Genomic DNA, 109753 nt, shown 5'->3' with positions numbered 1-109753 from the left:
CGAGACCCGCGCCAAGGCCTCCGCCCTTTTGGGAGTACTGGGCGCATGAAGCCCGTCCTCCTCATCGACAATCTCGACAGCTTCACCTTCAACCTGGTCGAGAGCCTCGAACGGATCGGGGCCGAGGTGCATGTCCGCCGCAACAGCATCGCCGCACCGGCCGCGCTGGCCGAGGCCGAGGCGCTCGGCGCAATCATCATGATCTCGCCGGGGCCCGGCAATCCTCAGGGAAGCGGCTGCTGCCTCGACCTCATCGCCCTCGCCAGGGGGCGTGTCCCAGTGATCGGGGTATGTCTCGGGCACCAGGCGATTGTCGAGCAGGCGGGCGGCACCGTCACCCGCGCGCCCGAGCCGGTGCACGGCAAGTCGATGCTGCTGGAGCATGACGGCGGCGGCCCCTTCGCCGGCCTGCCGAGCCCGGTTCGCGTCGCCCGCTACCACAGCCTCTGCACCCGCGACCTGCCCCCGCGGTTTACGATTCATGCGGAGACGCAGGGCATGGCGATGGCGTTCAGCGACCACGAAGCGCTTCAGGCCGGGCTCCAATTCCACCCGGAAAGCATCCTCACCACGCATGGCGACACCATGCTGGTGAACCTGATTGAGATGTTCGGCTGACCTCTCCGCTTCTGCACCTCCCCTTGATCGCGCGGCACAATCTGCTATTGGCCCGCCCGTCCCCGGTTCGCCGGGGCGCCGTCCGAGACAGTTGGTGCCTTCACTTGGAGGCTTAATTTCCAGCCGAGACGGGGAAGAGAGTTTCTCGCGGCATCCTTGCCCGCGTTGTCGTGCGATAGAGTCGCACGCGCCTCCCAACCCCACGGACATGAGCCCCCGCGTCGCCATTCGGCTGCGCGGGTCATGAAGCCGGTCGCCGGTTCCTTCGGGTTCCAGCGGCCATTTGTTTGGAGTTGGCATGGATCGCAACGAAAAGGCTGATCTGGTTGCCGAACTGAAGCAGGTCTTTGACCAGACCAGCGTGGTGGTTGTCACCCGCAATCTCGGTCTGACGGTGGCGCAGTCCACCGATCTTCGCCTGCGGATGCGCGACGCCGGAGCCCAGTTCAAGGTTGCGAAGAACCGCCTCGCCCTCATCGCGCTCGATGGCACCCGCTATCAGCCGCTTGGCGAGCTGCTCAAGGGCCCGACGGCCCTTGCCACGTCCATCGATCCGGTCGCTGCCGCCAAGGTTGCGATCGACTTCGCCAAGACCACCGACAAGTTCGAGGTCCTGGGCGGAGCGATGGGCGACACCGTCCTCGACCTCGCAGGGGTCACGGCGCTGGCCGAGCTTCCGAGCCTCGATCAGCTTCGCGCGACCCTTATCGGTCTGGTGCAGGCCCCGGCGACCAAGATCGCCCGGACCGTCGCCGAGCCCGGTGCGATGCTGGCGCGGGTGTTCGGTGCATATGCGGCGCAGGACGCGGCATAGGTTCTTCGTTTCTTTTATCGATTTCGCACGACAAATCAGGGGCCGATGAGCCCCGCACAGGAGTAAGAAATGGCTGACATCAATAACCTCGTCGACCAGCTGTCGGCGCTCACCGTTCTCGAAGCCGCCGAGCTCGCCAAGGCGCTCGAAGAGAAGTGGGGCGTTTCGGCCGCCGCTGCCGTCGCCGCTCCGGCTGCCGCCGCTGCTGCCGGCCCGGCCGCTGAAGAGAAGACCGAATTCGACGTGATCCTCACCGGCGACGGTGGCAAGAAGATCAACGTCATCAAGGAAGTCCGCGCCATCACCGGCCTGGGCCTCGGCGAAGCCAAGGCGCTGGTCGAAGGCGCTCCGAAGGCCCTCAAGGAAGGCGTCAACAAGGACGAAGCCGAGAAGATCAAGAAGCAGATCGAGGAAGCCGGCGGCACCGTCGAGCTCAAGTAAGCTTCTGGCCCCCGCTTCGGCGGGGATCGGCAAGAGTTTGCAGGTGTCTTGAAGCGCCTGCGGACGGAAGGGGCGGCCTCGCAAGAGGTCGCCCCTTCTTGCGTCAGGCGAGCGTGTCCGGTCGCCTGGTCCAGCCCCGCCACGTCGGGCCTGCGCGCACCGCGACCACCATCGCGCTTCCGATCAGCGTCGCCATCAACCCGACCAGCAGACTGTCGAACAGCATGATGAGGCCCACGACCGGCAACGGCTGGCCCATCGCGACAAGGTGATTGCCCGTGTGGAGCGCCTGGGCGGGCACGAAAGCGACGGCCATCAGCAGCACCAGCAACGCCGAGGTCGGCAGGAAGCGCCAGAATGCGCCGGGCAGGTCGATCGCCTCTTCGCCCGCGACGAGCGCGACCACATACAGCGTCAGGCCCGCCTGCAGAAAGGCCGAGAGCGCGCCGAACGCCATTGCTGCGCCCACTGTATCGCCCGCGAGCTTGAGCGCTTCGTCCACCAGAACGGTGCCCCCGCCCGCGACGACGATCCGCGCGAGGTCGGCGAGCGGCATCCGGAACATCCCTCGCCATCCGCCCTTCGCCAGGAAACGCACGGTGAGCAGAATGCCGAGCCACAGTCCGGCGATCTTTCCGTACGCGAAGAACCAGCGGGTCGGGTCCATCGCCAGCGCCCGGAACGCTTGCCGGCTTTCGAACATCCCGAGCTTCATCTCCGCCGCATGCTGGAGAAGCTCGGGAAGCACGGTGACCGCGACGATTGCGGGCGCGACCCAGAACATCCTGCCACCGAGGCGATAGGTCGCAAGAATGGCGCGTGCGATCCCTCCGACGGCCGAAGCCACTGCGCCTGGGCGCTTTGGCGCCGCAGCGGTCAGGTCGATGGCCTGCTCCATCACTCGTCTCCTTCGTCGTCGGCGCCGGCTTCCCAGCGCAGGATGTCGCCCGGCTGGCAGCCGAGTTCGCGGCAGATGGCCGACAGGGTCGAGAAGCGGATCGCTTTCGCCTTGCCGGTCTTCAGCACGTTGAGATTGGGCGCGGTTATGCCGATGCGCTGGGCAAGCTCCGCCTGGGTCATGCGCTTCCCTGCCAGCAGCGCGTCGAGGTCGATCCGGATCGGCATCAGATGGTCAGTTCGGCATCGTCGCGCAGGCGGGCGCCTTCGCGGAACACCCGGGCCAGCACGAACACCAGCAGGACGGCGACCCAGCCGGTGATTCCGGGCGACCAGCCTGACGTCCGCTCGCCGGCAAGGGTGTCGAATTCGGTCGCCGCCCAGCCGAACAGAAGGTCGCAGACCTGGATCGCGAGCAAGCACCAGGCGACGGTCTGCAGACGCGCCGCATTGGCCGGAACGAACGGATCGCCCGCCTCCACCGTGCCAAGCATGGCAAGGAGGTTGCGGAATAGCAGGTGCGCGGCGATCATCACCGGGGCGACCACCGCCAGAACCACGCGCGCCCAGAACAGCAGTGAACCGACATCCCGGCCAGCGAACGCCCGCGTGATCGTCGACGCGAACCTTGGTGCGTCAGCGAATGACCACAGTAGCAGGAGAAGAAGCACCCCTCCGACAAACAGGTTGAGCACCAGAAGCGCCCTCAGCACCCACCGGGCAACACTCAGCATCGACACGACTCCTTACCGAATGTCGGTAAGTTGCCTTATCGTTTTACAATAAGCAAGCGCTCAATTGGTGCGCACGAAAACCGACGCATTCTTGTCCTCGGCGAACAGCCGCCAGCCGGGCTCGCTCCTGAGCTTGGGCAGCAGGCCGTCATCATATTCCAGCACCGCCCAGCGGATGCCGTAGCGCTTCACGTCCTCGCGAAACTTGACGATGTCGCCGCGGTTGATCGCGCGCTGGCGGAAGGTGAAATCGTCGCCGTACATGTCGGCGCGGCCGTCGACGTAGGGCCGGATGCCGAGCATCACCAGCGGACCGCCCTGGCTATATTCGTTGTACACCGGCTGGCGGCGGATCTCCGCCGGCACCTTGGCCAGCAGGCTCAGCGGATAGCTGCTGTGTTCCTTGAACTGGTAGGGAACGGCAAAACGGACCGCGATCAGCAGGGCGACGGCCGGCCAGAACCAGCGGGCACGCGGCACGTCGATCCGTCCCGCCGCCGGGTTGAGATAGGGCAGCACCACCAGCAGCCCGACGATCGCGAACAGCATCTGGTGACGGGCATGGGCGATCGCCATCGCCGACAGGCCAATGAGCAGCAGCAGCCGCAGCGGCGGGATCGACCGCCACCGCCGCACCAGCAGTACCGCAAGCCCGGCGAGGCAGATGTAGAAGAGGAAGTCGATGTCAGGCGTGGACCGCCGCCACTCGCGGATAACCGACAGCGACTTCATCCCGCTGACCTGGAAGGGATAAAGGAAGTCGCTCGCGCTGAAGGGCGTGACGAACACTGCGGCGGCAAGCGCAGCGAAGCCGAAGGCGGCCCAGCGCCCGAGCAGGCGGTGGTCCCGCGGGTTTTCGATCAGGCTTTCGAGCGCGAACAGGCCGGCAAGGCCGAAGCCGAACATGTAGCTGGCGTGGAGGTTGGCCCACACCACCATCAGCAGCGCCGCGGCGACCGGCGGCGCGCTGCGCTGTTCGCGGGCGCGCAGCAGGATCACCGTCCAGGCGGCAAGCAGGGTCCAGGCCAGCACGTGCGGGCGGGCCAGCGCGAACGGGAAGAGGATCCCCGCCGCAAGCCCGACCGCGGTGATCGCCCAGCGCGCCGGCAGGTGGCGGAAGGCTTCGCGCGAAAGCAGCCAAAAGGTGGTCGCGTAGGACAGCGCGAACAGCGCCGCCAGCCCGCCCCAGCCGCGCAGGGAATGGGCGCCGACCATGACGACTTCGGCCAGCCATTCGTGGGCGGTCCACGCCTTGCCGGGCATGGTGTGGCTGAAGGGATCGGTGGTCGGGACCGCGCCGTGCGCGACGATCCACTTGCCCGCCCCGAGGTGCCAGCCGGTATCGCCGTCGAGGAAGATCTGCGCCAGGAAGGCGATCATGAACGCGAACAGGAGCGGCAGAGCCGCCTGCAGCGCGGAAGCGTAGGCGTCGAGCCCGTCGGGCGCGAAGTGATCGGCCTCTTCGGTCCCAGGCTGCGCGGCCGGGCGCACCCGCTGCCACCAGCCTCCTGCCGTCGCACTCGTCATCCGCTCGTCGTCCCCTCTGCCGCGCATGGAAGTGCACGGCTTTCGGAGGGACGCTAGCGGGAGAGCGTCACAGGATGGTTAACGAGGCTCCGGCTGGCCGCGATCGGCGGCGCTTGGCTCGTTTTCGAAGGTGGCGGCCTTCCCGCCGATGGCCAGCGCATTTTGCGGGTCGACGCCGTTGTCGACCGCATTCTCGACCGCGGCGGCGGCGGCGGGATCCATCTGGCTGGTGGCGTTCCGGATGTTCTTGTCGGGATCGTTCGTGCCCGAACCGCAGGCGGCCAGCAGGACAAAGGCGGGCGAGACGAGCAGCAAGCGCATGGGAACCCTTCGGATGACTGCGGGCCCATGCACAATGTTCGTGCCTCCCTTTTGGTTGCCTTCCCCCTTGCCTGATGCGCCCAGAAAGCTATATGCGCTTCCTATCCGACAAACATACCGGCTCCGCCGCATGGGTTTCCTATGCGCCAGGGGCCTTTCCTGCCCTCTCCGGGACAGGGTCCGAACAGCGCGCGGGCCGAACGAAGTGGAGAGACCAGCGGGATCAGCGCTCCACATTTTTCACTCCGGCTGCCGGCCGGGGATCAGCGGGAGCGCGGGCCAGGCCTGCCTTCCGTCCAAGCGCAGGGACTTCGCATGGCCACCAAGTCGATCGACATTCCGCACAACACCGGTTCGGGGCGCTTCACCAAGCAGCGCCGCATCCGCAAGATCTTCGGCAACATTCACGAGATCAGCGAGATGCCGAACCTCATCGAGGTTCAGCGCGAAAGCTATGAGCAGTTCCTGCGGTCCGATCCGGCTACCGGCTATGTCTCCGGCCTCGAAAAGACCCTGCGGTCGGTGTTCCCGATCCAGGATTTCGCCGGCACCGCGCACCTCGACTTCGACCATTATGTCCTCGAGGACCCGAAGTTCGACACCGACGAGTGCCGCCAGCGCGGGCTGACCTATGCCGCGCCGATGCGCGTCACCCTGCGCCTCACCTCCTTCGAAATCGATCCCGACACCGAGGCCAAGTCGGTGATCGATATCAAGGAGCAGGACGTTTACATGGGCGACATGCCGCTCATGACGCAGAACGGCACCTTCATCGTCAACGGCACCGAGCGCGTCATCGTCAGCCAGATGCACCGTTCGCCGGGCGTCCTGTTCGACCATGACCGCGGCAAGACCCACGCGTCGGGCAAGTATCTCTTCGCCGCGCGCGTCATTCCGTATCGCGGTTCGTGGCTCGACTTCGAATTCGACGCCAAGGACATCGTCAACGTCCGCATCGACCGCAAGCGCAAGCTGCCGGTCACCGCGCTGCTGCACGCGCTGGGCCTGACCTCGGAAGAGATCCTCAACGAATTCTACGGCCGCGTCGCCTACATCCGTGGCCCCAACGGCTGGCAGATCCCCTACGTGCCGGAGAACTGGCGCGGCCAGAAGCCGATGTTCGACATCATGAACGCCGACACCGGCGAAGTGGTGTTCAAGGCCGGCGAGAAGATCACACCGCGCCGCGCCAACCAGGCCGGCAAGGAAGGTCTCCAGAACCTCATCATCCCGACCGAGACCATCTTCGGCCGCTTCTCGGCCTACGACCTCATCAACGAGTCGACCGGCCAGATCTACGTCGAGGCCGGTGACGAGATCAGCCCCGAGAACCTCGAATTGCTCGACAAGGCCGGCGTCGACCGCCTCGAGCTGCTCGACATCGACTACGTCAACACCGGTCCGTGGATCCGCAACACGCTGAAGGCCGACAAGTCGGAAGACGGCGACCAGGCGCTCTCCGACATCTACCGCGTCATGCGCCCCGGCGAGCCGCCGACGCGCGAAACCGCGGACGCGCTGTTCTACGGCCTGTTCTTCGATCCGGAGCGCTACGACCTGTCGGCCGTCGGCCGCGTCAAGCTCAACATGCGCCTTGGCCTCGACGCCGAGGACACGGTCACCACGCTCCGCCGCGAGGACATTCTCGCCGTCGTGAAGGAGCTGGTGAACCTCAAGGACGGCAAGGGCGAGATCGACGACATCGACAACCTCGCCAACCGCCGCGTGCGTTCGGTCGGCGAGCTGCTGGAAAACCAGTATCGCGTCGGCCTCCTGCGCATGGAGCGCGCGGTCAAGGAGCGGATGAGCTCCGTTGACGTATCGACCGTGATGCCGAATGATCTCATCAACGCCAAGCCGGCGGTTGCCGCGGTGCGTGAATTTTTCGGTTCCTCGCAGCTCTCGCAGTTCATGGACCAGACCAACCCGCTGTCCGAAGTGACCCACAAGCGGCGCGTGTCGGCCCTCGGGCCGGGCGGTCTCACCCGTGAGCGGGCGGGCTTCGAAGTCCGCGACGTCCACCCGACCCACTATGGCCGCATCTGCCCGATCGAGACGCCGGAAGGCCCGAACATCGGTCTGATCAACAGCCTCGCGTCGTTCAGCCGCGTCAACAAGTACGGCTTCATCGAAACGCCGTACCGCGTCGTCCGCGACCACAAGGTCACCGACGAGGTGGTCTATCTGTCGGCGATGGAAGAGGCCAAGCACACGATCGCGCAGGCCAACGCCGAGATCAACGAGGACGGCACCTTCGCCGAGGAGATCATCTCCAGCCGGCGCAACGGCGACTTCCTGATCGCCCCGCGCGACCAGATCACCCTGATGGACGTCAGCCCCAAGCAGCTGGTGTCGGTCGCGGCCTCGCTCATCCCGTTCCTCGAGAACGATGACGCCAACCGCGCGCTCATGGGCTCGAACATGCAGCGTCAGGCCGTTCCGCTCCTGCAGGCGGACGCTCCGCTGGTCGGCACCGGCATGGAAGAAACCGTTGCCCGCGACTCCGGCGCCGCCATCGGCGCGCGTCGTCCGGGTATCGTCGACCAGGTCGATGCGACCCGCATCGTCATCCGCGTCACCGGCGAGCTTCGCCCGGGCGAAAGCGGCGTCGACATCTACAGCCTGATGAAGTTCCAGCGTTCGAACCAGTCGACCTGCATCAACCAGCGTCCGCTGGTGAAGGTCGGCGACGTGGTCGAAGCGGGCGAGATCATCGCCGACGGTCCCTCGACCCAGTTCGGTGAGCTGGCGCTCGGCCGCAACGTGCTCGTCGCGTTCATGCCGTGGAATGGCTACAACTACGAAGACTCGATCCTGATCTCCGAGCGGATCGTTAAGGACGACATCTTCACCTCGATCCACATCGAGGAGTTCGAAGTCATGGCCCGCGACACCAAGCTCGGGCCGGAAGACATCACCCGCGACATCCCCAACGTCGGCGAGGAAGCGCTTCGCAATCTCGACGAGGCGGGCATCGTCTACATCGGTGCCGAGGTTGAGCCGGGCGACATCCTGGTCGGCAAGATCACGCCCAAGGGCGAAAGCCCGATGACGCCGGAAGAAAAGCTCCTCCGCGCCATCTTCGGTGAAAAGGCCTCGGACGTTCGCGACACCTCGCTGCGCCTGCCGCCGGGCGTTGCCGGAACGATCGTCGACGTGCGCGTCTTCAACCGCCACGGCATCGACATCGACGACCGTACCCGCGCCATCCAGGCCGAGGACAAGGATCGCCTCAAGGGCGACGCCGAATCCGAGCGCCGGATCCTCAATCGCGCGACCTTCGCGCGTCTGCAGGAAATGCTGGTCGGCCAGGTCGCGACCGCCGCGCCCAAGACGATCAAGAAGGGCGCGACGCTCGACGTCGAGATGCTCGAAGCGACCGACAAGCACGACTGGTGGAAGATCGCCGTCAAGGACGACAGCCGCCAGGCCGATATCGAGGCGCTGAAGGGCCAGTATGACGAGGCCGAGGCGGCCATCCGCCGCAAGCTGGAAGACCGCATCGGCAAGGTCGAGGCGGGCGACGAGCTGGCCCCGGGCGTGCTCAAGATGGTCAAGGTCTTCGTTGCCGTGAAGCGCAAGCTTCAGCCTGGCGACAAGATGGCCGGCCGTCACGGCAACAAGGGCGTCATCAGCCGCATCCTGCCGATCGAGGACATGCCGTTCCTCGAAGACGGGACGCATGCCGACATCGTGCTCAACCCGCTGGGCGTGCCGTCGCGCATGAACGTCGGTCAGATCTTCGAAACCCACCTTGGCTGGGCCGCCCGCGGCCTTGGCAAGCAGATCGGGGACATGCTCGAGGAAATGCACGACCGTGGCTCGGATTACGTCGGCAAGGACGCCGCCGCGATCCGCGAGAAGCTGAAGAGCCTCTACGGTTCGCAGTATGACGGCGACATCGATGCCCGTTCGGACGACAGCGTATTCGACCTCGCCCGCAACCTCGTCGGCGGTCTGCCGATGGGCACGCCGGTGTTCGACGGCGCGCGTGAGCCGGACGTGTCGGCGGCGCTGACGCAGGCCGGTCTCGACACCTCGGGCCAGTCGACCCTGTACGACGGGCGCACCGGTGAGCCGTTCGACCGCAAGGTCACGATGGGCATCATCTACATGCTGAAGCTGCACCACCTCGTGGACGACAAGATCCACGCCCGTTCGATCGGGCCGTACAGCCTCGTCACCCAGCAGCCGCTGGGCGGTAAGGCGCAGTTCGGCGGCCAGCGCTTCGGCGAGATGGAGGTCTGGGCGCTCCAGGCCTACGGCGCCGCCTACACGCTGCAGGAGATGCTGACGGTCAAGTCGGACGACGTGATCGGCCGGACCAAGGTCTACGAAGCGATCGTCAAGGGCGACGACACCTTCGAGGCCGGCATTCCGGAAAGCTTCAACGTGCTGGTCAAGGAAATGCGCTCGCTCGGCCTCAACGTCGAACTCGACAGCGTCGACAATTCCGACGAGCCGCCGGCGCTCGCGGCGGAGTGAGGGCTTAGGCCCTCCTCCCTGCCGACCCTAGATATGACCTCGAAGCCCCTAGGGGCTCAGGAGTAAGTTATGAACGAGCTGACCAACTTCGCGAACCCGGTGGCCAAGCCGGAGACCTTCGACCAGATCAAGATCGGCATCGCGTCCCCGGACAAGATCCGTTCGTGGTCGTTCGGCGAGATCAAGAAGCCCGAGACGATCAACTACCGTACGTTCAAGCCCGAGCGTGACGGCCTGTTCTGCGCCCGCATCTTCGGTCCGATCAAGGACTATGAGTGCCTGTGCGGCAAGTACAAGCGCATGAAGTACAAGGGCATCGTCTGCGAAAAGTGCGGCGTGGAAGTGACCGTCTCGAAGGTCCGCCGCGAGCGCATGGGCCACATCGAGCTGGCCGCCCCGGTTGCCCACATCTGGTTCCTGAAGTCGCTGCCGTCGCGCATCGGCCTGCTGCTCGACATGCAGCTCAAGCAGCTTGAGCGGATCCTGTATTTCGAATCCTACGTGGTGATCGAGCCGGGCCTGACCCCGCTCGAGAAGTACCAGCTGCTGACCGAGGACGAGCTGCTGAACGCTCAGGACGAGTATGGCGAAGACGCCTTCTCGGCCGGCATCGGCGCCGAAGCGGTCAAGATCATGCTGATGGACCTCGACCTCGAGGGTGAGAAGAAGCAGCTCCTCGAGGAGCTCGCCGTCACCAAGTCCGAATTGAAGCCCAAGAAGATCATCAAGCGCCTCAAGGTCGTCGAAAGCTTCCTTGAATCGGGCAACCGTCCCGAATGGATGATCCTCGACGTCGTTCCGGTCATCCCGCCCGAGCTTCGCCCGCTGGTGCCGCTCGACGGCGGCCGCTTCGCGACGTCGGATCTGAACGACCTCTATCGCCGCGTCATCAACCGCAACAACCGCCTGAAGCGGCTGATCGAGCTGCGCGCGCCGGACATCATCGTCCGCAACGAGAAGCGCATGCTCCAGGAAGCCGTCGACGCGCTGTTCGACAACGGCCGCCGCGGCCGCACCATCACCGGTGCGAACAAGCGTCCGCTGAAGTCGCTGTCCGACATGCTCAAGGGCAAGCAGGGCCGCTTCCGCCAGAACCTCCTCGGCAAGCGCGTCGACTATTCGGGCCGTTCGGTCATCGTCACCGGTCCGGAGCTCAAGCTTCACCAGTGCGGCCTGCCCAAGAAGATGGCGCTCGAGCTGTTCAAGCCGTTCATCTACTCACGCCTCGACGCCAAGGGTCTGTCGATGACCCTGAAGCAGGCCAAGAAGTGGGTCGAAAAGGAGCGCAAGGAAGTCTGGGACATCCTGGATGAAGTCATCCGCGAGCACCCGGTCCTCCTGAACCGCGCCCCGACGCTCCACCGCCTCGGCATCCAGGCGTTCGAGCCGGTGCTGATCGAGGGCAAGGCGATCCAGCTTCACCCGCTGGTCTGCGCCGCCTTCAACGCCGACTTCGACGGCGACCAGATGGCCGTCCACGTGCCGCTGAGCCTCGAGGCGCAGCTTGAAGCCCGCGTGCTGATGATGAGCACCAACAACATCCTCTCGCCCGCCAACGGCAAGCCGATCATCGTGCCGTCGCAGGACATGGTGCTGGGTCTCTATTACCTCTCGATCGAGAAGGACGGAGAGCCGGGCCAGGGTTCGATGCTCGCCGACATGACCGAGGTCCACCAGGCCCTCGCCGCCGGCGTCGTCACCCTGCACACCAAGATCGTCAGCCGCGTCCCGCAGACCGACGAAGCCGGCAAGCAGTATCTGAAGCGCTTCGAGACGACGCCTGGCCGCATGCTGCTTGGCGAAACGCTTCCGAAGAGCCACAAGGTGCCGTTCGAGACCGTCAACCGCCTTCTCACGAAGAAGGACATCGGCGACGTGATCGACGAGGTCTATCGTCACACCGGCCAGAAGGACACGGTCCTGTTCGCCGATGCGATCATGGGTCTCGGTTTCCGCCACGCGTTCAAGGCCGGCATCAGCTTCGGCAAGGACGACATGGTCATCCCGCAGGCGAAGGAGCCCCTCGTCGAGGAAACCCGCGCCCTCGTGAAGGACTATGAGCAGCAATATCAGGACGGCCTGATCACCCAGCAGGAAAAGTACAACAAGGTGATCGACGCCTGGTCGCGTTGCGGTGACCGCGTCGCGCAGGAGATGATGAAGGAAATCTCCGCCACGCCGAAGGGCGAGGACGGTCGCGAGATCCCGGTGAACTCCATCTACATGATGGCCCACTCGGGTGCCCGTGGTAGCCAGGCGCAGATCAAGCAGCTCGCCGGCATGCGCGGCCTGATGGCCAAGCCGTCGGGCGAGATCATCGAGACCCCGATCATCTCGAACTTCAAGGAAGGCCTGACCGTCCTTGAATACTTCAACTCGACCCACGGCGCCCGCAAGGGTCTTGCCGACACCGCGCTCAAGACGGCGAACTCGGGTTACCTGACCCGCCGTCTGGTCGACGTGTCGCAGGACGCCGTGATCATCGAGGAGGATTGCGGGACGGACCAGGCGCTCGAAATGCGCGCCATCGTCCAGGGCGGTTCGGTCATCGCCTCGCTCGGTGACCGCGTGCTCGGCCGCACCACCGCCGAAGACGTGGTCGATCCCAAGACGGGCGAGACTATCATCGAGGAAGGCATCCTGCTCGACGAGGCGATGGTCGCCAAGCTCGAGGCCGCCAATCTCCAGGGCCTCAAGATCCGCTCGCCGCTGGTCTGCGCGTCCAAGTCGGGCGTGTGCGGCAAGTGCTACGGGCGCGATCTCGCCCGCGGCACGCCGGTCAACATCGGTGAAGCGGTCGGCGTCATCGCCGCCCAGTCGATCGGTGAGCCGGGCACCCAGCTGACCATGCGTACCTTCCACATCGGTGGTGCGGCGCAGCTCAACGAGCAGTCGAACCTCGAGGCGCCGGTCGACGGTACCATCGAGCTTCGTGACATGCCGACGATCACCGACCCGCGCGGCCGGCACATCTCGCTGTCGCGCTCGGGCGAAATCGCGATCCTCGACATGGACGGCCGCGAACTGTCGACGCATCGCATCCCGTACGGCGCCCACCTGCTGTGCGAGAACGGTCACATCGTCTCCAAGGGCGAGCGTATCGCCGAGTGGGATCCGAGCTTCAGCCCGGTGGTCACCGAAAAGGCGGGCACGATCCGGTTCCAGGACCTGATCGAGAACCGCACGATGACCGAGCAGACCGACGAAGCGACCGGCATCAGCCAGCGCGTCGTCACCGAGGACATGGCCAAGTCGAAGAAGGAAGATCTTCGTCCGCGCCTGACCCTGATGGGCGACAATGCGCAGGAAGCGGGCGTCTATCGTCTCGCGGCGGGCGCGATCGTCGCGGTCGAGGACGGTGCCACCGTGGAAGCCGGCGAAGTGCTCGCCCGCATGCCGCGTGAAGCCGCCAAGACCCGTGACATCACCGGCGGTCTGCCGCGCGTCGCCGAGCTGTTCGAGGCCCGCACGCCCAAGGACAAGGCGATCATCGCCCGCGTCTCGGGCCGTGTGCAGTTCCTCAAGGACTACAAGGCCAAGCGGAAGATCGCGATCGTCCCCGACGACGGCGGCGATCCCCACGAGGAGCTGGTCCCGAAGAGCCGCGTGATCGACGTTCAGGAAGGCGATTATGTGAAGCGCGGCGACAATCTCGTCGGCGGTTCGCCTGATCCGCACGACATCCTCGAAGCGCTCGGCGTCGTTGCCCTGGCCGAGTATCTCGTCACCGAGATCCAGGAAGTCTATCGACTGCAGGGCGTGAAGATCAACGACAAGCACATCGAGGTGATCGTTCGACAGATGCTGCAGAAGGTCGAGATCACCGACGACGGCGACACCACCCTCCTCAAGGGTGAGCAGGTCGATCGCGAGGAGATGGACGAGATCAACTCCAAGCTCGGCAAGGGCGAGCGTCCGGCCTCGGGCAAGCCGATCCTGCTCGGGATCACCAAGGCTTCGCTCCAGACCCGGTCGTTCATCTCGGCGGCTTCCTTCCAGGAGACCACCCGGGTGCTCACCGAAGCCTCGGTGCAGGGCAAGATCGATACGCTGAACGGGCTCAAGGAGAACGTCATCGTCGGTCGCCTCATCCCCGCCGGTACCGGCGCGGGCATGAACCGGATGCGGGTTGCGGCTTCCAGCCGTGATGCCTCGCTTCGTGCCGCGCAGCGCAAGCTGGCCGATGCCCTGGTGGCTCCGGACAGTGCCGCGGAACTGCGGGCTGCCGAACTCGCCCAGAGCAACCGTGACGCCTCCGCGTCGCCGTCGGATCCGCTCGGCGAGGTCGTCACCAGCGGCACCGGCACGGATGCCGACGCCGGCGACTACTTGCAGGACTAAACTTCGGCGCCCCTCCCGTTAGCGCGGGAGGGGCCGCTTCCCCCGTCCGGAAGCGCGCACGCATGAAAAACCCCGCCGGCTCATCACCGGCGGGGTTTTTCTTTTCAGCCCTTAAGCGCTGTCAGCAGCGCTGGCCGTTGATCGCATTCTCGGTGCAGTTGGCAGCCGAGTTGAGGTCATTGGCGGCCCCGCGGACGGTGTTGCAGGCACCAAGTGCCAGGCAGCCGCCAATCAGGGCCAGGGTCACGAACTTGCGCATGGGTCTACTCCGTTATGATCCCGAAATGACCCATGCCGCAGATCACATCTTGTTGTCGACTGCGTTGGCCGCCGAATTGACGTCCGCCGCCGCACCGCGAACGGTGTTGCACGCTGCGATGCTCATCGAGCCCACGATGAGGGCTAGGGTCATTACCTTGCGAACCATGATCTTCTCTCCTGTCTTGCGGCTGAACGAACGCGAAAACAGGCAAGCGGGTCCATGACGCCGCCGTAATTTTTTCCGCAGCCCGCCAATGCTTGACCGGTCCCGCCCCGCAAGGCCATTCGTGCGGACGAGCGGACGTGGCGGAATGGTAGACGCTGCCGACTTAAAATCGGCTTTCGGGAACGAAGTGCGGGTTCAAGTCCCGCCGTCCGCACCAGCAGATCAGTTGCAGGATGCATCCGATCTGGAGGGAATATTTAATCCCTGCTGATGCATGCAGGCCGCATGCTTGGTTTGAAGCCTGTTCGCATTGCCGAAAGTCCGCCGCCGCTTGTCAGCCGGGCCGAGTGGCCGGTGGTGGTCCTGCTGCTCTGCGCTCTGGGCGCGTTCGTCTGGAACGGCAGCAGCCTGCTTCACATCGTCGCCAGTCAGCAGATCAGCGGGCTGGATCCCAGCGTGCAGATCGCCGCGGCCGCGCTGGTTCTAAACGTTGCTCTGCTTCTGTTCGGCTGGCGTCGCTACGCCGACCTCCAGCAGGAGGCCGCGCTCCGGGCCGAGGATCGCCGTCGCGCCGCGCTTCAGGAAGAAACCGACAGCATCACCGGCCTTGCCAACCGCAAGGGGTTCGCCGCCGGGGTCGAGACGCTCTGCAAGACCGCGATCGATGCCGGCCACTGCCTCGTCATCATCTCGCTCCAGATGCAGCGCTTCAAGCGGATCAACGACCGCTTCGGCTTCGACGTGGGTGACGCCACCCTGCGCCGGATCGGCGAGGAACTGCGCCTGCACGTGCCCGAAGGCGCGGTCCTGGCGCGGCTTTCGAGCGACGAGTTCGCCATCGCCCTCCCCGTCCACAAGGACAATCTCCCCTCCGCCGAGCGCCTCGCGGAAACCCTTCTGCGCGACGTCAGCCGGACCTACGATATCGAGGGGACATATATCCAGGTCGGGGCGATCTCGGGCATCGCCAATGCCCCTGCCGGAACCGCCTGCCGCGCCGCCGACATCCTGCGCCGTGCCGACATCGCGCTCGACCATGCCCGAAGCACCCGCGCGGCACGCCCGACATGGTTCGACGCCGGCATGGAACGCGCGCTCATCGAACGCAGCGAGCTCGAGCAGGCGATCCGCGTCGGCATCGAGCATCACCAATTCCTGCCCTATTTCGAACCACAGGTGGACCTTCGGACCGGCGCGCTCACCGGCTTTGAAGTGCTCGCCCGCTGGCAGCACCCCAATCGCGGCCTGCTCAGCCCCGAACTGTTCATCCCCGTTTCCGAAGAGATCGGGCTGATCGGGTCGCTGAGCGAATCGGTGATCGCGCAGGCGCTAGACGCGGCGCGGCAGTGGGACGGCGACTTCAGCCTGTCGATCAACATCTCGCCGGCGCAACTGTCCGACCTGTGGCTGGCGCAGCGGCTGGTCCGGATGATCACCGAACATGGCTTCCCGGCCAACCGGCTGATCGTCGAACTGACCGAAAGCTCGCTGTTCGAGGACATCGACCTTGCCCGCAATCTCGTCGTCAGCCTGAAGAACCAGGGCGTGCGCCTCGCGCTCGACGACTTCGGCACCGGCTTTTCCAGCCTGTCGCACCTGCGCATGCTGCCGCTCGACATGATCAAGATCGATCGCAGCTTCATGGCGACGGTGCATGTCGATCGCGAAAGCATCGCCATCGTCCGTGCCGTCACCACCCTTGCGCAGGCGCTCGGCATTCCGGTCACCGCCGAAGGGCTCGAGGATGCGGCGACCTACGAAAAGGCCGCCACGCTCGGCGCCAAGACCGGTCAGGGCTGGTATGTCGGCAAACCGATGACCGCCGACGCCGCCGCCGACCTGCTGCGCCGTCATCGCGACGCGGGCGACGTCAAGCTCCGCCAGGCAAGCTAGGCCCTAGACCCCTACGGTCGTCCCGAAGCGGCACAGCCCGCAACCAGGCCCCGCGCCTGCCGTTTCCGACATGGTAAAAACCGCGTTAAGGTCTCGCCATGTCCCGTACCCGTACTCTCGACAACCCCTATTCGGTCCGCCTCGGCGGCACCCATCCCCTCCGCTTCGGCATTGGCCGACGCTGGCTTGGGCACATCGGCGAGAAGCTGCCTGCGACGCTTGGCGGTAATGCGAAGCTGTTCCTGACCGCTTATGCCGCAGGCTTCCTCGCGGTCAGCCTGTTCATCGCCTGACGCTTAAGGACAGCCCGCCGCAACACAGGCGCGGTGGAGCTTGCGCCCCAGCAGCGCCGAAACGAGCGTCCCGGCGACCACCAGCAGGAGCGTCTGCTCGATCGTCACGCCAAGCTTGGTCAGGGCGACCAGCAGCACGGTGCCGCCAACCATCGCCCCGGCGTTGACGATATTGTTCGCCGCGACGGTCCGCGCGGTTTCCGCCTTGGGAACGGTGGTGGTGAGAAACGCATAGAGCGGCACCACGAACATGCCGCCGAAGGTCGCCACCCCGAACAGCGCCAGCACCACCGGCCAGCCGGTCGGCTCGGCAAGGAAGGTGCGCATTCCGACCAGCTCGGGAAAAGCCGTCCAGCCAATGCTGAGGACGTAGAGCGCCAGCACGCAGGCCCCCATCAGCAGCGCGGAGATCGGTGCGAAGCGGGCCGACACCTCGCCCTTCAGCAGCCAGTTGATGATCACCGAGCCAAGCGCGACGCCGATCGAGAAGATCGCCAGGAACAGGGTCGCGACGCTCTGGTCGCCGCCGAAGACGTTCTTGACCAGCGGCGGGAATTGCGCCGCCAGTACCGCGCCCATCGCCCAGAAGAAGCTGATCGCCATGATCGCGACGAACAGCCGGGGCACGTGCATGGTCGCCTTCACCAGGCTGATCGACGCGCGCAGGATATGCCAGTCCATCCCCGGCCGCGGCATGTCGGGATCATTGATCGCCCCGCTGTCCTCGGTCGAGGGCGGCGCGGCGGGCACGAACTGGCACACGATCCGGCCCGCCAGCGCGACCAGCAGCACCGCCAGCGCCGCATATTCGGCATGATAGCCCCCGCCTTGATCCTGCACGACCAGCAGCCCGCCAAGGATCGTCCCGCCAAGGATCGCGATATAGGTCCCGGCCTCGACCAGCCCGGTCCCGCCAAGCACCTCGTCCGCCTCCAGATGCTGGGGCAGGATCGCGTATTTGATCGGTCCGAAGAAGGTCGAATGGACGCCCATCGCGGTCAGCGCGATCAGCATCAGGGGCACGTTGAGGAGGAGGAGGCCGGCCGCGCCGAACAGCATGATCCCGATCTCCGCGGTCTTCACCGCGCGAATGATCCGGGTCTTGTCGATCGCGTCCGCAAGCTGCCCCGACAGCGCTGACAGCAGGAAGAAGGGCAGAATGAACAATCCGCCGGCCAGCGCCGAAAAGGCCGCCTCCTGCTCCTCGGACCGATAGATGCCGTAGATCACCAGCATCACCATCGCGGTGCGGAACAGGTTGTCGTTGAAGGCACCAAGGAACTGGGTGACGAACAGCGGCAGGAAACGCCGGGTCTTCAGCAGGTGCGAAACATTGTTGATCAAGCTTGACGCGCCTTACGCAGCGATTGTTCTCCAAGGGCTTAGCGGGGCTTGGGGCCGCCGCCAACACAAGCCTCTTTGGTGTTCGGCCCGGCTTCGCCTAAGGAAGGGGCGACCGATGCTCTCGCTGCCCAATATCCTGACCCTGTCACGCATCTTCGCGGTGCCGATCCTGGTGTTCCTGCTGTGGACGCCGCAGCCGGTCGATTATCTGGTCACGTTCATCCTCTACTGCATCGTCGGCATCACCGATTATTTCGACGGCTACCTCGCCCGCGCGCAGGGGCGGATCAGCCGGCTCGGCCAGTTCCTCGATCCGATCGCCGACAAGATCATGGTCGCCGCGGTCATCCTGATGCTCGTCTCGACCCGCCAGACGAGCGCGGCGCCGATCATCCACGGCCTCCACCTCATCCCCGCCGGCGTCATCCTGCTGCGCGAGATCTTCGTCTCGGGGCTGCGCGAATTCCTTGCTCCCCTGCACGTCTCGATGCCGGTGTCGAAGCTCGCCAAGTGGAAAACCACCTTCCAGCTCGTCGCCCTGGGCGCGCTGATCCTCGCCGGCGCGACGCCGGACGTCTGGTGGGTCCATGCGACCGGCCTCGTCAGCCTGTGGGCAGCGGCGATCCTGACCGGCATCACCGGCTGGGACTACCTTCGCATCGGCCTCAAGCACATGGATTGAGCCGGGCGGCCTTGCGGACGGCTTGCCCCGTTTCGGCCCGCTCGCTACCCACTTACCTACAACATTGTCAGGAGGATTGACGCGATGACCAAGCAGGAACTGGTGACCAAGATGCAGGAAGCGCAGGCGTTCGTACCTGGCAAGAAGGTGCGGCTGCACTTCGGCGACGAGGGCGCGATCCTGCTCGACGGTCAGGCCAGCCAGGTCACCGAGGACGCGGACTCGCCCGCCGACACCACCCTCAAGGTCAGCTGGGCCGACTGGGAATCGATGGCCGCCGGCCAGCTCGACGGCATGACCGCCTTCATGACCGGCAAGCTCAAGGTCGAAGGCGACATGTCGAACGCGATGCAGCTCCAGGGCGTCCTCGCCAAGCTGCGCTAAGCCACATCTGGCTTGGGCCTCGGGCGGCGCACCACGCGTTGTCGCCCGAGGCTCCGGTTCTTCCGCCGGGGGCCGACGGAGAATCCATGCTCAAACTCTTTTTCTCGCCCGGCGCCTGCAGCCTCGTCTCCCACACCGCGCTGCACGAAGCCGGCGCCGAGCATCAGGCCGAGCGGGTCGACTTCGCCGCCAACCAGCAGCGCTCGGCCGACTATCTCGCGATCAATCCGCATGGCCGCGTGCCGGCGCTCGTCACCGACCAGGGCACGATCACCGAGAACCTCGCCATCCTCGGCTACCTTGCCGACACCTTCGGCGCCCCCGGTTCGGTTCCTCGCGGCGACGCGTTTCAGACCGCGCGGACCATGCAATTGCTCAGCTGGCTGAGCGGCACGGTCCACGCCACCGCCTTCGCCGCCCTGTTCCGCCCGGCGCGCTTCACCCCCGACGAAAGCCTGCACCCCGGCATCAAGGAAGGCGCCCACGCGGCCCTGACGAGCCATTTCGTCGAGCTCGACGACCTGTGCGGCGACGGTTGGCTGGCGGGCGGCGACTTCACCGCCGCCGACACCTACACGGCCGTTTTCTACCGCTGGGCCCGCGGCGCCAAGTTCGACCTTTCCCTCTACCCCCGCTGGGCCGCCCTCGTCGGCCGCGTGGTCGAGCGCCCCGCCTTCATGAAGGCGATCGCGCATGAAGGGCTGAAGATCGAACAGTTCGCCTGATCGCTGGCGCCTGCGTCCGTCTCACTGCCGACAGATGCTCGCCTGCGCCGTTGCGGCGGGTCGGCGCACCGATCATGATGTCGGACCATGGATGTTTGGCGGATCGTCGGCACGCTCATAGCGGTGGCTTGTGCAGGGCTGTGCGGCTTCAGTTTCGTAGATGCGCTGCGGACCGGCACGTTTACGCCGAATCGCCTTGCGGTTCGTCACCGCTCCGAGGATCCCCTCGGTTTTGGCTGCGCCGTCGTCGCATTCGCGATGATGACCCTCTTCTTCCTGTACATCGCGGGCGAGGGCCTGGGCTGGTGGGCGATGGTGGAGCAACGCTGAAGCTGACACGGAAGCGATCGCGCACGAAGGGCTGAAGATCGAACAGTTTGCCTGATCGCTGGGGGTAACCAGCCGACGGGACATGCCGCCGGCTGATCCCGCTTCTCGGCCGGCCGGTCAGCCCGCGGAAGCCAGCGCCGATCCCCGCATGCCGCGCCACTCCAGCGCCGCAAACAGCAGCACGGCCGCTGCCTGTCCGAGCACGGCGGCGTACCCGAGGCCGGTGATATCCGGGGCAAGCCTCAGCGCGGCAAGGCTGGCGAGGACCCACCCCAGATTGCCGAGGATCACCACCCAGACCAGCATCGGCGGTGCCTCCTCGCGCGTGCCCAGCCACAGGATGTAGAGCCCGACGACGGCAAGCAGTACGCCGGATTCGAACATCATCGCGACGGGCAATCCCAGTGGCGCGCCAAGCAGCCCCGCACCTCCCGCCAGCCCCGCCGCCATGAGAAGGCAACTGGCGGCATCGAGCTTCAACACGGTGCGAAGAAAGGAAGAAAGGTGCATGGTCGGTCTCCTCTAGAGTGGATGGCCGACCCAGGATCACGGCCTGCGGGCGGCCCGTCGATTACCTGCGAGGTAATGGACTTGGGGCGGTCACCGCCCGACAAGGCGCCATGACCGCACATGATTCGGCGCTCGGATCCAGGCTCAGGGAATGGCGGCGGCGACGGCGGTTGAGCCAGCTCGACCTTGCAACCGAAGCGGACATCAGCAGCCGCCATCTGAGCTTCATCGAGACCGGCCGCGCCGTCCCGTCGCGAGGCATGGTGTTGCGGATTGCGGACAGCCTCGACCTCCCCTTGCGCGAGCGCAACAGCCTGCTGCTGGCGGCAGGCTTCGCCCCTGATCATGCCGAGCGGAGCCTTGACGATCCCGCGCTCTCGGCGGCCCGGGTCGCGGTGGAGCGGATTATCGACTGCCACATGCCCTTCCCAGCGCTGGCCATCGATCGCTACTGGAACCTGCTCCATGCCAACCTGGCCGTGGCCCGGCTGCTCGAGGGTGTCGCCGACCATCTTCTCGGACCAGGCGCGAACGTCCTCCGCCTCAGCCTTCATCCCGACGGGCTTGCCCCGCGCATCCTCAACCTCGCGGAATGGAAGGCCCACCTCCTCCATCGCCTCGCCCGGCAATTTCGCGCCAGCGCCGATCCGCGCCTCGAACAGTTGCTTCAGGAACTGCGCACCTACCCCGCCCCCTCGTCCGAGCGCCCGCCTTCGCCCTGCGACTTCGTGTCGCCCCTGATGCTCGCGACCGATGCCGGTCCCCTGTCGCTGCTGTCGACGACCACGGTCTTCGGCACCGCCAACGACGTCACCTTGTCGGAGATCACGATCGAGAGCTTCTTTCCCGTCGACACCGCCACCGCCACCATGCTGGCGGCCCTTGCCGGAGGGTCGACAGCCAAGTAAACGCGCGGAGGCGCTCCTACACCCTCGATCTCGACTTAGCGACCTGCAAGGAGCCGGCTTGAGAGCGTCGCCCTGCCTTCGCGAAGGCAATTGAGCATGAGGCGCTCAAAGTCGAGCGGTTCGCCTGGATCTACGAAGCGACCCTGTTTGTACCTAAGCAAATCGCATTTTTAACGCTCCGCTAACGCTGTTTTCACGGCTGGATAACGCCCCCCCCCGTCACGCCTGTGGGGCACGAATCGCCTGAAGGTACTGGCCTCGAAGATGAACTGCGTCATCGCGCTCCCCTTCGGTCGGCTGCTCCCCACCAAGCAAAATCGGGTTGAACAAAGGGGATTATGAATGAAGCTCGCACTCCTCGCAGTCTCGTCTGCCGCACTGGTCGCTTCATCGCCGGCGCAAGCTTCAATCGATATTACATTCTCACAGACGACCTTCGGAACCTGGGGAGGCGTGCAGCAAAACCTCAACTTTGACAGCTTCGACCCAAATAGCGCCACTCCGGTTAGCAATCCCTACGTCGTGGGAGACCTGTCGATTGAAACCGACGCAAACATCGTCGTCGGTAAGGATTGGGTCTACTCTCTCCCGTCAAACGCAATCACTTCTAGCGCTAACAATGATCAACTAGGCTTCAATGCTTATGTCTCTGGAAACTATAACTTGTTTTCCTTTAGCGCGGGTATGTTTTCGAGTGTCGGCACTGTGAATATCTTCGTGATGACCAGCACTGGTTACATCTACAACTTCTACGGCGTTCCAATTGCGCCGGAACGATCGTCTGAGTTCACTTTCATCGGTTTACGAACAGATGGTGAGTACATCCGACAAGTGTCGGCACGTTCCCCACTGAGGTTTGGTGCAACTGACTTCCAGTTAGGCAGCACGAATGTGCCCGCGGTACCGGAGCCAGCCACATGGGCACTGATGCTTTTTGGCTTTGGTGCAATCGGCGCCAGCATGCGGGTAAGAAGGCGAGCGAGGCCAGTGCCGCATGGCGCGTAACGTAATCAATAGTTGGAGAAGGGCACACGTACCGGCTGCCTCAACTTGGCGACCGGCCTCCGTTCCATTCGAACTCACCCAAACTTGAAAACTCTTTCAACTTGCCGCCCGGCGTCGGTCCTGATTATGGGAGCGGCATGGCCAACAAGATCTATCCCGATGCCGCGGCGGCGCTCGACGGGCTGCTCCACGACGGCATGACCATCGCTGCCGGAGGCTTCGGCCTGTGCGGCATTCCCGAGCGCCTGATCGACGCAATCGTCACCAGCGGCGTGACCGGCCTGACGGTCGCCTCCAACAACGCCGGGATCGACAATGAAGGCCTCGGCAAGCTGCTGCGCACCCGCCAGATCAGGAAGATGATCAGCTCCTACGTCGGTGAGAACAAGGAGTTCGAACGCCAGTATCTCTCGGGCGAGCTGGAGGTGGAATTCTGCCCCCAGGGCACGCTTGCGGAGCGGATGCGCGCCGGCGGTGCGGGCATTCCGGGCTTCTATACGAAGACGGGCGTCGGCACGAAGGTCGCGGAAGGCAAGGAAGTGAAGAATTTCGACGGTGAGGACTATATCCTCGAACGCGGCATCCGCGCCGACCTCGCCATCATCAAGGGCTGGAAGGCCGACGAAAGCGGCAACCTCGTCTTCCGCAAGACCGCCCGCAACTTCAACCAGCCCGCCGCCACCAGCGGTAAGGTCTGCGTCGCGGAGGTTGAGGAGATCGTGCCGGTCGGGTCGCTCGACCCCGACGCCATCCATCTCCCCGGCATCTACGTGAAGCGCCTGATCCTCGGCGCCCCCTACGACAAGAAGATCGAGTTCCGCACCGTGCGGGCGCGGGAGGCAGCATGAGCCTGCTCGTCGCTCTCGCGCTCGCTACCCAGACTCAGCCGACGGGCGCGATTCCGGTCGCTTCTTCGCCGAATGCCTATCAAATGAGCGCTGCTGACGAAGCAGCCGTCCGGCAGGCGGTGTCTGGCGTCTACGCGATCATCTCCGGACCGGCCGGGCAGAAGCGCGACTTCGCGAAGATGAAGACCCTCTTCACGCCCGACGCCAGGCTCTACTCGGTCGGCGCGCGCGGGCTGCAGGGCGGCTCGCTCGACGACTATATCGCCAAGAGCGGCCCGTTCCTCGAGAAGGTCGGGTTCACGGAGCGTGAGCTTCAAAGTCAGGTCCAGATCTTCGGCAACCTGGCGCAGGTCTGGTCGACTTACCTCGGGACAAGCACGGACGGCACCGTGCAGGTATCCGGCATCAACAGCTTCCAGCTCGCGCGTCAGCCCGACGGCCGTTGGCTGGTTCACTCGATCCTTTGGCAGGCGACCACACCGACCCTGCAGCTACCCGGTACGATGGAGCGCCGCTGATGCCCTGGACCCGCGACGACATGGCCGCCCGCGCCGCGAAAGAGCTGCGCGACGGCTTTTACGTGAACCTCGGCATCGGCATCCCGACGCTCGTCGCCAACCACATCCCGCAGGGTCTGGAGGTCACCCTCCAGTCCGAAAACGGCATGCTCGGTATCGGCCCCTTCCCGTATGACGACGAGGTCGACGCCGACCTCATCAACGCGGGCAAGCAGACCATCTCCGAGCTTCCCTCGTCGAGCTACTTCAGCTCGGCGGACAGCTTCGCGATGATCCGCGGCGGGCATATCGACCTCACCGTGCTCGGCGCGATGGAGGTCAGCCAAGGCGGCGACATCGCCAACTGGATGATCCCGGGTAAGATGATCAAGGGCATGGGCGGCGCGATGGACCTCGTCGCGGGCGTCAAGAAGATCATCGTCGTGATGGAGCACACCTCCAAGAACGGCGATCCGAAATTCATCCCCGAATGCACCCTGCCGCTGACCGGCCGCAATGTGGTCGACATGATCATCACCGACCTTGCCGTCTTCCAGCGCGCCGATCACCAGAGCCCGTTCCGCCTGATCGAAATCGCGCCCGGCGTCACCGCCGAGGAAGTACGGCAGAAGACCACGGCGGCCTACGAAGGCTAGGCACCGGCGTGCTTCGACGTCGCTCGGCACGAACGACAAACTCGATCGTTCGACCTGAGCGGAGCGCGAAGCGCGCAGTCGAAGGGCTTCTCGCAACGCTCCTTGCGTCCTGCGCCCCTGACGCACCGCCGGTCGTCATCGACGGCTCTTCGCCCGGGCGCTTCGCCGCCACCGCCGCGGCTGCCCGCGAGCAGCTGTCTTCCGACGACCGGCTCGCCTTCGACCAGGCCCTCGCCACCGTCGGCAGCCGCCGCGTCGCGGCCGACCCGGACAAGCTCCGCCGCGCCACCTTCGACGGCATGACCGGAGCCGAGATCGCCGAGGATTATCGCCAGCGGAGCCGAACTCCATGAAGCTCATCGTCGCCAACAAGAACTATTCCAGCTGGTCGCTGCGCCCGTGGGTGCTGATGACGACGCTCGGCATCCCCTTCGAGGAAGAACAGGTCCAGTTCGCCGGCCTCGACAACCATGCCGACTTCCGCCGCTTTTCCCCCACCGGCCAGGTGCCGGTGCTGGTCGATGGCGCGCGCACGGTCTGGGACAGCCTCGCTATCGCGCTCTACCTTGGCGAGCGCTTCCCCGCCGTCTGGCCCGCCGACCCCGATGCCCGCGCCTTCGCGATGTGCGTCGCGGCCGAGATGCACGGCGGCTTCTCCGCGCTCAGGAACGACTGCACCATGAACGTCGGGGTCCGCGTCGAGCCGCGCCCGATGCGTGGCGCGCTGCAACGCGACGTCGCCCGCGTTGCCGAACTGCTCGAAGAAGGCCTCACGCACTTCGGCGGTCCCTTCCTCGCCGGCCCGGCCTTCACCGCCGCCGACGCCTTCTATGCCCCGGTCGTCTTCCGCATCCGCACCTACGGCCTGCCGATGGGCCCGCTCGCTGCCTTGTGGGTGGAGCGAATGCTTGCCCTCCCCGCCATGCGCGCGTGGGAGGAAGCCGCGCTCGCCGAACCCTATCGCGAAGAGGGGCATGAGCAGGAACTTGCGGCGGCCGGCACCATCACCGCCGACTATCGCGATTCGGCCTAGTTCGTCATTGCGAGAAGCGCAGCGACGCGGCAATCCAGCGCGGCGAGGTGGATTGCTTCGCTTCCGCTCGCAATGACGAGGTTATGATGAAAGCCCTGCTCTCCCACGCCCCCGGCGGCCCCGACACCCTTCGCCTCGACGAGCTTCCCGATCCCACCCCCGGTCCCGGCCAGCTGCTCGTCCGGGTCCGCGCCGCGGCGATCAACTATCCCGACGTCCTCATCATCGAGGACAAATATCAGATGCGCCCGCCCCGCCCCTTCGCCCCCGGCGGAGAAGTCGCCGGCGAAGTGCTTGAGGTCGGCGAGGGCGTCAGCGGCTGGGCCCGGGGCGACCGCCTGATCGCGGTTCCGGGCCATGGCGGCCTTGCCGAACAGATCGTCATCCCCGCCGCCGCCGCCTTCCGCCTGCCCGAAAGCCGCAGCTTCACCGAAGGCGCGGCGCTGCTCCTCACTTATGCCACCTCGATCCACGCCCTGTGGGATCGCGGCCACCTCAAGGCCGGCGAAACTCTCCTGGTGCTCGGCGCGGCCGGCGGCGTCGGCCTGGCGGCGGTCGAACTCGGCAAGGCCCGCGGCGCCCGCGTCATCGCCGCCGTCTCCAGCGAGGACAAGGCTGAGGCCGCGCGCGATGCCGGTGCGGACGAGGCGATCGTCTATCCCCGCGGGCCGTTCGACAAGGACGGCAGCAAGGCGCTCGCCGAACAATTCAAGGCTGCGGTCGGGCCCAAGGGCGCGGACGTCATCTACGATCCGGTCGGCGGCGACTATTGCGAGCCGGCCCTGCGCGCGATCGCCTGGGAAGGCCGCTACCTGGTGGTCGGCTTCCCCGCCGGCATCCCGCGGCTCCCGCTCAACCTCACCCTGCTCAAGAGCTGCGATGTGTGCGGCGTCTTCTGGGGCGCCTTCGCCGCGCGCGACCCGGCCGCTAACCAGGCCCATGTCGAGGAACTGTTCGCGCTGTGGGACGCCGGCAGCATCGCCCCGCGGGTCAGCGCCACCTACAAGCTTGCCGACGCCGGCCAGGCCATCGCCGCGATGGCAGCGCGCCAGGTCATCGGCAAGCTGGTGGTCGAGCTCTAGTCCGGCCTACTTGGCCGGCGCGGCGCGCATCGCCTTGATGCCGTCGATGAGCCCCTGGCGGCCCCGCGCCATGCCGGCCTTATACTGTTCGCGCGCCATCGCCTGCTGCTCGGGCGGAGCGGCGGCGATCGCGCTTTCGACCGCCGTCTCGAGCCCGGCGCGCTGCGCGTCGCACTGCTTGATCACGTCGTCGGCGCCCGCTTCCGGGGTCAAGGCCGGCGCCACCGCGGGCACCTTGGATTTGACGCAGGCGGAAAAGCTCATCGCCGCGGCCTGGATCGGGTTGGCAGGCGCGTCCTGAACGACGGCAAGGGCAAGCAACAGGCTGATCATAAAGGCTACTCCAGCTGAAGAATTGGCAGACCATGCGCCGCGGTGGCGCAGATTGGCAAGCAGCCCTGCGGACACCGCCCAAAGACCGTCTGAAAAGCAGGGTATCAGCGCACCATCTCCTGCCTCGACCGGCAGTTCCGCCGTCATCACAGCACCGGAGCCTATTCTCGATGCGCACACCCGTTTTCTTTGCCGCCCTTGCCGGCCTTACCCTCGCCGCAACCCCCGCGGCGGCACTCGATCACCACAACATGCCCGGCAAGACCGTGGTCGAAGTCGCGGTCGGCAACTCGGACTTCTCGACCCTCGTCGCGGCCGTGAAGGCCGCCGGCCTTGCCGAAACCCTGTCGGGCAAGGGCCCGTTCACCGTCTTCGCGCCGACCAATGCCGCCTTCGCCAAGCTTCCTGCCGGCACCGTCGAGACTTTGCTCAAGCCCGAAAACAAGGCGACCCTCACCTCGGTCCTGACTTACCACGTCGTCCCCGGCCGGGTGAACGCGGCACAGCTGACCAAGCTGATCAAGGACGGCGGCGGCACCGCCACCCTCACCACCGTCCAGGGCGGCACCATCAAGGCGTCGCTGATGGGCGACCGCATCATGCTGACCGACGCCAAGGGCGGCATGAGCCACGTCGTCACGGCCAACGTCATGGCCTCGAACGGCGTGATCCACGCCATCGACACGGTGGTAATGCCGTAAATCCACTCGTTCGTCATTGCGAGCGAAGCGAAGCAATCCATCGGCCCAGCCCCGGATTGCTTCGCTTTCAGCTCGCAATGACGGACCTGCCTGCTCCACCGGGCGCATTGCCACTCGCCCTCCCCCCGCCTATCTCCCGCCAGACACTTTCTGCGGGAGCAACCATGAGCACCTTCGACGATCGCGAGCGGGCCTTCGAGACCAAGTTCGCGCATGACGAGGAGATGAAGTTTCGCGTCATCGCCCGGCGCAACAAGCTGCTCGGCCACTGGGCCGCGGGCCTGATGAAGCTCTCCGCGGTCGAGGCCGAAGCCTATGCCAAGGACGTCGTCCGCGCCGATTTCGAGGAAGCGGGTGACGAGGACGTGGTCCGCAAGCTGCTCGGCGACCTCACCGCTGCCGGCGTCGAAACCGACGAGGCTGCGATCCGCCAGGCGCTGTCCGACAAGACCACCGAAGCCCGCCGCCAGCTGATGGAAGCACAGGGCTAAGCCGCATGCCGATGGCCGCCACCGACATCGAAGCCCTGATCCGCGCCGCGCTTCCCGACGCCGTGATCGAAATCCGGGACCTCGCCGGCGACGGCGATCATTATGCCGCCACCGTGACCAGCGCCGCCTTTGCCGGCCTGCCGCGGGTCCGCCAGCATCAACTCGTCTACCGGGCGCTCGGTGACCGCATGGGAGGCGAACTCCACGCCCTCCAGCTGACCACCGCCGCCCCCCAGGAGTAACCAGCCATGAGCAACGCTCACGATCGCATCGACACCCTCGTCAAGGGCAATGACGTCGTCCTCTTCATGAAGGGCACCGCCCTGTTCCCGCAGTGCGGCTTCTCCAGCCGCGCCATCGCCATCCTCGATCACCTCGGCGCCACCTACGAAACGGTCGACGTCCTCCAGGACCAGGAAATCCGCCAGGGCATCAAGGAATATAGCGACTGGCCGACCATTCCCCAGCTCTACGTGAAGGGCGAATTCGTCGGCGGGTCGGACATCATGATGGAAATGTTCGAAAGTGGCGAACTCAAGACCTTGGTCGCAGCGGACGCTTGAGCCTTTCTTGCCCGGACAAAACAAGAAGGGGCGGCGAAGCGGGACCAGAAACCGCTCAGCCGCCCCTCTGTTTGGCGTGGAACCAAAGTGGACAGCAATACTAATGCAGTCGCCGTGCCAATTTGATTTGAGTGGCGGATTTGCGCCATTTTCCGTCGTCGAGGTCGATGACGGCTGGCGCCGACTGTCAAACCTTCCGACACTTCGGACCGGGCGCGGCACTTTGCGCCCCGCAATGCATTGGCTGGTGTCGTGAACGCTGCCGTCCCACCGCCCTCTTCCGAACGGCCCTTGCTGCTCGCCGACCTGACGCAGAGCTGGTCGGCAGTCGGCGGCGGCGTAGGCACCTATCTTCGCGCCAAGCGCGCCCACATCATCGAAAATACCCCGCACAGCCACCTGATGATCCTTCCCGGCCGCACCGACGCGATCGAGGAAAGCGAGGGCGGCCGCGCCATCACCGTTTGGCTCAAAAGCCCCAAGGTGCCGTTCAGCCCCAACTACCGACTGCTCCTGCGCAACGGCGCGGTCCGAAAGGCGCTTGCCAGTTTCACCCCCGATGTGATCGAGTGCCAGGACGCCTACAATCTGCCGTGGGCCGCGCTCGCCCACCGCCGCGAATATCCGGGCACCGCGCTGGTTGCCGGCTACATGACCGACTTTCCCTACGCCTATGTCGAGCGGCCCTTTGCCAAGGTCATGCCCGACGCGTTGGCCGCGCGTGCCGGCCGCCTCTGCTACGATTATTGCGGCCGCCTCTATCGCCAGTTCGATTGCGTCTACGCCCTGTCTGAGGCGGGCGGCGGCCGCCTGCTGCGCACGCTGGGCGTCGAGGACGTGCAGATCCTCCCCCTCGGTGTCGACCTCACCGACTTCGGCCCCGACCGCCGCGATCCCGAACTTCGCCGTTCGATCGGGCTCGGCGATGATCAGCCACTCCTCATCTATGTCGGCCGCTGCGATATCGAAAAGCGCCCCGACATCGTCGTCGATGCCTTTCGCGCGCTTCCCGAAAGCCTCGGCGCGCGGCTCGTCATCCTCGGCCAGGGTCCGCAGAAGGAACAATTCGAGGCGCTCGGCGACCCGCGGATCATCACGCCTGGCTTCGTCACCGACCGCGCGGTGCTCGCCCGCTGGCTCGCCAGCGCCGACCTCTACGTCTCGGCCATGCCCAACGAGACCTTTGGCGTATCGGTGATCGAGGCTCAGGCCTCGGGCCTGCCGGTGGTCGGGGTGGACGGCGGCGCGATGCCCGAACGCGTCCTTCCCGGCATGGGCCTGCTCGGCCCGGTCGCCGACGTCGACGCGATGAGCGCCAACATCCTCAAGGTGCTGGCCGACGACCACAAGGCGATGGGCGAGCGCGGGCGCGACTATGTCTCGGGCGAATTCAGCTGGCCGCACAGCATGGAAAAGCTGTTCGGCACCATCATCCCCCACGCCCTTGCCCACGCCGCGGCCAGCGGCCGGCCCCAGGTCGCCTCCACGCCGGCGCTGGCCCAGGCCTGACGCGCCGTTCACCCTGCGTTTAACCGCCGCATCGTTGATGAAGCGCGCGACGCACCACACAAGGGGGAACTTGCCGATGCTGACCACCCTGCTGCTGACGGCCCTGATCCAGGCCGCGCCTGCCACTCCGGCCCCGCCGGCCGACCCCAGGAAGGTCGTACGGGAAACCGTCATTCGTGAATATGCCGACGGCTCGGTCACGACCGAGCGCAAGGGCGAAGGCGCCGGCCAGGACGTCCAGCGCAACGTCATCATCATGCGCAGCGGCAAGGACGGTCCCGCCGAGCACCGCGAAATCCGCGAAGTCCGCGTTGTGCGTCCCGGCGGACCGGGTGCCCCAGTGGCAATGCTCGGTGGCTGCGAAGGCGGCCGCAAGTTCGAGACCGAGGCCGATGCAACCGACAAGGGCAAGCAGAGCAAGACCCGTATCCTGCTCTGCGCCAAGGGCGGCGAGACCGACGTTGCCTGGGTCCAGCGCCTGCGCGACGCCGCCAAGCGGATCGAGGCGGACACGAACCTTTCGCCCGAAACCCGGACCCGCGTCATCACCGCGCTCAACCAGGCAATCGCCCAATCCTCCGCGCGGGAGTGAGTTGCGGCCCGGCCCCGGCTCTGCTTGAGCAGGCCGGGTGACCCACACTCCCGGCATTCTCTTCCCGCTCGAGGACGGCCTTGCCCGGCTGCTCGCGCCCAATCCGTCGCCCTTCACCGGCGAGGGGACGTGGGTGCACCTGATCGGCACCGACCGCCTCGCCATCCTCGATCCGGGCCCGGCCGATCCAGATCACCTCGACGCGCTGGAGCGCGCGATCGCCGGCCGTCCGGTCGATGCCATCCTCGTCACCCACACCCACCGCGACCACAGCCCGGCCGCCCTGCCCCTTTCGCAGCGCACCGGCGCCCCGGTCTGGGGCTGCGCGCCGCTGGTCGTTCCGGGAAGCCAGGAAGCGGGCTTCGACACCAGCTACGCCCCCGACCGCATCCTTGCCGATGGCGAGACGATTCTCGCTGGGTTCGTCACGCTCGAAGCCGTCCACACCCCCGGCCACACCTCGAACCACCTGTGCTTCGCGTGGGGGCACCGATTGTTCAGCGGCGATCATGTGATGGGCTGGTCGACCACCGTCGTGATCCCGCCCGACGGCCACATGGGCGCCTATATGGCGAGCCTGCAGAAGCTTCAGGGTCGCTCCGAGACCCTCTACCACCCCGCCCACGGGGAGCCGATCGAGGACCCGCAGCGGCTCCTGCGCGGCATGCTCACCCACCGCGTCCAGCGCGAGCGCCAGCTCCTTCGCCTGCTCGAGGAAGCCCCCGCCACGCTTCGCGACCTCACGCTGCGCGCCTATCCCGCGCTCGACCAGCGCCTCCGCCCCGCCGCCGAAGCCACCGCGCTCGCCCATCTCATCACCCTCGAGGAGCGTGGGAGCGTCACCTGCGTTGACGGTCGATGGAAGGTTTGAAGCGCTACTGGCCGCTGCTGCTGATCGCGGCGATGCTGATTGGCGGGATCGTCTGGTACCAGGCGCGGCAGGCCGAGGAACGCCGCGTCGAGGAAGAGCTCGCGCAGGCGCAGGGCATCGTCCGCGTCCTCTCCGCCACCTTTTCCAACAAGACCGCGCTCAAGGTGGGGGAGATCAACGGCACCCTCGATGTCACCAGCGTCGACCCCGGCGCCGTCCCGCTCCTGCGCTCGTCGCAAAAGGCGACCCTCCCCTACAGCGTCGGCTACACGCTCGACCTCAAGGACCTCGGCGCCGACGATTACGCCTGGGACCCCAAGGCGCGCACCCTCGTCATCCGCGTTCCCCTCGTCGCGGCCGACCCGCCCAACATCGATGAAAGCCGTCGCGACGTCGCCGGCACGTCGGGCATCTTCGTCACCCGCGGCGCTTCGACCAACCTCCAGCGCCGCGCCTCGCAGCTCGCCACCGCCGAAGCCGGCCGCATCGCCGCGGAGCCTGCCAACCTCGCCAAGGCCCAGGCCAACGCCGAAAAGCTCGTCGCCGACCTTGCCCGCGCCCCGCTCGACGCCGCCGGCCTCGGCCCCGTCACCGTCCGCGTCGTCACCCCGGCCTCGGGCGTGCGCGACGGCGAACGCTGGGACGTCAGCCGCACGATCGAGCAGGTGCTGGCGGATCGCCAGCGCTGAGCCTATCTGAGCCATCATGAACGCACCGCTCCGCCCGCCCGCCGGCACCGACCTGCTCGCCGAGATCATGCGCCTCAAGAAGGAGCGGAACGCCGTCATCCTCGCGCATTATTATCAAAAGCCCGAGCTTCAGGACCTCGCGGACTTCGTCGGCGACAGCCTCGACCTCAGCCGCAAGGCCGCGGCGACCGATGCCGACGTCATCGCCTTCTGCGGCGTCCGCTTCATGGCCGAAACCGCCAAGATCCTGTCACCCCAGAAGACCGTGATCCTGCCCGACATGGACGCTGGCTGCAGCCTCGAGGACAGCTGCCCGCCCGACCAGTTCGCCGCCTTCCGCGCCGCCCACCCCGACCATATCGCGCTGACCTACATCAATTGCTCGGCGGCGGTGAAGGCGCAGAGCGACATCATCGTCACCAGCTCCTCGGCCGACGTGATCCTCAGCCAGATCCCCAAGGATCAGAAGATCATCTTTGGCCCCGACCGCCACCTCGGCGGCTATCTCGCGCGCAAGACCGGGCGCGACATGCTGCTGTGGCCGGGCATCTGCATCGTCCACCAGGCCTTTTCCGAGACCGAGCTGCTCAAGCTCAAGGCGCAATATCCGGACGCCCCGGTCGCCGCGCATCCCGAATGCCCGCCGCACATCATTGATCACGCCGACCATGTCGGATCGACCCGCGCGATCCTCGATTTCGCGATCGCCTCGCCGGCCGAGGTGATCCTGGTCGCGACCGAACCGCACATCATCCACCAGATGGAAAAGGCCGCGCCGCACAAGACCTTCATCGGGGTCCCCGGCGGCGACGGCAACTGCAACTGCAACATGTGCCCGTACATGGCGCTCAACACGCTCGAGAAGCTCTACATCTCGCTGCGCGACCTCGAACCCCGGATCGAGCTCGACCCAGAGCTGATGGACCGCGCCCGGGTTCCCCTCGAACGCATGCTCGAAATGGCGGGCCGCACCGTCGGCCAGGGCGATGTCGGCCGGCCGGTCATCGCCGGCAGTCACGACAGCGTCGTTCCCTTGCGCGACTGACGCACACGCTTCCTTAACGCGCCTTCTTGTTGAGGATGCGCGGGCGCTGCCATATCCTGCGGCGGCCTGCCGGGGGAGTTTTGCCATGTCTGCCTTGCTGATCGCGCTTGCAACCGCCGCCGCAACCCCCGCCACGGCGGGTGCCAGGCCCGCGACCGCCAGCGCGCCGACCACCGCGCCCGCTGCCGCGACCCAAGGAGCCAAGGCCGATCCGATGCAGGCCTTTGCCGGCATGATGAAGGTGATCGACAAATTCTTCCCCGCCGGGCCCGAGCCCGAGCCCGCCCGGCTTGCCGCCGCGCGCGAGATGTCGCTGACCATCTTTCCCAGGGGCACCTACGGGCAGGCGATGGCGAAGTTCGCCGACAGCACGGCCGAACGCGTGCTCGACATGAGCGAGGCCGATTTCGCCGCCATGGCGCCGCAGGGCAAACCCGCCAAGGGCAAGGCCGCCAGGCCCCCCAGCAGCGAACCGCTCCGCCTCAAGCTTAGCCGCGACGATCCCATGTTCGATGCCAAGAAGGCCGCGCTCAAGGCCTTCGTCGGCACCATGCTGGTCAAGGTCGGCGACATTGCCGAACCGCGATTCCGCGAAGGCATGGCGCGCAGCCTCGCCCGCAAGTTCGACGCCGCCCAGCTCGCCGAAGTGCGCGCTTTCCTCGCGACCCCGACCGGCGCCGCCTACGGCCGCGAACTGGTCGGCCTGTGGTTCCAGCCCGACGTCATCCGGGCCACTTTCGAAGCCATGCCCGACATGATGAAGCTCGCACCCGACCTCATGAAGAACGGCGCCGCGTTCGAAGCGCAGATGAAGGGCATCGCCAAGCCGGACGCCACCAAGAACTGAGGCTTCAGCGCCGGTAGACGCCCAGTCGTCCCACCCCGTCGGCAATCGCCGCGCGCTTGCTCCGCCGGTCATAGGCGCACAGCTTCACGTCGATGACGTTGCCGCGATTATAGCCTTCGACAATCCTCAGTTCGATCGGCACCCGGTCGGGAAAGCCCGCCTTGTCAGCGATGATCTTGGCCTGCTTCAGCCCGGACGCGAGCAGGCAGGCGCGGGTAACCTGCCGGTCCATCTGCGCCCAGGCCTGGGGCGTGGAAGCGGTGGCGGCGCCGGCCGATACGGCAAGCAGAGCGGCGATCGAAAGCTTGAAGCGCACCAGTTCGTCTCCTTCGTCAGAAGCGTCCACAGTCATTGGGGGCCTGGCCCCCGGCGAACCGTCCGTCGATCCACGCCAGCGTCGCCGCCGCGCTTTGCCGGGCGGTGGTCGCATGATCCTTGCCCGGCAGGTCGATCCACCGCACCCGCACCCGGTTGGCGCACATCCGGCGCGCAAAGGCTCGGGTCACCGCGGGCGCCACCAGCGGGTCCTGCGTCGTCTGCGCGAACAGCACCGGCACGCGGCTGACCGGGCTCGTGCTGTTGGCCGCGACAAAGCTCGCCCACGGCGGCGTCCGGCCAAGATCGACCTTCGCCAGGTCCTGCCGCAACGCCAGGATCCCCAGCAGCGCCCCGAGCTTGGGGCCGCTGTCGACCGTCACGCAATTGCGCGCGAGCCGCTGGATGATCCCCGGCGTTCGCGCCCGCCCGATCCGCAGCGGCACGCCATAATAGCGGCTCCAGCTATCGGTCGCGAGCGCGGTCAGGAAGGCGCGCGCATTGGCATCGCTGGCCTGCCGCAGGTTGGCGGCAAGGTCGGTCGGCGGCGCGCCAGCGGCGACCGCGACGAGTTTCAGTCCCGCGCCCTCCACGCCCTGCAATTGCCCGGTCCACAGCGCCGCATGGCCGCCCTGGCTTTCGCCCCACACCGCATAGCTGCTTCCCGCCGCGGCGCCCGGGATCCGCTGCGCCGCGCGGACCGCGTCCAGCACCGATCGCGCCGTCACCGTTCCGACCAGGTACGGATGCACCCCGGCGCTGCCGAGCCCGGGATAATCGGGGGCCACCACCACATAGCCGCTGCGCACCGCATCGACCGCCGGCGTCTTTTCGAAGAAACGCGCGCTGAGCGAGGGAGCGCAGCCTTGCGCCGTGCCCCAGGTGCCGTGGGTCCAGGCCAGCACCTTGCGGGGAAGGCGGGGGATCGCTTCGCGCGGGGCGACCACCACCCCCGTCAGTTCGCGCTGCACCCCGCGGTCGTCACGGCTGAGATAGCGGATCTTCCACGCCTGCATGCCCGCCGGGGTCTCCGCGATCGGCTCGGCCGCCACCAGATTGCCCCCTTGCGCTGCGGCCGGTGCCGCCATCGCCAGGCCGATCAAAAGTCCAAGACTGCGCATCTGCCGACTCCCTGCAACGAACCCTTGCACAGGCGAGCCGGAATCGCCGCCCGTGGCAACCCCGGCAATAGGCCTGAGTTGTGTTTTCGGATGAAGCGCGCTCTCTCTCCCGCTTACGCAGGCCGGCGCTTCGGGCTCAGGCGTAGGCGCGAAGGAAGAAGATCACCGTCGTCGCGCCGGTCACCAGCAGCGTCCACCAGCGCACCGCCGGCGCCGACAGCCGCTTGCCGAGCAGCGCGCCGATCCACCCGCCGGCGATCGACCCCGCCAGCATCGGCAGGCATGCCCACCAGCGCACCATCCCGAACCCGACGAATACCAGCGCGGCGGCAAGGTTCGCCACCGCCAGCATCGCGGTGCGGATCGCGAACAGCTCGCGCGGGCGAATGTTGGCGAGAAGGCCATAGATGGCGGTGGTGATCAGCCCGACGCCGCCTCCGAAATAGCCGCCGTAGACGCCCAGCAGCGCTTGGGACGCAAGCAGGGTCGGCCGTCCGATCGTGACCCTTTGGTGCAGCCAGTCGGCGGCGCGCTTTCCGAACGCGATGACGACGAACGCGAACAGCAGCAGCCAGGGGATGATGATGTCGAAGGTCTTGGACGGCGTCAGCACCAGCAGCAGGCTTCCGACCAGCCCGAAGCCGAAGGTCAGCGCCGCCAGCACGCGCACCCTGATCCCGGCGACCGGGCCAAGCTCGTCGCGGAAATTCCACGCGCTGGTCGCCGCGCCCGGCAGCAAGGCGACGTTGCTGGTCGCGTTGGCGATATTGGCGGGCAGGCCCAGCGCGATCAGCGCCGGCAGGGTCGCAAAGGTGCCGCCGCCGGCAAGCGCGTTCATCGCGCCGCCGACCAGGCCTGCGATCGCGGCCAGGATGATGGTCTGAAGCTCGCTCACTTTTGCCCGGACGCCACGCTGCTCAGTTGCCCCGCTCCCGGTGCGGGCACCCGGGCCAGCAACAGGGCCGGCGCTTGCCCTCGCTGAGGCTCTCGATCCCCCACGCCACCCGCTTGATGCGCGTTTCGGCGTTCTTGGGACTGGTCACCCAGCAGATCCACTCGTTGCGCGCGATCGGCGTGATGTCGTCCCACGTCGCCCGTGCCGCGGGCGCGTTCAGCAGCGCATCGCGAAGGTCGTCGGGAAGCGCGTGCACGACGCCGCCGGCCAGTGTCTGAAGTGACCCCATCCGCCGCTTGTCTCAGGCGGGGACGGTGACCGCAATGGCTCGCGCACGAAACCTTTCGTTAAACGAATGGGAGGAAGCTCCCGCCCGGGTGCGTCGCGGCATTGCCTGACGAGGCAGGCGGCGAACCCGGGTGGCGTGCTGGTCTGACCGGGTCACTCTCACGATTTTTCCGGGGGGATCCATGTCGTACAACGCTGCCAGCGCCGAGTTCACCGTCAACAGCCGTACCGTGCTCGACCAGTCGGCCCCCAATGCCGCGCGGCTGGGCAACGGCAATGTCGTCGTCGTCTGGCAGACCAGCGACACCACTGCGGACGGCAGCGGCTCGGGCATCCGCATGCAGTTGCTCGACGCCAATGGGGTGAAGCTCGGTGCCGAACAGCGCGTCAACGCGCTTGGCGCGGGCAATCAGGGCGAACCGCAGGTCGCCGCCCTCGCCAACGGCAATTTCGTCGTCACCTGGCAAAGCGCCGACATCACGCAGGACGGCAGCGGGCTTGCGGTCAAGGCGCAGGTCTTCGCGCCCACCGGCGCTCCCCTCGGGCCCGAATTCCTGGTCAACACCAAGACCATCGGCGACCAGGCGGGGCCAAGCGTCACCTATCTTGCCGACGGCGGGTTCGTGATCGCCTGGCACACCACCGACACCACGCAGGACGGGGCGGGCTGGGCGGTCAAGGCGCAGCGGTTCGATCCATCCGGTACCAAGGTCGGCGGCGAGATACTCGTCAACACCGCCGCTTTCGGAAGCCAGAACAACATCGATCTCGCGACGCTTGCCGACGGCCGCTTCGTCGCGGTCTGGCAATATGGCAACAGCGCCAGTTCAGACGTCCGCATCCAGCTCTTCAATCCCGACGGGACGAAATCGGGCGGAGAGATCTTTGCCTACAAGTGGGATAGTGATGGTACCACCGACGGTTCGGTGACTGCACTCGCCGGCGGCGGCTTTGCCGTCAGCTTCACCCTCGGCGGCCGCCAACCCGCGGTCCAGACCTTCGACAGCAACGGCGCGAAGATCGGCAGCTTCGTCTATCTCGACGAGGGCTTCGCCAGCAACCTCACCGCCCTTTCCACCGGTGGCTTCGTCGCCAGCTGGAGCAGCTATTCGGGCGGCGCCATCCAGGCCTTCACCGCGACCGGCCAGAAGGACGGCGCGACGATCATCGCTTCGACGTCCGACTACAAGGGTGAAGGCTCCGCCGGGGTCGGCCTCGACAACGGCAGGTTCATGACCTTCTGGACGGCGTTCGGCGACGGCAAGGACATCGGCGCGCGCATCTACAAGCCCAACCTCGCGCCCGAGCTTGGCGACCCGGTCCGCACGGTCTCCCTCAACGAGAACAACCAGTTCGTCGGCTTGACCACGGCCATCGACGACAGCAGCCCTTTGCCCCTCACCTACGCCATCGTCGGCGGCACCGACGCGGCGAAATTCACCATCGCCGCCGCGACCGGATCGCTCAGCTTCCGCGCCGCGCCCGATTTCGAAGCGCCCTCCGACAGCGACGGCAACAATGTCTACGAGGTGATCGTCCGCGCCAGCGACGGCGAACTCAGCGACACCCAGACGATCCTCGTCACCGTCGGCAACGTCAACGAAGCGCCCGTCATCACCTCGGGCGGTGGAGGCACCACGGCAACCATTTCCGTCGAAGAGAATGGCACTGCGGTCGGCACCGTCACCGCGACCGACCCCGAAAACACCCCGATCGCCTTTACCATCGTCGGCGGCGCTGACGCCGCTCTATTTAACATCGACAAGGCGACCGGCCTCCTCAGCTTCAACACCGCCCCCGACCGCGAAGCGCCGGCCGACAGCAATGGCGACAATGTCTACCAGGTCGTGGTCCAGGCCAACGACGGTGCGCGCACCGACGTGCAGACGCTGTCCGTCACGGTCACCAATGTGAACGAAGGGCCCGCCTTCACCTCGCCTTCCGCCTTTGCCGCAAGCGAGAACGCGCTCGCCGCCGCCACCGTCTTCGCCCTCGACGCCGATCGCGACGCGGTCAGCTATGCCATTGTCGGCGGCGACGACGCGGCGCTCTTCACCATCGATCCCGCAGCCGGTGTCATCAGCTTCCTCGCCGCCCCCGATTACGAGGCGCCCGGCGATGCCGACGGCGACAACAGCTACCGGCTGCTCGTCCGCGCCAGCGACGGTTCGCTGAGCGAAACGCAGGCCGTGACGATCAGTCTCGTGAACGTGAATGAAGCGCCCGTGGTGACGTCCTCGGCCACCTTCCTCGCGGCCGAAAACGCGGCGGCCGCCGGAACCGTCGCCGCCAGCGATGTCGACGGCGATGCGCTTTCCTACAGCATCGTCGGCGGCAGCGACGCCGCGCTGTTCGCGATCGATCCGCAGACCGGCGCGCTGTCCTTCCGTGCCGCCCCCGATTTCGAGGCGCCGGGCGATGCCGACGGTGACAATCGCTACGAGGTCGTGGTCCGCGCCAGCGACGGGTCGCTGTCCACCGATCAGGCGGTAACCGTCGCGGTCGCCAACCAGAACGAAGGGCCGCGCTTCACCTCGGCGGCGATGCTTGCGACAAGCGAGAATGGCCTCGCCGCCGGCTCGGTCGCCGCCGCCGATCCCGAACACGACGCGCTCACCTACAGCATCGCCGGCGGCAGCGACGCCGGGCTGTTCGTGATCGACGCGCAGACCGGGGCCCTCTCCTTCTCCGCCGCCCCCGATTTCGAAGCACCATCCGATGCCGATCACGACAATCGCTACGATGTCGTGGTCCGCGCCAGCGACGGCTCGCTGTCCGCCGACCAGGCGGTGACCGTCGCGGTCGCCAACCAGAATGAGGGCCCGCGGATCACCTCGGCAGCCGCTTTCTCCGCGTCCGAAAACGGCCTCGCGGCTGGAACGGTGGCAGGCTCCGACGTCGATGGCGACGCGCTCACCTTCAGCATCGCCGGGGGCAGCGACGCCGCGCTGTTCGTCATCGACGCGCAGACCGGCGCCCTCTCCTTCCGCGCCGCCCCCGATTTCGAAGCACCTTCCGATACCGACCATGACAATCGCTACGAAGTCGTGGTCCGCGCCAGCGACGGCTCGCTGTCCGCCGACCAGGCGGTGACCGTCGCGGTCGCCAACCAGAATGAAGGTCCGCGGATCACCTCCGCAGCCGCTTTCTCCGCGTCCGAAAACGGGCTCGCGGCAGGGACGGTGGCAGCCTCCGACGTCGATGGCGACGCACTCACCTACAGCATCGCCGGGGGCAGCGACGCCGCCCTGTTCGCGATCGACGCGCGGACCGGCGCCCTGTCCTTCCGCAACGCACCCAATTTCGAAGCCCCGGGCGATGCCGATGGCAACAATCGCTACGAGGTCGTGGTCCGCGCCAGCGACGGTTCGCTGTTCACGCAGCAGGCGCTGGTCGTCACCGTCGGCAACGTCAACGAAGGCCAGCAATTCACCTCCGCGGCGACCTTAAACATTCTCGAAAACAATCTTTCCGCCGGGATGGTCGTCGCGGTCGATACCGACGGCGATGCCGTCACCTACGCGATCGTTGGCGGGGCCGATGGCGCGCGCTTCGCGATCGATTCCGCGACCGGCGCCCTCTCGTTCCGCGCCTCGCCCGACTTCGAAGCGCCGACCGATAGCGACGCCAACAACGTCTACGAAGTCATGGTCAGCGCCGGCGACGGCACGCTCACCACGTCGCGCCTCGTCACCGTGAAGGTGGCCAATGCCACCGAAGCCCCGGCGATCCTTTCCGGCGGCGGCGGCGACAGCGCCTCCTTTGCCGTCAATGAAAACAGCACGGCTGTGACCACGATCGTCGCCAGGGACCCCGAAGCGGGAGCCCTTACCTATTCGATTGCGGGCGGGGCCGATGCGGGGATGTTCGCGATCGATGCCGCGACGGGCGCGCTGCGCTTCCTTGCCGCGCCCAATTTCGAAACCCCCGGCGATGCCAATGGCGACAACCGCTACGACGTCGTCGTCCGTGCCTCGGACGGCAGCTTCTCCGACCTGCAGAACCTCGTCGTCACCGTCCAGAACGTGCGCGACGGCGCGACCCTCAACGGAACGTCAAAGGCCGACACGCTGAACGGCACCGCCGCCGAGGATACCATCACGGGCCTTGCGGGCAACGACACGCTCTACGGCAATGGCGGCGATGACGTGCTGAACGGCGGTGACGGCAATGACAAATTGTACGGCGGCCTCGGCGCAGACGTGCTGACCGGCGGCGCAAATGCCGACACCTTTGTCTTCACGGCGCTGGCCGACAGTGCGCCCGGCGCGGTCGACCAGATCACCGACTTCAGCCGCGCGCAGAACGACAAGATTTCGCTCAGCGCGATCGACGCCAATGCGTTGGTGGCTGGCGACCAGTCCTTCTCGTTCATCGGGTCGAACGACTTCACCGGGGCCGCCGGACAGCTGCGCACCTATGTCGCCGATGCGAAAACCTTCGTCGCGGGCGACGTCAACGGTGACAAGGTGGCCGACTTCATCATCGACCTGGGCAGTGCCACGGTGACCGCAAGCGACTTCCTGCTCTAAGCCCCGCGGGGGTCGGGGAAGCCGCTCAATCCAGGCTGACTCGCCCCCGCATCGCCTTGACCGCCCCGCGGCCCTTCTTGGTTTCCACGCGCTTCGCCTTGGCGGCGCGGCTGGGCTTGGTCGGGCGGCGCCTGGCGTCGCGGTGATACGCCTCGGCGATCAATTCGCGCAGGCGGCGGCGCGCTTCCTCGCGATTGGCTTCCTGGCTGCGGTGGGTGCGCGCGGTGATGACCAGCTCGCCGCCCTGTGTCAGTTTGCTTCCGGCCAGCAGCTTCAGTTTCTCATAAGCGTGGAGCGGTAGCCCCAGCGCATAGACGTTGCAGCGCAACTGGCAGGCGGTCGCGACCTTGTTGACGTTCTGCCCGCCCGGCCCGGTACTGGCGAGGAAGGTCTCGCTCAGCGCCTCCTCGGGCAGGTCTACGTCGTCAGGCTTCATCACCGCCGGTCGTCCCGTCAGCGTCCGCATCCACCGCCGGCGCGATGGGCGTAATCTCGTCCGCCGCCGCGGCCTCGTTCGGCGCTGGCACGTCCTCGCCCGACGCGCCCACGTCCGCCGGCTCGATCAGGCTCTTCCACTCGCCCCAATGCTCGGGAAGCGGCGCGGTCACGTCGATCGGGGGCTTGCCGCCCCGCGGCACGACCAGCCGGCTCGCGTGGAGCAGCATCGGCCCGCCCGGGACGCCATAGACCCGGTCGCCGACGATCCCCGCGCCCAGCCCTTCGCGCGCATGGACACGGATCTGGTGCGTGCGCCCGGTCAGCGGCCGGAATTCGACCAGCGTCCGCCCATCCCGCTCCGCCAGCTTGCGCCAGCGGGTGATCGCCTTCTGCCCCTTGGGATCGCCGACCATCCGCCACCCGGCCTCCGCCGAACTCTTCTTGGCGAGCGGGAGGTCGATCGTCCCCTCCTCGCCTTCCAGCGTCCCGGCCAGCAGCGCTAGGTAGGTCTTCTCCACCTGGCCGGCTTCGAACGCCTGCTGGATCTTGGCCCGCGACGCCGGATGCCGCGCGAACAGCAGGCAGCCCGACGTGTCCTGGTCCAGCCGGTGCATCGCGGTCGGCAGCCGCTTGAACCCGAACCGGAGCTCGTCGAGCCGCCGCTCCACGCTCTCCCCGCCGCGCTTGGGGGTGTCGACCGGCAGGCCGGCCGGCTTGTCGAGGACGAAGGCCTCGCCGTCGATGAACAGGATATGGGACGAAAGCAGTTGCTGCATGGGCCACGCCCTAGCCCAAGCAGCGCGCCGCCGCACCCTCCCTTGCAATGTAGGATTTCGCGTGCTGCACTGTCTTCCCTCGGCGGACCGGCCAATTGCGCCTGCTACCAGGGAGGGAGGCGGGTCCGATCGCCGGACCGTGTCAACTTCGACAACTTCGCCTGTGGACAAGTGATGCGCCCGGGCAACGATTCCCCATGAATCCCGGTGTTTATGTCATGTTAACCTTTTCAGGCGACACGGCTAATGGTTAACACACGCTTCAGGGCCGTTAAGCCGGCGTAACGCTTTGGCTTGGGCTCTCGAACGGGGGACATAGAAATGCGCGTTCTGCTGATCGAGGATGAGCCGACTACTGCCAAGTCGATCGAGCTGATGCTCGGCACCGAAGGCTTCAACGTCTACACCACCGACCTCGGGGAAGAAGGCCTCGATCTCGGCAAGCTGTATGATTACGACATCATCCTGCTGGACCTGAACCTCCCCGACATGCACGGCTACGACGTGCTGAAGAAGCTCCGCACCGCCAAGGTCTCGACCCCGGTGCTGATCCTCTCGGGTATCGGCGAAATGGACTCCAAGGTCCGCGCGCTCGGTTTCGGCGCCGACGATTACGTCACCAAGCCGTTCCACCGCGACGAACTGGTCGCCCGCATCCACGCCATCGTGCGCCGCTCGAAGGGCCACAGCCAGTCGGTGATCCGCACCGGCAAGCTGGCGGTCAATCTCGACGCCAAGACGGTCGAGGTCGACGGTGCCCGCGTGCACCTGACCGGCAAGGAATATGCGATGCTGGAGCTGCTCTCGCTCCGCAAGGGCACGACGCTCACCAAGGAAATGTTCCTCAACCACCTCTACGGCGGCATGGACGAGCCCGAACTCAAGATCATCGACGTCTTCATCTGCAAGCTGCGCAAGAAGCTCAGCCTGGCCTGCGGCGGCGACAACTACATCGAAACGGTGTGGGGCCGCGGCTACGTCCTGCGCGACGCGGGCGAAGGCGAAGTGGAACTGCCCGAAGCGGCGGTGGCCTAAAGCTCAGGCGGCGGCGGGCAGCGATGCCCGCCGTGGCTGCTGGCGGAGCGCCGAGCCGACCACCAGGAAGCCGACCAGCATCAGCGCCCAGGTCCCCGGCTCCGGCACCGCGGTCACGCGGAAGGTCGTGGCGGTCGCCCGGATCGAATAAGCGCCGATCGTCTGGGTGGGGAAATTACCGGTCTCGAACCGATACAGGAGGTTGCTGCCGGTCAGCACGCCATTGTCGTTGAAGATCGTCCCGGTCCAAACCCCGCCGTTGCGAAGCCCGCCGAACTCGAAGCTGTTGGCCCCCTGCTTGAGGTCGATCGGGTTGATCAGGAAGTCGAAGCTGTTCTGATACCCGTCGGTCCTCAGGCTACCCTTGTTGTCGGTGATGCAGCTCATCGGCGAGCTCGGCCCGCAGACGATCGTCTGCTTGGTCCCATCCACCGCACCCGAAATGCCCAGCTGGACCAGCGCCGCATTGGCGGGCGCAGCGAGCCCGAGCAGGCAGGCCGCCAAAATGCCTAGCATGGACCGCATGATGATTCCCCCAGATTCGGATCTAGTTTGCTTGAAATAAACGCGCTTGGCCAGTGGCTTCGCCGCAACGGTTCGTTCAAACCTTGCGCGTTCCGGATGCTGGTGCCCCCGAACCGGGGACAATCGGCCCCGGCTCGAACCGCTTCCAGCCGTCCCGGCCAAGGCGTTCGATCGGCCGGAACGTCGCCTTGTAAGCCATCCGCTCCGACCCCTCGACCCAATAGCCGAGGTAGACGTACGGCAGCCCGGCCCGCGCCGCCCGCTGGATGTGATCGAGGATGATGAAGGTCCCGAGGCCCTTCCGGTCCGCCAGCGTCGGATCGTAGAAACTGTAGATCATGCTGAGCCCGTCGCTCTGCTGATCGCTTAGGCAGGCGCCGACCAGTCGGCCCGGACGACCATCGACCGACGGTTCGCGATATTCGACGACATAGGTGCGGACGGGCGTCTGCTCGACCATGTCGGCAAAGTCGTTGTCGTCCATCTCCGCCATCCCGCCGCCCGGGTGACGGACCGACAGGTAGCGGCGGAGGAGGTCGAACTGCTCCTCGGTGGTCCACGGCTTGCAGGCCGTGACTTCAAGGTCGGCATAGCGGCGCATCAACTTGCGCTGGGTCGCGGTCGGGGTGAATTCGTTCGCGGCGACGCGGACGGAAACGCAGGCCTGGCAATCGATGCAGCTTGGGCGATAGGCAACCGACTGCGAACGGCGAAAGCCGATGCGGCCAAGCGCTTCGTTCAATTCACCGGCATGGTGGCCCGACAATTCGGTGAACACCTTCCGTTCGATCTTGCCCGGAAGATACGGGCAAGGCGCCGGCGAGGTGACGAAGAATTTCGGGAAACGGAAGGGAGCGCTCAAGAGGGGCCTGCGGACTGCAAATGGTTACCTGAGTGTTTATGCGCCTCACCAACGCCGCTGGAAAGACCCCGCTCCCTACCGGAAATGGTTAAGCCCAAAGACTGTACCGCAACGGGTCATGCCTAGAGTTTCCCGGCCCGCATCGGCGCCATCACGGTCTCAGCGAAGCGGTCCATCTCCTCGGCCTGCGGGCTCATCTGGAGCAGCAGCAGATCGAGGCCGATCGCCTCATATTCGCGGATGCGTTCGGCGATCTGCTCGGGCGTGCCGACGAGGTTGGGACGCAGGCCGCGGTTGGAGACGCTATACTCCTGCAACTTGAGCGTCCGCTCGAGCTCGGTCCCGGACAACCATTGGTCGAAGTTGGCAAAGCCGGGCGGCGGCGTCGCGGGCATCGCGGTGATCCGCTCCAGTTCGCTCCGGGCCTCGGCTTCGCTGTCGCGGACGATGACGAAGGCGGCCATGCCGAACGGCATCGGCGGTCCGCCGGCCTTCTCGCGCCGCGCCTTCATGTCGGCGATCTTGGGCGCGATCGCTTCGACCGGATCGCCATGCATGACGTAGGCGTCGCACTGCTTCGCGATGAGCGTCTTGGCCGCCTCGCTTTCGCCCCCGGCATAGACGACCGGGCGACGGACGGGCTTCGGCGCGACGATCGCGTCACGCAGCTTGTAGCGGTTGCCGTCGTGAGTGAAGCGATCTCTGGTCCACAAGCCGTCGACCACGGTCAGCCATTCCGCCGTGCGGGCGTAGCGGTCATCATGCTGATCGAAGGCGAGGCCATATTGTTCGGCCTCTTCCTTCCACCAACTGGAGACGACGTTCAGCGCAAGACGCCCGTTACTGATGCGGTCGATGTTGGCCGCCTGCTTGGCGAGCAGGGCCGGGTGATGGAAGTTGGGGCGGACTGCGACCATCAGTTCGATGCTGGACGTCACCGCGGCGAGCGCTGCGGCGGTGCTCCAGGCATCGAGGGCGGGCTGCTCGATACCCTTGATGTCGTTCAGGAACAGCTCGGCGATGAGGCTCAGGTCCCAGCCCGCCTGTTCCGAACGAAGCGTCAGGTCACGAACCTGCTCCCAGCTTGCCTCGGGCGCCTCATCGGGATCGTTGCGGAGCCAGCCGCCGAACACCGGCATCCAGTAGCCGAACCTCATGCGCGCGCCTCCGCAATGCGTGTTTCGAGCCAGTCGACCAGCCGGTCGTGTGGGTCCCAGCCGAGGACGTCGACGGGCCTGGCGACGAAGTTGGACAGGGCATTGATGTCGTAGAATCTGGGCGCGCCGTCGCGGTTGTCGATCATCACCTCGACCCCGCCGACGTCCATTCCCATCGCCGCGGCAATGCGCTCGGCCGCGGCGACGATGTCGGAGGGCGGATCGAAGGCGCGCATCGGGATCGGGCCGCGGTCATCGCCACAGGCGTCGGCGGGGCAGAGATCGAACTGGCCCGCGCCTTCCACCGTGATCGCATAGAGGAACTTGCCGCCCAGGGTCTCGAGCCGCCAGATGAGGCCGTCGCGGGCGGGGATGGCTTCCTGAACCAGCAGGACCTGGTCGACCGACTGGGGCTGGTCACCGGCGGCGACGACGGCGGCAAGTTCGGCGGCGCTGTCGAAGCGCATGATCCCCGCGCCCGAACCGCCGATGTTGGCTTTCACCAGCAAGGGATATCCGACTGCCCCGGCTGCGGCGGCGAGGTCGGCGGCGCGGTGGACGATGTGGGTGCGCGGCGTCGCGAGACCGAGGCGGTGCAGCAGCGACAGCTGGCGCGCCTTGCTGCTGTCGACCGCCATCACCTCGGGCCCGTTCAGAATCGTCGCCCCTTGCCCGCGCCAATGGTCGAGGAGGGCCATAGTGTAGAACAGCGGGTGCTCCGGCTCTCGCAGGAAGCTCGACATGGCGACACGGTTGAAGATGACCGGCGCGGGCGGCGGCGAGGCGGCGGGGTCGAAGCTGTGATCGCCGAGGGAAATCGCGACATAGTCAAGGCCGCGGCGGTCGAGCGCGGCGAACAGCGGCGCGAACCAGGCGGGGTGTTCATAGAGGATGGCAAGCTCGGTCATTCGCTTCCTCGAGTGAGTGCGTTCGCCCGAGCACCTGGGCGAGCCGGGATTAGGGGCAGGTCATTCCTCTCGCAAGGCCCGCCAGGCGAGCAGCAGCCAGCCGGCGATCATCGCTGTCCCGCCGAGCGGGGTGACGGCGCCGAGCCAGCGCGGCGCGCCAAGCGCCATGGCGAAGAGGGTCGCGGCAAACAGCGCCGAGCCGCCGGCCAGCAGCCAGGCCGGAAGCGCGAGCCGAGGGCGCGCCGCGAGCCCGATGGCAGTGACGGCGACCGCATGGGGCAACAGATAGCCGACTGCCGTCTGCCACCAGCCGAGCGCCTCGGCGTCGAAGCGCGCCTTCAGCGCATGCGCTCCGAACGCGCCGAGGCCGACCGCCACCGCCGCAAGGACGGCACCCGTCGCGACAAGGCGGGCCGAGGTGCCGTGCCTGTTCACGCCTGGTGTATGGCCTTCGTCACCTGATAGCTGGCAAGGCCTTCCTCACCCCCTTCGCTGCCGAAGCCGCTTTCCTTGACCCCGCCAAAGGGCGCGTCGGCGACCGAAATGGCGAAGGTGTTCACCCCAACCATCCCGCTTTCGATCGCATCGCCAAGGCGATTCGCCCGGCGGCCATTTTCGGTGAAGACGAAGGCGGCCAAGCCGAAGGGCAGGCGGTTGGCATTGTGGAGCGCTTCGTCCTCGCTGCGGAAGGAGCGCATCAGGGCGACCGGGCCGAAGGGTTCGACGTTCATCGCCTGTGCGTCGTCGGGCACGTCGGCGAGCACGGTCGGCTGGAAGAAGAAGCCGCCCTGCCCCGGTTCACCACCGGCAAGGACGCGCGCGCCCTTGGCCTTTGCATCATCGACGAGGCCGGCGATGGCCGGAAGGCGCCGCTGATTGGCGAGCGGGCCCATGCGCGTGTCGGCATCGAGGCCATTGCCGATCTTCACGCCCGCGGTGCGCTCGGCAAAGCCCTTGGCAAAGGCGTCATAGATGCCTTCCTGGACGAAGAAGCGGGTCGGCGAGACGCACACCTGGCCGGCGTTGCGGAATTTCTGCGGGACCAGCATGTCGAGCGTCTTGTCGAGGTCGCAGTCGTCGAACACCAGCACGGGGGCGTGGCCGCCAAGCTCCATGGTGATGCGCTTCATGCCATCGGCGGCCAGCTTCATCAGGTGCTTGCCGACCCCGGTCGAGCCGGTGAAGCTGATCTTGCGGATGACCGGGCTGCCGATGAGGTGGCGCGACACGGTGTCGGGAACGCCGTGGACGAGCTGGAACACGCCCTTGGGAATGCCGGCATCGTCGAGCGCGCGGGCCAGCGCGCCGGTGCAGCCGGGGGTTTCCTCGGGCGGCTTGGAAATGACGGTGCAGCCCGCCGCCAGCGCCGCCGCCACCTTCTTGGCGAGAAGGTAGATGGGAAAATTCCACGGCGTGAAGGTCGCGGTCGGGCCGACCGGCTGGGGGATGACGATCGAACGCTGGCCGGCCGGGCGGACCAGGACGCGGCCGCCCGAGCGCTTCGCCTGTTCGGCGAAATAGTCGAACATCGAGGCCGCGCCGACGACTTCGCCGATCGCTTCGGCAAGCGGTTTACCCTGTTCCTGGGTCAGCAGACGGCCGATCTGTTCGGATCGTTCGCGCAGCAGGGCGGCGGCCTTGCGGAGGATGGCTCCGCGCGCTTCGACGTCGGTGGCGCGCCAAGCCGGCCAGGCGCGGTCGGCGGCAGCGAGCGCCTCGTCGAGGTTGGCCGTGCTGGCCAGCGGCAGTTCGGCAATCGTGTCGCCGGTCGCCGGGTTGATCACGGGGGCGGTGTCGCCCTCGCCAGAGCGCCAGGCGCCGTCGATGAAGAGCTTCAGCTCGGTCTCATATCCCATGGCGCTGATCTAGGACCGGCGGCGCTTGATTGTAAGCGGCAGCAGGACCAGCGCCATCAGCACCGTCAGCAGGGTGATGGCGGTAAGGGCGATGAGGGTCGGATGATGGGTGTCCTCATGGCCCTTCAGGTCCATGACGTGGAGGCCGAACATCCAGTCGTAGAAGCGCCACCAGCGGGTGCGTGTCGCGACGATCGCGCCGCTGTCGGCGGCGACGAAGAGGTGGGTGCCGTCCGACAGATCGACCTGCCAGGTGGCGACCGGACGGCGCAGTTCGAGCGGCGGGTCGTCGGCGCTGGTCCGGCGGACCGAGGTGATCCGGGCGTCGCTGCGCAGGCGGGCGAGGACCTCCGCTGACGCCTCGGCGGCCGATAGCGGTGGCAGCAGACGGCCGGTTACCGGATCGGCGAGGCGGGTGGGTCCGCCCTTGACCTCGATCACCCAGCGCGGCCCCGCCGCGCGCTGTTCGAGGCTGACTTTGGTGAGCGGCAGGCCCGCCACCACCGAGGGCAGGACCGCAGGGGTGGTGAGGACGACCGGGGCCGGCGGGGCGAGAAGATCGGTCCCGCGCACCTCCTCGATCGGCTTCCACACCATGACAAGGCCCGACACCGCCCAGAACAGCATCGGCAGGCCGACCAGCCAGCCGAGCCAGACGTGCCAGCGGCGGAGGTTGCTGCGGATCTTCATGGACGCACCGCTTCGAAAAGGAATTCTGCCTTCAATTTCACTTTGTCCACTTCGCCCGCCGGTCGCGCTGCCCGAAGTGGCGAACCCCCGCAAGATGATCGAGACGACTGAGCATGCGCTGCATCAGCCTGTTGTCCTTGTCGCAATAGGTCGCGACGACGCGGCCGTCGGTATCGAGGACCACCGTGCGGGTACCGGACATGGCGCGCGAGAGGAGCTGGTCGTCGAGCACCGGGCGGGCATCCAGCAGTGCCTGGTCCCATGCCGCGCGGAAAGCCGGATCGCGGGCACGCAAGGCATAGGCGCCGCTTCGTGCACGACCGACGGCGGCGAGCGCAGCAGTGATGTGACCGCAGTCACGCAAGGCTTCGAGGAAGACGGCGCGGACGCGCGGGGTCCAGCCGTCATGGCGCGGGGTCGGGGATCGATCGGTCATCCGCGAAGCGTATCGGACTCGTGGGCGTGTAGGACAGCGCCCTGAGAGCTCATTTTTCGTGATTGGAGGAAAGACAACGCCGTCAGCCTGTGGGGCCGACGGCGTGATCTTTTACCCGCGGGACGGGATCAGGCGTGGACGGGAGCGGCATTCCGCTTGCGGCGGCGTGACGCAAATCCGATCGCCCCGAAGCCGACGATCATCATTGCCCAGGTCCCAGGCTCCGGCACTGCGGCGGACTGCACGATGAAGAAGCCGGCGCCACCGCCGAACGGTGACGACTGGACGGTGCCGGTAATCGAATGGCTTCCCGATCCAAGCGCGAAGGTGCCCTTGCTGATCGATGCATTGGCAAGGCAAGCCGTGATGTTGCCACCACAGGTGGAATTCAGGGCAGGCGCGGAGGTCGTCCCGAGCGTGCTGCCGAAATCGCTGAGTGTGAAGGCATCCCCGGAATCGTAGCCATCGACGACAGTGAGGCTGCCGGACGACCCGAGCGTGAACGTCCAGGGACCATCAGGCGCGGCGATCGAGGAAGGATTGTTACCCAGCAAGAAACCTGTACCGTTACCCATGGCTGATCCCGTTCCGCGGAAGCCAAAGGTATACCACTGACCGACAGTGATGTCGGCCGCGACCGCCGGAGTTGCCGCCATGAGGGCACCGGCCGCAGCGACCGCGAACGCAAACTTCTTCAACATCGAGCTTCCCCTTATCGTCGGCGTCCCCGCGCCGATGACAGGGCATAGCAAACGACTGTTTTAAGATCGAATCATATTAATCAGTTTTTAACAACTGCTCGATGACCTTTCAGGATCGCTTGCGATTTGAACGGTATGGACTGATTCGAAGCGTCCGAGCGAATGACGACGAAGGTCGCGGGGCGACGCCTGCATGGTCCGGCCAGCGGGTGGCGGCAGGGGCCGGGCTTGGGATCGGCGGGATCCGGATGCTAGACGCGGCGAATGCGCGTTCTTCTCGTCCACCAGAACTTTCCTGGCCAGTTCGTCCACCTCGCCCAGGCGCTCAAGGCCAATGGGGCAGAGCTGGTCGCGATGACGATGAACAAGGTGGGGCGCGACTTCGGCTTTCCGGTGGTGCGCGCGCCGCTGGAACACTCCAACGCGGCGACCCATCCCTGGGCGCGGGACATGGAATCGCGGATCATCCGGGCCGAGGCCGCGCTCAAGACCGCGATCAAGCTTCGGGACGACGGCTTCGATCCCGATGTGATCGTGGCGCATCCGGGCTGGGGCGATACCCTGTTCCTGAAGAACGTCTGGCCCGAGGCGCGGCTGGGGATCTATTGCGAATATTATTACCTCGCCGAAGGGGGCGACACGGACTTCGATCCCGAATTCCCCAATCCGCACGAGCCGCTGGAAAGCCGGAGCAAGTTCCAGCTACGCAACCTTGTCCAGCGGATGCATTTCGAGCTGGCGAACGGGGCGATCGCGCCGACGCGATACCAGGCGAATACCTATCCCGCGCGGTACCGGCCGCGGATCGACGTCATCCACGACGGCGTCGACACCACCATCCTCAAGCCCAATGCCGATGCGCGGGTGCGGCTGGGATCGGGACGGGAATTGAGCCGCGCGGATGAAGTGATCACCTTTGTCGCGCGCAACCTCGATCCCGTGCGCGGCTATCATGTCTTCATGCGCGCGCTGCCGGAGATCCTGCGGCAGCGGCCCGAGGCGCAGGTCGTCATCGTCGGGGGCGACGGCAACGGCTACGGCCCGTCGCCCAAGGACGGACGAAGCTGGAAGGAGACGTTCCTTGCCGAGGTGGCGGAGCGGATCGATCCCGAGCGGGTGCATTTCACCGGCAAGCTCGCCTATCGCGAATATGTGACGCTGCTGCAGCTGTCGCGGCTGCACGTCTATCTTACCTATCCGTTCGTGCTGTCGTGGAGCGTGCTGGAAGCGATGGCGCTTGGCGCGCCGATCCTTGCCAGCGACACCGAGCCGTTGCGCGAGGTGATCACCGACGGCGAGACCGGCCGGCTGTTCCCATTCTTCGAGCCGGCCGTGCTGGCGGCGCGGGCGGTCGAGCTGCTGGGTAACGAGGCGCAGCGCGAGCGGCTGAGCGCGGCGGCGCGCGCGCATGTGGTCCGGAACTATGATTTGCGGAGCCTCTGCCTGCCGCGGCAACTGGCCTGGGTCGATCGGCTGTACCGCGCCGCGCCGGTCATCCCCGACTGGGACTGACCGGCCGCGGTGCCGGATCGAGCCGGGCCGTCAGATGTGGATCGGCTTGCCCTGCACCGCCATCGCCGCTTCCTTGAAGGCTTCGGCGTGGGTCGGGTGGGCGTGGCAGGTGTAGGCGATGTCCTCGCTGGTCGCGCCGAACTCCATCGCCTGCGCGGCCTGCGCGATCATCGTGCCGGCGAGGTTGTTGATCATCCACACGCCCAGCACGCGGTCGGTCTTGGCGTCGGCGATCACCTTGACCAGCCCGTCGGGCTCGCCGTTGGTCTTGGCGCGGCTGTTGGCCATCATCGGGAACTTGCCGACCTTGATCTCGCCGCCCGCCTTGGCCTGTTCTTCGGTCAGGCCGACACCGGCGATTTCGGGCGTGGTGTAGACCACCGACGGGATGATGGCGTGGTTCACGATGCCGGTCAGGCCCGCGATATTCTCGGCCACCGCAATGCCTTCGTCCTCGGCCTTGTGGGCGAGCATCGGGCCGGGGATGACGTCGCCAATCGCCCACACGCCCGACACCGCGGTGCGGAAGCTGTGGTCGGTCTCGATCTGCCCCTTGGCATTGAGCTGAAGCCCGGCGGCCTCGAGTCCGAGGCCTTCGGTGTTGGGACGGCGGCCGATCGACACCAGCACGTGGCTGGCCTCGATCGTCTCGGCAGCGCCGCCCTTGGCCGGCTCGACGGTGACGGTGACGCTGTCGCCGTTGCGCGCGACGCCGGTGACCTTGGTGCCGAGCTTGTAGGCGAAGCCCTGCTTCTTGAAGATCTTGTTCGATTCCTTGCGGATTTCCTCGTCCATGCCGGGCAGGATCTGGTCGAGATATTCGACCACGGTGACCTGCGCGCCGAGGCGCCGCCAGACGCTTCCGAGCTCGAGCCCGATCACGCCGCCGCCGATGACCACGAGGTGGGTCGGCACTTCCGCCAGTTCGAGCGCGCCGGTCGAATCGACGATCCGCTCCTGGTCAACGGAAACGCCCGGCAGCGGGGTGACCGAGGAGCCGGTGGCGACGACGATGTTCTTGGCGCGCACGGTCTGGCCGGCGACCTCGACGGTGTCGGCGGCGGTGAATTTGGCGAGGCCCTTGAGCCAGGTGACCTTGTTCTTCTTGAACAGGAATTCGATGCCCTTGGTGAGGCCGTCGACCGCTTCGACCCGGCCCTTCTGCATGGTCGGGATGTCGATGTTGAACTGGCCGGTGATGCCCCATTTGGCCATGTGGCCGTGAGCGGCTTCCTCGAACAGTTCGGAGGCGTGGAGCAGCGCCTTGGACGGGATGCAGCCGACGTTGAGGCAGGTGCCGCCGAGCGTTTCGCGGCTTTCGGCGCAGGCAGTCTTGAGCCCGAGCTGCGCAGCGCGGATCGCCGCGACATAGCCGCCGGGGCCGGCGCCGATCACCAGAACGTCGTAGTCGTAGTCAGCCATATCATCCTCGTCGTCCCGGCGAGGGCCAGGACCTTAGCGTATATAGGTGTTCGCTCGCCCGAAACGACGCTTACAGGTCGATCAGCAGCCGGGTTGGATCCTCGATCGCTTCCTTGATGCGGACGAGGAAGGTGACCGCCTCGCGGCCGTCGACCAGGCGGTGGTCGTAGGAAAGCGCGAGGTACATCATCGGGCGGGCGACGATCTGGCCGTCCTTGACCACGGGGCGTTCCTCGATCCGGTGAAGGCCGAGCACGGCGCTCTGCGGCGGATTGATGATCGGGGTCGACAGGAGCGACCCGAACACGCCGCCGTTCGAGATGGTGAAGGTGCCGCCCTTCATGTCGTCAGCGGTGAGCGTCCCGGCCTTGGCCTTCTTGCCGAAGCCGGCGATGGCGCTTTCGATCTCGGCAAAGCTCATCTGGTCGGCCGAGCGGACCACCGGCACGACCAGGCCCTTGGGCGCCGACACCGCGACCGAGACGTCGAGGTAGTTGTGGTAGACGATCTCGTCGCCTTCGATCCGGGCGTTGACCGACGGCACGTCACGCGCGGCGAGCGCGGCCGCCTTCACGAAGAAGCCCATGAAGCCGAGGCGGATGCCGTGCTTCTTTTCGAACAGGTCCTTGTAGCGGGTGCGAGCGGCGATCACCTCGGTCATGTCGACGTCGTTGAACGTGGTCAGCAGCGCGGCGGTGTTCTGCGCGTCCTTGAGTCTGGTGGCGATGGTCTGGCGCAGGCGGGTCATCTTGACCCGTTCCTCGCTGCGCTCGCCCTTGGGGGCGGTGGGGGCGGCGACCGGGGCGGGAGCCTGAGCTGGAGCGGCGACGGGAGCCGGGCTGGCCTTGGCCCTGGTGACGTCTTCTTTGGTCAGGCGACCGTCGCGGCCCGAGCCGGTCAGCCCGGCCGGATCGACGCCGCTTTCCTGTACGGCGCGGCGGACCGACGGCGACAGGCGGAGCGCCTGGGCCTGCTCGTCGCTGATGTCGCTGCCCTTGGCGGCCGATGGCGCCGGGATGGTCGGCTCGGGCGCCTGGGCGGCGGGCGCCGCAGCAGCGCCGCCGCCTTCGCCGATGGTCGCGATCACCGCGCCGACGTTCACCGTGTCGCCCTCGGCGACCAGCGCTTCGCCGAACACGCCAGCGACCGGCGAGGGGACGTCGACCGAGACCTTGTCTGTTTCGAGGCTGGCGACCGGTTCATCCACCGCGACCGCGTCGCCCGGCTTCTTCAGCCAGGCGCCAAGCGTCGCTTCGGTGATGCTTTCCCCAAGTGCCGGGACTTTGACTTCGATGCCCATTCTTTCCCTCAAGCGTTCGCGGTGCCGGCGTGCCGGACGGTATCGACGGCGGCGTCTTCAGCGGCCGGAGCGGCCGCCCTGTTGCCGAGCGCGGCAGCGATCAGCGCGGTTTGTTCAGCGACGTGGCGCTTGGCAAGCCCGGTGGCCGGCGAGGCCGAGGCCGGACGCCCGGCATAGACCGGACGGAAGCTCTTGCCGGCGGCGCGCAGGCATTCCTCAAGGTAAGGCTCGACGAAGAACCAGCTGCCGTTGTTGCGCGGCTCTTCCTGGCACCAGACCAGTTCGGTCAGCTCCGGCATGGCGGCGAGGCGCTTGACCAGGGGCTCGGCCGGGAAGGGATAAAGCTGCTCGACGCGCAGGATCTCGGTGTCGCCGGCGCCGGCCTCGTCGCGGGCTTCCATCAGTTCGTAGGCGACCTTGCCCGAGCAGAGGACGACGCGGCGGGTCTTGCCCTGCGAGGGAGGGTTGAGGTCCGACAGGATGCGCTTGAAGTGGCTTTCGCCCGCAAAGTCGGGGAGCGCCGACACGGCCGACTTGTGGCGCAGCAGCGACTTGGGCGTCATCACGACCAGCGGCTTGCGGAAATCACGCAGCAGCTGGCGGCGCAGCAGGTGGAAGTAATTGGCCGGGGTGGTGACGTTGGCGACCTGGATATTGTCTTCGGCGCACAGCTGCAGGTAGCGCTCGAGCCGGGCGGAGGAATGCTCCGGCCCCTGCCCTTCGAAGCCGTGCGGAAGCAGCATGACGAGGCCGCTGGCGCGCAGCCACTTGGCTTCGCCGCTGGCGATGAACTGGTCGACGATCACCTGCGCGCCGTTGGCGAAGTCACCGAACTGCGCTTCCCACAGCACCAGGGTGCGCGGGTCGGCGAGGCTGTAGCCATATTCAAAGCCGAGCACGCCGAATTCGGACAGCGGGCTGTCGCGGACCTCGAAGCGGCCGCCCTCGATGGTCGTCAGGGGGACGAACTTGTGGCCGTCCTTCTGATCGGTCCACACGGCGTGACGCTGGCTGAAGGTGCCGCGGCCGCTGTCCTGGCCCGACAGGCGGACGTTGTGCCCTTCGGCGATGAGGGTGCCGAAGGCGAGCGCTTCGGCGGTGGCCCAGTCGAAGCCGGCGCCGGAATCGAACATCGCCTTCTTGGCATCGAGGATGCGGCCGAGGGTCTTGTGGATGGTGAGGTCCTGCGGGACCCGGGTCAGCGTGTCGCCGACCTTGCGCAGTTCGTCCTCGCTGACCGCCGTCCCGGTGTTGCGGCGGCCCTCGACCGGCTCGGCCGGACGCTTGAGGCCCGCCCAGCGGCCTTCGAACCAGTCGGCCTTGTTGGGAAGGTAGGAAACGCCGGCTTCGAACTCTTCCTCGAGGTGGGCGATGAAGGCGCCGGTGCGCGCGTCGATCCAGGCCTGGTCGACCACGCCCTCGGCCACCAGGCGGTCGCCGTAGAGCTTGCTGACCGGCGGATGCTGGCGGATCTCGTCGTACATGAGCGGCTGGGTGAAGCTCGGCTCGTCGCCCTCATTGTGGCCGAAGCGGCGGTAGCACCACATGTCGATCACGATGTCGCGGTTGAACTGCTGGCGGAATTCGGTCGCCAGCTTGCAGGCGAAGGTGACGGCCTCGGGGTCGTCGCCGTTGACGTGGAGGATCGGCGCCTGGATGCCCTTGGCGACATCGCTCGGATAGGGCGAGCTACGCGCGAACTGCGGCGAGGTGGTGAAGCCCACCTGGTTGTTGATGACGAAGTGGATGCAGCCGCCGATGCCGTAACCCGGAAGGCCGGAGAAGCTGAGGCATTCCCACACGATGCCCTGGCCCGCAAAGGCCGCGTCGCCGTGGAGCAGGATCGGCAGGACCTTGTCGCCCTCAACGTCGCCCTTGATTACCTGCACCGCGCGGGCCTTGCCCAGCACGACCGGGTTGACCGCCTCGAGGTGCGACGGATTGGCCTGCAGCGAGAGGTGAACGCGCGTGCCGTCGAACTCACGGTCGGACGAGGTGCCGAGGTGGTATTTGACGTCGCCCGACCCACCGACGTCCGACGGGTTGGCGCTGCCGCCCGCGAACTCGTTGAAGATGGCGCGGTAGGGCTTGCCCATGACGTTGGCGAGCACGTTGAGGCGGCCGCGGTGGGCCATGCCGACGACGATCTCCTCGACCCCGGCCTGGCCGCCATATTTGATGACCGCTTCCAATGCCGGGATCATGCTTTCGCCGCCGTCGAGACCGAAGCGCTTGGTCCCGACATACTTCTTGGCGAGGAATTTCTCCCACTGCTCGCCGTGGATCACCTTCTCGAGGATCGCCTGCTTGCCCTCGGCGGTGAAGTTCACGCCCTTGTCGCGGCCTTCCATCCGTTCCTGGAGAAAGCGGCGCTCCCCAAGATCGTTGATGTGCATGTATTCGAGGCCGATCTTGCCGCAGTAATTGGCGCGCAGGATGGCGACGATTTCGCGGACGGTGGCGGTCTCGAGCCCGAGGTTGCCGCCGATGAAGATCGGACGGTCGAGGTCGGCGGCGGTGAAGCCGTGATATTCGGGGGTGAGATCGGCCGGCAGCTCAAGCTTGGACAGGCCGAGCGGGTCGAGGTCGGCGGCAAGATGCCCGCGCACCCGGTAGGTGCGGATCAGCATCATCGCGCGGATCGAATCCTCGGCGGCGCGGCGGACGTCGGCGTCGGACGCACCGGTCGCGGCGGCGTTATCCTTGGCCTTGGCCGCAACCTGATCGATGGTCGCCTCGGTCGGATCGAGCCCGAGGTTGACGGCGTCCAGCTCCGCCACCGGCCAGTTCGGCCGCTGCCAGCTTGGTCCTTGCTCGATCTCGTATCCGTCGCTCATCAGTCCCTCTTGTTCCCCGGCGCAGGCCGGGGCCCAGGCTCGGCGTCAGCCGAGAACAATGTAGGCCAGAGATCGCGCCATTCGAGGTTGTCCCCCTCGATTCGCTTGATCTTCCACGCCCGCTTCCACTCCTTCATCTGCAGCTCACGGTGCCGCGCCTGCTGCAGATCATCGAATGCTTCGTACCAGACAAGGTCCTTGCATCCGTGCTCCCGGGTGAAGCCAGCGACAAGGCCGTTGCGGTGCTCATAGACCCGCTTCGCCAAATCACTGGTCACGCCCAGATAGATCGTACCGTTCTTACCGGACGCCATGATGTAGACGTATCCGGCCTTCAACTCTTGTCCTCCGCAGCGCCTGGCGGCGCTCCTGGGCCCCGGCCTTCGCCGGGGTGCATAGGCGTTTAGGCGTTCAGCAATTCCTTCAGCGTGCGGCCAAGCTCAGATGGGCTCGGCGAGACGCGGATTCCAGCGGCTTCCATTGCCGCGATCTTGGATTCCGCATCGCCCTTGCCGCCCGAGACGATCGCCCCGGCGTGGCCCATGCGCCGGCCCGGAGGCGCAGTGCGGCCGGCGATGAAGCCGACGGTGGGCTTGGAACGGCCGCGCTTGGCCTCGTCGGCGAGGAACTGGGCGGCTTCTTCTTCGGCGCTGCCGCCGATTTCGCCGATCATGATGATCGACTTGGTCTCGTCGTCGGCAAGGAACATCTCGAGCATGTCGATGAATTCGGTACCCTTGACCGGATCGCCGCCGATGCCGACCGCGGTGGTCTGGCCGAGGCCCTCGTTCGAGGTCTGGAACACCGCTTCATAGGTGAGCGTGCCCGAGCGCGAGACGACGCCGACGCTGCCCTTCTTGAAAATGTTGCCCGGCATGATGCCGATCTTGCACTCTTCCGGGGTCAGGACGCCGGGGCAGTTCGGCCCGATCAGGCGCGAGGACGAGCCGTCAAGCGCGCGCTTGACCTTGACCATGTCGAGCACCGGAATGCCTTCGGTGATGCAGACGATCAGCGGCACCTTGGCGTCGATCGCCTCGAGGATCGAGTCGGCCGCGAAGGGCGGCGGGACGTAGATGACCGAAGCGTCGGCGCCGGTCCGCGCGACCGCTTCCTCGACCGTGTCGAACACGGGCAGGTCGATGTGGGTGGTGCCGCCCTTGCCCGGGGTCACGCCGCCGACCATCTGGGTCCCGTAGGCGAGCGCCTGCTGGGTGTGGAAGGTGCCGGTCTCACCGGTCATGCCCTGCGTGATGACCTTGGTGTTCTTGTTGACGAGGATGCTCATTTTTTCTCCGGCGAGATTGCCATGACCGCGACACGGACAGCGGGTTTTTCGCTGTTACCGGTCAGTTCCGACTGGATGATGTGGGCGCCATCCGAGAACACGACCTTGAGGCCCTGCTTCTGGATGGGACGGGTGTTCTGGAGGGCGGCAAGGCCATCGACCACGCCCTGATAGTCACGGACCTGCTTGAGGCCGGCCATGACGAAGCAGATGGTGCCGACCTTGCCCCTGGCGGCATCGGTCATGATCGTCGGATTGCCGTTGACCTTGCCGTAGACGCTGAGATTGGTGTCGAGCTCCTTGCCGTTCTGCTTGAAGCTCGCCTTGGACCAGCCCTTGGCGAGGAGCGCCTGTTCCGCAACGCCGCCGACCTGCGCCGCCGCCGCGCAATCCTGCACGGCGGACGTGATCTCGGGCAGGCTGCTGGGCGCGACTTGCGCCTGCGCAGCACTCGCGCCCAGAACCAGCAAAGCGGCGGCGAGGCGCGCCTCAGGCAAGGCTGGGGTCGATCTGCTTGCAGGCGTCGAGCAGTTCCTTGACCGCATCGACGCTGACCTTGAGGTTCTGCCTGGCTTCGTCGTCGAGGGCGATCTCGATGATCTCCTCCGCACCGCCGGCGCCGATCATCACCGGAACGCCGACGTAGAGGCCGTCGAGGCCATACTTCCCGTCGACATAGACCGCGCACGGAAGGATCCGCTTCTGGTCGCCGAGATAGGCCTCGGCCATCGCGATCGCGCTGGTCGCCGGGGCGTAATAGGCCGAGCCGGTCTTCAAGAGAGCGACGATCTCGCCGCCGCCGCCGCGGGTGCGCTTAACGATCTCGGCGATCTTTTCCTTGCTCGACTTGCCCATGGTGACGAGGTCGTCGACCGGGATTCCGCTGATCGTGGTGTAGCTGGTCACCGGGACCATCGTGTCGCCGTGCCCGCCGAGCACGAACGCGTTCACGTCCTTGACCGAGACGCCGAATTCATCGGCGAGGAAGTGGGCGAAGCGGGCCGAGTCGAGCACGCCGGCCATGCCGACGACCTTGTTGTGCGGCAGCCCCGAGAATTCGCGCAGCGCCCAGACCATCGCGTCGAGGGGATTGGTGATGCAGATGACGAAGGCGTCGGGCGCGTTGTCGCGGATGCCCTCGCCGACCGCCTTCATCACCTTCAGATTGATGCCGAGGAGGTCGTCGCGGCTCATGCCGGGCTTACGTGCGACACCGGCGGTGACGATGATCACGTCGGCGCCCTTGATGTCGGCATAATCGTTCGAGCCGGTGACCTTGGCGTCGAAGCCCTCGATCGGGCCGCACTGGCTGAGGTCGAGCGCCTTGCCCTGCGGCACGCCCTCGACCACGTCGAACAGGACGATGTCGCCCAGTTCCTTCTGTGCTGCGAGATGGGCAAGGGTGCCGCCGATGTTGCCGGCGCCAATGAGGGCGATCTTCTTGCGGGCCATGAGTCTCCGTCGGGTCTGACTTGGGGGGCCGCCGGAGACGGCCGGGTCGCCCGCGCCTCTAGCCCCATGAGGCGCGAGGGGCAACCGCAAGGGAGGCAATCCGTCCAACAAGCATGAACGGTGTCGTCACGACCGGTTCAGGGCGCGGGGACTAGGACCGGCAACATGAAACAGGCACTTATCCTCGCGGGCGCAGCGCTCGCTTTCGCCGCGGCCCCGGTGGCCGCCAAACCGGGCCACGGTGGTGGTCATGGCAAGCACGGCGGTTACGCCGAGCAGGGCTATGGCGGCCAGTATGGCTATGTTGAAGGCCGCTGCCCGCCGGGCCTTGCGAAGAAGAACAACGGCTGCGTGCCGCCGGGACAGGCCAAGAAGCTGCGGATCGGCCAGCGTTATGCCCAGAGCTATGGCTACGACCGCTACCGCTATAACCAGATCCCCTACGATGTGAGGCAGCAGTACGGCCTCGATCCGTACAACCAATATTATTACGACCAGGGGACGCTCTACGGCGTCGATCCGCGGTCGGGGATCATCGAGCAGATCATCAACGCACTGCTGCGCTGAGACGGAGGGTCGGCGGTCCAAGGCCGCCGGCCCCTCCCCTTTTGACGCGCCTCAGGCCGCGACCTTAAGGATCGGCCGGCCGCGCCGGTCGAGCGCGACGGGCAGGTCGCGTTCGCGCCGTTCCCACTGGAAGCGCTGGGCGTGACTGACCAATTGGCCAGCATCGCCGAGCAGGTTGGCGGCGGCGGCGCTGGTCTGTTCGACCATGGCGGCATTCTGCTGGGTCGAGATGTCCATCTGTCGCATGGCGGCGGAGATTTCGGCCACCGCCGACGCCTGCGCCCTGGCATCGGCCGAGAGCCGGTCGACCAGCGTCGTGACGGTCACAACATCGTCGACGATCTGTGAGAATTGCACTTCCACCTCGCTGACCCCTTCGACCGCCAGCGCGATGCGCCCGGTGGTGGCGGTGAGCTGCTCGCGGGCATTGCGGGCTTCGGCTTCGGCGCGGGCGGCAAGCTGCGAGACGAGGTCGGCGACAACGGCGAACCCCTTGCCCACCTCGCCGGCGTGACCGGCCTCCACCGCGGCGTTCATGGCAAGGACGCGGGTCTGGAAGGCGATCTTGTCGAGCGCTTCCATCACCCCGTCGACGCTTGCCGCCGCGTCGCGGACTTCGGCCATGACGGTGGCCGCCGACTGGGCCTTGGCAAGCCCGCACTCAACCGCGGCCCTGGCGCGTTCGGCCGAGGTCGCCGTGCTGAGCGCCGCGTCACGGGTCGAGGAAATCCGTCCGTCGACATCGACCAGCGCGGCGCTGGTCTGCTCGATCGAGGCGGCGTTGGACTGGGTGCGGGCCGACAGGTCGGCCGAGGCCGCGGCGATCTCGCCAGCCGCCAGCTGGATCGAACCCGACCGGGTAACGACTTCCTGGATCATCGAGCGCAATGATTCGATCGCGCCGTTCATGATCTCGCCAAGCTTGCTGTAGTCGCCCTGGAAATCCTGTTCGAGCACGCGGCGAAGGTCGCCCTGCGCGACGCGGCGGAGGATGTCGGCGAGCGTGTCGACCATGGCCGCCTTTTCCGCGGCGTCGCTGCGTTCCAGCTCCTGCTGCCTGACGACGGCATCGCGGAAGAAGACGAAGCCCTTGGCCAGCTGGCCGAGTTCGTCCGTCCGGTCCCGGTGAGGGATTTCCTGCTGGTCGCCGCGGGACAGCGCGAGCGTCGTGTCCGCCAGCTCGTTCAGCGGCTTCACCACGCGGCGGTTGAGGAGCAAGGCGAAGAACAGGGTGCCGCCGATCAGCAGAAGGCCGAGCAGGGTCAGCGTCGCGGCGTTGGTCCACAGCGCGCTGTCGGCTGCCGAGAGCATGTCATTCTTGTGCTGTTCGGCCGCGCGGACGAGCTGGTCGACCCCCGCGCGATGGCGCTGGAAGGCTTCGTTCACCTGCTGGAGGGCGACGTCGGCAGCGGCACGGTCGCCGCGGCGAACGGCCGGGACCAACTGGCCGTCGACGATCTTCCAGAAGTCATCGCCCGGCTTCACCACCGAGCCGCGCAGCAGGTCGGCCATGGTCGGCGTCAGCCGGTCCTCCATCCAGAAGGCCTGGCGGGTCCGGAAGTCCTCGCGCAGCCGGGCGAGCCTGGCGATGCGCTGCTCTCCGCCCGCCGGATCGCTGGCAAGGCGGGTCGCCTCGAGCATCGCTTCGACCAAAAACAGCGGCGGCGGCAGGATGTCGGCCTGGAGATCGCTGGCGTTCTGCAACTGGTGGTGGTTGGGTCCGCCGACGCGGATCGAATTGATGCCGAAGGCGAAGACCAGCGCGGTCGCAAGCAGCGACACCATCGCCACCATTGCGGCAAGGTGGATCAAGCGCTTGATGGTCATCGCGGCACGTCTCTCGTGGAGGAAGGGCTAGCTTTGTGTTTAGAGGGGAAAGCGGGTGGGCGGGCGCCAGGCGGCGATGTTCTCCCTGCTCCCCGCCGCACCGCCACAAAGTCAGGTGGCCCGGAGCGCCGCGTCTGCCTAGGCGTCGATCCCGACCCTGAGACAGGAGTTTGCATGCGTCCTTTCCTTCTTCTCGCCAGCGCTGCCAGCCTGGCGCTCGCAGCCTCTCCTGCCGAGGCCAGCAAGGCGGGATGGAACCGGGCGAGCAACATCAGCCGGACGATCGTGGTCGGCGCCAGTCTTGCGGTGCCAGCGTTTCAGCAGGACTGGCGCGGGCTTGGCGGGACCGGGCTTGCGCTGGGGCTGACCGCGGCCACCACGCAGGGCCTGAAGTGGGCGATCCCCGAGACGAGGCCCGACCGCAGCGACAACCAGAGTTTCCCGTCCGGCCACACCTCGATCAGCTTCGCGGCGGCGGCCAGCCTGCACAAAAGGTACGGCTGGCAGGCAGGGCTTCCCGCCTATGCGATCGCAGGCTTCACCGGCCTCGCGCGGGTCGAGGCCGACAAGCATTACACCCATGATGTTCTGGCAGGGGCGGTGCTGGGCACGGCGGCGGGCTGGTTGCTCAACAGCCGCAAGGACGCGTCGGTCGAATGTCTGCCGTGGACCGCGCATCACGGCGCGGGGCTGAGCATGACCAGCCGCTTCTAGGCGGCGCCATGCCCCTGCGCGAGATAATCGGCGCTGCGCATTTCCTCGAGCCGGCTGACCGTGCGCTGGAATTCAAAGGCGCCGGAGCCGGCCGGGTAGAGCGCTGAAGGCTCGGCATCGGCGGCGGCGAGAAGCTTGACCCGGTGTTCGTAGAGGGCATCGACAAGGGTGACGAAGCGGGCGGCCTCGTTGCGCTTTTCAGGGCCCATGACCGGGATGCCGACGAGGATGACGGTGTGGAAGCGCTGCGCGAGCGCGAGATAGTCGGCGGCGCCGCGCGCTTCGCCGCACAGGCGCTTGAACGAGAAGACCGCCACGCCCTTGAGGCTCTTGGGCACGTGAAGGGTGCGCCCGCCGGGCAGCGCAAGCTCTTCGGTGGGGACGTTGGCGCGATCCTCGACCGGATAGTCGGTGAGCTGGAAGAAGGCGCGCGAAAGCGCTTCGGTCGCGGCAGGGCCGTTGGGCACGTGCCAGGTTTCGACCCCGTGCAGGCGGTCGAGGCGATAGTCGGTCGGGCCGTTCAGCGGGATGACTTCGAGCCTGTCCTCGAGGAGATGGATGAAGGGGAGGAACAGCTCCCGGTTGAGGCCGTCCTTGTAGAGGTCGGAGGGGGCGCGGTTCGAGGTGGTGACCACCGCCACGCCTTCCTCAAGCAACGCCGTGAACAGGCGCGAGAGAATCATCGCGTCAGCGGGGTTATTGACCACCATTTCGTCGAAGCAGAGCAGCAGGCTTTCGGACGCGATCGCTTCGGCCAGCGCGGGGATCGGGTCGCCATGACCGCGCGCCCGCTCGGAGCGGAGCCGCTCGTGCACTTCGAGCATGAAGGCGTGGAAGTGGACGCGGCGCTTGGGAGTGACGGCGATATGGTCGAAGGCAAGGTCCATCAGCATCGACTTGCCGCGCCCGACCCCGCCCCACAGGTAGATGCCGCAGACATCGCGGCGGCGTCCGAGCAGGCGGGCGAAGAAGCCGCGGCGAAGGCTGAGTTCCTGGCCCAGCCGGTCGAGCGCGGCGGCGGCGCGGGCCTGGTCGGGGTCGGCCTTCAGTTCGCCCGCGGCGAGCAGGCGGTCGTAGGCAGCGGCGACGGGACCGCCTGGCCCGTGCGGTGTCATTGCAAGCCGCGGGCGAAGCAATCGAGCGCGGCAAGTGGATTGCCTCGCTCCGCTCGCAATGACGAAGGAAAAGTCTTCACGTGACGTCGCGGAGCTTCTTCAGCGTGCCCGAGAAGCTGTAGCAAGGCTCACCGTCCTGGCGCACCACGCCTTGGAGGAAGGCGAGGCTGCGGGTCTGGCGGACGAGTTCGACGTGCGCGTCGAGCGGCTTGCCCGCCTCGCCACGCCCCATGAACTTGGTGGTGAGGTCGAGCGTCACATAATGCGCCCGGCGCATGCCCGCGCAGCGCCCGCCGCCGAACAGCGCCATGTCGATGAAGCTCATCACCATGCCGCCATGCAGCGAACCCCCAAGGTTGAGGTGGCGCTGTTCCGGAAACATGCGGACCACCGCCCGGCCTGGGCCGTCGGGCCGGAAGATCATCTTGCCGGTCTGTGCCGCGAAACTGTCGGCGGGCAGGTCGATCCAGCTGTACCAACCGGGATGGTCGGGATCCTCCCGCGCGCCGGACGGGCGGTTATCGATGTCTTCAGGTGCGTCCATGCGGGCGGCTTCTAGGAAGCTCCCCATCGCGCAGCAATGGGGATGCCCTACCTTAGGCCGCGCGCTCGGCGATCAGCTTCTTGGTTTCCGCGATCGCCTTGGCCGGGTTCAGCCCCTTGGGGCAGACGTTGGCGCAGTTCATGATGGTGTGGCAGCGATAGAGCCGGAACGGGTCCTCGAGCTGGTCGAGCCGCTCGCCGGTCATCTCGTCGCGGCTGTCGGCCAGCCAGCGATAAGCCTGGAGAAGGATCGCGGGCCCAAGGAAACGGTCGCCGTTCCACCAGTAGCTCGGGCACGAGGTCGAGCAGCAGAAGCAGAGGATGCATTCGTACAGGCCGTTGAGCTGTTCGCGATCCTCGGGCGACTGGAACCGCTCCTTGCCGCTCGGCGCCGGGCTGGCGCTCTTCAGCCACGGTTCGATCGAGGCATATTGGGCGTAAAGGTGCGAGAAGTCGGGGACGAGGTCCTTGATCACGTCGCAGTGCGGCAGCGGGGTGATCCTGAGGTCGCCCTTCACATCCTCGATCGCGGTGGTGCAGGCGAGGCCGTTCTTGCCGTCCATATTCATCGAACAGGAGCCGCAGATGCCTTCGCGGCAGGAGCGGCGGAAGGTCAGCGTCGGATCGAGCTCGTTCTTGATCTTGATCAGCGCGTCGAGGACCATCGGCCCGCACTCGTCGAGGTTCACCTCGTAGGTGTCGTAGCGCGGATTCTCGCCCGTGTCGGGATCGTAGCGGTAGACCTTGAACGATTTGACCCGGTTGGCGCCGGCCTCGGCCTTGTAGTGGCGCGGCTTGCCAGTGATCTTGCTGTTGGCGGGAAGCGTGAACTCGGCCATTTCAATCCTCTAACGTTGCCCGCGAGATAGGAGGGGAATGGCGCAAAGGCCAGCCCTTCCGAGGGCGGTATTCAGCCCGCCTGCGCCGCCTTGAGCACCTCGGCGGCATGGCTTGGGACCTTGACCTTGCGCCAGGCCTTGAGAACCGTGCCGTCGGCGCCGATGAGAAAGGTCGCGCGCTCCATCCCCATATATTTGCGGCCGTACATGCTCTTCTCGACCCAGGTGCCGAAGGCTTCGCTGAGCGGGCCCTCGTCGACCGCGAGCGGGACCTTGAGGTCGTATTTGGCGATGAACTTGTCGTGGCTCTTGGCGCTGTCGCGGGAGACGCCGACGACACGGGTGCCGGCGGCGGCGAAATCGTCGGCGAGCGCGGTGAAGTCCTGCGCCTCACGGGTGCAGCCCGAGGTGTCGTCCTTTGGATAGAAATAGAGCACCAGCTTGCCGCCTGGTGCAGCAAGATCGATGCTGTCGCCGCTGGTGGTCGCCAGGTGAAGCGCTGGTGCGCGGCTGCCTTCGTCGATCATGCGGATCCCTCCCGTACCTGTTGCCAGCGGCGGGCATTGCGGGCCCGCGCCTCGTTCATGGCGTCCACAAGCGCATCCCAGCTCGTCTGTCCACACAGGCTTGCGACGAGGGCGCGGCTGGGATCGGACAGGGTGACGGCGCCCGGCGCGACGAGCCGCATGACGAGGAGGAATGCGCTGAGCAGCCGGAGGTCGGCATCGGCGCCGGAATCGATCAGCCCGGCCTCCGCGAGATCGGCGATCGCGACCTCGAGCCGCGGGTCGAGGCCGATGCCGCTGGTCAGCTGGAGCGTGTGGACGGCGAATTCGAGGTCGACCAGGCCGCCTGATCCAAGCTTGACGTCGAGCGGGCCGACCGCCGGCTTGTGGCGCGCCATATCGGTGCGCATGGCCGAAGCGTCGGCGCGGACCTTCTGCGGGTCGCGCGGGGACGACAGGATGGCGCGGATCAGTCGGGCAACCCGGGCCTGGAATGCCGGGGGGCCGGACAGCGGGCGCGCGCGGCACAGGGCGAGGTGCTCCCACGTCCAGGCATCGCTGCGCTGGTAGGCGTCGAAGGCGGCGAGGCTGACCGCAAGCATGCCCTGTTCGCCCTGCGGGCGGAGGCGGGTGTCGACGTCGTAGAGTGGGCCGGCGGCGGTCTGGACCGAAAGACCCGAGACGATGCGACTGGCGAGGCGATTGAAATAGTCGGTCGCCGCGAGCGGGCGGGCGCCATCCGAACGCGCGCCATCGGGAGCGTCGAACAGGAAGATGAGGTCGAGGTCGCTGGCGTGGGTCAGTGCCCGCCCCCCGAAGCGGCCGAGCGCGACGACGGCGAATTCTCCGCCCGGAACGCGGCCGTGGGTGGCGGCGAAATTCTCCTCGACCCGCGCGGCGATGACGCGGACCGTCGCCTCGGCCAGCGCGCTATAGCTTTCGGCCATCGCCACGGGGTCGCGGGTGGCGGTGATGGTCTGGACCCCCAGCGCGAAGCGGCGTTCCCCGACCAGCCGGCGCATGCGGTCGAGGGCCGCGTCGAGCGGTTCGTTGCCGAGCGCTGCCTGGAAGCGATCGGTCAGGACCTCGACGCCCGGAAGCTCGACCAGGCTGCTTTCGTCGATCAGGCCATCGAGCAGGGTCGGGTGGCGGGCAAGCTGGTCGGCGAGCGCGGGAGCCTGGGCAAGGACGAGGGCGAGGATGTCGGCAAGCTGCGGGCGCGCTTCGAGCAGGCGGAAGAAGTTCAGCCCGCTCGACAGGCGGTCGATGACGTCGCTGAGGCGGTTGAGGGCGTGGAATGGGTCGGGCGCGGCGGCGATGCGGGGAAGCAGCGTTGGCAGCATGGCTTCAAAGGCGTCACGCGCGGCGGTGGAGCGAAGCGCGCGCGACTTGCCGGTGCGCCATCCGGCGATGCGGCGTGCCGGCTCCTCGGGGCTTTTCCAGCCCATCGCCGTCAATTCCTGCATCAGCAGGTCGGGGTCGCTGGAGAGACGGCGGTCGCGGGCGCGGACAAGTCCGTCGAAGGACCGCCCGACCGCCTCGACATGGGGACGGAGGCTGTCGAGCAGCGCATCGGCATCGGCATGGCCGCCAAGCCTGGCGACGGCTTCGAGCCCGTCCCCGGTCGGCAGGCGGTGCTCCTGGCGATCATCGATCATCTGCACCCGGTGCTCGGCGGTTCGCAGCGCGCGATAGGCGGCGGCGATGGCGGCGCTTTCGGCAGGGTCGAGGTGACCGGAATCGGCAAGCACGCTCAGCGCGTCGAGGGTCGCGGGACTGCGGAGGGCCGGTTCGCGGCCGCCGTGGACGAGCTGCTGGACCTGCGTGAAGAACTCCGCCTCACGGATTCCGCCGCGGCCGCGCTTCAGGTCATAGCCGGGGCCGAAGGATTGGCCTTGCGCATAATGGTCGCGGATCCGCAGCGAGATGTCGCGGATCTCGTCGATCGCGCCGAAATCGAGCGCGCGCCGCCACACGAAGGGGCGAATTTCCTGGAGAAAGCGGGTGCCGAGTTCAATGTCGCCGGAACAGGCGCGGGCGCGGATGAAGGCGGCGCGTTCCCACGGCAGGGCCTGGCTTTCGTAATAGGAAATGGCCGCGCCGACGGGGAGGACGATCGGGGTGACTTCCGGCGAGGGGCGCAGGCGGAGGTCCACCCGCGCGACATAGCCGTCGGCGGTGCGTTCCTGGAGCAATTCGACCAGGCGGCGGCCGAGCCGTGCCGCGGCGGCCCCCGGCTCGTCACGCGCCCGGCGCGGCAGGGTGTCGGGGTCGAACAGCAGGATGAGGTCGACATCCGAGCTGTAGTTGAGCTCGCGGCTGCCGAGCTTGCCGAGCGCGAGGACGGCAAGGCCGGCGACCGGCTGGCCTGGCGTACGCTCGTCGATCGCCTGGGCCAGCGCGGCATGGATGGCACCGTCGGCAAAGTCGGACAAAGCGGCGGTCACCGCTTCGAGCGGGAGTTCGCCCGACAGGTCGCCCAGCGCCGTGGCGAGGGCGAGCCGCTGCCGGGCAAGGCGGAGGCAGGTCGCCACGGGGGCGGCCGGATCGTCGCTGGCGGTGGACAGGGCGAGCGCTGCTTCGCTTCCTGAAGCCTCGAACATCCCCGCGATATCGGGGTGGCGTTCGATCAGGCCGCGCAGGAACGGGGAAAAGGTCCGGGCCCGTCCCAGCACCTCGCCGCGCGTGGCAGAAATGTTACCGTTCATCGAAGACCCCGGGATAAGGGCCATGTGCCGAGAAACGAAAGGCAAGCTGCTGCGTTGGGAGGGGAAATGGAATCGTCCTCTGTCTTGAAGGCGGCGGCGGTAGAATCGAAAGCCCACATGGATCGACGCATCATCCGGGTCGAGCTACCGCCTGCACATGCCGGTGTCACCGCTGCCCTGCGACGTGCCTTTTCGGCCGTGCCGCAGGGTGGAGAGGACCGCCAGTTCGACGAGCTTCTGGCGCGTCTTGGGTAATACCCTTGCCGGCGAAGGCCGGAAAATATCCTGAATTAGACTGAAAACGAAAAAGACGAGGCAATCCACGGTCAGTGACCTGTGGATTGCCTCGTCCTTTTTGGAACTGGGTGGTTATCGGGCCTAGCCCCGGTGTCCGGCCAGTTCGTCCACTTCGCCCATGATCTGCGCGAGGGCCGACGTGTCGGGATCGGTCTTGTGCTGACGCCGGCTCGGCAGCTTGCCGCCGGACAGGAGCTGTTCGAGCGCAACGCGGCCACGGGCCACGCGGCTCTTGATGGTGCCAACCGCGCAGCCGCAGATTTCGGCCGCTTCCTCATAGGCGAAACCACCCGCTCCGACCAGGATGAGGGCTTCGCGCTGGGGCTGGGGCAAGTGCATCAGCGCGCGCTGCATGTCGCCGAGTTCGACGTGGCGATCCTGGCTGGCAGGGGCGGCGAGCAGCTTGGAGGCGGTGATCTCGTCCCATTCGCCCTTGAAGCGGGCACGCCGCATCTGGCTGAGGAAGAGGTTGCGCAGGATGATGAAGGTCCACGCCCGCATGTTGGTTCCGGCCTGGAAGCGCTTGCGCGCGGCCCATGCCTTGAGGAGCGTTTCCTGCACCAGATCGTCGGCAAGGTCGCGGCTGCCCGAAAGCGAGCGACCGAAGGCGCGAAGATGCGGAATGACCTGGGCGAGCTGCTGCTTGAACTCCGGATCGGACAGCGGGATGGGTTCCGCGCGGGCGGCCTCGGCCGGCTGATTGTCCAGATCGTCGCTCACGTATCCCCGCCCACTTTCATACTTGCCGCTCGCGCTGTCAGCGCTCGTCATGACTGCGCAGTCCAAATCAGGACGCAACGAAATAGATGATCGCGAACGCCAGAATGACAAGACCCAGGCCGCCGAACAGGGCTACCCGCGCGACGCCCGGAGTGGTGCCCGCACGGGCTTCGGTACCGGTCAGATGATCCGGATGATTGCGATCCATGAGGTACTGGCACTCCAAATTATTTGAAGCGCCAACGCAACGATGGGAACCGGGGTTCCCAATCAGGGCCGCTTAACCTGCGGGAACCGTCGCTGCGTCGAAGAACAATGCCTGGGCGATCGCCGCCTTCACCGTCGCCCGCTGGAACGGCTTGGTGATGAGGAAGGTCGGTTCCGGACGGGTGCCGGTAAGCAGGCGTTCCGGGAAGGCGGTGATGAAGATCACAGGGACCGAGAATTCCGCAAGAATGTCGCGAACCGCGTCGATTCCGCTGGAATCGTCGGCAAGCTGGATGTCGGCGAGCACTAGGCCCGGCGGGTGGGCGCGGGCCTGCGCCACCGCCTCGTCGCGGGTGACGGCGACGCCGGTGACGCTGTGGCCAAGGTCGCGAACGATGGTTTCGATGTCCATCGCGATGATCGGCTCGTCCTCGATGATGAGAACATCGGCGAGGGTCTGGCGCTCGATTTCTCCCAAGGCTTCCTGGACGAGGTTGTCGACCTCGTTCGGTTCGGCCCCGATGAGGTAGCCGGCGTCGGCCGCGGAGAAGCCTTCAAGCGCGGTCAGCAGCAGCGCCTGGCGCGACAGCGGGGTGATGCGGCTGAGGCGGGCCTGCGCGATCGCCTCGGGATTGCCGAGGCTGCCGCCGTCATGGCCGCCTTCCTCGATGTTGGCGGTCGACCAGATGGCGTGAAACGTCTTGTACAGGCCGAGCCGCGGCTCGACCTCGCGCGGGAAGCTGTCGGGAGCAGCAACAATGGCTTCCAGCGTCGCACGGACAAAGGCGTCGCCATGGGTCTGACTTCCGGTCAGCGCGCGGGCATACCGCCGCAAAAAGGGCAGATGCGGCGCGAGTTCCTGGCCTAGCGACATGGGTATCTCGTTGCTCCTGTAATCTGATCTGGCCCCCTATTGGGAGCCGATGTATGAAACTGCAACCCTTGCAACCGCTCTGTAACAGGCGCCGCCAAGGGGTGCTTGAATTTCTGTTGAGCAGACGGAACAAACTTCGCGGCTTTTGGTTTCCTGTGCCGGGCAGCCCCCCTGTTGACGGGTCGGCTGCCCGACTTTTAGGGGGCTTGTGGTTCGCCCGTTCACGAGGGACAGGGTCTTGCTGGAAAGTTCGCTACGGCGGGAGGGGATCGAAGGGTTGAGTGCGGACAACAACGATCGTCCCGATGACGAGAAGAGCAAGGGCCGTCGGCCCGCGAAGAATCGCGGGGCTGCCACCGATGACGTCGGCAAGGCCCTGCGCAGTGCCTATGACGAGGCTCTTCGCGAAGACGTCCCAGACGATTTCCTCGACCTGCTGGGCAAGTTGAGCTGACCGAGGCTCGCCTTTCGCCCCGGCACTCCATGATGTCATCCTTCAAGAATTGGTTCCGGCAGCTTCCCACCGCCGGAAAGCTGCTGCTGTTGCTGACTGCGGCGATCCTGCCGCTGGGCCTGGTCCTTGCCGCCACTGCGACAAGCGGGATCGAGCAGGCGAACACCGCCCTTGCAGCCCGCGCCAACGACCAGGGCCGGTTGGCGGTGCGCGCCATCGACAGCCTGATTGCCCGGAACGTCCTGGCGCTTCGAATCGCCTCCAACGGAGCCCTCGATGGCAATGGCGATCCGTGCGAGCGGGTGAGCCGGGCGATGGCCGTGGCGCCAAGCGCGCCGACCTCCTTTCTTCTTTCCGATCCGCTGGGAACGCGCCTGTGCACCCACGGCGAGCCGGACGACGGCGGCCGCCCCACCCTGCTGGTGGCGCCGGGACAGGTGCGGATGTGGCTGGTGCCGGACCGCGGGCGCCTGTTCTACAAAGTCGGCGTGTTCGGCGGCTCGGCGACCGGGTCGATCGACCGTGAGCAGCTAGGCGCGACGCTCAGTGCCGCGCGCGCCGGAACGGCGGGCCTGACGCTGAGTTCGGGCAATGGCGAATTGCAGATCGGCGACCGCAGCGACAAGCCGCAGGTCACCTCCGAAACCGATTTCAGCGTGGTCGAACGGTCGATCGCGGGCGGGCAGATCGCCGTGCGCGTGCCGGTGCCGACCGAGCATATCGCGTCGAGCGATCGCCTGATGATCCTGCTGCCCCTGCTGATGTGGATCGTCGCCGCGGTGCTAAGCTGGCTGGTGGTGCGCACCTTCCTGCTGATGCCGTTGCGGCGGATCAGCCAGACGATCGCCGCACATGAACCCGGGCAGGGCCCGCTGCAGCTTCCGCCGCGCCTCGGCTCGGCGGTCGAGATCCAGGAGCTTGGCGCGTCCTTCTCCCGTGCGGTGGAGCGCATCGAGCGGAGCGAAAAGGACATGGGCGAGGCCTTGGAAGGGCAGCGCAAGCTGGTCCGCGAGGTCCATCACCGGGTCAAGAACAACCTGCAGGTGGTCGCTTCCCTGCTCAACATCCATCGCCGCAGCGCCAAGTCCGACGATGCCAAGAATGCCTATTCGTCGATCGGGAGGCGGGTCGACGCGCTCGCGGTCGTTCATCGCAACCATTATGCCGAGCTGGAAGAAAACCGTGGGATCGCGCTTCGCCCGCTGATCAGCGAGCTTGCCTCCAACCTGCGCGGAAGCGCGCCCGACAATGCGGCGCGGATCGACATCAGCCTCGATCTTGAAAGCCTGAACACGACGCAGGACGTGGCGGTCGCGACGGCTTTCCTGACCACCGAAGTGGTCGAGCATGCGATGCTGAGCCGGCCCGATGCGCCGGTCGTCCTGACGCTGCGCCGGACGGGCGAGCTTACCGCAAGGTTCACGCTTGCTACCGGAGCCCTGGCGCCGGAGATCGCCAACCAGGCCGAGCATCAGCAGTTCGAGCGGATCATCACCGGGCTCGCCAAGCAGCTGCGATCGGTGCTCGAGAAGACCGACGAACATTACAGCGTCGTTCTGCCGGTGTTCCCGCCGCGGACCTATTCCTGAGGCCGCCGCGGGTGGGTTTCGAAGAAAATTCGTCCCCCCAAAATAATTTCACGATGCGACGGAACCCGGGCCCGGGAGCTCCGTTTTATTCTTCGGATAGTGACCTTTTGCCCCCCCGCTCTCGCTATCCGCTTACACGGGCCCGAAGTCGTCAACCCTCCCCCCCCCGGTGACGATTTCGGGCCCGAATTGCGTCCGGGGCCTGGGCATTATCAGACATTGCCGGCAAGTTCGCTGGTCGCCTTCGCGGGCGGTCAGGTGGGAGAGGCTTCGCCCTTATTCTTCGCGGCGCGCCAGTTGGTCAGGCGGATGGCGATGATCGAGCTTTCGTAGAGCAGCCACAGCGGCACCGCGAGCATGAGCTGGCTGACCGCGTCGGGCGGGGTCAGGACCGCCGCAATCGCCACCGCGCCGACGATGGCATAGCGCCGCTTGGCGGCAAGTTGGGCGCCGGTGACGATCCCCGCCCGTTCCAGCAGCATGAGCAGGATCGGCAGCAGGAAGGCGACCCCGAAGCCGAACAGGAAGCGGGTCACGAAGGAAAGGTAATTGCCGACCGCGGGCAAGGCTTCCTGGTTGATGCCGCCGATGTCGCCCTGGAACCCGAGCAGGAAGTGCAGCGCCCACGGCATTGCAAGGAAATAGGCAAAGGAAGCGCCGGCGCCGAAGAACAAGGGGGTCATCAGGAGGAAGGGCAGGACCGCCCTCTTTTCCTTGGCGTAAAGTCCCGGCGCGACGAAGCGCCAGATCTGGGTCGCGATCACCGGGAAACAAATCATGAGCGCGGCAAACAGCGCCACCTTCACCTGCACCCAGAAGGCTTCGAACACGTCGGTATAGATGACGCGCGACTGGCCGGCGTCCTTGAGCGGCTGGACCAGCACCGAAAAGATCGGCCGCGCAAAGGCGTAGGAGATGAAGAAGGCCACCACGAGGACGGCGATGCAGATGAGCAGGCGCTTCCTCAGTTCGACAAGATGGTCGAACAAGGGCGCCTTGGTATCGTCGAGGTCCCTCACGGCAGGTCGCGCTTATGGTGTTCGGGCTCGGGAAGCGGAAGCGGCGGCTCTTCTTCGGTGGCGGCGGCTTCGGGGAGCAATAGGGGTTCAGCCTCCCCTGCCCCGCTCGCGACCGGCGGGGCACCCGTGCCGGCGGGATCGCCAGCATAAGGGACCGCGATCGGATGCTCGCGCATGATGCGCTCATTCTCCTCGCGCCAGCGCTTCTCCATTTCCTCGAGCTCCGCCTCGCGCATCATGTTCTCGATGCCCGCGGTGAAGTGGCGCGAGTAAGCGCGGGCGCGGCCGACCCAGCGGCCGACCGTCCGCATCGCCGTCGGCAGCTCTTTGGGTCCGATGAACACCAGGGCCGCGAGCGCGACGATCAGCAATTCCGTCGAATCGACGCCGAACATGCGGCGGGAGGATCAGCGCGCGGTAGGGTCGGACGGCGGCGGCGGCGGCGCGACGGGGTCCGCGGCGCGGGGGTTCGGCGTGACGTCGATCGGCCGGTCGTGCGAGCCGAGGCGGCGCTGCTCCTCGGCCTTGCGGCGCTGTTCGTCCTCGTCGTCGGCCATGCCCTGCTTGAAGCTCTTCAATCCCTTGGCGACGTCGCCCATCATCGAGGAAAAGCGGTTGCCGCCGAACAGGAGCAGGATGAACAGCCCAACGATGAGCCAGTGAATGAGGCTGAAACCGCCCATGAGAACCAAAACTCCTTTGCCTTGGCGGGCTATCTAGTCCTCTTCGCCGCCGCTTTCCAGTTGCAGCAGGGGGCTGCCCGGATCGGGCGGGTCGAGCAGGCCGGCGGCGCGCAGATCGTCGATGCCGGGAAGATCGCGGCGACTGGCCAGGCCGAAGTGCGTGAGGAAGTCGGCGGTCGTGGCATAGAGCAAGGGGCGACCGGGCCCGTCGCGGCGGCCAGCGGGGCGGATCCAGCCCGCTTCCATCAGGACGTCGAGCGTGCCCTTGCTGGTCTGGACCCCGCGGATCGCCTCGATCTCGGCGCGGCTGACGGGCTCGTGATAGGCGATAATGGCGAGCATCTCGGTCGCGGCGCGGCCAAGCCGGCGCGGCTCCTCGCGGGTGCGGCGGAGGAGATGGGCAAGGTCGGGCGCCGTTTCGAAATGCCAGCGACCGCCGCGCTCGACGAGGTGGATGCCGCGGTCGGCATAAAGGTGCTGGAGCCGATCGAGAGCGGCGGGAACGTCCCCCTCCCCGGCATGGGCTTCGATGTCCTGCGGCCGAAGCGGCTCGGCGGCGGCGAACAGCACCGCCTCGACGGCACGGACGTAGGGATTGTCGTTCACGGCAGCACGCGGCGAAGCTGGAGGGGCGCGAACACGTCGGCCTGGCGCAATTCGACCCGGCCCTGGCGGGCAAGTTCAAGGGCGGCGACGAACGAGGAAGCAAGCGCCGAGCGGGCGCGGTCGGGATCGGGCGTGGCCTCGAGGAAATATTCGAGTTCGGTCCAGTCGAGGGCGGCCCCGATCAGCGCGGAAAGACGCTCGATGGCTTCTTCCAGCGTCACCACGGCGCGCCGGGCGACCACGTGCATGACGGGGGCCGAGCGGGCGCGCACCTGCCCGTAGGCGGCGGCCAGTTCGAACAGCGAGATTTCCCAGCGCGACTTGCGGACCTGACGCAGCCCCTCGGGCGTGCCGCGAGGGAAGACGTCGCGGCCAAGGCGATCGCGCGCCATCAGCCGTGCCCCCGCTTCGCGCATCGCATCGAGCCGTTGCAGGCGGAGCTGGAGCTGGGCGGCGAGTTCCTCGGGGCTCGGGTCCTGCGTCGGGTCCTTGGGCAGGAGGAGGCAGGATTTGAGATAGGCCAGCCATGCCGCCATCACGAGATAGTCGGCGGCAATCTCGAGCCGGAGCGCGCGGGCGTTGCGGAGATAGGAAAGATATTGCTCGACCAGCTTGAGGATCGAAATCTGCTTGAGGTCGACCTTCTGCGCGCGGGCAAGATTGAGCAAGAGGTCGAGCGGCCCCTCCCACGCGCCGAGGTTGAGCTGGAGATTGTCGTCAGGCGGGTCGGCGAACAGCGTCACCGGCGGTCAGACCAAGGCCAGCAGCTCGTCACGGACCGCCACCGCCTCGCCGAAGTCGGGACCTTCCGAGGGGCCCAGCAGCGCCCCGGCCATGGCGCGAGCGAGCCGCCCCTCCGCTTCGGTCGTCATGTCGCCGACGTGGGCCGCCACATCGACCATCTCGTCGAAGCGCCCGCTGCAATGAAGCGTCAGGTCGCAGCCTGCGGCAAGCGCGGCGGCGGAGCGCTGGCCGGCCGAGCCTTGCAGCGCTTCCATGCCGATATCGTCGGTCATCAGCAGGCCGGCAAAGCCGATCCGCTTGCGGATGATCTCTTCGACGATGAAGCGCGACTGGCTGGAGGGGTGGTTCGGATCCCAGGCTTCGAACAGGATGTGAGCGACCATCCCCATCGGTGCTTCGCGCAAGGTCTCGAACGGTTCGAGGTCGCTTTCGAGCTCCGCGGCGGAGGCGGTCACCAGCGGCAGTTCCTTGTGGCTGTCGACGGTGGCGCGGCCGTGGCCGGGCATATGCTTGACCACCCCGACGACACCCGCCGAAGCCAGGCCGTCGAGCACCGCGCGGCCGATCGCGGCGACCTGCATCGGTTCGGTGCCATAGGCCCGGTCGCCGACGATGCGGTCGGCATCGGGCTGGCGCACGTCGAGCATCGGCGCGCAGTTCACGTTGATCCCGTGCGCCGCCAGCATCAGGCCGATCGCACGGCTGTTCATCCGCGCCGCCTCGATCGCCGAGGAGGGCGCCTGGTGGTAAAGCTTTTCAAAGGCGCCGCCGGCCGGAAGCGCGGGCCAGACGGGCGGCCGCATCCGCATCACCCTGCCGCCTTCCTGGTCGATCAGGATCGGCAGGTCCTCGCGGCCGTGGAGGTCTCGAAGCGATGCGGTGAGCGCCTTCAGCTGCTCGGGATCGCCGCAGTTGCGGGCGAACAGGATGTAGCCGGCCGGTTCAGCGTCGAGGAAAAAGGCGCGCTCTTCGGCGGTGAGCGTCAGCCCCGAAAGGCCATAGATGGCTGCCTGCATCGATCAGCGCACCACGAAGCAGGCGTCGCCTGCGGCCTTGAGGAGCTGGCACGCGGCCTTGGCCTCGTCCGGACTTGCGAAGCTGGCGCGGAGCCGCTGGCCCGACTGGTAGGGCACGATGATCTTGCCGGCGCCGGCAACGGACGGGAAGCGGCCCGACAGCGACTTCCACGCCGCATCGGCTTCACGGACCGATCCGTAAAAGCCGAGCTGGACCTGGTTGGGCGCGGCGGGCGCGGCCGGTTCGGGCTTGGCTGCGGCGGCGGCAGATTCTTCGGCAGCGGGCGCGGGTTCGGCCTTGGCCTTTGGCTTGGCGATTGCTTCCTCGGGCACGGCGTTGAGATCGAGCTGGCCGTCGACCTGCTCTCCAGCGCCGGTCGCGAAGGCGGTTTCGCTATCGCCGGCGACGTCGATGCCGCCCGGGTTCTCGGGCTTGATCTTGACCGGATTGGGGTCGGCCCTGATCAGTTCGGGCGGACCGCTGCCTTCATCACTGCTGTTACGCCGGCCGAGACAGTAGAGCGTTCCGGCGACCAGCGCCGCCGCAAGCAGCACCACCAGGACGGCGGCAAGCATCTTGCGGGCCGACAGCGCCGGCGGCTCGTCCTCGTCCTCAACGGGTTCGAGCCACGGCAACGGCTCGTTCGACATCCCACCCCGGCTCGCCATTTCAATATACCACCACGCAAGAATGCCCCGCTCGTTCGAGCTGTTGGCATATGACAACCGACTGGGCTTGCGAAGAGGTGCCGAGCTGGAGGCGGTACATTCGTGTCCGGGGGCCCCCGCCGAGGGCGCCAACATCGACGCTGTTCACCATCTTGGGCTTGGTCGAGAGATAGGGATAGCGGCGGGTGATGCGGCGCCAATTGTCTTCCGCCTGCGCCCGCGTCGGGAAGGCGCCGAGCTGGATGACCCGCCCGGCATAAGGCCGCGGATTGGCGATCGCGACGGGGTTGGGCCCCGTGTCGGGGACTGCGGCGGCGGGTTCGTCGGCAGGGAAGACCGAGCGGCCGGTCGGCGCCTGTTCGCCGGGGACCACGTCCGACTGGCGGACCGCACGACGCGGGGGGCTTCGCATTACAGGGCGAGACACTGAAGGCGCAGTCGCCGACGTGACGGGCGCCGGCTCAGCGACATTGGCCAGGGGTTCCTGCGTGACCGGTTCGGCCGGATCGGAGCGCGTTACCGGAATGGGAATGGATTCTTCGGCCGGAAGTTCGGGCGGTGCGGCTTCTCGCGCTGTCCCGAGCCACCACGCCCCCGCGGCGACCGCGCCGACAAGGAAGAGCAGCAGCAGGTACCAGGGCCACATCGCGCCCGCCCGACGCTTCGGCGCGGCGGCCGCAGGGGCCTGCGGCTCGTCGTGTAGCCAGGGCAGACGCTCGACCGGTGCCGCCATTCCTTACCGCATCTCCTCGGCCGCTTCGACGCCCATCAAGGCCAGTCCGTTCCCGATCACCTGGGCAATTGCGCCGGCCAGCGCGAGGCGTGCGGCGCTCAGTGCCGGTTCGCCCTCGATCAGGAAGCGGCGCGAGGGATCATCGTTGCCGCGGTTCCACAAGGCGTGAAAGGCGGCCGCCAGATCATAGAGGTAGAAGGCGATGCGGTGCGGTTCGTGCGCCAGCGCCGCGGCCTCGACCACCCGCGGATAATGGCTGGCGTGGCGGACGATGGCGAGTTCCTCGGCATCGAGCAGCGCAAGATCGGCCGCGCCGGCTTCAAGGCCCGCTTCGGCGGCCTTGCGCCTCAGGCTCGAGACGCGGGCGTGGGCATATTGGACGTAGAAGACCGGATTGTCCTTCGACGCCTCGACCACCTTGGCGAAATCGAAGTCGAGCATCGTGTCCGGCCGCTTGGTCAGCATGATGAAGCGGACCACGTCCTTGCCGACTTCGCGCACGACATCGGCGAGGGTGACGAAATTGCCGGCCCGCTTGCTCATCTTCACTGGCTCGCCGGCGCGGAGCAACTGCACCATCTGGACCAGCTTGACGTCGAGCACCTCGCGCCCGGCCAGCGCGGCGACGGCGGCCTGGGTGCGCTTGACGGTGCCGCTATGGTCGGCGCCCCAGATGTTGATCAGTTCGTCCGACCGCTCGAGCTTCTGGAGGTGGTAGGCGGTGTCGACGCCGAAATAGGTCCAGCTGCCGTCCGACTTCTTCATCGGGCGGTCCTGGTCGTCGCCGAACTGGGTCGAGCGGAACAGGGTCAGTTCGACCGGCTCCCAATCCTCGGGCGCCTTGCCCTTCGGGGCTTCGAGCACGCCTTCGTAGACGAGGCCCTTGGCGCGCAGCGCTTCGAGCGCGCGGTCGGCGGCGCCCGAAGCGACCACTTCGGCTTCGGACGAGAAGAGGTCGTGGTGGACGCCAAGCAGGGCAAGGTCGTGGCGGATGAGGTCGAGCATCGCGGCGACCGTCTTCTCGCGGTAGAGCACCAGCCATTCGGCCTCGGGCGCGGAGACCATGCGGTCGCCATATTCGGCGGCGAGCAGCGCCCCGACCGGCTTCAGATACTCGCCCGGATAGAGGCCTTCGGGAATGTCGCCGATGTCCTCGCCCAGCGCCTCGCGGTAGCGCAGGTGCGCGGACCGGGCGAGCGTGTCGACCTGGGATCCCGCATCGTTGACGTAATATTCCTTGGTGACCGCGAAGCCGGCCGCGGCGAGCAGGCGCGCCAGCGCATCGCCGACGACGGCACCGCGGCAATGGCCCATGTGCATCGGGCCGGTCGGGTTGGCCGAGACATATTCGACATTCACGCGGCGGCCATGGCCGATGTCGCTCAGGCCATAGTTCGCGCCTTCGGCCGCAATCCGGCGAAGCTCCTCGCGCCAGGTGTCGTCGGACAGGCGCAGGTTGATGAAGCCGGGTCCCGCAATCTGCACCTCGGCGACGCCGGGCAATTCCTTGAGCCTGGGAGTGAGCAACGCGGCGAGCGCGCGCGGATTGGTGCCGGCGGCCTTGGCCAGCACCATCGCGGCATTGGTCGACAGGTCGCCGTGCGAGGCATCGCGCGGAGGCTCCACGGTGATGTTGCCGCGCGGCAGCTCGGGCGGCAGGGCGCCGCTCGCGGACAGCTCGTCGAGGAGGCGGTTCACATGGGCGGTAAAGGTGGCAAACAGGCTCAAGGCTTTGGCGATCTTTGTCGGTTTGTGTCAGGAAGGGACATGGCCTTAACCCAGTCAGCCGGCAACAGTCACCCCCCGTTCAGCCGTCCTCCCGGAGGGAAGCGCCGCATGCGACGCGTGAACCCGCTCAGCACCAGGCTGATGCTTTTCCTCGCCCTGGTCTTCGCCGCGGTCCAGCCTGCGGCAGCCCAGTCGATCCTGCGCGACAGCGAGACCGAAAAGCTGTTCGCCGACATGAGCAAGCCGCTGATCGAGGCGGCCAAGCTCGATCCCAAGAATGTGAAGATCGTCCTGATCAACGATCCGGAGATCAACGCCTTCGTGGCCGGCGGGCAGGTGGTCTACATCCACACCGGCCTGCTGACGGCATCGGACAATGCCAACCAGGTGCAGGGCGTCATCGCCCACGAGCTTGGCCACGTCGCGGGCGGCCACGTCATCCGCGGGAGCGAGGGCGCCAAGCAGGCGACCGGGATCAGCATCCTCAGCCTCGTGCTCGGCGGCCTGGCGATGGCGGCGGGCGCGGGCGAAGCGGGCATGGGCGCGATGGCGCTTGGCCAGCAGGTGGCCATGGGCCAGTTCCTCGCCTTCACCCGCGCGCAGGAGACCAGCGCCGATCTGGCCGGCGCGTCCTACCTGTCGGCCGCGGGCATCTCCGGCCGGGGCTCGATCGACTTCTTCAAGAAGCTCCAGAACCAGGAATATCGCCTCGCCGTCTATGACACCGACAGCTATGCGCGGACCCACCCGCTGTCGTCGGAGCGCATTTCGACCCTGTCGGGCATTTACCAGAAGGACCCGGCCTGGACCCACCGCACCGACCCGGCGCTTGAAGCGAGGTTCCAGCGCGTGCGGGCCAAGCTGATCGGCTTCATCAGCGACAAGGAAGCAGTGATCCGCACCTATCCGCCGAGCGACCAGAGCGTCCCGGCACATTATGCCCGTGCCTATGCCTATCACCGGATGGGCGACCGCGATGCGGCGCTGAAGGAAGCCGACGCGCTTCTGGCGACCGCGCCGCAGGACCCCTTCTACCTCGAGCTCAAGGGGCAGATCCTGCTCGAGAGCGGGAAGCCCGTCGATGCGCTCGACCCGCTGCGGCTGGCAGTCGCCAAGGCCCCCGACCAGCCGATGATCCAGGCAATGCTGGGCCATGCTTTGCTGGCAACCGAGAAGGATACCAACCTGCCCGAGGCCGAGCGGGTGCTGCGCGCGTCGATCGGGCGCGACAATGAACAGCCCTTCGCCTGGTACCAGCTGGGCGTCATCTACGACCGCAAGGGCGACCAGCCGCGTGCAGCGCTGGCGACCGCCGAGCGCTACAGCCTGGAGGGCGAGCCCAAGATGGCGCTGGCCAGTGCCGAGCGGGCGCTCCGAGGCATTCCGCAGGGCACCCCCGATTTCCTTCGCGCCCAGGATATCGCGATGGTAAGCCGGACCGAGGTCGAAAAGGACCGCAAGGGCAAGGGGCGCCGCGAGCAGTGAGTGAGGCGAAGGGCGGGAGCAATTGGGGCGCGCTGCTGACAGGCGCCGCGGGGGGTGCAATCGCGACCCTCGCGCTGGCGGTCGCGGCAGTTCAGGGCGGCTGGGCCGACCGGTTGGTGCGCAAGGCGATGATCGACAATCCGACCATCCTCGTCGACACCGCCGATGCCCTTCGCGCAACCCAGCACGCACCCGTGCTTGCTGCCAATCGCGCCGCCATCGAAACGCCGTTCGGATCGTCGTGGGAGGGCGCGAAGGACGCGGACGTCACGCTGGTCGAATTCTACGATTACGCCTGCGGCTACTGCAAGGCGTCGCTGCCGGTGATCGACCGGCTGGTGAAGGAAGATCCCAGGCTGCGCGTCGTCTATCGGGAGTTTCCGATCCTCGGGCCCGACAGCGAGGCGGCCTCGCGCATGGCGCTGGCGGCGAGCGGCGCGGGACGGTTCATGGCCTTCCACGACGCGCTCTACGCCGCCGGCCGGCCGAGCCAGGCGACCTTGGCAAAGGCAGCGGCGAGCGCAGGCCTTCCGGCGGCCATCCCCTCCTCGCCCGAAATCGACGCCGAACTGCGCAAGAACTTCCAGCTTGCGCAGCAGCTTGGCGCGACGGGCACGCCCCTCTTCATCGTCGGCGACAAGGTGCTGAACGGCGCGGTCGGTTATGACGCGCTGAAGACGGCGATCGACGAAGCGCGGGCGGCGAAGCGGGGTTAACGGGTTCGATGAACATCGACGACCTGTTGCAGCGGACTTTCGGGACCAGCGACCTTGGCGCGATCACGCCGGCGGCGCTCGAGGCGGGAAGCGAACGGCTGCAGGTCGACCTTGGCCTGGCGACCGACCGCGACCAGCGCTTCGCCTTGTGGTCGCTGCTCTACGTCCTTGGCCGCGCGCCCGATCTGGACGTGGCCTTCCCCGACCCTTCCGACCGTGACGCCGCGCGCAACTTCATGGACCTGATCGCCGCTTCCGGCGGGGAGTGAGCGCGCGAGATGTTTAACTATTGTTAAGTTACGCATAGGCTGATAGCCTTTCAACCGCTCGGGTCACACGCCGGTTACGGCGTATGTTGACGAGGCGGCCGTGCGCAAAACATCCCTGCTTGCCTGTGCCGGCCTGCTGCTTGCAGGCTGCACGTCGAACAACCTTCAGTTCAGGCCCACGATGGGCGGCGACCAGGCCGCGCTCGGCTATGAAGCTCTGGCCTATCTCAACCAGATGCAGATGGCTTACCAGGACATTGGCAAGAACTGCTCGGTCGGCGTGCTGCCCAGCCTCCAAAACGTCGAGATGGAGTCCTTCCGAAGGCTAAAAAGGGATAACGAGACCGATCGTCAGGCGATTGCGCGCATCGGTTGCGTCAGACTGCGGACCGACGGCCAGGCGGCCGATTTCACCCGCCATCTCGAAGCCGGACTTAATCTGGCCGACCTTTACTGCGACGATTATTTCCGGCGGATCGCCATGCACAAACAGATGCGGCAATTCGGGCGATCGACCACGAACGATGTCGGAACTGCTGCAAGCGTTGGCCTGGGGCTTGCCAAGGCCGGGTCGGTGCTGACCGGCGGCGCGGGTGCATTGTTCGGCCTCGCCGATGGGCTGTTTCGCAATTACGACAATGCATTCGTGGTCGAGCCCGATCTTGGAAAGTTGCTCAACCTGGTCAGAACCGCGCAGAACCTGATGAAAGCATCGTTGCGCAAGACGCCGCCATCCTCGTTCCTGCAGGCGAACGAGGGGATTACCGCCTACGCCCAGATCTGCTCCTACGCAGGAATGGACAATCTGCTGAACGCCGCAATTACCGAAGGGTCCAAGCCCGAAACGATCGCGGAGACCGTCAAGCGCTTCCAGACCACCGCCGCCGACCTGAACAAGCCAGCGTCCGTCCGCGAAGCCGAGAAGATCGAGGCCACGAACGAAGGCCTCAAGCGACAGAAAGCCGCGCTCGACGAGCAGAAGAAGCTCGAGGATGAGCTGAAAAAGGCAAAAGCCCCGGCCGACCCTGCGGCATCGGACGGGCAAGCCAAAAGCCAATAGCGGCAATCTGCATCGCCCCCGGGGCCTTCGCGCGGGCGGCTGCGACCGCGTGGCCGCGCATCTTCATGGACCTGAATGTCGCTTCCGGCGGGAATGAGAGCAGCGGGGAAGGACGCATACGCGAGGCTGCGTTCGTTCACTTGTGTTTATCGGGAAATTAACACACCTTCGGCAAGCGCGTCGGTTGCGGGGCGCACCACGGGGGAATGTGTCATGGGCAACCAAGGTCGTCGCGCGCTTACGCTTGCTTTTTTTCTGGCTGCTTCCTCTCCGGCGCTGGCCGTGAGCGGGCCCTTGCGAGTGGATTCGGCCGGGGCCGCGAAAGGCACCCAGTCGGTCACGGTTGGTGCGTTCAACGTCGGCTTCATCTTCGAGTCGGTCGATAGCGGCAAGGCGACCGGGGGGATGATCGGTGCGTTCGGCGGCACCACCCGCGCCAAGAGCATGCTGGTCGGGGTCACGCCGGCCATGATGCAAGCGATCACCGATGCGGCCTATGCCGACTTCCAGGCCCAGCTGAAGGCACGCGGCTTTACGGTCGCCGACCATGCCCAGCTGTTCGCAGCGCCGGACTTCGGGCGGGTGAAGGCGATGGCGGCGCCTTATGAAGCCAACGTGCGCCTCGACAAGAAGAGCAACGGCAAGGCGACCTATTACAAGCCGACGGCTCTCTCCAAGCAGTTCATGCTCCCGGGCGATATCGAATCGAGCGGGATGAGCGGCATGGGCCTGACCATGGCGGCGGGGACCAACCAGTATGTGGTCAGCCAGTTCGCCAAGTCGTCCGGGCAGGCCGTCATCGATGTGGTCTACCTGATCGACTTCTCGGAGCTGAAGCGGCCCGGCGCCTTCAGCATGGGCGGGCTGCAGATCTCGTCCGGAATGGCGGTCGTCGATGATTATTCGAAGCTCAAGCTGGTGTCGCCGCGTGGCGGGGTGACCGCGATCACGGTCGACCAGCCGATTTCTGTCGAGGGTGACTTCGCCAGCAAGCAGGACGTCACCAAGGATGCCGGGCTGCAGAAGGCCGCCAACGTCGCCGGTGGGGTCGCCGCGGCCTTCGGGTTCGGGGGCATGCGATTTGGCAAGAGCAAGACCTTCAACTTCACGGCCAAGCCTGAATATGAAGCCGGAGCGCTCAAGGCCGCTACCCTGGCGAATGCGCGCCTGCTCGATCAGCTGGCGGCGCTGCGATAAGGGGAAGGCCGGGGCGGCAGCGCTGGGCGGGGCACCCGCCCATCGTATATCTCAGCGCTGATTACCCTGTTTTCACGCATTGCGATTATTGCGTCGCCGATCCGAAAAGCGGCCGCTGCCCAAGGTGTTGCGATACCGCGAGGCAACTATTAAAGCGCTCAGTCGCTGATCGTGAGCGATCGCGCACCGGAGTAGCGTACCCTGCATAACGAAGAGCGAGAGCATGAGGCCGGCGGCGGCGGTCACGGCGGCGTCAGCGGAACGCCGGCTCAGGATTCACTCGAGGACGGCAGCTTCTCGCTGACCGGCCACCACCAGCGCCGGCACTGGCGGGAAAGCACGATTTCCGACGACGATCTCGAGGATCGTGGCGGGGTCTTCTTCGCCGCGGTCGAGATGACGCGGATGCCGATGATCCTGACCGATCCCCGGCAACCCGACAATCCGATCGTCTTCGCCAACAAGGCGTTCCTCGACCTGACCGGCTATGAGGAAAAGGAAGTGCTCGGCCGCAATTGCCGCTTCCTGCAGGGGCCGCGGACCGACCAGGAGCAGGTCCGCGAGCTGCGCGAGGCGATCACCAGCGGCAATGCGATCAGCATCGAGATTCTCAATTACAAGCGGAACGGGACGCCGTTCTGGAATGCGGTGTTCATCGGCCCGGTGCACGATACCGCCGGCAACCTCCTTTATTTCTTCGCCTCGCAGCTCGACGTCACCCGCCGCCGCGAATCCGAGGATGCCCGCCGCCACAGCCAGAAGATGGAAGCGATCGGGCAGCTGACGGCCGGTCTCGCGCACGATTTCAACAACCTCCTGCAGGTGGTCGCGGGCAATCACGAACTGCTCGAAATGGACTTGGTCGAGCCCAAGGCGCGGCGCCGGCTGGAGATCGCGCAGCAGGCGACCGAGCGCGCGGCGCGCCTGACCCGGCAGCTGCTGGCCTTTGCCCGCAAGACCAGGCTCAACCCTTCGCGGCTCGACCTGTCCAAGACGGTGTCGAGCTTTGCCGACCTCCTCGAGACGACGCTGGGGTCGACGATCGACCTCCGCCTCGACCTGCTGCGGCGGATGCCGGCGGCGATGGTCGATGAAAGCCAGCTCGAGACGGCGCTGCTCAACATCCTTGCCAACAGCCGCGATGCGCTTGGCCGCGGCGGAACGGTGACGATCTCGACGGCGGTCCGCCACCTCAATGGCGATGCGCCGGCGCTGGGGCTGGTGCCAGGCGATTATTGCGTGCTCGAGATCAGGGACACGGGGTCTGGAATGAGCGAGGCCGTCAGGGCCCGCGCGATCGAACCTTTCTACACCACCAAGACGGTGGGCAAGGGCACCGGCCTTGGCCTCGCCATGGTCGACGGCTTCGTCCAGCAGTCACGTGGAAGGATGGAGATCGAGAGCGCGGTCGGCGAAGGCACCACCATCCGCCTGCTCTTCCCGGTTGCCGGGCCCGAGAATACCGGCGTCGTCGAAGAACGCCATCCGGCCGTGCCCACCAGCCCGGCCGGCAAGGGAACGGGCACCATCCTGCTGGTCGAGGACAATGACGAGGTCAGGCAGCTGGCCCACGATCACTTGGTCGCGGCAGGCTACACCGTGCATGTCGCGAGCAGCGGGGATGACGCGCTCGATCGGCTGAACGAGCTGCAGTGGAAGATCGATCTGCTGTTCACCGACCTCATCATGCCCGGCCAGACCAATGGCCTGGCGCTGGCGGATCGGGTCAGGAGCCAGGCGCCGCAAGTCCGGATCCTACTTGCCACCGGCTATACCGAGGATCTCGTCGGAGAGGCCAAGGCGAACGGCGCGGACGTGCTCGGCAAGCCCTACCGGAAGAGCGAGCTGCTCAGCCGGGTCGCCGCGGCGATCGCCCGGAGCAACGACGACACGCGGCGGGTCCCGTCCGAATTCGGCGCCGCCGAGGCCTGAGCGCCTTGGCGAATTGCACTGGGCAGCGCTACCCGCGCCAGCTTTGATCTGGTATGACTGCACCTTCTGGTAGGAGGAAACAGTCGATGCGCCTGTCGCTTGCCCTTGCCGCTTTCACCCTGTCGCTCGGCGCTGCCAGCGCTGCTTCGGCCATGCCTTCGCTGACGAGCGACCGGGCCTATGCGCGGTGTCTTGTGTCCAACATGCAGCGGATCGGCGCGCAGACCGACGAACCGCACGAGAGCGTGCTGACCAAGGCCAAGGCCAATTGCATCCTCTACGAGCGCAACCTCGACGGGGAAGCGATCTCGACCCGCAACTGGAGCGATTTCAACGGGCCGTGGATCGGGACGCCGAAGGGCGAACTGGTCGAGCGGGCCGAGCGGGCGGCGGTGATGGCGCTGGTCAAGGCGCGCCTCAAGGCCGCGGAGCGCCGCTAGAGCACAGGCTGCGGGCGGGGCACGCGCTTGCCCTTGCGGCGGCTGGTGAGATGATGCGCGCGGCAGCGGTTGCAGCGATAGGACCTGAGGTCGAGATCGCTTCGGGCGGCGGCAAGGCGAGCCTCGTCTTCCGAAGCGTAGGAACGCTTGCGGCGGCAGATGCTGAGGCGGGTGCGCTTCACCGCTGGGCAGCGCAGCGGGAAAGCCATTGTTCGCGCGACTGGCCCCAGGCGCGCACGTTGAAATGGTCGAGCGGCGGCGGGAGCTGCACGGGGCCGCGGTCGGTCGAGCCCAATCGCTCCGCCAGCGCGATCGAGGGCGCGTTGTCAGGATCGATCACGTGGATCACCCCGCTCCAGCCCAGCGTCGCAAAGGCCCAGTCGATGGCGGCGGTGGCGCCTTCCGCGGCATAGCCCTGTCCCCACGCCGATCTGACGAGACCCCAGCCGACCTCGGTCCCCGGCCAGCCCTCGGGCTGCCACGGGCCGAGCCGGCCGATCCAGCGCCCGGTCGCCTTTTCGATGACCGAGAACATGCTGAAGCCCTTGAGGGTCCACGCCCCGGCCATCGCCGCCATCGAACGCCACGCGGCCTCCCGGCCCATGACGCCGCCGATGAAGCGGGCACTGTCGGAATCGGCCATCAACGCCGCCCAGCCATCGAGGTCCTGCTGCTCGATCCCGCGCAGGATCAGGCGGTCGGTCTCGATGGTCGGGGCGGACATGCGGGCTCCTTCACGCGTGGCGCTTCAAAGTGCCCGGAGCCCAAGCGGTGGGTCAAGCCGGGGCTCAGCGCCCGCGATGCGGGGTCGCATCGGCGGTGCGGACCTCCCTCGTCCTGGCCTCGGCGCGCTGTTCGGCAGCGAAGCGCGCGCGGACTTCGGCGCGGCAGCTGCGGGCAAGCCGCTGGCCTTCGAGATCGGTGTTGGAGACGGCGCACAGTTCCGCGACGCGGTCGTTGATCGACGGCGCAGGAGCGGCGTTCGCAGTACCGGCCGCAAGGAAAGCGGCGGCGAGGGTCAGGATCATCTTGTTCATGTCATCCACCTGTTTGACGAAGGGGCTGGATGACGCCGGCGTCTGGAGCTTCATGTAGGCGCTGCCCGTCCGCTGCGTGAGCATTGTTGTCGCAGAGCGGCTCGTCAAATTTGCATAACCGACCCCCGAGGAATTGGGGTAAAAGGAAGCATGACGCGCGAACCCGAATGGAGCGACTGGCGGGTGTTCCTGGCAGTCGCGAGGCATGGCAGCACGCTTGGCGCCGGCAAGGCATTGCGGCTGAGCCAGTCGACCGCGGCGCGGCGGGTCAGCGCACTGGAGGAAGCGCTTGGCGTTAAATTGTTCGAGCGGCGGGCGCATGGCTACCGGCTGACCGACGCAGGCGCAGCGGTGCTCGACCAGGCCGAGGCGCTAGAAGCGGCGGCGCTGGGCGCCGAGGCGCGGGCCCGGGCGCAGGCGCGGTCGCTCGGCGGAACTGTGCGGATCACCACCGAGGAAGTGTTCGCGGTGACGCTGCTGACCCCGTGGCTGCGCGAACTGCATGGGCTGCATCCGGAAATCAGAATCGAGCTCGACTGCTCGCGCGAGCTGCGCGACCTTGGCGCGGGCGAGGCCGACGTGGCGCTGCGGTCGACCAGCAAGGCGCAGCCCGAGGGGCTGGTCGGGCGGGTCCTGCAGGGCGACGACTGGGCGCTCTATTGCAGCCGCGACTATGCCGCGCAGCATGGCCTTCCGGAAAGCCGGCGCGATCTTCTCCACCACAATATCATCGGCGGTGGCGGCGGCGGGCTGTGGCGGGTCTATTCGGCGTGGCTGGAAGAGATGGGACTGCTGGGCCGCGTGACCATGCATTATGACGGGAGCAACGGGCTCCTTTCGGGGATCAAGTCGGGGCTTGGCGTGGGGGTGCTACCCTGCATCGTCGCCAGGGCCGATCCCGACCTGCTGCAGTGCCTGCGGCCGATGAGCCAGCACGACCGCAAGCTGTGGTTGCTGACCCACGAGCGGGTGCGGCATAATCCGAGCGTCCGGCTGGTGACCGACTTCCTGTACGACAAGCTCAGCCGCCATATCCGGGCGACCGATCCTGCGCTTAATCCTCCGCTGGGGGAGCCGCTTCTTCGCGCCGCCCCTTGAAGCCCTGCGCGACGACATACCATTCGCTCGAATCCTTGCGGCTGGCGGGCGGCTTGGCGTGCTTGACGGTGGTGAAATGCTTCTTGAGCTCGGCCAGCAGCTGGTGGTCGGTGCCGCCGGCCAGCACCTTGGCGACATAGGCGCCGCCCGGCTTCAGCACGTCCGTCGCGAATTCTAGCCCGAGTTCGACCAGGCCCATGGTGCGCAGGTGATCGGTTTGCGGATGGCCGACGGTGTTGGCGGCCATGTCGGAGAGGACGAGGTCCGCGTCCCCGCCGAGCGCTTCCTTGAGGCGGGCGTCGGCGTCCTCGTCGGTGAAGTCCATGTGGAGGATGGTGACGCCGTCGAGCGGCGTGACTTCGAGGAAGTCGATTCCGACCACCGCGGCCTGGGGGCATTTCTTGCGGACGACCTGGCTCCACCCACCCGGCGCGATGCCGAGGTCGACGACCGCCTTGGCGCCCTTCAGGAAGCGGAATTTCTCGTCGAGTTCGATCAGCTTGTAGGCGGCGCGGCTGCGGTAGCCTTCGGCCTTCGCCTTCTTGACGTAGGGATCGTTCAACTGCCGCTGCAGCCACTTGGTGGAGCCCACCTTGCGGCCCTTGGCGGTCTTCACGCGGGTCGTCATGGCATTGCGCTTACAGGACGTGCCCGTCGCGGGCCATGAGGCTGCGGAGAATTCCCTCACGAATGCCGCGATCGGCGATGCCGAGATGGGCGGCGGGCCAGATGTCGAGGATCGCTTCGAGTATCGCGCAGCCGGCAACGACGAGGTCCGCGCGTTCGGAGCCAATGCACGGCAGCGCGGCGCGGCCCTGGAAATCCATTTCGGCGATTCGGGTCGAGATGTCGCGCATCGCATCGATCGGGACGTGGAGGCCGTCGACGGCGCGCCGGTCATAGCTTGGCAGCGCGAGGTGGACCGACGCGAGCGTGGTCACGGTGCCGCTGGTCCCGAGCAGGCGGATGTTGTCGGTGCGTTCGGGCAGCAATTCGGTGAAGCGGTCGAAGGCGCGCGAGGCCCGTGTGCGCATGCGGTTGTAGGCCGAGACCCGGTCGGGGCCCTCGATCGCCGCCCTGCCCTCGCTTTCGGTCAGCGACACGACGCCCCAGGGCGCGCTCCACCACGCCTTGATGCGCGGCTGGCTGTCTTCGCCGCCCGGCTCCACCAGCACCAGTTCGGTCGAGCCGCCACCGATGTCGAAGATGAGAGCCGGGCCGTCGCCCGGTTCGAGCAGCTTGTGGCAGCCGAGGACCGCGAGCCGGGCCTCTTCCTGCGGGGGGATGATCTCGAGCACGATCCCGGTCTCCTCGCGGACACGCTCGATGAAGTCGCGACCGTTGGCGGCGCGGCGACAGGCTTCGGTCGCGACCGAACGGGCGAGCCCGACACGGCGCCGGCGCAGCTTGTCGGCGCAAACGCCCAGCGCTTCCACCGCGCGGTCCATCGCCTCGTCAGTAAGGCGCCCGCTGCTGGCAAGGCCCTCGCCGAGGCGGACGATCCGGGAGAAGGCATCGACCACGGTAAAACCGCCGTTTGTCGGGCGCGCGATCAGCAGGCGGCAGTTATTGGTGCCGAGGTCGATCGCGGCATAAGGCTGGTTGGGCGGGGTTTGCTGCGCCGAAGGGGTCGCGGGCGCGCGATCCTTGTTCCGTTGCCCGGCCGGACGACCCGGCATCGGTGCGCTGGCAAGATGAGATGCCATCGCTTCGTATGTTCCACTCGACTCTGCACCGCCGGACAGTCCCGGCGGCTGACTTGGGAACGGGCTTAAGCCAGTTTGTCAGCCGAGCGCAAGTTTGCAGGGAAAGGCGTTGACAGGGCGGGAGCGGCACCCTAGCTGCCCCTTCGGTCGCGCCGAGGCGCGCCTGATGCCCGATCGTCTAATGGTAAGACTACGGACTCTGACTCCGTCAATCGTGGTTCGAATCCACGTCGGGCATCCACTTTCCTCCCCAGCGGCACCCAGATTTAGTGAGCGGCGGCAAGCTGCTCCGGCCCCGGCGTGTCGAGGCCATAGACGTCGGGCGCATAGGCAAGGCCACCGTCAGCGGTCGGCCGCACCGTCAGGTAGGTCAGGAACACCGGGACCGGCGTCGGGAGCGCGACCTGATATTCGGGCTGCGCCGAGCTTGCCCTGGGTTCGCGGCCGAGCAGCCAGCGGCCGAGGCGCGCGGCATCTTCGAGGCGGACGCAGCCCGAGCTGAACGTCCGTTCGGCCTCCGAGAACAGCTGGCGGTCGGGCGTATCGTGGAGATAGATGCCGCGGTCGTTGGGGAATTCGAACTTCATCTCGCCCATCGAATTGCCGCGGCCAGGACGCTGGCGAACCCGCGCCTCGATCCGGCCGTCGGCGACCGCCTGCCAATCGATCGTGGCGGGATCGACCACGGTGGAATCATTGTCCCAGCCCGACAGCACTTCGTAATTGCGCGACTTGAACCAGCTCAGGCCATTCTTGAGCACATTCTGCGCGATGTTGCTGGCGGCAAGGTCGACCGGCACGTTCCAGTAGGGGTTGAAGGTGACCTGGCGCAGGGTGCCCGCAAGCAGCGGGGTCTTCATCTGCGGCTTGCCCACGACGACCTTCATGCTGTCGACGACCGCGCCATTGTCGATCATCATCAATTGCTGGCTGGCGACATCGACGAGGACGAAGCGGCCCGACGACGGCAGCAGGCGCGAGCGTTCGAGGCTGGCACGGAGCGCTGCGGGCGGCGTGCCGAGCAGGCGCATGTCGCGCAGGGCCGCTTCGCGCAGGGCAGCGTGGATCGGGTTGACCGCGACGGTGCCGCGGACATGGGCCGCAAGGTCGGGGGCAGCGGCGGCGGCTTCGAGGATTTCGGCCGGCGCGGGCACGCGCGGGCTAAGCGAGGGGTCGGCGTAGATCATCCCCGCCTTGCCCGGCCACTTCAGCGCCTGGGCGTGGAGGACGAAGGCGTTGCTCATCAGCCGCTCGGCCTCGCGCGCGGCACCGGGGACGCCGGCATTGGCATCGCCAAGAACGCGCTCGATCGTACCGGCGAGTTCCGGCCCTTGTTCGAGCCCGTCGACGTCAGCCGTCCGCAAGGCCGCCAGCAGGGTGCGGACGGCATCAGGCGAACTCAGCCACAGCGGCTGCTGGCGCGCGTCGTAGAAACGACTGACGGCAGCCGCGGCGGGCATGCGGTCACTAGTGGTCGCAGTCGCGGCGGCCGGAGACACGCCGGCGAGCACTGCCGCAAGCGCGGCAGCGCCTAGAAGGTAGCGATGGGGCACGGCAAGTTACTCGTTTAATCAGTTGCTTGCCGGTTTAACGATCGGTTGACCGCAAGGTTCAATGCGCGGGTCCGCTGATCCACCGTTCGAGCCGCGCCTTGAGGCCGCGGGGCGGCGGGAGATCGATGGCGGCAGGCACCGGATCGACTTCCTCTTCTGGGTCGAACAATTGGAGATTGCGGGGCAGGCGCGGGCGCAGCGTCTCGCGGCCGCGCATCACGTCCTCGGCCAGTGCCAGGGCGCGGTGGACGTCATTGCCGGTGAAAGGTTTCATCAGCAGGCCGAGCGCCAGGTCGGGCATCGAGAAGCCGGGCGCGCGGCCGGTGACGAAGAGGCAGGGTACGCCCGCATCGTTGAGGCGCACCGCAACCGAAAAGCCGGTCGAGCCCCGCGCAAGGTGGAGATCGACGAGCGCGAGGTCGGGCTCGCCATGTTCGAGCAGTTCGAGCGCCGAGGGCAGATCCTCGGCGATCCCGACCACGCGGTAACGAGGATTGTCCTCGACCAGGTAGCGGAGCGTTTCCGCCAGCGGCCGCTCGTCTTCGACAATCAGGATTTTCAACACCTTGCACCCTCCCGGCGGCGGGGCCGCCCGGACGAGAGGGTTGCAGGGCATGACAAGAACGCGAATCCGCTGGTGAGCGGATTATCGGCGAATGGAAGGATTAACGCCGACGAGACGCCATGACGTCACTCGCGTTAAGCGAATCAGACCGCGCGGTAGAAGATATGGGCGCCGATCTTTTCGACCTTGGCGAGGCGGCGGCCCCAGCTCGGCGCGACATAATCGGCGTGATACCACAGCACGTCGGCGGGCAGCGCATCGGCGAAATTGCCGACCGCAATGCGGGTGATCGCCTGGGCATAGGCCCACGAGGTGCTGGCGCGATCGACCGAAGGCATGTGGCCGGTGCGCGGATTGACGAAGCTGAACTGCCACGGTTGCTTGACCACGTCGCACCAGCTGGCCGGATAACGGCCCGAGGCGGCGCGGTTCATGATCACTTCGGCGACGGCAAGCTGGCCGTCGAGCGGCTCGCCGCGCGATTCATGATAGACGGCGATCGCGATGCACTCTTCCTGTTCGGTGAGGGCGGGAGCGACTGCTTGCGTCTTGGCCCAGACCATTGGCCACAGGCCCGCGTGGGTGACGGCGGGACGAACGTCGGCGGTGCCGGTCGGCGGGGTCAGGCCGGTGGTGGGACGCGGTGTCGAGGAAAGGACGGCGGCGCGGCCGGGTACGACCGGCTGGAGAACGGTGGCCGCCGGGGTCGGCGTGACCTGCAGGGTAGCAGTGGCGGCGGCTGGCGCCTGGACCGGAATGCTGCTGGCGGTGATGGCGACCGGCGTTGCGGCTGGGGTCGCGAGCTGCGCGGAGGCCGGAGCGGCCAGGGCGGCAAACGACAAAAATGTCAGACACGCGGGCACGCGGCCCAACGCCAGAAGCTTGATCAAATCGTTCTCTATCCTGTGCGGTCGAGGGGTCCAGCCGCCTGGCTGTCTAGCGCATCCTCCCCGGATGCCGGCGGCTGGAGCCCTCGTCCGACTTGCCCCGGGTGCCCATCGGATGGGCTGCCGGTCGCTCTCGTCAATTGCTGAGGCGGAGATACGGGCTGCGCAGAATAGTGAAACCCCATGAGGGGTGAAGCGAACAGGTCGCGCGGTGAAATGCGGAACGGTTCCGCCGTTTAATGAATATGCTAGATGAAGCGAGCCGCGGGCACGTCGAACCGAGCCGAGCGATAATTCGCGATTGCGCTGTAATCGTCGCCGATGGTCATCGTCGGCCTCGCCGGGGCCCCGCTAACGCTCACTTTCGAGCAGGAAGCTGGGACCCCAGTCGGGCGGATCGAGTACCGATTCGCCTTACGCGGCTTCGGACTTGCGGCTCTGGCGCTTGCGCTCGTGCGGATCGAGGTGGCGCTTGCGCAGGCGGATGACCTTGGGCGTCACCTCGACCAGTTCGTCGTCCTGGATGTAGGCGATCGCTTGCTCGAGCGTCATCCGGCGCGGCGGCGTGAGGCGGATGCCTTCGTCTTTGCCGCTGGCGCGGAAGTTGGTCAGCTGCTTGGCCTTGAGGGGATTGACCTCGAGGTCCTGCGGCTTGGCGTTCTCACCGATGATCATGCCCTCGTAGAGATCGTCGCCGGGCGAAATGAACATGATGCCGCGCTCTTCGAGCATGTTCAGCGCATAGGCCTGCGCCTTGCCCTTCTCCATCGAGATGAGGACGCCGTTCTGGCGGCCGGTGATCTGGCCCTTGTAGGGGCCGTACTTCTCGAACAGGCGGTTCATGATACCGGTGCCGCGGGTGTCCGACAGGAATTCGCCGTGATAGCCGATCAGGCCGCGCGACGGGGCGCTGAAGGTCAGGCGGGTCTTGCCGGCGCCGGACGGCCGCATGTCGGTCATCTCGGCCTTGCGGAGGCTCATCTTCTCGACGACCGTGCCGCTATATTCGTCGTCGACGTCGATGACGACGGTTTCATACGGCTCCTCGCGGCCGTTGGGGCCATCCTGGAACAGCACGCGCGGACGGCTGATCGACAGCTCGAAGCCTTCGCGGCGGAGGGTCTCGATGAGCACGCCGAGCTGGAGTTCGCCGCGGCCGGCGACTTCGTAGCTGTCGTTGTCGTGGGCGATGGTGACGCGGATGGCGACGTTGGTTTCCGCCTCGCGCTCCAGACGCTCGCGGATGACGCGGCTCTGCACCTTGTCGCCGTCGCGGCCCGCATAGGGGCTGTCGTTCACCGCAAAGCTCATAGCGAGCGTCGGCGGATCGATCGGACGGGCCTTGATCGGGGTGGTGACCGCCGGGGCGGCAATGGTGTTGGAGACGGTCGCGTTCATCAGGCCGGCGATGGCGATGATGTCGCCCGCCTGTGCCTGCTCGACCGGCACGCGTTCCAGACCGTGGAAAGCGAAGATCTTGGTCGCGCGGCCTTCCTCGACCTTGGCGCCGTGTACGTCGATGGCGCGGATCGGCTGGTTGATGTGAAGCGTGCCGGATTCGACGCGGCCGGTCAGGATGCGGCCGAGGAACGGATCGCGGTCGAGCAGCGTCGCCAGCATCTGGAATTCGCCGTGGACCGGCAGGCCGGGCTCGGGAATGTGGCTGACGATGGTTTCGAACAGCGGGGTGAGGTCGCCGTCGCGGACCGTGTCCTCGCGGCCGGCATAGCCATTGCGGCCCGACGCATAGAGCACCGGGAAATCGAGCTGCTCGTCATTGGCGTCGAGGCTGAGGAACAGCTCGAACACTTCGTCGAGGACTTCGGCCGGGCGGCCATCGGGACGGTCGATCTTGTTGACGACGACGATCGGCTTGAGGCCAAGGCCGAGCGCCTTGCCGGTAACGAACTTGGTCTGCGGCATCGGGCCTTCAGCGGCGTCGACCAGCAGGATCACGCCATCGACCATCGAGAGGATGCGCTCCACCTCGGCGCCGAAGTCGGCGTGGCCCGGGGTGTCGACGATGTTGATGCGGGTCGCGGTGCCCTTGCCATCGTCCCATTCGACCGAGGTGCACTTGGCCAGGATGGTAATCCCGCGCTCTTTTTCGAGGTCGTTCGAATCCATTGCGCGCTCTTCGACGCGCTGGTTGTCGCGGAAGGTGCCGGACTGGCGGAAGAGCTGGTCGACGAGGGTCGTCTTGCCATGATCGACGTGGGCGATGATCGCCACGTTGCGGAGGGTCATTTAGCGATGTCCTTGGGAAAAGTTGCGGCGCCCTTACCGGATTTGGTGCGTTGCAGCAATGGCAAGGAGGAGAAATGCCATGCCGCAAGGAGACAAGGGCGCTTACACCGACAAGCAACGCCGCAAGGCGCGCGATATCGAGCAGGGCTACGAAAAGCAGGGCCGGCCGGCCAAGGAAGCCGAGCGGATCGCCTGGGCGACAGTCAACAAGCAGGATGGCGGCGGCAAGGACAGCGGTTCGGGCCGCGCGCGCAGCCGCTCGGAAGCGGCCAAAAAGGGCTGGGAGACACGGCGAAAGCGTGCCGCTAAGTAGCCTTGGGTGAATAACAGCTCCGGGCGCAAGGCCCTCCCCCGCTCGGTCTGGGTCCTCGGTTTCGTCAGCCTGTTCATGGATCTGTCGAGCGAGATCATCCATGCGCTGTTGCCCCTGTTCGTGACCGTCACGCTCGGCGCGAGCGTTGCGATGCTGGGGGCGATCGACGGGGTGGCCGAAGCGACCGCAAGCTTCGCCAAGCTGGCCGGCGGACGGCTCAGCGACCGGCAGCAGAAGCGCAAGCCCTGGATCCTCGCCGGTTACGGCATGGCGGCGATCACCAAGCCGCTGTTCGCGCTCGCCGGAACGCCGCTGACAGTGCTTGGCGCGCGGCTGGTCGATCGCACCGCCAAGGGCCTGCGCGGGAGCCCGCGTGACGCGCTGATCGCCGACGAGACACCGCCCGACCAGCGCGGCGCGGCCTACGGGTTGCGGCAAAGCCTCGACACGGTCGGCGCGTTGCTTGCGCCGCTGGCGGCCGCGGGCCTGATGATCTGGTTGGCGGGCGATATCCGAAGCATCTTCTGGATTGCGGTGATTCCCGCCTTCGTGTCGGTCGCGATCATCATCCTGTTCCTGCGCGAGCCCGAACGGCCGCTTGGCACCCCGGCAAAGGCGCCCGCGCTGCTGCAAAGCTTTCGCGACGTCGACAAGGATTGCCGACGGGTGATCCTGGTCGCCTTCCTGTTCACGCTGGCCCGCTTTTCCGAAAGCTTCCTGGTCCTGAAGGGCGCGGATGCGGGCTTGAGCCTTGCCACTGCGCCGCTGATACTGGTGGTGTTCAACCTTTCCTATGTGCTGCTGAGCTATCCGGCAGGGGCACTCGGCGACCGGCGCGATCCGCGGCTGATCCTCACCGCAGGGATAGCGCTGCTGGTGGTCGGAAATGGCGTGCTGGCGATGAGCAGCGGGCTCGCCGGGGTGGTGGTCGGCGTGGCGCTGTGGGGCGCGCACATGGCACTGACGCAAGGGCTGTTCGCCAAGCTGCTGGCCGACGTCGCGCCGCCACACCTGCGCGCTACCGCCTTCGGGCTGTTCAACGTCGCGACCGGCGTCGGGCTGTTACTGGCGAGCCTTGGCGCGGGCCTGTTGTGGGACCGCGACGGATCGAGCGCGACTTTCGTCGCCAGCGCAGCGGTCGCGATCGGGGCCGGAATGATGCTCTGGCTGCTGCCCGATCGTTCGCGGGCTAATTGATCACCCACTCCGTCGCGACATTGCGCCATTCGCCGGCGGCGATCAGCTGCCGGTGATTGAGGCGGATCGAATGCAGCGTCGCCTCTATCTCCCGCCGCCAATGGTCAAGAAAGTGGTGCAGCGCGGGATAGCGCGGCGCGACATCATATTGCTGGAAGGACAAGAGCTGCAGCAGGCTTGGATGGTCGGGCATGTAATAATGCACTTCGACCAGGCTCAGGCCGTAGCCCTGCAGCTGGAGTTCGAGATCGGGGGTGACGAGGCCCTTGGTCATTGCTCCTCTCCGTATCGATGGTCACAGCATCCACGCAAACAGTTGCGTTTCCGTTCCCAGCGTCAAGCGGGCGCGCTATGCAGGTGAGGATTTCAATCAGGGGGATCGACCTATGGCTGACATGGCGATGCATTCGGGACGGCCGGCATCGGGCGCCTACTGGATCGGTGCAGTGGCAGTGCTCGCATTCGAGCTGGTGGGATGCGGCGGGTATCTTGCGACCGTTCTGGCCAACCCTGTTGCCGCGCCGCCGGACCAGCAGATGCTGATGGCGGCGATGCCTAAATGGCAGATCCCGGTCTATGCGATTGCGGTTTGGAGCGGGCTGGCCGGGGCGGTCCTGCTTCTCATGCGCCGCCGGTGGGCGGTGCCGGTGCTGCTGGTCTCGCTGCTCTGCGCGATCGGGACCTTCCTTCCCTTCGTGACCGTGCCGGCGGTAAAGGCGCTTGCGACCCCCGCCAACGGCTATGCCGCGGCAACCGTCATCGTGCTGTGCCTGCTCACCTTCCTGTTCGCGCGCAGTGCTGCGGCAAAGGGCATTCTTCGTTGAGCACCTACACCCTCGATACCGCGACCAGCCGGGCGACGCCGTCGCCGGTGCCCGGCAAGCGCATGACCGTGCCGGCGCTGAAAGGCCGCAAGAAGGCCGATGGCGACCGGTTCGTGACCGAACAGCCGCTGGTCATGCTGACCGCCTATACGATGCGGAACGCGCAGCTGCTCGACCCGCATTGCGACCTCCTGCTGGTCGGCGACAGCCTGGGCCAGGTGATCTACGGCCTGCCGTCGACCGTGCCGGTGACAATGGAGATGATGTGCGCGCATGGCGCCGCGGTGGTGCGCGGCAGCTGGCATGCGCTGGTCGCCGTCGACATGCCGTTCGGAAGCTATGAGGCAAGCCCCGAACAGGCCTTTGCGAGCGCGGCACGGGTGATGAAGGAAACCGGCTGCGCGGCGGTAAAGCTGGAAGGCGGTGAGGCGATGGCCCCGACGGTCCGCTTCCTTACCGAACGCGGCATTCCCGTATTCGCCCATGTCGGCCTCACCCCTCAGGCGGTGAATGCACTGGGCGGCTACGGTGCGCGCGGGCGGAGCGAAGCCGAAGCAGCCAAGATCCTCGGCGATGCCAGGGCGGTGGCGGATGCCGGCGCCTTTGCGGTGGTGCTCGAAGGCGTGATGGAAAGCCTTGCCGAGGAAATCACCCGTGCGGTGCCGATCCCGACCATCGGTATTGGCGCATCGCCGCAGTGCGATGGACAGATTCTGGTGACCGAGGACATGCTCGGCCTGTTCGAGCGCACGCCGCGTTTCGTCAAACGCTATGACGATCTTGCGGGCCGTATCGGCGAGGCGGTTGCGACCTATGCGGACGAGGTGCGCACGCGCAGCTTTCCGACGTCCGACCAGACCTACCGGCCCAAGGCCTAGTCGCTCCAATCGAAAGCCGTTAAGGAGCGCGGCCAATTCAAGCTCCCGTTCATCAGCCCTCGGCAAGTGAGCGGTTCATTGCACCGAAACGAGGACTGTCTTGGCACTTGCGCCCGGCGAAACCAGTGAAACCTTTATCCGTGAGGTCGACGAGAATCTGCGCCGCGACCAGGCGGAGGCCGTCTTCAAGCGCTACGGCAAGTGGTTCGCCGCTGCCGCGATCCTGCTGCTGATCGCGGTCGGGGCCTATCTGTTCTGGAAGAACCAGCAGGCGGAAAGGGCCGCGGAAGGAAGCGAGCAGTTCGCCGCCATCCTGACCGACGTCGGCACCGGCAAGACCGGCACCGACATCGACCAGCGGCTCGATGCGCTGGCCAAGGACAGCACCGGCAGCCTGTCGGGCGCGGCGCGCCTGACCAGCGCGGCCGTCGCGCTTCAGAAGAGCGACCGGGCCGCGGCCATCGCCCAGTATCGGCAGGTCATGGACGATGGTGACGTGCCCCAGGCCGTGCGCGACACGGCGACCATTCGCCTGACCCAGCTCGAATTCGACAGCCTCCAGCCGCAGCAGGTGATCGATCGCCTCCAGCCGCTCGCGGTCAAGGACAGCGCCTGGTACGGTTCGGCCGGTGAATTGACCGCGCTGGCGATGATCAAGGCCAATCGTCGCCGCGAAGCCGGCGTGCTGCTGGCCAGTATCGCCGCTGCCAAGGACGTTCCCGCCCCCATCCGCGGCCGCGCCGAGCAGCTGGCTTCGACCCTTTCCATCCCGGCTGCGCCTGCAGCCGTTCCGCCCGCGCCTGCGGCTCGCTGAGGACTGATCCATAAACATGATCCGCCAAGTCACCGCCCTGACCGTCGCCGCCGCACTGCTTTCCGGCTGCGGCGCCATCGGCAAGTCGCGCCCCAAGACCCCGGTGGTCGGGGACCGTGTTTCCGTGCTGTCGACCGACCCGGACGTGCAGGTCGATAGCGCCACCGCCGCCCTTCCCTTCACCCTCCCGGCCCCGGCCGTGAACGAGGCCTGGAACCAGCCGGGCGGAACGCCGTCCAAGTCGGCCGGGCACCCGGCGCTTCCGACCACCCTGTCGGAGAGCTGGAACGTCTCGATCGGCCAGGGCACCTCGGTCGACGCGCGGCTTGCGGCCCCGCCGGTGGTTGCCGGCGGCAATGTCTACACCATCGACACCAGCGCCACCGTTCGCGCCTTCGACGCGGCGACCGGCGGGCTGCGCTGGGCCGTCCAGTTCGGGACCGAGCGCGGCAACAATGCCTCGCTGTTCGGCGGCGGAGTCGCGGTCGAAGGCGACAAGGTGTTCGCGACCAACGGCCTCGGCTTCGTCGCGGCGCTCAGCACCGCCAATGGCGCCGAAGTCTGGCAGAAGCGCCCCGGCGGCCCGTTGCGCGGCGCCCCGACGGTGGTCGGCGACACGCTCTACGTGATGAGCCAGGACAACCAGCTCTACAGCCTCAAGACGGCGGACGGCACGACCAACTGGTCGGCGACCGCGGCGGTCGAGATCGCGGGCGTGTTCGGCACTGGCGCCCCGGCCTTCGACCGTGGCACGGTGGTGGCCGGCTTCTCGAGCGGCGAACTCAACGCCTATCGCTTCGAGAACGGCCGAGCGGTGTGGCAGGACGCGCTGTCGCGGACGTCCATTTCGACCAGCGTTGCTACCTTGAGCGACATCGACGCCTCCCCGGTGATCGACAACGGCCAGGTCTTCGCACTCGGCCAGGGCGGGCGGATGGTCGCGCTCGACCTCATCACCGGACAGCGGATCTGGGAGCTCAACCTCGCCGGCATCGCCACGCCGTGGGTCGCTGGCGACTGGGTGTTCACGGTGACCGACGATGCCAAGGTGATGGCGATCGCCCGCAGCACCGGCAAGATTCGCTGGATCAACCAGCTGCCCGAGTTCGAGAAGCCGAAGGCCAAGCGGGGGCCGATCAGCTATGTCGGGCCGGTGCTCGCCGGTGGGCGGCTGATTCTGGCGGGCGAGAATGGCGTGATGGTCAACATCGATCCCGCGACCGGCGCCTTCCAGAGCCAGACCAACATCGGTGCACCGGTCAGCCAGCCGCCGGTGGTGGCGAACAACACCCTTTACGTGCTGGACGACAAGGGCCGACTGCACGCCTACCGCTAGGGCGCATCAGCGGCGGCTCGCATTGACGAAGGTCTTGGGCTAGGGCGCGCGCCATGCCCCAACCCATCGTCGCCATCGTCGGGCGCCCGAACGTGGGCAAGTCCACGCTTTTCAACCGTCTTGTCGGCAAGCGGATCGCGCTGGTCGACGACCGCCCCGGCGTGACCCGCGACCGGCGGGTCGGCGACGGCCAGCTGCTTGGGCTCGAGTTCCAGGTGATGGATACCGCCGGTTTCGAGGACGAGGATCCCGCCAGCCTTCCCGGCCGGATGCGCCGGTCGACCGAAGCTGCCGTGCGCGAAGCCGATGCGGCGCTGTTCCTGATCGACGCGCGCGAGGGCGTCACCCCGCTCGACGAGGAGATCGCCCGCTGGCTTCGGCAGGAGGACACGCCCGTCATCGTCGCCGCCAACAAGGCCGAAGGCCGGCAGGGTGAGAGCGGCCGGCTGGAAGCCTTTTCGCTCGGCTTTGGCGAGCCCATCGCGCTGTCGGCGGAGCATGGCGAGGGCCTGGTCGACCTGTTCGAATCGCTTCGCCCGCATGTCGAGCGCGAGGTCGAGGAAGAGCCCGAACTAGACCATGAGGATCCGGCGCGGCCGCTTCACCTCGCGATTGTCGGCCGCCCCAATGCGGGCAAGTCGACGCTGGTCAACAGGATGCTGGGCGAGGACCGGATGATCACCGGGCCCGAAGCCGGGATCACTCGCGATTCGATCAGTACCGACTGGGAATGGACCGACCCTGCGGGCGAAACTCGCAAGGTGAAGTTGGTCGACACCGCAGGCCTGCGCAAGCGCGCCAAGGTCGACGACAAACTGGAATGGCTGTCGGCGCAGGACACCCGGCGCGCAATCGACATGGCCGAAGTGGTTGTCCTGCTGCTCGACGCGACCCGCGGGCTCGAGGTGCAGGACCTCAAGATCGCCAGCGCCGTGATCGAGGAAGGTCGCGCGCTGGTGGTCGCTGTGAACAAGTGGGACGTGGCCGAACACGCTTCCTCGCTGTTCAACGGGATCAAGGCCGCGCTGGAGGAAGGCCTCAGCCAGCTGAAGGGCGTTCCGGTGCTGACCGTCTCCGCCGTCACCGGCAAGGGTATCGACCAGCTGATCGGTGCCGCCTTCACCTTGCGCGAGGGCTGGAACCGGCGCGTGTCCACGGGCGAGCTCAATCGCTGGTTCGAGGGCGCGGTCGAGCAGAACCCGCCGCCGGCGCCGGGCGGACGGCGTATCAAGCTGCGCTACATCACCCAGATCAAGACCAGGCCGCCGACTTTCGTCGTGTTCGGGACCAGGGTCGACCAGTTGCCCGAAAGCTATCGCCGCTACCTGCTCAATTCGCTGCGCAAGCAATTCGATCTTGGGGCGGTTCCGCTGCGCATGACCCTGCGCGCGCCCAAGAACCCGTTCGACCAAAAATAACCTCGCCTTTACTCCTCGCCCCTAAGATCGGCGCGAAGCAGAGTAAGGGGTGAATGGGTGATTGAGGGTAGCGCCGACGTTGTGGACTGGGCGCATTTCGAAAAGGCGCGGGCGGAGCTGGGTCCCGGCTTCATCCGCATCCTGTCCTATTTCCGCGAAGACGGCATCAAGTCGGTCGCCGCGATCGAGCAGGCGATGCGCGAGCAGAATACGGTCGGACTGGTGATGCCGGCCCACACCATCAAGGGCGAAGCGCGCCAGTTCGGTGCCGAGCCGCTGGCCAAGGTCGCCGAGCTGATCGAATCGACCGGGCGGCTGTGCATCGAAACCCGCCGCTTCCCCGACGAGCTGGTCGCCGACGTGGTGCGGCTGCGCAAGCTGTTCGACGAGACCATCCAGCTGTTCGACGAGGCTACCAACCCCTTGCGCAGCCGCGCAGGACCCGGCGGCGCCTTCGGACGCCGGGCCGCCAACCAGGGTTTCGGACGAATTTAGAAATCAGGCTGCGGCGGCGCTCAAGCGAGGGCGCCGCATCGGCTGAAGCTCGCCGCGGGACAGGCTGCGCCACAGCCATTCGAGCGGGCCGTAGGAAAAATGCTCGAGCCAGGGCTTGGACCAGGCAAGCATCACTACCCAGACCAGCGGGACCGCGACGGCCCACGCCTGCCAGCGTGACAGGTCGCCGTAGAGCCCGAGACCCCAGCCGTAGAAGATGCCCGCAGCGATGATGCTGGTGCCAAGGTAGTTGCTGAACGCGCAGCGGCCGGTCGCCGCTACCCGCTGGGCAAGCGGGCCCATGCCGCGCGAGAGGATGATGATGAGGGCTGCATAGCCAAGCGCCATCAGCACCCGGAAGGGCGCAGCGGCAGCGAAGAAGGCAGCGAACAGAGCGGGCGCGTAGAAACGGCTCTGGACATCGACCACCACGACCAGCGCCGACGCGATGCCGCCGATGAGCAGGCCCCAGAAGGCAATGCGGCGATAGCGTTCCAGCGCCCACTGCCCGGTCAGGAAGCCGCTCTTGTAGCCGGCCATGCCGATCAGCATGAGGCCCAGCGTTTCGGGGGCGAAGGCGAGAAAGTTGACGAACGGCTCGGCCCCGCGCTCCACCAGCATGTAACTGAGGCGGCCGAGAAAGCTCGCGTGGACGGCGGCATCCTTGGCGATCGTGTCCGCGCCGGGGAAGAACATCTCCCCGAACTCGTTCCAGTCCCTGATCTGGGCGCCCGTCGCCCCGACCGCGTGCGCGGCCTTGTCGAGTTCCGCCATGTGCCAGGCGAGGCCGGCGAACTGGACCATGCTGACCAGGATGAACAAGCTTCCGAGCACGGCCAGTGCCCGGGGCGAGCGACGCCGGAACAGGAAGGCGATCAGCCCGACCATCGCGTAGCCCGCGAGGATGTCGCCGAACCAGATGAAGTAGAAATGCGCGAGGCCGAACAGCAGCAGGACCAGCATCCGGCGCACGTGGACCGACGCCCCCGACTGTCCGCTCGCTTCGGCCCGTTCGATGACCAGCAGCATCGACGCCCCGAACAGCATCGAGAACAGGCTGCGCATCTTGCCGTCGATCAGGATCATGTTGACCGCCCACAGCGCAAGGTCCGCGCCGGTGTGCCCGCCATAGGCGCCGGGGTTGAAGTAGGCGGCCTCGATCATCGCGAAGGCGATCACGTTGACCGAGAAGATGCCCATGACGGCGACCCCCCGGATGACGTCCAGGCTTTCGATGCGTGTGTCGGCCATCTTTTCTATCCCCCGGCGGGGAAGCTATCGCGCGTGCTTGCGGATCACAAGCTTGAGCCCCGACCAGACGGTATCGATCGCGCAGACCTTGACGTCGACCCAGTCGGTCGAGGGCAGGATGGCGGCGCGGATGACGTCCTCGGTAATGTCGGTCGGGACGCGCGACGCCTTCTTGGGCCAGCTTATCCACACGAAGCCCGCTGGGTCGATAAGGTGGCGGAGCCTCGCCAGCTTGGTCTCCATCGCCTCACGCTCGGTTACGAACAGGTGGGCGGCGGGCAGGCCCGATTCGGGCGCAGCAAGGATCCTGAGGTCGAGGCCCTCAAGCTCGGCCAGGACCGAGTCCGGCATGTCGTCGAACCACACCCTCGTGCCCGGCTTGTAGCCGAGCTTGGCGGAGAGCGGCCGGCCGGAATAGCCGGCCTGGCTCAGTGCGCTTCCGCGGCGTTCGAGTTGAGCTGGACGTAATTCTGAAGGCCCATGCGGGCGATCATCTCGAATTGGGTTTCGAGGAAGTCGATATGCCCTTCCTCGTCGCGCAGCACCTCGGTGAACAGGTCGCGGCTGACATAGTCGCGGATCTCGTCGCAGTAAGCGGCGGCTTCGCGGTACATCTTGGCGGCTTCATATTCGGCCTCGAGGTCGGCCTTGAGGATCTCCTCGACATTCTCGCCGATCCGCAGCCGACCGAGCGCCTGGAAGTTGGGCAGGCCTTCGAGGAAGAGGATGCGTTCCGCGAAGCGGTCGGCATGCTTCATCTCGTCGATCGACTCATGCTTCTCGTAGGCGGCGAGCTTGTGCACGCCCCAATTGTCGAGCAGCCGATAGTGCAACCAATATTGGTTGATGGCGGTCAATTCCGCCTTGAGCGCTTCGTTGAGCAGCTCGATGACCTTGGGATCGCCCTTCATGGATGCGCCTTTATCAAAGCCGAGCGGCGGGACGAAGCGCTAACGACTCGCACGAGTCGTTCGCAATATTGGGTCAGGCGGCGACCTTGGCCGGATTGGCGGCAAGCGCCGCGACTTCCTCGGCGATGATCGCGCGGGCGAAGGGAAGGCAGCTGCCGCACTTCACCTTGCAGCCCTTGCGGGCATAGGCCTGACCGACCGAGCAGGCGCCGGTGCGCGCGGCTTCCCGCACCTCGGTTTCGCGAATCGCGTTGCAACAGCAGACGATCATGCACATCTTGCTAATGGTAATGCGAAGCGTTCGCAACTACTTTCGCGTTGGCCCGGTGGACGCGCCCCTTAGCGGCCCATCACCTGCACCATCCGGGCGTGGTAGCTGGCATCCCCGAACAGGGCATCGAGCACCTTTTCGCGCTTCATGTAGAGCCCGATGTCATGTTCGTCGGTCATGCCGATGCCGCCGTGCATCTGCACCGCCTCCTGCACCGCGAGCGCGGAGACTCGGCCGGCCTTGGCCTTGGCGACATGGGTCATGATCCCAGCCTTTTCGTCATTCCGGTCGAGCAGTTCGGCGGCCTTGAAGGTCGCGGCGCGGGCGATCTCGATTTCTCCGAAAAGGTGTGCGGCGCGGTGCTGCAGGACCTGGAATTCGCCGATCAGTTTCCCGAACTGCTTGCGCTGCTTGAGGTAATCGACCGTCATCGCCGAAGCACCGGACGCGAGGCCCACCATTTCGGCCGCGGCGCCGGTACGGCCGGCCCGCATCGCGCGGCGCAGCGGCTCCCAGCCTCCATCGACCTCACCGATCACCGCATCGGCATCGACTTCGACATTGTTGAAGGCGATCCGCGCGGCCTTGCTGGAATCGGCAAGCGCGACGTTCTCGATCTCCATCCCGGCAGCATCGCGCGGGACGGCGAACAGGGTCAGCCCATCGCTTTCACCCGCCGAACCACCCGTGCGGGCGGCGACGATCAGGAGGTCGGCCGAGGCACCGTGGACCACGAACTGCTTGGCGCCCGACAGCGAAAAGCCATTGCCCGAGCGCTTCGCCACAAGCGCGATCTGCCGCGGGCGGTGGTGCGGCCCCTCGTCGACCGCAAAGGCCGCGACCGTGTCGCCCGACAGGATGCCCGGAAACCAGCGCTTGCCCTGCTCGCTGCCCTTAAGCGCCTCGACGGCCACTACCGAGGTGGTGAGGAAGGGCGAGGGCGTCAGGTTACGGCCGATTTCCTCCATCACCAGCGCCGCCTCCGTCGCGCCGAGGCCCAGGCCACCGTCCTCTTCCGGGATCGCGAGACCGGTCAGGCCGAGTTCGGCCATCTGCTTCCACAGCCCATGGCCGAACCCATCCTTGCAGCCGATGTCGCGCCAGTGGCGGAGCTGCTTCTTGATGGTGCCCTCTTCGCCCATGAAGGTGCGGGTCATGTCGGCAAGCTGGCGCTGGTCGTCGGTGAGGATCATCGTTTCAAAACTCTCGTTCGTCCTGAGCGAAGTCGAAGGACGTTTGGCAATGTTTCGCGGGGCCCTTCGACTTCGCTCACGGCGAACGACCCCTTTTCGCCCTTGCTAGTTCAGGCCCCCGGCAGCCGCAGGATGTGCTTGGCGACGATGCCAAGCTGCACCTCGCTGGTGCCACCCTCGATCGAATTGGCCTTGGTCCGCAGCCATTCGCGCGCCGCCTTGCCGCCGCGCGACCGCTCGCTGTCCCATTCGAGCGCGTTGGAGCCACCAGCGGCCATGATCAGCTCGTGGCGCTTCTTGTTCAGCTCGGTCCCGGCATATTTCATCATGCTCGGCATGGCGGGATGCGCTTCGCCGGCCTTCAGCTGGTCGATGAAATGCTCGCTCATCGCGGCAAAGGCGATGGCATCGACATCAAACAGGGCGACTTCGGCGGCGAGCACGGGATCATCGATCTCGCCGAAGGTCTGCGCCAGGGTCTGCGACGAGCCCGAGCCGAGGCCCATGCCGCTGATCATCTCGCGCTCGTGGCCGAGGAGATATTTGGCGACGTCCCAGCCCTTGTTCACTTCGCCGACGATCTGGTCCTTGGGCACCTTCACATTGTCAAAAAAGGTCTCGCAGAACGGCGAATAGCCGCTGATCAGCAGGATCGGCTTGGTCGAGACGCCTTCCGATTCCATGTCGAACAGCAGGAAGCTGATGCCGCCATGCTTGGTCTCGGTCGAGGTGCGGACGAGGCAGAAGATCCAGTCGGCCTTGTCGGCATAGCTGGTCCAGACCTTCTGGCCATTGACCAGCCAATGGTCGCCCATGTCTTCGCACCGGGTCTGGAGGCCGGCGAGGTCGGACCCGGCGCCGGGTTCCGAATAGCCCTGGCACCAGCGGATCTCTCCGCGCGCGATCTCGGGCAGGAAGCGCTTCTTCTGTTCCTCGGTGCCGTACTTGAGGAGCGCCGGCCCGAGCATCGAGATGCCGAAGCTCGACAGCGGACTGCGCGCGCCGATCGCCTTCATCTCTTCGCGCAGGACCTTGAGCTCGGCCGGCGAAAGGCCGCCGCCGCCATAGGCCGCCGGCCAGTCGGGCACGGTCCAGCCCTTCTCGCCCATGACCCGCATCCAGCGTTCCTGCGCTTCGGACTGGAAGGTGAAGTTGCGGCCGCCCCAGCAGGCATCGTCTTCGGAGCGCATCGGCGTGCGCATTTCAGGCGGGCAGTTCGCCTCGAGCCAGGCGCGCGTATCGCGGCGGAAACTTTCCAGATCGGTCATGACCTTATCTCCTCGCCGCCGTCGATGCGACAAGCGCCGGGAGCCGTCAATGCGTCGGTGGAGGGGTATCGATCTTCGCGATGTGCCAGCGGCGCTGCTCGGCAGTGGAGCCATCGACGTCGTTGACCCGGCGCAGGGTGACGACCTGCGGCTCCTCGAACTTCTCGCCCTTGGTGGTCTCGCCATAGGCCTTGACCGGCACGGTGACATAGATCGATCCGGCCGCGCCTTCGGTGTCGCCGGGCTTGTAGACCTCCGCATGATATTCGCGGAAAGCCGAGAGATCGGGGGCGAGGCTTGCGGCAGAGCCCCACAGCTTCTTCGCTTCGGCGAACTTCTTGGCCTCGACGAGGGCGAAGTAGGTCTGGACCACCTGCCCCGCCCCTTGCGCGCTCTTGGGATCGATCGGGCCTTCGCTGACGATCTCTCGGTCCGGCACGGCCACGTTCGCC

The 109753-nt window shown here is 66.7% G+C and carries 120 protein-coding genes, 2 tRNA genes and 1 pseudogene (2 of these 123 cut by a window edge); 56 read left to right on the top strand and 67 right to left on the bottom strand.

Annotated features, from left to right (window positions below):
• The 4 genes from ABD729_RS05685 to rplL form a co-directional block, all read left to right on the top strand.
• Positions 1–49, top strand: partial view of an anthranilate synthase component 1 gene (locus ABD729_RS05685; RefSeq protein ID WP_344709194.1) — the end only. The gene continues 1460 nt to the left of window position 1, outside the view; the window shows 49 of its 1509 coding nt (coding positions 1461–1509); its start codon lies beyond the left edge, outside the window; it ends in the stop codon at positions 47–49.
• On the top strand, positions 46–618 hold the full coding sequence (locus ABD729_RS05680) for an anthranilate synthase component II (protein WP_344709193.1): 573 nt from the start codon (positions 46–48) through the stop codon (positions 616–618). Before ABD729_RS05685 ends, ABD729_RS05680 begins: the two co-directional genes overlap by 4 nt.
• Before the next feature lie 298 nt (positions 619–916).
• A complete protein-coding gene (gene rplJ / locus ABD729_RS05675; RefSeq protein WP_344709192.1) occupies positions 917–1432 on the top strand; it encodes a 50S ribosomal protein L10 in 516 nt (171 codons plus the stop codon).
• A 69-nt stretch (positions 1433–1501) separates the two neighbouring features.
• Positions 1502–1873, top strand: a complete 372-nt coding sequence (rplL, locus tag ABD729_RS05670) for a 50S ribosomal protein L7/L12 (RefSeq protein ID WP_344709191.1) — start codon at positions 1502–1504, stop codon at positions 1871–1873.
• Between the two features lie 103 nt (positions 1874–1976).
• On the opposite strand, the gene ABD729_RS05665 is transcribed toward rplL, so the two are convergent.
• From ABD729_RS05665 to ABD729_RS05645, 5 genes are read right to left on the bottom strand one after another with little or no spacing between them, the layout of a single operon-like run.
• Entirely contained in the window at positions 1977–2771 is a 795-nt protein-coding gene (locus ABD729_RS05665; protein ID WP_344709190.1) for a hypothetical protein, read from the bottom strand.
• Positions 2771–2998 carry a helix-turn-helix domain-containing protein gene (locus tag ABD729_RS05660; RefSeq protein WP_344709188.1) on the bottom strand — a complete coding sequence of 76 codons (228 nt, stop codon included), beginning with the start codon at positions 2996–2998 and terminating at the stop codon, positions 2771–2773. Before ABD729_RS05660 ends, ABD729_RS05665 begins: the two co-directional genes overlap by 1 nt.
• Positions 2998–3504, bottom strand: a complete 507-nt coding sequence (locus tag ABD729_RS05655) for a DUF2975 domain-containing protein (protein WP_344709187.1) — start codon at positions 3502–3504, stop codon at positions 2998–3000. The genes ABD729_RS05660 and ABD729_RS05655 overlap by 1 nt, the downstream gene beginning before the upstream one ends.
• 60 nt (positions 3505–3564) lie before the next feature.
• A complete protein-coding gene (locus ABD729_RS05650) occupies positions 3565–5058 on the bottom strand; it encodes a hypothetical protein (protein ID WP_344709186.1) in 1494 nt (497 codons plus the stop codon).
• Between the two features lie 51 nt (positions 5059–5109).
• Entirely contained in the window at positions 5110–5352 is a 243-nt protein-coding gene (locus tag ABD729_RS05645) for a hypothetical protein (RefSeq protein WP_344709185.1), read from the bottom strand.
• 315 nt (positions 5353–5667) lie between these two features.
• Between ABD729_RS05645 and rpoB the strand changes: the two genes are divergently transcribed.
• Both rpoB and rpoC read left to right on the top strand, forming a co-directional pair.
• Positions 5668–9837 (top strand): DNA-directed RNA polymerase subunit beta, encoded by a 4170-nt coding sequence (gene rpoB / locus ABD729_RS05640; RefSeq protein WP_344709184.1) that lies wholly within the window; start codon positions 5668–5670, stop codon positions 9835–9837.
• A gap of 69 nt (positions 9838–9906) precedes the next feature.
• Entirely contained in the window at positions 9907–14178 is a 4272-nt protein-coding gene (rpoC, locus tag ABD729_RS05635) for a DNA-directed RNA polymerase subunit beta' (protein ID WP_344709183.1), read from the top strand.
• A gap of 121 nt (positions 14179–14299) precedes the next feature.
• Here rpoC and ABD729_RS05630 read toward each other — a convergent pair whose 3' ends face one another.
• Positions 14300–14437, bottom strand: a complete 138-nt coding sequence (locus ABD729_RS05630; protein ID WP_344709182.1) for an entericidin EcnA/B family protein — start codon at positions 14435–14437, stop codon at positions 14300–14302.
• Positions 14438–14479: 42 nt separating this feature from the next.
• Complete coding sequence (locus ABD729_RS05625) at positions 14480–14605, bottom strand: entericidin EcnA/B family protein (protein WP_344709181.1); 126 nt, start codon at positions 14603–14605, stop codon at positions 14480–14482.
• Positions 14606–14736: 131 nt separating this feature from the next.
• Here ABD729_RS05625 and ABD729_RS05620 point away from each other — a divergent pair.
• From ABD729_RS05620 to ABD729_RS05610, 3 genes are all read left to right on the top strand, one after another.
• Positions 14737–14822, top strand: a tRNA-Leu gene (locus ABD729_RS05620).
• Between the two features lie 68 nt (positions 14823–14890).
• Positions 14891–16498 (top strand): putative bifunctional diguanylate cyclase/phosphodiesterase, encoded by a 1608-nt coding sequence (locus tag ABD729_RS05615; RefSeq protein ID WP_344709180.1) that lies wholly within the window; start codon positions 14891–14893, stop codon positions 16496–16498.
• Between the two features lie 98 nt (positions 16499–16596).
• On the top strand, positions 16597–16791 hold the full coding sequence (locus ABD729_RS05610) for a hypothetical protein (protein ID WP_344709179.1): 195 nt from the start codon (positions 16597–16599) through the stop codon (positions 16789–16791).
• 3 nt (positions 16792–16794) lie between these two features.
• On the opposite strand, the gene ABD729_RS05605 is transcribed toward ABD729_RS05610, so the two are convergent.
• Positions 16795–18132, bottom strand: coding sequence for an MFS transporter (locus tag ABD729_RS05605; protein WP_344709640.1), 1338 nt, complete (start codon positions 18130–18132; stop codon positions 16795–16797).
• Positions 18133–18250: 118 nt separating this feature from the next.
• On the opposite strand from ABD729_RS05605, the gene pgsA reads away from it, so the two are divergent.
• The 4 genes from pgsA (at position 18251) to ABD729_RS05585 (ending at position 20256) form a co-directional block, all read left to right on the top strand.
• On the top strand, positions 18251–18817 hold the full coding sequence (pgsA, locus tag ABD729_RS05600) for a CDP-diacylglycerol--glycerol-3-phosphate 3-phosphatidyltransferase (protein WP_344709178.1): 567 nt from the start codon (positions 18251–18253) through the stop codon (positions 18815–18817).
• Between the two features lie 84 nt (positions 18818–18901).
• Positions 18902–19201, top strand: a complete 300-nt coding sequence (locus ABD729_RS05595) for an SCP2 sterol-binding domain-containing protein (protein WP_344709177.1) — start codon at positions 18902–18904, stop codon at positions 19199–19201.
• 86 nt (positions 19202–19287) lie between these two features.
• A complete protein-coding gene (locus tag ABD729_RS05590) occupies positions 19288–19926 on the top strand; it encodes a glutathione S-transferase family protein (RefSeq protein ID WP_344709176.1) in 639 nt (212 codons plus the stop codon).
• An 87-nt stretch (positions 19927–20013) separates the two neighbouring features.
• Positions 20014–20256 (top strand): hypothetical protein, encoded by a 243-nt coding sequence (locus ABD729_RS05585; RefSeq protein WP_344709174.1) that lies wholly within the window; start codon positions 20014–20016, stop codon positions 20254–20256.
• A gap of 117 nt (positions 20257–20373) precedes the next feature.
• Here the strand turns inward: ABD729_RS05585 and ABD729_RS05580 are convergent, their stop codons facing one another.
• On the bottom strand, positions 20374–20766 hold the full coding sequence (locus tag ABD729_RS05580) for a hypothetical protein (RefSeq protein WP_344709173.1): 393 nt from the start codon (positions 20764–20766) through the stop codon (positions 20374–20376).
• Between the two features lie 110 nt (positions 20767–20876).
• Here ABD729_RS05580 and ABD729_RS05575 point away from each other — a divergent pair, with 110 nt between their 5' ends.
• From ABD729_RS05575 to ABD729_RS05540, 8 genes are all read left to right on the top strand, one after another.
• Positions 20877–21674, top strand: a complete 798-nt coding sequence (locus ABD729_RS05575; protein ID WP_344709172.1) for an MmyB family transcriptional regulator — start codon at positions 20877–20879, stop codon at positions 21672–21674.
• Positions 21675–22016: 342 nt separating this feature from the next.
• Positions 22017–22679: a PEPxxWA-CTERM sorting domain-containing protein gene (locus ABD729_RS05570; RefSeq protein ID WP_344709171.1), complete on the top strand. Its 663-nt coding sequence runs from the start codon at positions 22017–22019 to the stop codon at positions 22677–22679.
• Between the two features lie 137 nt (positions 22680–22816).
• On the top strand, positions 22817–23527 hold the full coding sequence (locus ABD729_RS05565; protein WP_344709170.1) for a CoA transferase subunit A: 711 nt from the start codon (positions 22817–22819) through the stop codon (positions 23525–23527).
• The gene (locus tag ABD729_RS05560; RefSeq protein ID WP_344709169.1) at positions 23524–24045 is read left to right on the top strand and encodes a YybH family protein; all 522 of its coding nucleotides are present in this window, start codon (positions 23524–23526) and stop codon (positions 24043–24045) included. Before ABD729_RS05565 ends, ABD729_RS05560 begins: the two co-directional genes overlap by 4 nt.
• Positions 24045–24680, top strand: a complete 636-nt coding sequence (locus tag ABD729_RS05555) for a 3-oxoacid CoA-transferase subunit B (RefSeq protein WP_344709168.1) — start codon at positions 24045–24047, stop codon at positions 24678–24680. The genes ABD729_RS05560 and ABD729_RS05555 overlap by 1 nt, the downstream gene beginning before the upstream one ends.
• An 8-nt stretch (positions 24681–24688) precedes the next feature.
• The gene (locus ABD729_RS05550) at positions 24689–25033 is read left to right on the top strand and encodes a hypothetical protein (RefSeq protein ID WP_344709167.1); all 345 of its coding nucleotides are present in this window, start codon (positions 24689–24691) and stop codon (positions 25031–25033) included.
• Positions 25030–25713, top strand: coding sequence for a glutathione S-transferase family protein (locus tag ABD729_RS05545; RefSeq protein WP_344709166.1), 684 nt, complete (start codon positions 25030–25032; stop codon positions 25711–25713). Before ABD729_RS05550 ends, ABD729_RS05545 begins: the two co-directional genes overlap by 4 nt.
• An 86-nt stretch (positions 25714–25799) precedes the next feature.
• On the top strand, positions 25800–26795 hold the full coding sequence (locus ABD729_RS05540; protein WP_344709639.1) for an NADPH:quinone oxidoreductase family protein: 996 nt from the start codon (positions 25800–25802) through the stop codon (positions 26793–26795).
• 6 nt (positions 26796–26801) lie between these two features.
• On the opposite strand, the gene ABD729_RS05535 is transcribed toward ABD729_RS05540, so the two are convergent.
• Positions 26802–27128 (bottom strand): hypothetical protein, encoded by a 327-nt coding sequence (locus tag ABD729_RS05535; protein WP_344709165.1) that lies wholly within the window; start codon positions 27126–27128, stop codon positions 26802–26804.
• Positions 27129–27298: 170 nt separating this feature from the next.
• Here ABD729_RS05535 and ABD729_RS05530 point away from each other — a divergent pair, with 170 nt between their 5' ends.
• The 10 genes from ABD729_RS05530 (at position 27299) to ABD729_RS05485 (ending at position 34436) form a co-directional block, all read left to right on the top strand.
• Positions 27299–27829: a fasciclin domain-containing protein gene (locus ABD729_RS05530; RefSeq protein WP_425564847.1), complete on the top strand. Its 531-nt coding sequence runs from the start codon at positions 27299–27301 to the stop codon at positions 27827–27829.
• 164 nt (positions 27830–27993) lie between these two features.
• Positions 27994–28320: a DUF1476 domain-containing protein gene (locus ABD729_RS05525; protein WP_344709164.1), complete on the top strand. Its 327-nt coding sequence runs from the start codon at positions 27994–27996 to the stop codon at positions 28318–28320.
• Positions 28321–28325: 5 nt separating this feature from the next.
• Entirely contained in the window at positions 28326–28562 is a 237-nt protein-coding gene (locus ABD729_RS05520) for a BolA family protein (protein ID WP_344709163.1), read from the top strand.
• Between the two features lie 6 nt (positions 28563–28568).
• Entirely contained in the window at positions 28569–28883 is a 315-nt protein-coding gene (gene grxD / locus ABD729_RS05515; protein ID WP_344709162.1) for a Grx4 family monothiol glutaredoxin, read from the top strand.
• 252 nt (positions 28884–29135) lie between these two features.
• Positions 29136–30392 (top strand): glycosyltransferase, encoded by a 1257-nt coding sequence (locus ABD729_RS05510; RefSeq protein WP_344709161.1) that lies wholly within the window; start codon positions 29136–29138, stop codon positions 30390–30392.
• A 76-nt stretch (positions 30393–30468) separates the two neighbouring features.
• Complete coding sequence (locus ABD729_RS05505) at positions 30469–30984, top strand: hypothetical protein (protein ID WP_344709160.1); 516 nt, start codon at positions 30469–30471, stop codon at positions 30982–30984.
• Positions 30985–31021: 37 nt separating this feature from the next.
• On the top strand, positions 31022–31855 hold the full coding sequence (locus ABD729_RS05500) for an MBL fold metallo-hydrolase (protein ID WP_344709159.1): 834 nt from the start codon (positions 31022–31024) through the stop codon (positions 31853–31855).
• Complete coding sequence (locus tag ABD729_RS05495) at positions 31843–32544, top strand: DUF4230 domain-containing protein (protein WP_344709158.1); 702 nt, start codon at positions 31843–31845, stop codon at positions 32542–32544. Before ABD729_RS05500 ends, ABD729_RS05495 begins: the two co-directional genes overlap by 13 nt.
• Positions 32545–32560: 16 nt before the next feature.
• The gene (gene nadA, locus ABD729_RS05490) at positions 32561–33589 is read left to right on the top strand and encodes a quinolinate synthase NadA (RefSeq protein WP_344709157.1); all 1029 of its coding nucleotides are present in this window, start codon (positions 32561–32563) and stop codon (positions 33587–33589) included.
• Positions 33590–33674: 85 nt separating this feature from the next.
• The gene (locus ABD729_RS05485; RefSeq protein ID WP_344709156.1) at positions 33675–34436 is read left to right on the top strand and encodes a hypothetical protein; all 762 of its coding nucleotides are present in this window, start codon (positions 33675–33677) and stop codon (positions 34434–34436) included.
• Positions 34437–34440: 4 nt separating this feature from the next.
• Here ABD729_RS05485 and ABD729_RS05480 read toward each other — a convergent pair whose 3' ends face one another.
• The 4 genes from ABD729_RS05480 to ABD729_RS05465 form a co-directional block, all read right to left on the bottom strand.
• Positions 34441–34752 (bottom strand): hypothetical protein, encoded by a 312-nt coding sequence (locus ABD729_RS05480; protein ID WP_344709155.1) that lies wholly within the window; start codon positions 34750–34752, stop codon positions 34441–34443.
• Between the two features lie 16 nt (positions 34753–34768).
• Complete coding sequence (locus ABD729_RS05475) at positions 34769–35872, bottom strand: alpha/beta fold hydrolase (protein ID WP_344709154.1); 1104 nt, start codon at positions 35870–35872, stop codon at positions 34769–34771.
• A gap of 136 nt (positions 35873–36008) precedes the next feature.
• Positions 36009–36767: a sulfite exporter TauE/SafE family protein gene (locus tag ABD729_RS05470; protein ID WP_344709153.1), complete on the bottom strand. Its 759-nt coding sequence runs from the start codon at positions 36765–36767 to the stop codon at positions 36009–36011.
• Between the two features lie 22 nt (positions 36768–36789).
• Positions 36790–37056, bottom strand: coding sequence for a YdeI/OmpD-associated family protein (locus tag ABD729_RS05465; protein WP_344709152.1), 267 nt, complete (start codon positions 37054–37056; stop codon positions 36790–36792).
• 181 nt (positions 37057–37237) lie between these two features.
• On the opposite strand from ABD729_RS05465, the gene ABD729_RS05460 reads away from it, so the two are divergent.
• Positions 37238–41587, top strand: a complete 4350-nt coding sequence (locus ABD729_RS05460; RefSeq protein ID WP_344709151.1) for a cadherin domain-containing protein — start codon at positions 37238–37240, stop codon at positions 41585–41587.
• Positions 41588–41612: 25 nt separating this feature from the next.
• Here the strand turns inward: ABD729_RS05460 and arfB are convergent, their stop codons facing one another.
• Both arfB and ABD729_RS05450 read right to left on the bottom strand, forming a co-directional pair.
• A complete protein-coding gene (gene arfB, locus ABD729_RS05455; protein ID WP_344709637.1) occupies positions 41613–42023 on the bottom strand; it encodes an alternative ribosome rescue aminoacyl-tRNA hydrolase ArfB in 411 nt (136 codons plus the stop codon).
• Complete coding sequence (locus ABD729_RS05450) at positions 42013–42801, bottom strand: RluA family pseudouridine synthase (protein ID WP_344709150.1); 789 nt, start codon at positions 42799–42801, stop codon at positions 42013–42015. The genes arfB and ABD729_RS05450 overlap by 11 nt, the downstream gene beginning before the upstream one ends.
• 321 nt (positions 42802–43122) lie before the next feature.
• Here ABD729_RS05450 and ctrA point away from each other — a divergent pair, with 321 nt between their 5' ends.
• On the top strand, positions 43123–43836 hold the full coding sequence (ctrA, locus tag ABD729_RS05445; RefSeq protein WP_344709149.1) for a response regulator transcription factor CtrA: 714 nt from the start codon (positions 43123–43125) through the stop codon (positions 43834–43836).
• A gap of 3 nt (positions 43837–43839) precedes the next feature.
• Here the strand turns inward: ctrA and ABD729_RS05440 are convergent, their stop codons facing one another.
• From ABD729_RS05440 to ABD729_RS13845, 9 genes and pseudogenes are all read right to left on the bottom strand, one after another.
• Positions 43840–44361 carry a PEPxxWA-CTERM sorting domain-containing protein gene (locus tag ABD729_RS05440; protein ID WP_344709148.1) on the bottom strand — a complete coding sequence of 174 codons (522 nt, stop codon included), beginning with the start codon at positions 44359–44361 and terminating at the stop codon, positions 43840–43842.
• 76 nt (positions 44362–44437) lie between these two features.
• Entirely contained in the window at positions 44438–45223 is a 786-nt protein-coding gene (locus ABD729_RS05435) for an arginyltransferase (RefSeq protein WP_344709147.1), read from the bottom strand.
• Between the two features lie 122 nt (positions 45224–45345).
• Positions 45346–46380, bottom strand: a complete 1035-nt coding sequence (locus ABD729_RS05430; protein ID WP_344709146.1) for an LLM class flavin-dependent oxidoreductase — start codon at positions 46378–46380, stop codon at positions 45346–45348.
• Complete coding sequence (locus ABD729_RS05425) at positions 46377–47288, bottom strand: ATP-grasp domain-containing protein (protein ID WP_344709145.1); 912 nt, start codon at positions 47286–47288, stop codon at positions 46377–46379. Before ABD729_RS05425 ends, ABD729_RS05430 begins: the two co-directional genes overlap by 4 nt.
• Before the next feature lie 60 nt (positions 47289–47348).
• Positions 47349–47723, bottom strand: a complete 375-nt coding sequence (locus ABD729_RS05420; RefSeq protein WP_344709144.1) for a DUF423 domain-containing protein — start codon at positions 47721–47723, stop codon at positions 47349–47351.
• Positions 47720–49144 carry an NAD-dependent succinate-semialdehyde dehydrogenase gene (locus ABD729_RS05415; RefSeq protein WP_344709143.1) on the bottom strand — a complete coding sequence of 475 codons (1425 nt, stop codon included), beginning with the start codon at positions 49142–49144 and terminating at the stop codon, positions 47720–47722. Before ABD729_RS05415 ends, ABD729_RS05420 begins: the two co-directional genes overlap by 4 nt.
• A gap of 9 nt (positions 49145–49153) precedes the next feature.
• Entirely contained in the window at positions 49154–49834 is a 681-nt protein-coding gene (locus ABD729_RS05410) for a PepSY domain-containing protein (RefSeq protein ID WP_344709142.1), read from the bottom strand.
• 37 nt (positions 49835–49871) lie between these two features.
• A complete protein-coding gene (locus ABD729_RS05405; protein ID WP_344709141.1) occupies positions 49872–50270 on the bottom strand; it encodes a hypothetical protein in 399 nt (132 codons plus the stop codon).
• A gap of 128 nt (positions 50271–50398) precedes the next feature.
• A pseudogene (locus ABD729_RS13845) lies at positions 50399–50512 on the bottom strand (PEPxxWA-CTERM sorting domain-containing protein); the annotation flags it as partial.
• Positions 50513–51235: 723 nt separating this feature from the next.
• Here ABD729_RS13845 and ABD729_RS05395 point away from each other — a divergent pair.
• Positions 51236–52483: a glycosyltransferase gene (locus ABD729_RS05395; RefSeq protein WP_344709139.1), complete on the top strand. Its 1248-nt coding sequence runs from the start codon at positions 51236–51238 to the stop codon at positions 52481–52483.
• A 30-nt stretch (positions 52484–52513) separates the two neighbouring features.
• On the opposite strand, the gene lpdA is transcribed toward ABD729_RS05395, so the two are convergent.
• From lpdA to mdh, 7 genes are all read right to left on the bottom strand, one after another.
• Positions 52514–53905, bottom strand: coding sequence for a dihydrolipoyl dehydrogenase (lpdA, locus tag ABD729_RS05390; RefSeq protein ID WP_344709137.1), 1392 nt, complete (start codon positions 53903–53905; stop codon positions 52514–52516).
• Positions 53906–53975: 70 nt separating this feature from the next.
• Complete coding sequence (gene odhB / locus ABD729_RS05385) at positions 53976–55205, bottom strand: 2-oxoglutarate dehydrogenase complex dihydrolipoyllysine-residue succinyltransferase (protein WP_344709136.1); 1230 nt, start codon at positions 55203–55205, stop codon at positions 53976–53978.
• 8 nt (positions 55206–55213) lie between these two features.
• Positions 55214–58042, bottom strand: coding sequence for a 2-oxoglutarate dehydrogenase E1 component (locus ABD729_RS05380; RefSeq protein ID WP_344709135.1), 2829 nt, complete (start codon positions 58040–58042; stop codon positions 55214–55216).
• Positions 58042–58380, bottom strand: coding sequence for a GIY-YIG nuclease family protein (locus ABD729_RS05375; protein ID WP_344709134.1), 339 nt, complete (start codon positions 58378–58380; stop codon positions 58042–58044). The genes ABD729_RS05380 and ABD729_RS05375 overlap by 1 nt, the downstream gene beginning before the upstream one ends.
• A gap of 65 nt (positions 58381–58445) precedes the next feature.
• A complete protein-coding gene (sucD, locus tag ABD729_RS05370) occupies positions 58446–59330 on the bottom strand; it encodes a succinate--CoA ligase subunit alpha (RefSeq protein ID WP_344709133.1) in 885 nt (294 codons plus the stop codon).
• Positions 59327–59827 (bottom strand): hypothetical protein, encoded by a 501-nt coding sequence (locus ABD729_RS05365; protein ID WP_344709132.1) that lies wholly within the window; start codon positions 59825–59827, stop codon positions 59327–59329. Before ABD729_RS05365 ends, sucD begins: the two co-directional genes overlap by 4 nt.
• Positions 59820–60782: a malate dehydrogenase gene (gene mdh, locus ABD729_RS05360; RefSeq protein WP_344709131.1), complete on the bottom strand. Its 963-nt coding sequence runs from the start codon at positions 60780–60782 to the stop codon at positions 59820–59822. The genes ABD729_RS05365 and mdh overlap by 8 nt, the downstream gene beginning before the upstream one ends.
• A 165-nt stretch (positions 60783–60947) precedes the next feature.
• On the opposite strand from mdh, the gene ABD729_RS05355 reads away from it, so the two are divergent.
• Complete coding sequence (locus ABD729_RS05355; protein WP_344709130.1) at positions 60948–61349, top strand: hypothetical protein; 402 nt, start codon at positions 60948–60950, stop codon at positions 61347–61349.
• A 51-nt stretch (positions 61350–61400) separates the two neighbouring features.
• Here the strand turns inward: ABD729_RS05355 and ABD729_RS05350 are convergent, their stop codons facing one another.
• Positions 61401–63176, bottom strand: coding sequence for a methyl-accepting chemotaxis protein (locus tag ABD729_RS05350; protein ID WP_344709129.1), 1776 nt, complete (start codon positions 63174–63176; stop codon positions 61401–61403).
• Between the two features lie 174 nt (positions 63177–63350).
• Here ABD729_RS05350 and ABD729_RS05345 point away from each other — a divergent pair, with 174 nt between their 5' ends.
• A complete protein-coding gene (locus ABD729_RS05345) occupies positions 63351–63890 on the top strand; it encodes a phosphatase PAP2 family protein (protein WP_344709128.1) in 540 nt (179 codons plus the stop codon).
• On the opposite strand, the gene zapE is transcribed toward ABD729_RS05345, so the two are convergent.
• The 5 genes from zapE to ABD729_RS05320 all read right to left on the bottom strand — a co-directional run bounded on the left by zapE (position 63887) and on the right by ABD729_RS05320 (position 69625).
• Positions 63887–65005 (bottom strand): cell division protein ZapE, encoded by a 1119-nt coding sequence (zapE, locus tag ABD729_RS05340; RefSeq protein WP_344709127.1) that lies wholly within the window; start codon positions 65003–65005, stop codon positions 63887–63889. The genes ABD729_RS05345 and zapE overlap by 4 nt on opposite strands.
• A 76-nt stretch (positions 65006–65081) precedes the next feature.
• A complete protein-coding gene (locus ABD729_RS05335; protein WP_344709126.1) occupies positions 65082–65549 on the bottom strand; it encodes a PaaI family thioesterase in 468 nt (155 codons plus the stop codon).
• A 52-nt stretch (positions 65550–65601) separates the two neighbouring features.
• The gene (locus tag ABD729_RS05330; protein WP_344709125.1) at positions 65602–66387 is read right to left on the bottom strand and encodes a succinate dehydrogenase iron-sulfur subunit; all 786 of its coding nucleotides are present in this window, start codon (positions 66385–66387) and stop codon (positions 65602–65604) included.
• 71 nt (positions 66388–66458) lie between these two features.
• The gene (locus tag ABD729_RS05325) at positions 66459–66914 is read right to left on the bottom strand and encodes a peroxiredoxin (protein WP_344709124.1); all 456 of its coding nucleotides are present in this window, start codon (positions 66912–66914) and stop codon (positions 66459–66461) included.
• Positions 66911–69625: a bifunctional [glutamine synthetase] adenylyltransferase/[glutamine synthetase]-adenylyl-L-tyrosine phosphorylase gene (locus ABD729_RS05320; RefSeq protein ID WP_344709123.1), complete on the bottom strand. Its 2715-nt coding sequence runs from the start codon at positions 69623–69625 to the stop codon at positions 66911–66913. The genes ABD729_RS05325 and ABD729_RS05320 overlap by 4 nt, the downstream gene beginning before the upstream one ends.
• A 93-nt stretch (positions 69626–69718) precedes the next feature.
• Here ABD729_RS05320 and ABD729_RS05315 point away from each other — a divergent pair, with 93 nt between their 5' ends.
• Positions 69719–69856 (top strand): hypothetical protein, encoded by a 138-nt coding sequence (locus ABD729_RS05315; RefSeq protein WP_344709122.1) that lies wholly within the window; start codon positions 69719–69721, stop codon positions 69854–69856.
• A 123-nt stretch (positions 69857–69979) separates the two neighbouring features.
• Here the strand turns inward: ABD729_RS05315 and ABD729_RS05310 are convergent, their stop codons facing one another.
• The 3 genes from ABD729_RS05310 to ABD729_RS05300 form a co-directional block, all read right to left on the bottom strand.
• Positions 69980–70618 carry a sigma-70 family RNA polymerase sigma factor gene (locus tag ABD729_RS05310; protein WP_344709121.1) on the bottom strand — a complete coding sequence of 213 codons (639 nt, stop codon included), beginning with the start codon at positions 70616–70618 and terminating at the stop codon, positions 69980–69982.
• A gap of 67 nt (positions 70619–70685) precedes the next feature.
• Entirely contained in the window at positions 70686–70826 is a 141-nt protein-coding gene (locus tag ABD729_RS05305; RefSeq protein WP_344709120.1) for a hypothetical protein, read from the bottom strand.
• Positions 70827–70898: 72 nt separating this feature from the next.
• Complete coding sequence (locus tag ABD729_RS05300; protein WP_344709119.1) at positions 70899–71699, bottom strand: response regulator; 801 nt, start codon at positions 71697–71699, stop codon at positions 70899–70901.
• A gap of 277 nt (positions 71700–71976) precedes the next feature.
• Between ABD729_RS05300 and ABD729_RS05295 the strand changes: the two genes are divergently transcribed.
• Both ABD729_RS05295 and ABD729_RS05290 read left to right on the top strand, forming a co-directional pair.
• Positions 71977–72153 (top strand): NepR family anti-sigma factor, encoded by a 177-nt coding sequence (locus ABD729_RS05295; RefSeq protein ID WP_344709118.1) that lies wholly within the window; start codon positions 71977–71979, stop codon positions 72151–72153.
• A 29-nt stretch (positions 72154–72182) separates the two neighbouring features.
• Positions 72183–73742 carry a sensor histidine kinase gene (locus ABD729_RS05290; RefSeq protein ID WP_344709117.1) on the top strand — a complete coding sequence of 520 codons (1560 nt, stop codon included), beginning with the start codon at positions 72183–72185 and terminating at the stop codon, positions 73740–73742.
• Positions 73743–73996: 254 nt separating this feature from the next.
• Here the strand turns inward: ABD729_RS05290 and tatC are convergent, their stop codons facing one another.
• From tatC to argS, 9 genes are read right to left on the bottom strand one after another with little or no spacing between them, the layout of a single operon-like run.
• Positions 73997–74761: a twin-arginine translocase subunit TatC gene (gene tatC, locus ABD729_RS05285; protein ID WP_344709116.1), complete on the bottom strand. Its 765-nt coding sequence runs from the start codon at positions 74759–74761 to the stop codon at positions 73997–73999.
• Positions 74758–75156 (bottom strand): Sec-independent protein translocase subunit TatA/TatB, encoded by a 399-nt coding sequence (locus ABD729_RS05280; RefSeq protein ID WP_344709114.1) that lies wholly within the window; start codon positions 75154–75156, stop codon positions 74758–74760. The genes tatC and ABD729_RS05280 overlap by 4 nt, the downstream gene beginning before the upstream one ends.
• Before the next feature lie 12 nt (positions 75157–75168).
• Positions 75169–75444 (bottom strand): twin-arginine translocase TatA/TatE family subunit, encoded by a 276-nt coding sequence (locus ABD729_RS05275; protein ID WP_344709113.1) that lies wholly within the window; start codon positions 75442–75444, stop codon positions 75169–75171.
• A gap of 33 nt (positions 75445–75477) precedes the next feature.
• Positions 75478–76050 (bottom strand): SMC-Scp complex subunit ScpB, encoded by a 573-nt coding sequence (scpB, locus tag ABD729_RS05270; RefSeq protein WP_344709112.1) that lies wholly within the window; start codon positions 76048–76050, stop codon positions 75478–75480.
• The gene (locus ABD729_RS05265) at positions 76047–76793 is read right to left on the bottom strand and encodes a segregation and condensation protein A (RefSeq protein ID WP_344709111.1); all 747 of its coding nucleotides are present in this window, start codon (positions 76791–76793) and stop codon (positions 76047–76049) included. The genes scpB and ABD729_RS05265 overlap by 4 nt, the downstream gene beginning before the upstream one ends.
• A 6-nt stretch (positions 76794–76799) precedes the next feature.
• Positions 76800–77810, bottom strand: a complete 1011-nt coding sequence (gene nagZ, locus ABD729_RS05260) for a beta-N-acetylhexosaminidase (RefSeq protein ID WP_344709110.1) — start codon at positions 77808–77810, stop codon at positions 76800–76802.
• 3 nt (positions 77811–77813) lie between these two features.
• Positions 77814–78461, bottom strand: a complete 648-nt coding sequence (locus ABD729_RS05255; RefSeq protein WP_344709108.1) for an SPOR domain-containing protein — start codon at positions 78459–78461, stop codon at positions 77814–77816.
• A 19-nt stretch (positions 78462–78480) separates the two neighbouring features.
• Complete coding sequence (locus ABD729_RS05250) at positions 78481–79212, bottom strand: SPOR domain-containing protein (RefSeq protein ID WP_344709107.1); 732 nt, start codon at positions 79210–79212, stop codon at positions 78481–78483.
• Between the two features lie 3 nt (positions 79213–79215).
• A complete protein-coding gene (gene argS / locus ABD729_RS05245) occupies positions 79216–80940 on the bottom strand; it encodes an arginine--tRNA ligase (protein ID WP_344709106.1) in 1725 nt (574 codons plus the stop codon).
• Between the two features lie 108 nt (positions 80941–81048).
• On the opposite strand from argS, the gene ABD729_RS05240 reads away from it, so the two are divergent.
• The 7 genes from ABD729_RS05240 (at position 81049) to ABD729_RS05210 (ending at position 88039) form a co-directional block, all read left to right on the top strand.
• Positions 81049–82425 carry a M48 family metalloprotease gene (locus ABD729_RS05240; RefSeq protein WP_344709105.1) on the top strand — a complete coding sequence of 459 codons (1377 nt, stop codon included), beginning with the start codon at positions 81049–81051 and terminating at the stop codon, positions 82423–82425.
• Positions 82422–83141, top strand: coding sequence for a DsbA family protein (locus tag ABD729_RS05235; protein ID WP_344709103.1), 720 nt, complete (start codon positions 82422–82424; stop codon positions 83139–83141). The genes ABD729_RS05240 and ABD729_RS05235 overlap by 4 nt, the downstream gene beginning before the upstream one ends.
• A gap of 8 nt (positions 83142–83149) precedes the next feature.
• On the top strand, positions 83150–83410 hold the full coding sequence (locus ABD729_RS05230) for a hypothetical protein (RefSeq protein WP_344709102.1): 261 nt from the start codon (positions 83150–83152) through the stop codon (positions 83408–83410).
• A 181-nt stretch (positions 83411–83591) separates the two neighbouring features.
• Positions 83592–84470 carry a hypothetical protein gene (locus ABD729_RS05225; protein WP_344709101.1) on the top strand — a complete coding sequence of 293 codons (879 nt, stop codon included), beginning with the start codon at positions 83592–83594 and terminating at the stop codon, positions 84468–84470.
• 282 nt (positions 84471–84752) lie between these two features.
• Positions 84753–85667 (top strand): hypothetical protein, encoded by a 915-nt coding sequence (locus tag ABD729_RS05220; protein ID WP_344709100.1) that lies wholly within the window; start codon positions 84753–84755, stop codon positions 85665–85667.
• A 396-nt stretch (positions 85668–86063) separates the two neighbouring features.
• Positions 86064–87599: a PAS domain-containing protein gene (locus ABD729_RS05215; protein WP_344709099.1), complete on the top strand. Its 1536-nt coding sequence runs from the start codon at positions 86064–86066 to the stop codon at positions 87597–87599.
• An 86-nt stretch (positions 87600–87685) separates the two neighbouring features.
• Positions 87686–88039, top strand: coding sequence for a hypothetical protein (locus ABD729_RS05210; protein ID WP_344709098.1), 354 nt, complete (start codon positions 87686–87688; stop codon positions 88037–88039).
• On the opposite strand, the gene ABD729_RS05205 is transcribed toward ABD729_RS05210, so the two are convergent.
• The 3 genes from ABD729_RS05205 to ABD729_RS05195 form a co-directional block, all read right to left on the bottom strand.
• Positions 88036–88248, bottom strand: a complete 213-nt coding sequence (locus tag ABD729_RS05205) for a hypothetical protein (protein WP_344709097.1) — start codon at positions 88246–88248, stop codon at positions 88036–88038. The genes ABD729_RS05210 and ABD729_RS05205 overlap by 4 nt on opposite strands.
• Positions 88218–88763, bottom strand: coding sequence for a GNAT family N-acetyltransferase (locus ABD729_RS05200; protein ID WP_344709096.1), 546 nt, complete (start codon positions 88761–88763; stop codon positions 88218–88220). The genes ABD729_RS05205 and ABD729_RS05200 overlap by 31 nt, the downstream gene beginning before the upstream one ends.
• Before the next feature lie 64 nt (positions 88764–88827).
• Entirely contained in the window at positions 88828–89076 is a 249-nt protein-coding gene (locus ABD729_RS05195) for a hypothetical protein (protein WP_344709095.1), read from the bottom strand.
• 150 nt (positions 89077–89226) lie between these two features.
• Between ABD729_RS05195 and ABD729_RS05190 the strand changes: the two genes are divergently transcribed.
• Positions 89227–90174 (top strand): LysR family transcriptional regulator, encoded by a 948-nt coding sequence (locus ABD729_RS05190; RefSeq protein WP_344709094.1) that lies wholly within the window; start codon positions 89227–89229, stop codon positions 90172–90174.
• Here ABD729_RS05190 and ABD729_RS05185 read toward each other — a convergent pair.
• Together ABD729_RS05185 and ABD729_RS05180 are read right to left on the bottom strand one after the other, a co-directional pair.
• Complete coding sequence (locus ABD729_RS05185; RefSeq protein ID WP_344709093.1) at positions 90131–90802, bottom strand: RlmE family RNA methyltransferase; 672 nt, start codon at positions 90800–90802, stop codon at positions 90131–90133. The two genes, ABD729_RS05190 and ABD729_RS05185, sit on opposite strands and share 44 nt — an antisense overlap.
• A 10-nt stretch (positions 90803–90812) precedes the next feature.
• Positions 90813–91880: a Ppx/GppA phosphatase family protein gene (locus ABD729_RS05180; RefSeq protein WP_344709092.1), complete on the bottom strand. Its 1068-nt coding sequence runs from the start codon at positions 91878–91880 to the stop codon at positions 90813–90815.
• A 167-nt stretch (positions 91881–92047) separates the two neighbouring features.
• On the opposite strand from ABD729_RS05180, the gene ABD729_RS05175 reads away from it, so the two are divergent.
• Positions 92048–92121 (top strand) — tRNA-Gln (locus ABD729_RS05175).
• Between the two features lie 25 nt (positions 92122–92146).
• Here the strand turns inward: ABD729_RS05175 and ABD729_RS05170 are convergent.
• The 4 genes from ABD729_RS05170 to typA form a co-directional block, all read right to left on the bottom strand.
• The gene (locus tag ABD729_RS05170; RefSeq protein WP_344709091.1) at positions 92147–93433 is read right to left on the bottom strand and encodes a L,D-transpeptidase family protein; all 1287 of its coding nucleotides are present in this window, start codon (positions 93431–93433) and stop codon (positions 92147–92149) included.
• A gap of 58 nt (positions 93434–93491) precedes the next feature.
• Positions 93492–93995 (bottom strand): response regulator, encoded by a 504-nt coding sequence (locus ABD729_RS05165; protein WP_344709090.1) that lies wholly within the window; start codon positions 93993–93995, stop codon positions 93492–93494.
• 146 nt (positions 93996–94141) lie between these two features.
• Positions 94142–94840: a cell wall hydrolase gene (locus ABD729_RS05160; RefSeq protein WP_344709089.1), complete on the bottom strand. Its 699-nt coding sequence runs from the start codon at positions 94838–94840 to the stop codon at positions 94142–94144.
• Between the two features lie 459 nt (positions 94841–95299).
• On the bottom strand, positions 95300–97132 hold the full coding sequence (typA, locus tag ABD729_RS05155) for a translational GTPase TypA (protein WP_344709088.1): 1833 nt from the start codon (positions 97130–97132) through the stop codon (positions 95300–95302).
• Positions 97133–97211: 79 nt separating this feature from the next.
• Here typA and ABD729_RS05150 point away from each other — a divergent pair, with 79 nt between their 5' ends.
• Both ABD729_RS05150 and ABD729_RS05145 read left to right on the top strand, forming a co-directional pair.
• Positions 97212–97445 (top strand): plasmid stabilization protein, encoded by a 234-nt coding sequence (locus tag ABD729_RS05150; RefSeq protein WP_344709087.1) that lies wholly within the window; start codon positions 97212–97214, stop codon positions 97443–97445.
• A gap of 6 nt (positions 97446–97451) precedes the next feature.
• The gene (locus tag ABD729_RS05145; protein ID WP_344709086.1) at positions 97452–98642 is read left to right on the top strand and encodes an MFS transporter; all 1191 of its coding nucleotides are present in this window, start codon (positions 97452–97454) and stop codon (positions 98640–98642) included.
• Here the strand turns inward: ABD729_RS05145 and ABD729_RS05140 are convergent.
• Complete coding sequence (locus ABD729_RS05140) at positions 98635–98916, bottom strand: protein usg (RefSeq protein WP_344709085.1); 282 nt, start codon at positions 98914–98916, stop codon at positions 98635–98637. The two genes, ABD729_RS05145 and ABD729_RS05140, sit on opposite strands and share 8 nt — an antisense overlap.
• A gap of 112 nt (positions 98917–99028) precedes the next feature.
• Between ABD729_RS05140 and ABD729_RS05135 the strand changes: the two genes are divergently transcribed.
• The 6 genes from ABD729_RS05135 to ABD729_RS05110 all read left to right on the top strand — a co-directional run bounded on the left by ABD729_RS05135 (position 99029) and on the right by ABD729_RS05110 (position 104407).
• Positions 99029–99466, top strand: a complete 438-nt coding sequence (locus ABD729_RS05135; RefSeq protein WP_344709084.1) for a hypothetical protein — start codon at positions 99029–99031, stop codon at positions 99464–99466.
• Complete coding sequence (panB, locus tag ABD729_RS05130; RefSeq protein WP_344709083.1) at positions 99463–100344, top strand: 3-methyl-2-oxobutanoate hydroxymethyltransferase; 882 nt, start codon at positions 99463–99465, stop codon at positions 100342–100344. Before ABD729_RS05135 ends, panB begins: the two co-directional genes overlap by 4 nt.
• A 100-nt stretch (positions 100345–100444) precedes the next feature.
• Positions 100445–101158 (top strand): tetratricopeptide repeat protein, encoded by a 714-nt coding sequence (locus tag ABD729_RS05125; protein ID WP_344709082.1) that lies wholly within the window; start codon positions 100445–100447, stop codon positions 101156–101158.
• Between the two features lie 16 nt (positions 101159–101174).
• A complete protein-coding gene (locus tag ABD729_RS05120) occupies positions 101175–102494 on the top strand; it encodes a PQQ-like beta-propeller repeat protein (RefSeq protein ID WP_344709081.1) in 1320 nt (439 codons plus the stop codon).
• A 53-nt stretch (positions 102495–102547) separates the two neighbouring features.
• Positions 102548–103912, top strand: coding sequence for a ribosome biogenesis GTPase Der (der, locus tag ABD729_RS05115; RefSeq protein ID WP_344709080.1), 1365 nt, complete (start codon positions 102548–102550; stop codon positions 103910–103912).
• A 57-nt stretch (positions 103913–103969) separates the two neighbouring features.
• Positions 103970–104407: an Hpt domain-containing protein gene (locus tag ABD729_RS05110; protein WP_344709079.1), complete on the top strand. Its 438-nt coding sequence runs from the start codon at positions 103970–103972 to the stop codon at positions 104405–104407.
• Between the two features lie 3 nt (positions 104408–104410).
• Here ABD729_RS05110 and ABD729_RS05105 read toward each other — a convergent pair whose 3' ends face one another.
• The 7 genes from ABD729_RS05105 to ABD729_RS05075 form a co-directional block, all read right to left on the bottom strand.
• The gene (locus ABD729_RS05105) at positions 104411–105658 is read right to left on the bottom strand and encodes a DUF418 domain-containing protein (protein WP_344709078.1); all 1248 of its coding nucleotides are present in this window, start codon (positions 105656–105658) and stop codon (positions 104411–104413) included.
• A gap of 24 nt (positions 105659–105682) precedes the next feature.
• Positions 105683–106009, bottom strand: coding sequence for a hypothetical protein (locus ABD729_RS05100; RefSeq protein ID WP_344709077.1), 327 nt, complete (start codon positions 106007–106009; stop codon positions 105683–105685).
• 77 nt (positions 106010–106086) lie between these two features.
• Positions 106087–106569: a bacterioferritin gene (gene bfr / locus ABD729_RS05095; RefSeq protein ID WP_344709076.1), complete on the bottom strand. Its 483-nt coding sequence runs from the start codon at positions 106567–106569 to the stop codon at positions 106087–106089.
• A 73-nt stretch (positions 106570–106642) separates the two neighbouring features.
• Positions 106643–106840, bottom strand: coding sequence for a (2Fe-2S)-binding protein (locus ABD729_RS05090; protein ID WP_344709075.1), 198 nt, complete (start codon positions 106838–106840; stop codon positions 106643–106645).
• 68 nt (positions 106841–106908) lie between these two features.
• Positions 106909–108033, bottom strand: a complete 1125-nt coding sequence (locus ABD729_RS05085) for an acyl-CoA dehydrogenase family protein (protein ID WP_344709074.1) — start codon at positions 108031–108033, stop codon at positions 106909–106911.
• A gap of 110 nt (positions 108034–108143) precedes the next feature.
• On the bottom strand, positions 108144–109301 hold the full coding sequence (locus ABD729_RS05080) for an acyl-CoA dehydrogenase family protein (protein ID WP_344709072.1): 1158 nt from the start codon (positions 109299–109301) through the stop codon (positions 108144–108146).
• A gap of 46 nt (positions 109302–109347) precedes the next feature.
• Positions 109348–109753, bottom strand: the 3' portion of a protein-coding gene (locus tag ABD729_RS05075; RefSeq protein WP_344709071.1) for a hypothetical protein. The gene runs 155 nt beyond the window's last position; the window shows 406 of its 561 coding nt (coding positions 156–561); its start codon lies beyond the right edge, outside the window; it ends in the stop codon at positions 109348–109350.

Origin of the sequence: Sphingomonas humi, assembly GCF_039536725.1 — a bacterium.
GTDB classification, from domain to species: Bacteria; Pseudomonadota; Alphaproteobacteria; order Sphingomonadales; family Sphingomonadaceae; genus Sphingomicrobium; species Sphingomicrobium humi.
Note: the sequence above shows the minus strand (reverse complement) of the source record. Positions and strands in the feature narration are given on the sequence as shown.

Bases quoted from the DNA above. Each gene is read 5' to 3' on its own strand.
- ABD729_RS05335 (WP_344709126.1), bottom strand. From the start codon at position 65,549: ATGGACGCACCTGAAGACATCGATAACCGCCCGTCCGGCGCGCGGGAG.
- ABD729_RS05305 (WP_344709120.1), bottom strand. From the start codon at position 70,826: ATGGATCGCAATCATCCGGATCATCTGACCGGTACCGAAGCCCGTGCG.
- ABD729_RS05625 (WP_344709181.1), bottom strand. From the start codon at position 14,605: ATGGTTCGCAAGGTAATGACCCTAGCCCTCATCGTGGGCTCGATGAGC.
- ABD729_RS05240 (WP_344709105.1), top strand. From the start codon at position 81,049: ATGCGACGCGTGAACCCGCTCAGCACCAGGCTGATGCTTTTCCTCGCC.
- ABD729_RS05150 (WP_344709087.1), top strand. From the start codon at position 97,212: ATGCCGCAAGGAGACAAGGGCGCTTACACCGACAAGCAACGCCGCAAG.
- ABD729_RS05330 (WP_344709125.1), bottom strand. From the start codon at position 66,387: ATGGCCGAGTTCACGCTTCCCGCCAACAGCAAGATCACTGGCAAGCCG.
- nagZ (WP_344709110.1), bottom strand. From the start codon at position 77,810: ATGCAGGCAGCCATCTATGGCCTTTCGGGGCTGACGCTCACCGCCGAA.
- mdh (WP_344709131.1), bottom strand. From the start codon at position 60,782: ATGGCCCGCAAGAAGATCGCCCTCATTGGCGCCGGCAACATCGGCGGC.
- ABD729_RS05430 (WP_344709146.1), bottom strand. From the start codon at position 46,380: ATGAGGTTCGGCTACTGGATGCCGGTGTTCGGCGGCTGGCTCCGCAAC.
- ABD729_RS05415 (WP_344709143.1), bottom strand. From the start codon at position 49,144: ATGGGATATGAGACCGAGCTGAAGCTCTTCATCGACGGCGCCTGGCGC.
- ABD729_RS05355 (WP_344709130.1), top strand. From the start codon at position 60,948: ATGAAACAGGCACTTATCCTCGCGGGCGCAGCGCTCGCTTTCGCCGCG.
- ABD729_RS05610 (WP_344709179.1), top strand. From the start codon at position 16,597: ATGTCCCGTACCCGTACTCTCGACAACCCCTATTCGGTCCGCCTCGGC.
- odhB (WP_344709136.1), bottom strand. From the start codon at position 55,205: ATGGGCATCGAAGTCAAAGTCCCGGCACTTGGGGAAAGCATCACCGAA.
- sucD (WP_344709133.1), bottom strand. From the start codon at position 59,330: ATGAGCATCCTCGTCAACAAGAACACCAAGGTCATCACGCAGGGCATG.
- ABD729_RS05440 (WP_344709148.1), bottom strand. From the start codon at position 44,361: ATGCGGTCCATGCTAGGCATTTTGGCGGCCTGCCTGCTCGGGCTCGCT.
- ABD729_RS05540 (WP_344709639.1), top strand. From the start codon at position 25,800: ATGAAAGCCCTGCTCTCCCACGCCCCCGGCGGCCCCGACACCCTTCGC.
- ABD729_RS05560 (WP_344709169.1), top strand. From the start codon at position 23,524: ATGAGCCTGCTCGTCGCTCTCGCGCTCGCTACCCAGACTCAGCCGACG.
- ABD729_RS05090 (WP_344709075.1), bottom strand. From the start codon at position 106,840: ATGATCGTCTGCTGTTGCAACGCGATTCGCGAAACCGAGGTGCGGGAA.
- grxD (WP_344709162.1), top strand. From the start codon at position 28,569: ATGAGCAACGCTCACGATCGCATCGACACCCTCGTCAAGGGCAATGAC.
- ABD729_RS05555 (WP_344709168.1), top strand. From the start codon at position 24,045: ATGCCCTGGACCCGCGACGACATGGCCGCCCGCGCCGCGAAAGAGCTG.
- ABD729_RS05450 (WP_344709150.1), bottom strand. From the start codon at position 42,801: ATGCAGCAACTGCTTTCGTCCCATATCCTGTTCATCGACGGCGAGGCC.
- ABD729_RS05575 (WP_344709172.1), top strand. From the start codon at position 20,877: ATGACCGCACATGATTCGGCGCTCGGATCCAGGCTCAGGGAATGGCGG.
- ABD729_RS05410 (WP_344709142.1), bottom strand. From the start codon at position 49,834: ATGAAGATCCGCAGCAACCTCCGCCGCTGGCACGTCTGGCTCGGCTGG.
- ABD729_RS05100 (WP_344709077.1), bottom strand. From the start codon at position 106,009: ATGCCGGACTCGGTCCTGGCCGAGCTTGAGGGCCTCGACCTCAGGATC.
- ABD729_RS05200 (WP_344709096.1), bottom strand. From the start codon at position 88,763: ATGTCCGCCCCGACCATCGAGACCGACCGCCTGATCCTGCGCGGGATC.
- ctrA (WP_344709149.1), top strand. From the start codon at position 43,123: ATGCGCGTTCTGCTGATCGAGGATGAGCCGACTACTGCCAAGTCGATC.
- ABD729_RS05665 (WP_344709190.1), bottom strand. From the start codon at position 2,771: ATGGAGCAGGCCATCGACCTGACCGCTGCGGCGCCAAAGCGCCCAGGC.
- ABD729_RS05250 (WP_344709107.1), bottom strand. From the start codon at position 79,212: ATGGCGGCACCGGTCGAGCGTCTGCCCTGGCTACACGACGAGCCGCAG.
- ABD729_RS05405 (WP_344709141.1), bottom strand. From the start codon at position 50,270: ATGACCGATCGATCCCCGACCCCGCGCCATGACGGCTGGACCCCGCGC.
- ABD729_RS05520 (WP_344709163.1), top strand. From the start codon at position 28,326: ATGCCGATGGCCGCCACCGACATCGAAGCCCTGATCCGCGCCGCGCTT.
- ABD729_RS05645 (WP_344709185.1), bottom strand. From the start codon at position 5,352: ATGCGCTTGCTGCTCGTCTCGCCCGCCTTTGTCCTGCTGGCCGCCTGC.
- der (WP_344709080.1), top strand. From the start codon at position 102,548: ATGCCCCAACCCATCGTCGCCATCGTCGGGCGCCCGAACGTGGGCAAG.
- ABD729_RS05185 (WP_344709093.1), bottom strand. From the start codon at position 90,802: ATGACGACCCGCGTGAAGACCGCCAAGGGCCGCAAGGTGGGCTCCACC.
- ABD729_RS05105 (WP_344709078.1), bottom strand. From the start codon at position 105,658: ATGGCCGACACACGCATCGAAAGCCTGGACGTCATCCGGGGGGTCGCC.
- ABD729_RS05525 (WP_344709164.1), top strand. From the start codon at position 27,994: ATGAGCACCTTCGACGATCGCGAGCGGGCCTTCGAGACCAAGTTCGCG.
- typA (WP_344709088.1), bottom strand. From the start codon at position 97,132: ATGACCCTCCGCAACGTGGCGATCATCGCCCACGTCGATCATGGCAAG.
- ABD729_RS05570 (WP_344709171.1), top strand. From the start codon at position 22,017: ATGAAGCTCGCACTCCTCGCAGTCTCGTCTGCCGCACTGGTCGCTTCA.
- ABD729_RS05080 (WP_344709072.1), bottom strand. From the start codon at position 109,301: ATGACCGATCTGGAAAGTTTCCGCCGCGATACGCGCGCCTGGCTCGAG.
- ABD729_RS05465 (WP_344709152.1), bottom strand. From the start codon at position 37,056: ATGGGGTCACTTCAGACACTGGCCGGCGGCGTCGTGCACGCGCTTCCC.
- ABD729_RS05495 (WP_344709158.1), top strand. From the start codon at position 31,843: ATGGAAGGTTTGAAGCGCTACTGGCCGCTGCTGCTGATCGCGGCGATG.
- lpdA (WP_344709137.1), bottom strand. From the start codon at position 53,905: ATGGCTGACTACGACTACGACGTTCTGGTGATCGGCGCCGGCCCCGGC.
- zapE (WP_344709127.1), bottom strand. From the start codon at position 65,005: ATGACACCGCACGGGCCAGGCGGTCCCGTCGCCGCTGCCTACGACCGC.
- ABD729_RS05425 (WP_344709145.1), bottom strand. From the start codon at position 47,288: ATGACCGAGCTTGCCATCCTCTATGAACACCCCGCCTGGTTCGCGCCG.
- ABD729_RS05210 (WP_344709098.1), top strand. From the start codon at position 87,686: ATGCGCCTGTCGCTTGCCCTTGCCGCTTTCACCCTGTCGCTCGGCGCT.
- ABD729_RS05395 (WP_344709139.1), top strand. From the start codon at position 51,236: ATGCGCGTTCTTCTCGTCCACCAGAACTTTCCTGGCCAGTTCGTCCAC.
- ABD729_RS05630 (WP_344709182.1), bottom strand. From the start codon at position 14,437: ATGCGCAAGTTCGTGACCCTGGCCCTGATTGGCGGCTGCCTGGCACTT.
- ABD729_RS05230 (WP_344709102.1), top strand. From the start codon at position 83,150: ATGAACATCGACGACCTGTTGCAGCGGACTTTCGGGACCAGCGACCTT.
- ABD729_RS05350 (WP_344709129.1), bottom strand. From the start codon at position 63,176: ATGACCATCAAGCGCTTGATCCACCTTGCCGCAATGGTGGCGATGGTG.
- ABD729_RS05300 (WP_344709119.1), bottom strand. From the start codon at position 71,699: ATGTCGCTAGGCCAGGAACTCGCGCCGCATCTGCCCTTTTTGCGGCGG.
- rpoC (WP_344709183.1), top strand. From the start codon at position 9,907: ATGAACGAGCTGACCAACTTCGCGAACCCGGTGGCCAAGCCGGAGACC.
- ABD729_RS05485 (WP_344709156.1), top strand. From the start codon at position 33,675: ATGTCTGCCTTGCTGATCGCGCTTGCAACCGCCGCCGCAACCCCCGCC.
- rplJ (WP_344709192.1), top strand. From the start codon at position 917: ATGGATCGCAACGAAAAGGCTGATCTGGTTGCCGAACTGAAGCAGGTC.
- ABD729_RS05180 (WP_344709092.1), bottom strand. From the start codon at position 91,880: ATGGCATCTCATCTTGCCAGCGCACCGATGCCGGGTCGTCCGGCCGGG.
- ABD729_RS05205 (WP_344709097.1), bottom strand. From the start codon at position 88,248: ATGGCTTTCCCGCTGCGCTGCCCAGCGGTGAAGCGCACCCGCCTCAGC.
- ABD729_RS05595 (WP_344709177.1), top strand. From the start codon at position 18,902: ATGACCAAGCAGGAACTGGTGACCAAGATGCAGGAAGCGCAGGCGTTC.
- ABD729_RS05590 (WP_344709176.1), top strand. From the start codon at position 19,288: ATGCTCAAACTCTTTTTCTCGCCCGGCGCCTGCAGCCTCGTCTCCCAC.
- ABD729_RS05505 (WP_344709160.1), top strand. From the start codon at position 30,469: ATGCTGACCACCCTGCTGCTGACGGCCCTGATCCAGGCCGCGCCTGCC.
- ABD729_RS05315 (WP_344709122.1), top strand. From the start codon at position 69,719: ATGGATCGACGCATCATCCGGGTCGAGCTACCGCCTGCACATGCCGGT.
- ABD729_RS05225 (WP_344709101.1), top strand. From the start codon at position 83,592: ATGGGCGGCGACCAGGCCGCGCTCGGCTATGAAGCTCTGGCCTATCTC.
- ABD729_RS05655 (WP_344709187.1), bottom strand. From the start codon at position 3,504: ATGCTGAGTGTTGCCCGGTGGGTGCTGAGGGCGCTTCTGGTGCTCAAC.
- ABD729_RS05290 (WP_344709117.1), top strand. From the start codon at position 72,183: ATGATGTCATCCTTCAAGAATTGGTTCCGGCAGCTTCCCACCGCCGGA.
- ABD729_RS05460 (WP_344709151.1), top strand. From the start codon at position 37,238: ATGTCGTACAACGCTGCCAGCGCCGAGTTCACCGTCAACAGCCGTACC.
- ABD729_RS05085 (WP_344709074.1), bottom strand. From the start codon at position 108,033: ATGATCCTCACCGACGACCAGCGCCAGCTTGCCGACATGACCCGCACC.
- ABD729_RS05135 (WP_344709084.1), top strand. From the start codon at position 99,029: ATGGCTGACATGGCGATGCATTCGGGACGGCCGGCATCGGGCGCCTAC.
- ABD729_RS05320 (WP_344709123.1), bottom strand. From the start codon at position 69,625: ATGGCCCTTATCCCGGGGTCTTCGATGAACGGTAACATTTCTGCCACG.
- rplL (WP_344709191.1), top strand. From the start codon at position 1,502: ATGGCTGACATCAATAACCTCGTCGACCAGCTGTCGGCGCTCACCGTT.
- ABD729_RS05190 (WP_344709094.1), top strand. From the start codon at position 89,227: ATGACGCGCGAACCCGAATGGAGCGACTGGCGGGTGTTCCTGGCAGTC.
- ABD729_RS05565 (WP_344709170.1), top strand. From the start codon at position 22,817: ATGGCCAACAAGATCTATCCCGATGCCGCGGCGGCGCTCGACGGGCTG.
- arfB (WP_344709637.1), bottom strand. From the start codon at position 42,023: ATGAAGCCTGACGACGTAGACCTGCCCGAGGAGGCGCTGAGCGAGACC.
- ABD729_RS05380 (WP_344709135.1), bottom strand. From the start codon at position 58,042: ATGAGCGACGGATACGAGATCGAGCAAGGACCAAGCTGGCAGCGGCCG.
- ABD729_RS05345 (WP_344709128.1), top strand. From the start codon at position 63,351: ATGCGTCCTTTCCTTCTTCTCGCCAGCGCTGCCAGCCTGGCGCTCGCA.
- ABD729_RS05255 (WP_344709108.1), bottom strand. From the start codon at position 78,461: ATGTCGAACGAGCCGTTGCCGTGGCTCGAACCCGTTGAGGACGAGGAC.
- ABD729_RS05535 (WP_344709165.1), bottom strand. From the start codon at position 27,128: ATGATCAGCCTGTTGCTTGCCCTTGCCGTCGTTCAGGACGCGCCTGCC.
- ABD729_RS05475 (WP_344709154.1), bottom strand. From the start codon at position 35,872: ATGCGCAGTCTTGGACTTTTGATCGGCCTGGCGATGGCGGCACCGGCC.
- ABD729_RS05545 (WP_344709166.1), top strand. From the start codon at position 25,030: ATGAAGCTCATCGTCGCCAACAAGAACTATTCCAGCTGGTCGCTGCGC.
- ABD729_RS05280 (WP_344709114.1), bottom strand. From the start codon at position 75,156: ATGTTCGGCGTCGATTCGACGGAATTGCTGATCGTCGCGCTCGCGGCC.
- ABD729_RS05585 (WP_344709174.1), top strand. From the start codon at position 20,014: ATGGATGTTTGGCGGATCGTCGGCACGCTCATAGCGGTGGCTTGTGCA.
- ABD729_RS05680 (WP_344709193.1), top strand. From the start codon at position 46: ATGAAGCCCGTCCTCCTCATCGACAATCTCGACAGCTTCACCTTCAAC.
- rpoB (WP_344709184.1), top strand. From the start codon at position 5,668: ATGGCCACCAAGTCGATCGACATTCCGCACAACACCGGTTCGGGGCGC.
- ABD729_RS05530 (WP_425564847.1), top strand. From the start codon at position 27,299: ATGCGCACACCCGTTTTCTTTGCCGCCCTTGCCGGCCTTACCCTCGCC.
- pgsA (WP_344709178.1), top strand. From the start codon at position 18,251: ATGCTCTCGCTGCCCAATATCCTGACCCTGTCACGCATCTTCGCGGTG.
- ABD729_RS05325 (WP_344709124.1), bottom strand. From the start codon at position 66,914: ATGATCGACGAAGGCAGCCGCGCACCAGCGCTTCACCTGGCGACCACC.
- ABD729_RS05195 (WP_344709095.1), bottom strand. From the start codon at position 89,076: ATGAACAAGATGATCCTGACCCTCGCCGCCGCTTTCCTTGCGGCCGGT.
- ABD729_RS05120 (WP_344709081.1), top strand. From the start codon at position 101,175: ATGATCCGCCAAGTCACCGCCCTGACCGTCGCCGCCGCACTGCTTTCC.
- nadA (WP_344709157.1), top strand. From the start codon at position 32,561: ATGAACGCACCGCTCCGCCCGCCCGCCGGCACCGACCTGCTCGCCGAG.
- ABD729_RS05650 (WP_344709186.1), bottom strand. From the start codon at position 5,058: ATGCGCGGCAGAGGGGACGACGAGCGGATGACGAGTGCGACGGCAGGA.
- ABD729_RS05215 (WP_344709099.1), top strand. From the start codon at position 86,064: ATGACGCGGATGCCGATGATCCTGACCGATCCCCGGCAACCCGACAAT.
- ABD729_RS05660 (WP_344709188.1), bottom strand. From the start codon at position 2,998: ATGCCGATCCGGATCGACCTCGACGCGCTGCTGGCAGGGAAGCGCATG.
- ABD729_RS05580 (WP_344709173.1), bottom strand. From the start codon at position 20,766: ATGCACCTTTCTTCCTTTCTTCGCACCGTGTTGAAGCTCGATGCCGCC.
- ABD729_RS05140 (WP_344709085.1), bottom strand. From the start codon at position 98,916: ATGACCAAGGGCCTCGTCACCCCCGATCTCGAACTCCAGCTGCAGGGC.
- ABD729_RS05615 (WP_344709180.1), top strand. From the start codon at position 14,891: ATGCTTGGTTTGAAGCCTGTTCGCATTGCCGAAAGTCCGCCGCCGCTT.
- bfr (WP_344709076.1), bottom strand. From the start codon at position 106,569: ATGAAGGGCGATCCCAAGGTCATCGAGCTGCTCAACGAAGCGCTCAAG.
- ABD729_RS05275 (WP_344709113.1), bottom strand. From the start codon at position 75,444: ATGGGCGGTTTCAGCCTCATTCACTGGCTCATCGTTGGGCTGTTCATC.